This window comes from Bacteroidia bacterium (genome assembly GCA_037045145.1).
In the GTDB taxonomy this organism is placed as follows: domain Bacteria; phylum Bacteroidota; class Bacteroidia; order AKYH767-A; family OLB10; genus OLB10.
The window spans coordinates 922,747-1,038,089 of the sequence record JBAOIA010000012.1 but is presented as its reverse complement, the minus strand read 5'-3'; the positions used below and the strand labels follow the sequence as shown (position 1 = coordinate 1,038,089).

General features: G+C 37.4%; 80 protein-coding genes (2 of these 80 only partly in view). 32 read left to right on the top strand and 48 right to left on the bottom strand.

Going from position 1 to position 115,343, the window contains the following annotated elements:
• A protein-coding gene (gene pbpC / locus V9G42_13770) for a penicillin-binding protein 1C (GenBank protein ID MEI2760493.1) crosses the window boundary here: on the top strand, positions 1-1,290 show its 3' portion. Its footprint begins 1,029 nt before the window's first position; the window shows 1,290 of its 2,319 coding nt (coding positions 1,030-2,319); its start codon lies beyond the left edge, outside the window; it ends in the stop codon at positions 1,288-1,290.
• A gap of 1 nt (position 1,291) precedes the next feature.
• Here the strand turns inward: pbpC and V9G42_13765 are convergent, their stop codons facing one another.
• Entirely contained in the window at positions 1,292-1,924 is a 633-nt protein-coding gene (locus V9G42_13765) for a septal ring lytic transglycosylase RlpA family protein (GenBank protein MEI2760492.1), read from the bottom strand.
• A 189-nt stretch (positions 1,925-2,113) separates the two neighbouring features.
• Between V9G42_13765 and V9G42_13760 the strand changes: the two genes are divergently transcribed.
• The 5 genes from V9G42_13760 to asnS all read left to right on the top strand — a co-directional run bounded on the left by V9G42_13760 (position 2,114) and on the right by asnS (position 11,469).
• Positions 2,114-3,187 carry an acyl-CoA desaturase gene (locus V9G42_13760; protein MEI2760491.1) on the top strand — a complete coding sequence of 358 codons (1,074 nt, stop codon included), beginning with the start codon at positions 2,114-2,116 and terminating at the stop codon, positions 3,185-3,187.
• A gap of 254 nt (positions 3,188-3,441) precedes the next feature.
• Positions 3,442-6,621 (top strand): SusC/RagA family TonB-linked outer membrane protein, encoded by a 3,180-nt coding sequence (locus tag V9G42_13755; GenBank protein MEI2760490.1) that lies wholly within the window; start codon positions 3,442-3,444, stop codon positions 6,619-6,621.
• A gap of 18 nt (positions 6,622-6,639) precedes the next feature.
• Complete coding sequence (locus V9G42_13750; GenBank protein MEI2760489.1) at positions 6,640-8,166, top strand: SusD/RagB family nutrient-binding outer membrane lipoprotein; 1,527 nt, start codon at positions 6,640-6,642, stop codon at positions 8,164-8,166.
• A 143-nt stretch (positions 8,167-8,309) separates the two neighbouring features.
• Positions 8,310-9,857, top strand: coding sequence for an IS1182 family transposase (locus V9G42_13745; GenBank protein ID MEI2760488.1), 1,548 nt, complete (start codon positions 8,310-8,312; stop codon positions 9,855-9,857).
• Positions 9,858-10,083: 226 nt separating this feature from the next.
• The gene (gene asnS, locus V9G42_13740; protein MEI2760487.1) at positions 10,084-11,469 is read left to right on the top strand and encodes an asparagine--tRNA ligase; all 1,386 of its coding nucleotides are present in this window, start codon (positions 10,084-10,086) and stop codon (positions 11,467-11,469) included.
• Between the two features lie 13 nt (positions 11,470-11,482).
• Here the strand turns inward: asnS and V9G42_13735 are convergent, their stop codons facing one another.
• From V9G42_13735 to V9G42_13725, 3 genes are all read right to left on the bottom strand, one after another.
• Complete coding sequence (locus V9G42_13735; GenBank protein ID MEI2760486.1) at positions 11,483-12,706, bottom strand: MFS transporter; 1,224 nt, start codon at positions 12,704-12,706, stop codon at positions 11,483-11,485.
• A gap of 58 nt (positions 12,707-12,764) precedes the next feature.
• Positions 12,765-12,986, bottom strand: coding sequence for a DUF2795 domain-containing protein (locus V9G42_13730; protein ID MEI2760485.1), 222 nt, complete (start codon positions 12,984-12,986; stop codon positions 12,765-12,767).
• A gap of 113 nt (positions 12,987-13,099) precedes the next feature.
• A complete protein-coding gene (locus tag V9G42_13725; protein ID MEI2760484.1) occupies positions 13,100-13,651 on the bottom strand; it encodes a cob(I)yrinic acid a,c-diamide adenosyltransferase in 552 nt (183 codons plus the stop codon).
• A 222-nt stretch (positions 13,652-13,873) separates the two neighbouring features.
• Between V9G42_13725 and V9G42_13720 the strand changes: the two genes are divergently transcribed.
• A complete protein-coding gene (locus V9G42_13720; GenBank protein ID MEI2760483.1) occupies positions 13,874-15,454 on the top strand; it encodes a S41 family peptidase in 1,581 nt (526 codons plus the stop codon).
• A 20-nt stretch (positions 15,455-15,474) separates the two neighbouring features.
• Here V9G42_13720 and V9G42_13715 read toward each other — a convergent pair whose 3' ends face one another.
• The 6 genes from V9G42_13715 to V9G42_13690 all read right to left on the bottom strand — a co-directional run bounded on the left by V9G42_13715 (position 15,475) and on the right by V9G42_13690 (position 26,017).
• The gene (locus tag V9G42_13715; protein ID MEI2760482.1) at positions 15,475-15,894 is read right to left on the bottom strand and encodes an ATP-binding protein; all 420 of its coding nucleotides are present in this window, start codon (positions 15,892-15,894) and stop codon (positions 15,475-15,477) included.
• Positions 15,895-15,899: 5 nt separating this feature from the next.
• Positions 15,900-19,238, bottom strand: coding sequence for a hypothetical protein (locus V9G42_13710; GenBank protein ID MEI2760481.1), 3,339 nt, complete (start codon positions 19,236-19,238; stop codon positions 15,900-15,902).
• Between the two features lie 170 nt (positions 19,239-19,408).
• Positions 19,409-20,746: an acetyl-CoA carboxylase biotin carboxylase subunit gene (accC, locus tag V9G42_13705; GenBank protein ID MEI2760480.1), complete on the bottom strand. Its 1,338-nt coding sequence runs from the start codon at positions 20,744-20,746 to the stop codon at positions 19,409-19,411.
• A gap of 75 nt (positions 20,747-20,821) precedes the next feature.
• Positions 20,822-21,307, bottom strand: coding sequence for an acetyl-CoA carboxylase biotin carboxyl carrier protein (gene accB / locus V9G42_13700; protein ID MEI2760479.1), 486 nt, complete (start codon positions 21,305-21,307; stop codon positions 20,822-20,824).
• 185 nt (positions 21,308-21,492) lie between these two features.
• Positions 21,493-23,757: a T9SS type A sorting domain-containing protein gene (locus tag V9G42_13695; GenBank protein MEI2760478.1), complete on the bottom strand. Its 2,265-nt coding sequence runs from the start codon at positions 23,755-23,757 to the stop codon at positions 21,493-21,495.
• On the bottom strand, positions 23,729-26,017 hold the full coding sequence (locus tag V9G42_13690) for a hypothetical protein (GenBank protein MEI2760477.1): 2,289 nt from the start codon (positions 26,015-26,017) through the stop codon (positions 23,729-23,731). Before V9G42_13690 ends, V9G42_13695 begins: the two co-directional genes overlap by 29 nt.
• Here V9G42_13690 and V9G42_13685 point away from each other — a divergent pair.
• The 3 genes from V9G42_13685 to V9G42_13675 all read left to right on the top strand — a co-directional run bounded on the left by V9G42_13685 (position 26,016) and on the right by V9G42_13675 (position 27,594).
• The gene (locus tag V9G42_13685; protein MEI2760476.1) at positions 26,016-26,324 is read left to right on the top strand and encodes a hypothetical protein; all 309 of its coding nucleotides are present in this window, start codon (positions 26,016-26,018) and stop codon (positions 26,322-26,324) included. The genes V9G42_13690 and V9G42_13685 overlap by 2 nt on opposite strands.
• Positions 26,308-26,595, top strand: coding sequence for a hypothetical protein (locus V9G42_13680; GenBank protein MEI2760475.1), 288 nt, complete (start codon positions 26,308-26,310; stop codon positions 26,593-26,595). Before V9G42_13685 ends, V9G42_13680 begins: the two co-directional genes overlap by 17 nt.
• Before the next feature lie 231 nt (positions 26,596-26,826).
• Positions 26,827-27,594 carry a hypothetical protein gene (locus V9G42_13675; protein MEI2760474.1) on the top strand — a complete coding sequence of 256 codons (768 nt, stop codon included), beginning with the start codon at positions 26,827-26,829 and terminating at the stop codon, positions 27,592-27,594.
• A 42-nt stretch (positions 27,595-27,636) separates the two neighbouring features.
• Here the strand turns inward: V9G42_13675 and V9G42_13670 are convergent, their stop codons facing one another.
• On the bottom strand, positions 27,637-28,497 hold the full coding sequence (locus V9G42_13670) for an aldose 1-epimerase family protein (protein ID MEI2760473.1): 861 nt from the start codon (positions 28,495-28,497) through the stop codon (positions 27,637-27,639).
• A gap of 135 nt (positions 28,498-28,632) precedes the next feature.
• On the opposite strand from V9G42_13670, the gene V9G42_13665 reads away from it, so the two are divergent.
• Positions 28,633-29,064 carry a hypothetical protein gene (locus V9G42_13665; GenBank protein MEI2760472.1) on the top strand — a complete coding sequence of 144 codons (432 nt, stop codon included), beginning with the start codon at positions 28,633-28,635 and terminating at the stop codon, positions 29,062-29,064.
• Between the two features lie 106 nt (positions 29,065-29,170).
• Entirely contained in the window at positions 29,171-29,965 is a 795-nt protein-coding gene (locus V9G42_13660; GenBank protein MEI2760471.1) for a histidine kinase, read from the top strand.
• A 12-nt stretch (positions 29,966-29,977) separates the two neighbouring features.
• Here the strand turns inward: V9G42_13660 and lptB are convergent, their stop codons facing one another.
• Positions 29,978-30,703 (bottom strand): LPS export ABC transporter ATP-binding protein, encoded by a 726-nt coding sequence (gene lptB / locus V9G42_13655; GenBank protein MEI2760470.1) that lies wholly within the window; start codon positions 30,701-30,703, stop codon positions 29,978-29,980.
• A 36-nt stretch (positions 30,704-30,739) separates the two neighbouring features.
• The gene (locus tag V9G42_13650; protein MEI2760469.1) at positions 30,740-33,205 is read right to left on the bottom strand and encodes a DUF5686 family protein; all 2,466 of its coding nucleotides are present in this window, start codon (positions 33,203-33,205) and stop codon (positions 30,740-30,742) included.
• Between the two features lie 143 nt (positions 33,206-33,348).
• Between V9G42_13650 and V9G42_13645 the strand changes: the two genes are divergently transcribed.
• Positions 33,349-34,890, top strand: a complete 1,542-nt coding sequence (locus V9G42_13645; GenBank protein ID MEI2760468.1) for an acyl-CoA carboxylase subunit beta — start codon at positions 33,349-33,351, stop codon at positions 34,888-34,890.
• A gap of 90 nt (positions 34,891-34,980) precedes the next feature.
• Here V9G42_13645 and V9G42_13640 read toward each other — a convergent pair whose 3' ends face one another.
• The 3 genes from V9G42_13640 to V9G42_13630 all read right to left on the bottom strand — a co-directional run bounded on the left by V9G42_13640 (position 34,981) and on the right by V9G42_13630 (position 40,333).
• Positions 34,981-37,440 (bottom strand): PKD domain-containing protein, encoded by a 2,460-nt coding sequence (locus V9G42_13640; protein MEI2760467.1) that lies wholly within the window; start codon positions 37,438-37,440, stop codon positions 34,981-34,983.
• A 124-nt stretch (positions 37,441-37,564) separates the two neighbouring features.
• Positions 37,565-38,518: a pentapeptide repeat-containing protein gene (locus V9G42_13635; GenBank protein MEI2760466.1), complete on the bottom strand. Its 954-nt coding sequence runs from the start codon at positions 38,516-38,518 to the stop codon at positions 37,565-37,567.
• 102 nt (positions 38,519-38,620) lie between these two features.
• Complete coding sequence (locus V9G42_13630) at positions 38,621-40,333, bottom strand: C1 family peptidase (protein ID MEI2760465.1); 1,713 nt, start codon at positions 40,331-40,333, stop codon at positions 38,621-38,623.
• Positions 40,334-40,491: 158 nt separating this feature from the next.
• Between V9G42_13630 and V9G42_13625 the strand changes: the two genes are divergently transcribed.
• Positions 40,492-41,679 carry a M20 family metallopeptidase gene (locus tag V9G42_13625; protein MEI2760464.1) on the top strand — a complete coding sequence of 396 codons (1,188 nt, stop codon included), beginning with the start codon at positions 40,492-40,494 and terminating at the stop codon, positions 41,677-41,679.
• Between the two features lie 213 nt (positions 41,680-41,892).
• Here V9G42_13625 and V9G42_13620 read toward each other — a convergent pair whose 3' ends face one another.
• From V9G42_13620 to V9G42_13585, 8 genes are all read right to left on the bottom strand, one after another.
• Positions 41,893-43,089, bottom strand: coding sequence for a T9SS type A sorting domain-containing protein (locus tag V9G42_13620; GenBank protein ID MEI2760463.1), 1,197 nt, complete (start codon positions 43,087-43,089; stop codon positions 41,893-41,895).
• A 332-nt stretch (positions 43,090-43,421) separates the two neighbouring features.
• Positions 43,422-44,207: a T9SS type A sorting domain-containing protein gene (locus V9G42_13615; protein ID MEI2760462.1), complete on the bottom strand. Its 786-nt coding sequence runs from the start codon at positions 44,205-44,207 to the stop codon at positions 43,422-43,424.
• 560 nt (positions 44,208-44,767) lie between these two features.
• Positions 44,768-45,043, bottom strand: coding sequence for an MAE_28990/MAE_18760 family HEPN-like nuclease (locus V9G42_13610; protein ID MEI2760461.1), 276 nt, complete (start codon positions 45,041-45,043; stop codon positions 44,768-44,770).
• A 53-nt stretch (positions 45,044-45,096) separates the two neighbouring features.
• Positions 45,097-45,531: an MAE_28990/MAE_18760 family HEPN-like nuclease gene (locus V9G42_13605; protein ID MEI2760460.1), complete on the bottom strand. Its 435-nt coding sequence runs from the start codon at positions 45,529-45,531 to the stop codon at positions 45,097-45,099.
• Entirely contained in the window at positions 45,528-46,616 is a 1,089-nt protein-coding gene (locus V9G42_13600; protein MEI2760459.1) for a DUF262 domain-containing protein, read from the bottom strand. Before V9G42_13600 ends, V9G42_13605 begins: the two co-directional genes overlap by 4 nt.
• Positions 46,617-46,626: 10 nt before the next feature.
• Positions 46,627-47,562, bottom strand: a complete 936-nt coding sequence (locus tag V9G42_13595) for a BsuBI/PstI family type II restriction endonuclease (GenBank protein ID MEI2760458.1) — start codon at positions 47,560-47,562, stop codon at positions 46,627-46,629.
• The gene (locus tag V9G42_13590) at positions 47,559-49,145 is read right to left on the bottom strand and encodes an Eco57I restriction-modification methylase domain-containing protein (GenBank protein MEI2760457.1); all 1,587 of its coding nucleotides are present in this window, start codon (positions 49,143-49,145) and stop codon (positions 47,559-47,561) included. Before V9G42_13590 ends, V9G42_13595 begins: the two co-directional genes overlap by 4 nt.
• A complete protein-coding gene (locus tag V9G42_13585) occupies positions 49,135-49,461 on the bottom strand; it encodes a helix-turn-helix transcriptional regulator (protein MEI2760456.1) in 327 nt (108 codons plus the stop codon). Before V9G42_13585 ends, V9G42_13590 begins: the two co-directional genes overlap by 11 nt.
• Before the next feature lie 166 nt (positions 49,462-49,627).
• Between V9G42_13585 and V9G42_13580 the strand changes: the two genes are divergently transcribed.
• On the top strand, positions 49,628-49,786 hold the full coding sequence (locus V9G42_13580) for a hypothetical protein (GenBank protein MEI2760455.1): 159 nt from the start codon (positions 49,628-49,630) through the stop codon (positions 49,784-49,786).
• 176 nt (positions 49,787-49,962) lie between these two features.
• Here the strand turns inward: V9G42_13580 and V9G42_13575 are convergent, their stop codons facing one another.
• The 8 genes from V9G42_13575 to V9G42_13540 all read right to left on the bottom strand — a co-directional run bounded on the left by V9G42_13575 (position 49,963) and on the right by V9G42_13540 (position 62,335).
• A complete protein-coding gene (locus V9G42_13575; GenBank protein ID MEI2760454.1) occupies positions 49,963-50,760 on the bottom strand; it encodes a hypothetical protein in 798 nt (265 codons plus the stop codon).
• A gap of 523 nt (positions 50,761-51,283) precedes the next feature.
• Positions 51,284-52,321: a methyltransferase gene (locus V9G42_13570; GenBank protein MEI2760453.1), complete on the bottom strand. Its 1,038-nt coding sequence runs from the start codon at positions 52,319-52,321 to the stop codon at positions 51,284-51,286.
• A 27-nt stretch (positions 52,322-52,348) separates the two neighbouring features.
• The gene (locus V9G42_13565) at positions 52,349-52,840 is read right to left on the bottom strand and encodes a hypothetical protein (protein ID MEI2760452.1); all 492 of its coding nucleotides are present in this window, start codon (positions 52,838-52,840) and stop codon (positions 52,349-52,351) included.
• Between the two features lie 54 nt (positions 52,841-52,894).
• Positions 52,895-53,701 carry an AraC family transcriptional regulator gene (locus V9G42_13560; GenBank protein MEI2760451.1) on the bottom strand — a complete coding sequence of 269 codons (807 nt, stop codon included), beginning with the start codon at positions 53,699-53,701 and terminating at the stop codon, positions 52,895-52,897.
• Positions 53,702-54,064: 363 nt separating this feature from the next.
• Complete coding sequence (locus V9G42_13555; protein MEI2760450.1) at positions 54,065-56,932, bottom strand: FG-GAP-like repeat-containing protein; 2,868 nt, start codon at positions 56,930-56,932, stop codon at positions 54,065-54,067.
• Positions 56,933-56,985: 53 nt separating this feature from the next.
• Positions 56,986-58,914: a T9SS type A sorting domain-containing protein gene (locus V9G42_13550; GenBank protein MEI2760449.1), complete on the bottom strand. Its 1,929-nt coding sequence runs from the start codon at positions 58,912-58,914 to the stop codon at positions 56,986-56,988.
• A gap of 157 nt (positions 58,915-59,071) precedes the next feature.
• Positions 59,072-61,540: an AsmA-like C-terminal region-containing protein gene (locus V9G42_13545; protein ID MEI2760448.1), complete on the bottom strand. Its 2,469-nt coding sequence runs from the start codon at positions 61,538-61,540 to the stop codon at positions 59,072-59,074.
• A 192-nt stretch (positions 61,541-61,732) separates the two neighbouring features.
• Positions 61,733-62,335, bottom strand: coding sequence for a superoxide dismutase (locus tag V9G42_13540; GenBank protein ID MEI2760447.1), 603 nt, complete (start codon positions 62,333-62,335; stop codon positions 61,733-61,735).
• Between the two features lie 228 nt (positions 62,336-62,563).
• On the opposite strand from V9G42_13540, the gene V9G42_13535 reads away from it, so the two are divergent.
• Complete coding sequence (locus V9G42_13535) at positions 62,564-62,836, top strand: hypothetical protein (protein MEI2760446.1); 273 nt, start codon at positions 62,564-62,566, stop codon at positions 62,834-62,836.
• Between the two features lie 50 nt (positions 62,837-62,886).
• Here V9G42_13535 and dprA read toward each other — a convergent pair whose 3' ends face one another.
• A complete protein-coding gene (dprA, locus tag V9G42_13530; protein MEI2760445.1) occupies positions 62,887-64,011 on the bottom strand; it encodes a DNA-processing protein DprA in 1,125 nt (374 codons plus the stop codon).
• 109 nt (positions 64,012-64,120) lie between these two features.
• On the opposite strand from dprA, the gene V9G42_13525 reads away from it, so the two are divergent.
• Positions 64,121-66,352, top strand: a complete 2,232-nt coding sequence (locus V9G42_13525; protein MEI2760444.1) for a TonB-dependent receptor — start codon at positions 64,121-64,123, stop codon at positions 66,350-66,352.
• Between the two features lies 1 nt (position 66,353).
• Here V9G42_13525 and V9G42_13520 read toward each other — a convergent pair whose 3' ends face one another.
• The 6 genes from V9G42_13520 to V9G42_13495 form a co-directional block, all read right to left on the bottom strand.
• Positions 66,354-67,052 (bottom strand): response regulator transcription factor, encoded by a 699-nt coding sequence (locus tag V9G42_13520; GenBank protein ID MEI2760443.1) that lies wholly within the window; start codon positions 67,050-67,052, stop codon positions 66,354-66,356.
• A 27-nt stretch (positions 67,053-67,079) separates the two neighbouring features.
• Positions 67,080-70,148 carry a two-component regulator propeller domain-containing protein gene (locus V9G42_13515; GenBank protein MEI2760442.1) on the bottom strand — a complete coding sequence of 1,023 codons (3,069 nt, stop codon included), beginning with the start codon at positions 70,146-70,148 and terminating at the stop codon, positions 67,080-67,082.
• 149 nt (positions 70,149-70,297) lie between these two features.
• Positions 70,298-73,498 carry a T9SS type A sorting domain-containing protein gene (locus V9G42_13510; protein ID MEI2760441.1) on the bottom strand — a complete coding sequence of 1,067 codons (3,201 nt, stop codon included), beginning with the start codon at positions 73,496-73,498 and terminating at the stop codon, positions 70,298-70,300.
• A gap of 173 nt (positions 73,499-73,671) precedes the next feature.
• On the bottom strand, positions 73,672-77,661 hold the full coding sequence (locus V9G42_13505) for a MopE-related protein (protein MEI2760440.1): 3,990 nt from the start codon (positions 77,659-77,661) through the stop codon (positions 73,672-73,674).
• A 279-nt stretch (positions 77,662-77,940) separates the two neighbouring features.
• On the bottom strand, positions 77,941-78,162 hold the full coding sequence (locus V9G42_13500; protein MEI2760439.1) for a T9SS type A sorting domain-containing protein: 222 nt from the start codon (positions 78,160-78,162) through the stop codon (positions 77,941-77,943).
• A gap of 84 nt (positions 78,163-78,246) precedes the next feature.
• The gene (locus tag V9G42_13495; GenBank protein ID MEI2760438.1) at positions 78,247-83,691 is read right to left on the bottom strand and encodes a MopE-related protein; all 5,445 of its coding nucleotides are present in this window, start codon (positions 83,689-83,691) and stop codon (positions 78,247-78,249) included.
• A gap of 326 nt (positions 83,692-84,017) precedes the next feature.
• On the opposite strand from V9G42_13495, the gene V9G42_13490 reads away from it, so the two are divergent.
• Positions 84,018-85,937, top strand: coding sequence for a hypothetical protein (locus tag V9G42_13490; GenBank protein MEI2760437.1), 1,920 nt, complete (start codon positions 84,018-84,020; stop codon positions 85,935-85,937).
• 40 nt (positions 85,938-85,977) lie between these two features.
• Entirely contained in the window at positions 85,978-86,646 is a 669-nt protein-coding gene (locus V9G42_13485) for a response regulator transcription factor (protein MEI2760436.1), read from the top strand.
• A 6-nt stretch (positions 86,647-86,652) separates the two neighbouring features.
• Here V9G42_13485 and V9G42_13480 read toward each other — a convergent pair whose 3' ends face one another.
• Positions 86,653-87,282, bottom strand: coding sequence for a NifU family protein (locus V9G42_13480; protein MEI2760435.1), 630 nt, complete (start codon positions 87,280-87,282; stop codon positions 86,653-86,655).
• Positions 87,283-87,359: 77 nt separating this feature from the next.
• Between V9G42_13480 and nadB the strand changes: the two genes are divergently transcribed.
• The 8 genes from nadB (at position 87,360) to V9G42_13440 (ending at position 95,251) form a co-directional block, all read left to right on the top strand.
• On the top strand, positions 87,360-88,916 hold the full coding sequence (gene nadB / locus V9G42_13475; GenBank protein MEI2760434.1) for an L-aspartate oxidase: 1,557 nt from the start codon (positions 87,360-87,362) through the stop codon (positions 88,914-88,916).
• A complete protein-coding gene (locus tag V9G42_13470) occupies positions 88,903-89,898 on the top strand; it encodes an acyl transferase (protein MEI2760433.1) in 996 nt (331 codons plus the stop codon). Before nadB ends, V9G42_13470 begins: the two co-directional genes overlap by 14 nt.
• A 13-nt stretch (positions 89,899-89,911) precedes the next feature.
• The gene (locus V9G42_13465; GenBank protein ID MEI2760432.1) at positions 89,912-90,259 is read left to right on the top strand and encodes an Hpt domain-containing protein; all 348 of its coding nucleotides are present in this window, start codon (positions 89,912-89,914) and stop codon (positions 90,257-90,259) included.
• Positions 90,260-90,295: 36 nt separating this feature from the next.
• Positions 90,296-90,817, top strand: coding sequence for a response regulator (locus tag V9G42_13460; GenBank protein MEI2760431.1), 522 nt, complete (start codon positions 90,296-90,298; stop codon positions 90,815-90,817).
• Positions 90,818-90,829: 12 nt separating this feature from the next.
• Positions 90,830-91,315 (top strand): hypothetical protein, encoded by a 486-nt coding sequence (locus V9G42_13455; GenBank protein ID MEI2760430.1) that lies wholly within the window; start codon positions 90,830-90,832, stop codon positions 91,313-91,315.
• Between the two features lie 241 nt (positions 91,316-91,556).
• Entirely contained in the window at positions 91,557-91,784 is a 228-nt protein-coding gene (locus V9G42_13450; GenBank protein MEI2760429.1) for a hypothetical protein, read from the top strand.
• Positions 91,785-92,072: 288 nt separating this feature from the next.
• Positions 92,073-92,957 (top strand): pirin family protein, encoded by an 885-nt coding sequence (locus tag V9G42_13445; protein MEI2760428.1) that lies wholly within the window; start codon positions 92,073-92,075, stop codon positions 92,955-92,957.
• 29 nt (positions 92,958-92,986) lie between these two features.
• Complete coding sequence (locus V9G42_13440) at positions 92,987-95,251, top strand: cation:proton antiporter (GenBank protein ID MEI2760427.1); 2,265 nt, start codon at positions 92,987-92,989, stop codon at positions 95,249-95,251.
• A 255-nt stretch (positions 95,252-95,506) separates the two neighbouring features.
• Here the strand turns inward: V9G42_13440 and leuS are convergent, their stop codons facing one another.
• The 5 genes from leuS to V9G42_13415 all read right to left on the bottom strand — a co-directional run bounded on the left by leuS (position 95,507) and on the right by V9G42_13415 (position 107,298).
• On the bottom strand, positions 95,507-98,275 hold the full coding sequence (gene leuS, locus V9G42_13435) for a leucine--tRNA ligase (protein MEI2760426.1): 2,769 nt from the start codon (positions 98,273-98,275) through the stop codon (positions 95,507-95,509).
• 61 nt (positions 98,276-98,336) lie between these two features.
• Positions 98,337-99,104, bottom strand: coding sequence for an alpha/beta fold hydrolase (locus V9G42_13430; GenBank protein ID MEI2760425.1), 768 nt, complete (start codon positions 99,102-99,104; stop codon positions 98,337-98,339).
• Complete coding sequence (gene pheT, locus V9G42_13425) at positions 99,104-101,545, bottom strand: phenylalanine--tRNA ligase subunit beta (GenBank protein MEI2760424.1); 2,442 nt, start codon at positions 101,543-101,545, stop codon at positions 99,104-99,106. The genes V9G42_13430 and pheT overlap by 1 nt, the downstream gene beginning before the upstream one ends.
• 75 nt (positions 101,546-101,620) lie before the next feature.
• Entirely contained in the window at positions 101,621-103,849 is a 2,229-nt protein-coding gene (locus V9G42_13420) for a transglycosylase domain-containing protein (GenBank protein MEI2760423.1), read from the bottom strand.
• Positions 103,850-104,076: 227 nt separating this feature from the next.
• On the bottom strand, positions 104,077-107,298 hold the full coding sequence (locus V9G42_13415; GenBank protein ID MEI2760422.1) for a T9SS type A sorting domain-containing protein: 3,222 nt from the start codon (positions 107,296-107,298) through the stop codon (positions 104,077-104,079).
• A gap of 432 nt (positions 107,299-107,730) precedes the next feature.
• On the opposite strand from V9G42_13415, the gene ettA reads away from it, so the two are divergent.
• The 4 genes from ettA to V9G42_13395 are packed head-to-tail and all read left to right on the top strand — an operon-like array spanning position 107,731 to position 112,816.
• Complete coding sequence (ettA, locus tag V9G42_13410) at positions 107,731-109,422, top strand: energy-dependent translational throttle protein EttA (GenBank protein MEI2760421.1); 1,692 nt, start codon at positions 107,731-107,733, stop codon at positions 109,420-109,422.
• A gap of 44 nt (positions 109,423-109,466) precedes the next feature.
• Complete coding sequence (gene hisS / locus V9G42_13405) at positions 109,467-110,834, top strand: histidine--tRNA ligase (GenBank protein MEI2760420.1); 1,368 nt, start codon at positions 109,467-109,469, stop codon at positions 110,832-110,834.
• Positions 110,835-110,866: 32 nt separating this feature from the next.
• Complete coding sequence (gene hutH / locus V9G42_13400) at positions 110,867-112,363, top strand: histidine ammonia-lyase (GenBank protein MEI2760419.1); 1,497 nt, start codon at positions 110,867-110,869, stop codon at positions 112,361-112,363.
• A gap of 36 nt (positions 112,364-112,399) precedes the next feature.
• A complete protein-coding gene (locus tag V9G42_13395) occupies positions 112,400-112,816 on the top strand; it encodes an OsmC family protein (protein MEI2760418.1) in 417 nt (138 codons plus the stop codon).
• 27 nt (positions 112,817-112,843) lie between these two features.
• Here V9G42_13395 and V9G42_13390 read toward each other — a convergent pair whose 3' ends face one another.
• Genes V9G42_13390 through mqnB form a run of 3 tightly spaced genes read right to left on the bottom strand, consistent with a single transcriptional unit; the run spans position 112,844 to position 114,862 of the window.
• Positions 112,844-113,548 (bottom strand): 16S rRNA (uracil(1498)-N(3))-methyltransferase, encoded by a 705-nt coding sequence (locus tag V9G42_13390; protein ID MEI2760417.1) that lies wholly within the window; start codon positions 113,546-113,548, stop codon positions 112,844-112,846.
• Positions 113,548-114,219 carry an RNA-binding domain-containing protein gene (locus V9G42_13385; protein MEI2760416.1) on the bottom strand — a complete coding sequence of 224 codons (672 nt, stop codon included), beginning with the start codon at positions 114,217-114,219 and terminating at the stop codon, positions 113,548-113,550. The genes V9G42_13390 and V9G42_13385 overlap by 1 nt, the downstream gene beginning before the upstream one ends.
• Positions 114,197-114,862: a futalosine hydrolase gene (gene mqnB, locus V9G42_13380; protein ID MEI2760415.1), complete on the bottom strand. Its 666-nt coding sequence runs from the start codon at positions 114,860-114,862 to the stop codon at positions 114,197-114,199. The genes V9G42_13385 and mqnB overlap by 23 nt, the downstream gene beginning before the upstream one ends.
• A 71-nt stretch (positions 114,863-114,933) precedes the next feature.
• On the opposite strand from mqnB, the gene V9G42_13375 reads away from it, so the two are divergent.
• Positions 114,934-115,343, top strand: the 5' portion of a protein-coding gene (locus V9G42_13375) for a 6-carboxytetrahydropterin synthase (GenBank protein ID MEI2760414.1). 10 nt of this gene lie beyond the right edge of the window; only the first 410 of its 420 coding nucleotides appear in the window; it begins with the start codon at positions 114,934-114,936; its stop codon lies beyond the right edge, outside the window.

The window sequence follows — 115,343 nt, the reverse complement described above, 5'->3', positions numbered from 1 at the left end:
GGCAGCAGTTTAAAGCCTTTAATCTATGCAATGGCTTTCGACAAAGGTTTAGCAACACCTTTGACGGTTATTAATGATGTACCTGTAAATTTTATGGGATATAATCCTGAAAATTATAATTCAAAATTTAATGGTAGAGTTACTTTGGATTTTGCATTATCACATTCTTTAAATATTCCTGCGGTAAAAATTCTGAATCAATTGGGTGTGCCTACAGTCACACAAGCATTGATTAAAAGTGGTTTTAATTCAATAGAAGAAAGTAAAAGCAAACTTGGATTGTCTTTGGCTCTTGGAGGTTGTGGCGTGCGCCTGTGTGAACTGTCAAACCTGTATGCCACGTTTGCAAACAATGGAGTTTATCAAAAATTGAAGTATGTAGAAGATGACACATTAAACACCGACACGCTCAGGTTAATGTCTTCCGGTGCTGCTTATATGACAACTGAAATACTAAGTAAAATTACACGCCCCGATTTACCCGATAATTATGCCAATATCCTTCGGATTCCACATATTGCATGGAAGACAGGAACATCGTATGGCAGAAGAGATGCATGGAGCATAGGTTACAATAAAAGATTTACAGTAGGTGTGTGGTTAGGCAACTATAACGGTAATGGTGTTGCCGAACTTAGTGGCGCCTCGGTAGCCACTCCGCTGCTTTTTGATATTTTTAATGCAATAGATTATGACAATGACTCAACTTGGTTCAGCCCACCTGCTGATGTAAATTTCAGATTGGTTTGCAGCGAAACAGGACTGCTTCCGGGTGTCAATTGCAGCAATCAGATTATGGATGAGTTTTTACCTGGCATAACATCCAATGCAGTTTGCACACATTTAAAGGAGTATATCATTTCCCCTGATGAAAAAATTTGTTATTGCACATCATGCATGCCTGCAGCGGGTTATAAGAAAAAGCTGTTTTTTTCTCAGGATGCCGAATATTTGTCGTTCTTGAAAAGTGAAAACATTAGTCCGGAGCTTCCGCCACCACATAATCTTGCATGCACAAGGGTGTTTACCGGTCAGCCCCCAAGAATTGTTTCTCCCAATATGCAAAGTGAGTATTTACTTGATTTAAAAGGAGGAGATAAAATAATGCTCCAATGTCAGGCATCACCAGAAGTAAGGAATGTTTACTGGTACATTAATAATTTGATTTATCGTGCAGCAGCAGCCAATGAGCAACTGTTTTGTTCTCCACCCAAAGGCCTTGTTAAGATTTCATGTGCTGATGATATGGGCCGCAACAGCGATATTTTTATAAAAATAGAAGAGATGTAACTCAGAATTTTTCCATCATCTTTACACGCATAAACCCTTTTCGCTCCCAAAAGTCTCTCAACTTAAACGCTTCTTCTTGTGTTGCAATATTTAAAACCAAAATGTGAAACAAGGGTCTGCCGTTTTGATTTTTTTTGCCAATAAAAAAAGATTGTATGTATTCTTCCTGTTGCAAATATTTAGCAAGTAACAGGGCATGATCAAAATCGCGTGTGCGCCAGATGCTGATAGTGTAACCGGATGGTGTTGTGGTCCGACCATCGGCATCTATAACTTGATCTGTCATAAATATTTTTTCAATTGAATCAGCATTTTGTGGTGGCTGAATAATTTCAAGCTTCACTTTTGTAATACCATGTTTATAGCTGCCTATAATACGTGCGGCCTGTTCCGTAAGGTCTATTATTCTGTTTTTGGCATAAGGGCCTCTGTCATTAACACGAACAATAGTCACCAGATTATTTTTCAAATTGGTTATTTTTAAAAAAGTATGAAACGCTAATGTTCTGCTGGCACAAGTCATGTCGTAGTTACTATATTTTTCGCCATTAGCAGTCTTCCGGCCTTCAAAGCTCTTGGCATAATATGAAGCTCTACCGATAAAAACTTTGTTTTGTGCACCGGCTGTAAACACGGTCAAACTTAAAACAAAACCTATCCAATGGATTCTAAATAATTTGAAATCAATATGTTTGAATAATATATTACTTGAGTAAGCCGATAAAAAAAATTGATTTTTGTTCATTTTTTAAGTGAATTTCTTTTTAGTACCAGGCAAAGTAAACGCTCAATATGCCTACATTTGCACCCAATATTTAATATCATGTCAACGGTAAAATTCAACAATAAAGATGCAATATTTTTTCCTGAATTAAAACAGCGCATCAATCAATATTTTGAACAAAATAAAATAAAGCCTACCGGTAATCTGAAATTATATTCTAAAACCATCATTCTTTTCACCATATTAATAGCTCTTTATATTATACTGGTGTTTTTTACTCCTGAAAATGGTTGGCTGTCTTTATTTTTGGCTTCACTCTTAGGTTTAGTAATGGCATCTATCGGCTTTAATGTAATGCACGATGGGGCACATGGTAGCTATTCCAGTCATAAATGGGTAAATGAATCTATGGCACATTCACTTAATTTATTAGGTGGTGTTTCTTTTATTTGGAAGCAAAAACACAACATCAACCATCATTCCTATACCAATGTAGAAGGAATGGATGATGATATAGACATCAAACCTTTTATACGTGTGCATGAAGGTCAAAAGAAATATTGGTTTCATCGTTATCAGCACATTTATGGTTTGCTCTTGTATGGAATAACCTATTTCTTCTGGGTTTTTTATAATGATTTTAATAAATATTTTTCAGGCAAAATTGCAGAGCATACCCACATGCAGAAAATGTCTGTTTGGGATCATGTTATTTTCTGGGCTACTAAAATATTTTATGTTTTAGTGTTTCTTGTATTCCCAATATATAATGTAGGCCTCATTGATACAATTCTAGCTTATGGATTGATGGTAGCAGTTACAGGTATTACTATTGCAGTTGTTTTTCAGTTGGCTCACGTTGTTGAAGATATGCCATTTGTAAGTCCTGAAGGTGATGTAATGAAAATTGAGTCGGAATGGGCTGTGCATCAGTTACAGACAACTACAAACTTTGCTACTAAAAATAAGTTTATCAGTTGGCTGTTGGGAGGGTTGAATTTTCAGGTTGAACATCATTTGTTTCCACGTATCAGCCACATACATTACCCCTCAATCAGTAAAATTGTTCGCCAAACATGTTTGGAATACAATGTACAATATAAAGAGTTCCGGACTATGCGAGGTGCATTAGCATCGCATATTCTTCATCTGCGCCAAATGGGTAGAAAATAATCTGTTTTTTTCAGTAACTATTTACGCAGTTGTGAAATACTGCAAAGTTTTTTTTAAAAAAATTTGGTTTTCCGAATTAATCATTAGTTTTGTGTGAAGTTTCACCCAAACCACAAACATGAAATTATTTTTCATACAGGGTTATTTTCAAAAAGTGAAGGATTATTTTTTAATTAGTCCTGAAAGTAGAATAAATCGCAATCATCGTTCTACAACAAATCAACTAAATAAGTTAAACTCAAATTAAAAGCAGTATGAAGAAAACAATCACATTGTTTATTTGCCTGTTCTCGTTGTCATTGGCAACCTGGGCGCAGGACAAGACGGTAACCGGTAAGGTTACTTCATCGCAGGACAAACTGGGCATTCCCGGTGTGAGCATCCTCGAACCCGGAACTACCAATGGTACAGTTACGGATATTGATGGAAAATATTCCATTAATGTTAAATCAACTACAACTCAGCTTCGTTTTTCCGGAACAGGTTTGGTAACGCGCACAGTTGATATTCCGGCATCAAACTCATTAGACCTTACAATGACAGCCGATGTTCAGAAAATAGGCGAGGTAGTGGTAACAGCCTTAGGTATCAAACGCGATGAAAAATCATTGGGCTATAGCACTCAAAAAGTAAGTGGTGACGATTTGGCCAACGCCAAAGAAGCCAACTTCATTAACTCACTGCAAGGACGTGTTGCCGGTGTAAGTATTACAGGTTCCAGCAATATGGGTGGTTCTTCAAGAATCTTGCTGCGCGGTATGCGTTCTATCAACTTCGAAAACCAACCATTGTTTGTGGTTGATGGTATTCCTATGAATAACGAAAACGTTGCAACAGCTGATCAGCAGCGTGGTGCCTTAGGTTATGATTATGGTAACGCCATTCAGGATATAAACCCTGATGATATTGAGTCTGTGAACGTACTTAAAGGGCCATCTGCAACTGCACTTTATGGTTCAAGAGGTTCTAATGGTGTAATTATTATCACAACAAAAAAAGGTGTTGCTCGTGAAAAGTCCGAAAAATATTCACCCATTGGTGTAACAATTAACTCCGGTTGGAGCATGAAAAAGATTTATAATCTTCCTAAATACCAGAACCGTTATGGTGGTGGTGCATCGCCAGATTTTATTGAGAGTGATATTCATCCGGGCGAACTTCGTTCCGAGTTTGAGTACGATGGCAGCTGGGGTCCTGAATTGTTAGGACAAGAAGTATATCAGTGGGACAGCTACTATCCTTCCATGCCTAACTATAACAAAAAAACCCCTTGGGTTGCGCATCCCGACAACGTAAAAGATTTCTTCGAAACAGGTTTTGTAAAGAATAACAGCATTTCTTTGGATGGCGGCAATGAAAAATCACTCTTCCGCCTCGGCTATACCAACTATGATGAAAAAGGTGTTATTCCAAACGAAAGCCTCAACAGAAATATCATCAGCTTTAATGGTTCAAATAAATTTAATGACAAGTTAACGGCAACTATCAGTATGAACTATGTAGTTGCAAGAGGTAAAGGTCGTGCTGCAACAGGTTATAACAGCATTGCATCAAACTTTAATCAATGGTGGCAACGACAACTCGATATCAAAGAACTGAAAAATTATAAAAATCCTGATGGCTCACAGCGCGCATGGAATATGAATGCAGAAGATGATCCTTCAGCTTTATATTGGGATAACCCATATTGGGTTTCTTATGAGAATTATGAAACCGATTTGCGCAATCGTTTGTATGGTGGTTTGACATTTAGTTATGATATCGGTAAAGGATTTTCTGTTTCAGCATCCGGTAAAACCGACTACTATGACGATTTTCGTCAGGAGCGTGTTGCCGTAGGTAGTGCTATTGCTACAGCAATCCCAGCGTACTCAGAAAACAGCATTAAGTTCAATGAAAATAACTACGAAATGATTTTGTCATACAAACACCGTTTGGCCGATGATGTAGATTTTAACGGCTTTGTTGGTGTAAACAGACAAGATCAGAAATTCAGCAACAAATTTGTTTCTACACAGGGCGGATTAAATGTGCCGAATTTCTACAACATCAATAACTCAGCCAGCAGCGAATTGATTTATTCTTCTCAAGTTCGTCAATTGCGCAAAAACTCACTTTTTGCAAGCGCATCTTTCGGCTATCAGAGTTTCTTATATCTTGATGTAACCGGACGTAATGACTGGAGTTCTACCTTACCGGAAAATAAAAGCTCATACTTCTATCCATCAATTACAGGTAGTTTTGTGTTCTCCGAAAAATTAGATTTTGATTGGTTAAGTTATGGTAAATTGCGTGCTGGTTGGGCACAAACAGCTATTGATCCTGTTCCTTATCGCTCAACATTAACCTCACCAAGTATGTCAGACAACTTTAATGGTTTGCCAACAAGTGTTATTCCCGGTACCTTCAACAACACCGACTTGCGACCTGAAATGACTTCCGGTTTCGAAACAGGATTGGAATTACACTTCCTTCAAAAACGTATTTCTTTTGATCTGGCCTATAGTTCTACCTTGTCTAAAGACGTTATCTTTAACGTGCAACAATCTGGCGCCAGTGGTATTGACTACAAAATATACAACGCTGCCGAACTTTCAAACAAAACTATCGAACTGATGGTGAATGTGGTTCCCGTTAAAATGAAAAACGGCCTCGAGTGGGGTGTTGGCTTTAACTGGGCAAAAACCAAAAATAAGGTAGAAAAATTGTTTACTGACGAATCGGGCAACGAAACTGAAACCGTGCAGATTTCCAATGCACCATTTTCTGCAACTTTAGAAATGCGTAAAGGAATGGAAGCTTCACAGATTGTAGGTTATGATTTTGTGTATGATGATAATGGAAATAAGGTGGTTGATGCCGATGGTTTTTATATGCGATCAGAAACAGTTAAACCATTGGGTTCAGTATTGCCTGACTATACCGGTGGCGTGAGTACCTATGTAACATTCAAAGGCATCCGTTTCTCCGGTTTGATTGACTTTCAAAAAGGAGGCAAAGTTTTCTCTCTCACCAATGTGTGGGGTAAATATTCAGGAATTTTTGCTGAAACGGCCGAAGGTGATATACGCGAAAACGGTTTGATTAACGAAGGTGTAACTGAAACAGGTGAACAAAACACAACTGTTATTTCTGCAGTTGATCACTATTTTCAGGATGGTGGTTATGTTATTACCGCTGCTGATGTTTATGATGCATCATTTGTGAAACTGCGCGAATTAACACTTTCCTACGAATTGCCACAATCATTGTTTAAAAAAGCCATTCGTGGTATTTCTGTAGGTGTTTACGGCAGAAACTTGGCTATACTGCATAAAAACGTTCCTAATATTGACCCCGAAGCTGGCTTGTCGAGCGGCAACGTTCAGGGCTTTGAAGGTGGTCAGTTACCTACGGCACGTATTTTTGGTATCAACCTGAATTTCAGATTTTAACTTTAAAAACGATTGATCATGACAAAAATTAAAATAAATCAAAAAGTAATTGCAACGGTGATGGTATTTTCGCTGTTGCTGGGTTCATGTAAGAAAAACTTCGAATCCATCAATGAAGATCCCAACAACCCCAAAGAAGTACCCAATGCCTATCTGCTCACCGGAGCTCAACGTGGCATCATGGACAACACCATTGATGTATGGTGGGGAGCCAACGTAGGTAATCAACTGGGGCAATATTGGTCGTCTAACCAATATACTTCCGAAAGCCGCTACTTCTACAGAACTAGCGTAACCAACCAGTCATGGAGAAGCTTCTACGGTGGCGTTAGAAACGACCAATTGGTGAATGTTGGCGGTCTTTATGAGCTGAGCGAAATTGTAAGAAAGTGTAAAGAAGACTCTATCGTTGCATCTGTTGGTGGCTACGTACCTAATCAAATTGCTGTAGCTACCATATTAAGAGTGTGGTTGTTTCAAAACATGACAGATGCTTGGGGCGATATTCCTTATTCTGAAGCTTTACAAGCCGATGCCAACAAGACACCAAAATATGATAAACAGGAAGATATCTACAATGGACTTCTAACCGAGATTAATGATGCTATCGGAATGATAGACGATGCTGAATCCGGACCTCATGGTGATGTTGTTTATAATGGTGATATGGCTGCCTGGAAAAAGTTTGCCAATTCATTAAAGATGCGTTTAGCTTTAAGAATTGTTGATCGCAATGCTGCAAAAGCTCAATCAGAGTTTGAAGCTGCAGCGCCTGAAGCATTTGCTTCTAACAACGACAATGCTTTGTTGCAATATGGCGAATTCCCAAGTGGCAACCCAATCTATTACAACCGTTACATTTCCGGACGTAATGACTATGCCTCCAGCAACACCTTCCTCGATTCCACTTTAACTCCTTTGAGCGATCCTCGCAGAGAATGCTTCTTCGTTCCTGCCACTGCCACCGGCTTGTGGACTGGCGAAGTATATGGTTTGTCCGAAGCTAATGGTGCCCAAACACCAAACTCTCGCATCTCTCAGCGTTCTCCTTTAGTTTTGTCTGCATCATTACCCGGTATATTCATGGACTATGCGCAGGTAGAATTTATGCTAGCAGAAGCTGCTGAAAGAGGTTGGGCTGTATCAGGCTCTGCCGAAAGTCATTATGATGCCGGTATCACTGCAAGCATCTCTTTCTGGACAGGACTCAATGGTGCCCCTGCCTCTGCTGGTGATATTGCTGCATACATCGCACAACCTACTGTAAACTATCAAACAGCCGGTGGTTCATGGCAACAAAGAGTAGGCGTACAAAAATGGATTGCACTTTTCAACCAGGGCATTCAGGGATGGGTTGAGTGGAGAAGACTCGACTTCAACAAACTCATGATGCCTGCCGATGGTGTTATTGACGGAACAGGCATTCCATTACGTATGAAATATCCCGTGTTGGAACAAACGCTCAACAGTGCCAGCTACAGTGCTGCCGTTGCAGCACAGGGTGCTGACCAGCAAGACACCCGCATGTGGTGGGATGTTAACTAATTTAATGTTTTAATAAATAAAAAGAGGCTGTCTCAAAAGTAGGCAGCCTCTTTTGATTTTTTAGAAAATCAAAGGTTATTAACAAAAAAAGAATAGTTATCCAAAAGGGAAAGAAGGAAAGGTGATGCAACTAAATTTGTTGCATGAGCAAAACCAATATAGTATTCAAACCATATCAGTTTAATCCGCAAATGTTGTTGCCACCGAGTTTTGATGAACTCATTGATAAGAATCATCCGGTGCGTGTAGTACAACAAATCATCAGCGAAATTAAAATAGATGGGCTGATTGATCAGTATAAAGGAGGTGGTACAAGTTCATATCATCCACGTATGCTATTAAGCGCCATTGTGTTCGCTTATTTAAGCAATACGTACAGCAGTCGTAAAATAGAAGCGGCCCTGAAAGAGAACATCCATTACATGTGGCTAACGGGTATGAGTACACCGGATCATAATACGATTAACCGTTTTCGCAGTTCGAAATTAAAAAATGAGATTAAAGAAATATTTGCCCAGGTGGTAACCCTGTTGGTAAAGGAAGAACTGGTTAGTATAGAAGAAGTTTATACCGATGGCACCAAGATAGAAGCCAATGCCAACAAATACACCTTTGTGTGGGGCAAAGCCATCAAAACGCAAAAGGAAAAAATAGCAAAACAGTTAGAAGCGTTGTGGAACTACAGCCAGCAAGTTGCCGTAGAAGAATTAAAAGATACCGAACCGATTGATTTTAAGAACATCGATGCAGCAAAAGTAAAAGCTGTGGCAGCGCAGATTGATGAGGCATTGAAAAACAAACAGGTTGAAAAAAAAACTCTTGACCAAATCAAAAAAGCAAAAACCGATTTTGTAAAGCGCATGGAAAAGTATGAGCAACAAGAGGCCATACTGGGTAATCGAAACAGTTACAGCAAAACCGATCCGGATGCAACTTTTATGCGTATGAAGGAAGACCACATGCGTAACGGACAACTTAAAGCCGGATATAATTTACAAGCCAGTTCATGTCCCGGTAAAAAAATATTTTGTGTGAACTACAGCTTGCATCAAAAACCAACCGACACCACTACTCTCATTCCGCACATCAATCAATATCAACAACTTTACGGTAGTTATCCAAAGAGCATCACAGCAGATGCCGGATACGGGTCGCACGAAAACTATCAGTTCCTGCAAAACAACAGCATTGAGGGCTATGTTAAATACAACACCTTTGATAAAGAACAAAAGCGCAAAGCCACCTATAAGAAAGGATTTAAGAGTGATGAACTTTATTACAATAAGGAGCAAGATTGCTACTACTGCCCAATGGGTCAACGCATGCAATACATCAGTACTTCAACACGCACAACCGAAAATGGATATACACAACAGGTAAAAAAATACCAGACGCAAAACTGCAACGGATGCCCGTTAAGAAGCGTATGTCATCAATCAAAAAACAACAGAACAATCGAAGTCAATCAGCAACTGATCCAACTGAAAAATAAAGCCAATGAAAATTTGAAAAGTGAACAAGGCATCGCCCATCGAAAAAAAAGATGCTACACCATAGAGCCTGTGTTTGCTTGCCTCAAGCAAAACAAAAATTTTAAACGGTTCATGCTGCGATCTATTCCTAAAGTAGAGATAGAGGCCGGATTGTGCCTGATCGGATTTAATCTCAAACAAAAAGCACTCTTGAACTGAAAAAAATCAAAAAAAGGATGTCATAATCATTAAAAACATCTCCTAATGCACCATAACGTCCTTCAGGAATAAAAATAAAACTTGATTTCTTTTTAATCATCTGCCTCTATAAAGCAGTATATAAAAAAAGGCTGCCTCAATTTATTGTTTTGAGACAGCCTCTTTTTGTTGGTAACCACTCACCATTTTATACTTTCTGATAACTTTGCCCAAATTTTACAGAGCAATGAGCCATAGTTATATTAAAGCATTATTAAATACAGAGCCCGCACAACAAAAAGTAAATGCCAAAGGATGGGTCAGAACAAAAAGAGGAAACAAAGCTATTTCATTTATTGCACTCAATGACGGAAGCACAATACATAACATTCAGGTCGTTGCCGAAAATTCAAACTTCAACGAGGAGTTGCTTAAAAACATCACCACAGGTGCCTGCATTTTCGTAGAAGGTGTGTTGGTAGCCTCGCAGGGGCAAGGGCAAAAAGTCGAAATACAAGCCCACAAAATAGAAGTTTACGGCACTGCCGACCCCGAAACATTTCCACTACAGAAAAAGGGACACACCATGGAGTTTCTGCGCGATATTGCACATTTACGTCCAAGGACAAACACCTTTGGTGCAGTTCTCAGAATAAGACATACAATGGCCTATGCCATAAACCACTATTTCCACACACATGGTTTTTTCTACATCCATACGCCAATCATTACAGGTAGTGATGCCGAAGGTGCAGGGGAGATGTTTAGAGTAACAACATTGGATATCAACAAGCCGCCCCGTAAGGATGATGGCACTATTGACTTTAGCCAGGATTTTTTTGCCAAAGAAACCAACTTGACCGTAAGCGGACAACTTGAAGGCGAACTGGCAGCAATGGCCTTGGGCAAAGTATATACTTTTGGCCCTACCTTTCGTGCCGAAAACAGCAACACGCCACGACACTTAGCCGAGTTCTGGATGATAGAACCCGAAATGGCTTTCTTCGACCTGAATGATAACATGGACCTTGCTGAAGATTTATTGAAATATCTGATTCGTTATGCCCTCGATAACTGTATGGATGATATTGAATTTCTGAATAACATGTACGATAAGGAACTCATTGGGCGTTTGCGAAGTGTTATCGAAAAACCATTTAAACGACTAACCTATACCGAAGCCATTAACGTTCTGGAGCCCAACAACAGCAAGTTCGAATACAAAGTAAACTGGGGTGCCGACCTGCAGAAAGAACATGAAAACTACCTGGTAGAGCATTTTAATGCACCTGTCATTCTCACCGACTATCCTGCTGCCATCAAAGCATTTTACATGAAACAAAATGATGACGGCAAAACAGTCAGAGCTATGGATGTTTTGTTCCCCTGGATTGGCGAAATAATTGGTGGCTCCCAACGCGAAGAGAACTACGACAAACTTGTATCAAGAATGAAAGCGATGCATATTCCTGAAAAAGAAATGTGGTGGTACCTCGATACCCGCAGGTTTGGCGCATGTCCACACTCAGGTTTTGGATTGGGCTTTGAACGCTTAATGCTATTTGTTACCGGCATGAATAACATCCGCGATGTCATTCCTTTTCCACGTACACCACGCAACGCAGAGTTTTAATGGCTATAAAAAATTAAGGCAATCGAAGCTCCTTAAGCTTCTTGGCTTTAACAAAAGTAACCAGCACCACCAGCAAGGTCATACCTCCGCCAAAGAGCACAGAAGGTATCAGTCCCATCAGCTTTGCCATAACACCCGACTCAAATGCGCCCAACTCATTTGACGAACCAACAAAAATACTGTTCACTGCCGACACCCTTCCCTTCATCTCATCAGGCGTAAAACTTTGAATAATAGTAGAACGAATCACAACACTCACATTATCAAAAACACCACTCATAAACAACAGCAAAAGCGACACAACAAAACTTGATGAAAGTGCAAAGCCAATCATGCACAATCCAAAACCCGCAACACTGGCCAGCATCTTATACCCTGCATCTTTTCTCGGAGGGTGAAAGGCTAAATATATTGCCATCACCACAGAGCCTACTGCCGGTGCCGCACGCAACAAACCCAAACCTTCTGCACCTACATGCAATACCTGATCGGCAAAAACAGGCAATAAAGCTACTGCACCACCAAACAACACCGCAAACAAATCCAGCGAAATAGCTGAAATGATATATTGATTTTTAAAAACAAAATTCACACCTGTTTTTAAAGATTGTAAAATAGATTCTGTTTTATTGTGATAATCAACATGCCTGTCTTTTATCAGCAGGTAACAAATCATGGTAACTATGATAAATGCGCAGACCACAAGCGAAGAATAAAAAACACCAATCCAACCATAGAAAAAACCTCCCATAGCAGGACCTATCACTGCGGCTACCTGCCAAAGACTGCTGTTCCATGTGGATGCATTCACATAATGCTCTTTAGGCACCAGCTGACCCCAAAAGGCAGCTTGCGTAGGTGCATGAAAACCTCGTGCCAGGCCAATTAAAAAAATGGTGAGGTAAATAGGCCAGGTAGAAATTTTGCCAAAATCATAAACATAAACAGCCAAAAATGTTGAAGCAGAAAGTGTAATCGCACTACTCCATATTAAGAGCTTGCGCCTGCTGAGCCTGTCGGCCAGATGGCCGCCAAACAAGGCAACTGTCAAAGCAGGTGCAGCTTCTATCAACCCAATAATGCCCAACGACAAAGGGTCTTTAGTCATCTCATAAATCAGCCAGCTGAGAATAATACTCTGCATTTGAATAGCTATGGTCAAACAGACTTTAGCAATCAGAAACAAGCGATAATCTTTATGTTTCCAGGCTACAAATGCATTTTTGGTTTTTGTCATAAAAAAATTAAGGCCAAGCATTTATGCTTAGCCTTATTTTCAGATATCATTAAAAAGATTAATACTCATCTTCGTTGAAAAAAAAGTCGTCTTTAGTTGGATAATCAGGCCAAATTTCTTCAATACTTTCATACGATTCACCTTCGTCTTCCAATTCCTGAAGGTTTTCAACCACTTCTACAGGTGCTCCAGAGCGGATAGCGTAATCAATCAATTCGTCTTTAGTAGCAGGCCAGGGGGCGTCTTCAAGATGCGAGGCTAATTCCAGTGTCCAATACATTACAATATTCTTATTTAAAAATTAAACTAATTGTGCCTTAATTTTTAAGGGCTGCAAAAATATGTAAATTAAATTGGAAAAAACAAGTGTTTTTTTGAATAGTTATAAAGATTCTAAACTCTTGGCCGCCAGGGAGTTTCTGTAATATTCCGGACAAAGCATGCATGGCGTGCCAACATAAAAAGATAGTCAGAGAGCCTGTTTAGGTAGATTAATACCATTGGCTCTACCCACTCCGACTCGCTGAGGCCCGTAGCCAGTCGCTCGGCTCTGCGGCAAACACAGCGTGCCACATGGCAGTGGCTGTTTAACAGATTGCCTCCCGGCAAAACAAATGATTTTAAAGGGGGCAATGCTGCAACCATTATGTCAATTTCCTTCTCTAATAGTGTAATATCTTCTGTATTCAGATCTGGTATTTTCATTTTTGACTTTTCAGGGTCAGCAGCCAATGAAGAGCCTATAGTAAATAACCTGTCTTGAATTTCTGCTAATATTTCTCTACACCTGTCTTTCTCTTCGGCAAAGTCCTTTAGTAGCCCTATTGTAGAATTTAACTCATCCACAGTGCCATAGGCATCAATACGCAGATGGTGTTTGCTAACTCTTGTTCCTCCAATGAGTGATGTTTTGCCGCTATCACCGGTTTTAGTATAAATTTTCATTGATTAATCAGATAAATAACAATTTTGTACAACAAACCTATTAACATTTTGTTACTGAAAAGAAATGACGGTAGTTAAAATGTTAACAGTTTTGGCTGTTTTCTTTGATTGTTAGATTAAAGTTTGTTAAACTATCTTTCAGCATGTTGCTTATCATAACCGACATGCATTAATTTTGGTATGTTTACTTTCTGTAAATAAAGATTTATAAAGTTCAATATAATGTTTAAAAAAGTAGGATTAGTATTATTACTGTTAGCGTATTGCCGAAGTACATCAGCACAAAACATCGAAATTCAAAAGTTAGGCGCATTGCTTCAAATGATAGATTACTATTATGTGGACACCGTTAACAAAACAAAACTTGTTGACGATGGTATCAGAGCTATTTTAAAAGATTGCGATCCACACTCACAATACATTCCGGCAAATGAGTTAAAAGAAATGAACGAACCATTGGTAGGAAAGTTTGAAGGTGTAGGAATCCAATTCAACATACTTGATGACACTATTATGGTAACACAAACAATAGCAGGAGGGCCTTCAGAAAAATTAGGTATTCGTCCCGGTGACCGAATTGTAAATATTGACGGGAAAAAAGTTGCAGGAGTAAAAATCACCAATAAAGATGTTATCAGCAAACTCAGAGGCGACAAAGGCACTAAAGTAAAAGTTGATATGTACAGACGTGGTGAATCAGAACTTTTAACTTTTGATATCACACGCGATAAAATTCCATTGTTTAGTGTTGATGCATCCTATAAAATTGAACCCGATATCGGATACATTAAAATAAGCCGTTTTGCAGATAATACCGTAGAAGAATTTAAGGAGGCACTTGCAAAGTTAAAATCACAAGGAGTAAAAAGTCTGATACTTGATTTAACAAGCAATGGTGGCGGATATCTGAATCGTGCACATCAGTTGGCCGATGAATTTCTGAGTAATGGAAAACGCATTGTATATACAGAAGGCCGCTCACAGTCCAGAGAAGATTATTTTGCTACTTCAGCAGGTGGATGGGAAAAAGGAAAACTTGTTGTAATGATAAATGAGTATTCTGCATCAGCAAGCGAAATTGTTTCAGGTGCCGTACAAGACTGGGACAGAGGATTGATTGTTGGACGCAGATCGTTTGGAAAAGGATTGGTACAAAAGCCCTATTCACTGCCCGATGGTAGTGCTGTAAGACTTACTGTAGCAAGATATTATACACCGTCAGGACGTTGTATTCAAAAGTCTTATCAGGAAGGCGATGAAGAATACAGTGACGACATCAGCAACCGTTTTAAACATGGTGAACTCTATCATGCCGACAGTATTAAATTCAATGACTCTCTAAAGTACACTACCAATGCCAAACGTGTGGTATATGGTGGAGGAGGTATAATGCCAGATGTATTTGTGCCTTTAGATACCATGTTCAGTTCTAAATATTATTCTGATTTAATTCGTAAGGCAGCATTAAGTGAGTTTGCACTAACATACGCTGACAATAACCGAAGTAAATTAAAGTCGGCTTACACAACAGTAGAAAATTTTAAAAAGAGTTTTAATGTTGACGATAAAATGATGAATGATTTTATCGCTTATGCAGAAAAGAAAGAGGTGAAAAAAGACGAAGAAGGGTTAAAGCGTTCAGGAGCCATGATTAAAGCGCAGATAAAAGCACTCATTGCCCGCGATATTTTTAATTTCGGTGCCTACTTCTACATCATAAACGATAGTGACGATACTTTTAACAAAGCAGTAGAATCCATTAAGGATAATACCTTTAGTAAAATGAAAATTGCGATAAATTAAAGTAAAAGTATTTAAGACTTTTACGCTACATGCCCTGTTTTGAAAAACAGTTCAACAGACGAACCGTTGTTTGAAAAAATTATCTGATCGGCTAAATGTTTCATTAAAAAGACACCACGCCCTGTTGGTTTTTCAAGATTTTCAGGTGCAGTAGGATCCGGAAGATTATAATAGTCAAAGCCTTTTCCCTGATCGGTAATGGCAAAAGAGATAGTATCGTTTTCTACTTCGTAGCTGATTTTAACTTTCAGGTTTGGGTTGTATTTATTTCCATGCTGTATGGCATTGTTAACAGCCTCTGTTACGGCTACTAAAATGTTGCCATAAGCATCTTCATGAATGTTGTGTTCGCCTTTAAGATCGTCAACCAAACGCTCTATAATATGTATGCTTTCGGGTTTAGATTCTATCTGAATTGTCTGGATGTTTTTTGTTGTCATCTGTCTTAAAATTGAAGTCCTTGAAAATAGTTGTTTACCAAATTTTTGTAAAATGTATTGAGGCCCGGAGGCATTGTATTTAAAAGTTCTGTTTGTTTTTCTTTTAGTTTTTTATACTCTTCAAAAGCGGCAGGGTTACGTAAAAATTGCTCTTTTGCTTGCTCTGCCTTACGTGTCTGATCTTGCTCCCTTTCGCGCTGTGCATTTTCCGCTTCAAGCAGTCGGGTAAGTATTTCCTGCTGCCTTTTTAGTGTTTCTTGCGTTATTTTTTTGTTCACAATATCTCTTTCATTTTGCTCCATCTGATTGGCTAAATTACCGAGGTTGCCCATCGAGTTTTTACCATCTTTATTTTCCTGCTGGTTCAGCTGGTTTAATTCATTTCTGATTGCTTCCTGTTGTGCGGCCATTCTCGCTAATTCTTCGCTCATACCTTTGTCGCCCTTACCCCCGTTTTTTTGCATTCCTTCTAACTTTCCTTTCATTTTTTTCATTTGCTCAGAAAGCTGCTGTTGCATCATTTTTAATTTTTCTGCAGATGGTCCTGGTTTGCCTTTGCCCGGTTTCTTACATGAGCCATTGCCTTGTTTCTGCTGTTGCTGCTGCATTTGCATTTGTTGTAATGCTTCACTGAGCAGTAGTGCCAGATTGTTGGCTGATGTCATTATGTATTGTTGCGAGCTGCGAGCCACAGGAACCTGCCTGTCCTGCAAAAATGCAATAGATTTTTGAATATTTGACTGAATGTTGGAAATTTCGGTATTTACCGTTTGCTGAATCTGTATTACCCGCTTGCTTAGGGCAAATAACGAATCTTCTATAATCTTTAGGTCGTCTTGTAGTTTTTTCTGTCTTTGACCCATTTTTACATACTGCGGATTGTTGACATCTGTAGTCTTTAAAGACTGCATCAGGGCTTCCTGTTCAAAAGAAAAGCGAAGCAGGTTTTCTAATAAATACCTGAGTGAAGCCATATCCTCTTCCGACTGTTCCATTTCGCTTTGAGCCATCTGATTTTTCATCTTTTGCGACATGTTCTGCATCTTTTCCGAAGCATTTTTTTGCGATTTACCGGCATTTGATTTTTTGTTTTCATTCAATTGCTGTTCGCTGTTTTGCTGCTCCTGTTCAATGTCTTTTTGCTCCTGTTCTGTATTAGCCAACTCCTGCGGGAACTCCAACTCCTGGTTTTTCTTTTCTAATGCAGCAATATCTTTTTTGATGTCTTCAAACTGTTTGTTCAGATCCTTTTGTTGCTCTTTTAATTTTTCAACATCGGAATTTTTATCCATACTCTGCTCCGATAGTTTTTTCTGATCTTCTGCCAGCTTATCTAAATTTTCTAAAGTGGTTTTTAGCTTTTGCTCTACTTCTAATTGCTTAAACAGTTCCAACGTACGATCCATTTGTTTTTCAAGATCCTTATTGTTAAGCTTCATTTTATCCAATGCCTCTTGCACGCTTTGTTTGTCAAGTTGCGAAAGCATTTGCTCCAATTGCTTCATCAACTCTTTTAACTCAGGATTCTGTAAACGGTCAAACAATTCCTGTATTTGCTGCTGCTTTTCGGCTAACTGACTTTCATTGTTTTTGAACTCGTTCTGCTTAGCAAGATTTTGTTGTTGTTCAGTCTTAATCTTGTCTAACTTTTCGTCTAATTCTTTTTGTTGCTTTAGCAAATCTTCAATACGCTTGCGGTCTTCAAAGTCTGTCTTTTTCTTTTCGGTAAGCTTTCGTGCAGCATCTGTAATTTGTTTTTGAATTTTAGAAGCTTGTTTAAGGCTTTCCTGTAAGTCCTTTTTAATTTCATCATTACTTTTCTCTGTATTCTCTGCCAGTTCACGAAGTGTAGGAGCTTTAAAAATTAAAGATTGTGATTTAGCAGACTTAGGGCCATTGACACCATCATTGTCCCAAACTTCAAAATAATATTCAACTTCATCACCAGGTTCTACACCATGCAATGCACCATCCCAAAAATGATAAAAATCTGACTGAATATTATTCTTGTTGATTGTAAGAATTTCTGTGTTTAGTTTATCGCTATGTGCTGTAGAATCGTTTTTAAATTTAATAAAACGATAATGAAAAGCCAATTTTGAAAAACCATAATCATCTTTTACGGTTCCTTTAAAAAATATTCTTTGTAATGAGGATGAATCATTTTGTTGTTCTACTTGTATGGTTGGATACTGATCGGGAATAACGTTTATGGAATATTTTAATGTGTCTTTGTTGGTTATAAAATTATTGGCAGTGGCAATGGAATAATTAGCGTCTGTTAAGGTTCTTTTGCTGATGGTGAATAGATTGTTGTCGGATACTAATGGTGTGAGGCTGTCATTAAACCAAAATTTGAAAACAGACGTGTTAACGGTGTTAAATGTCCACTTTACAATTGTTCCTGAAGGTATTAATAGGTCACCGGTATTATTTAACGTTTCGTTTTTCTTTTGAAGATAAGGAGGGTAGTTTAATTCAATTTTAAAAGCAGAAATTAAGGGATTGGGGACAGACTTCAATTCATATTTTTCAGAATAAAAGCCATCAGCCATCAATTGAAAGGATGTATTTTTTATGATACGATGAAAGGTAAATGTAAAATGTTGTTTGTCTTCTTTATCGGCTTTAATCTGTCTTCCTTCGTATGTTACATACACTTGATCTGGAAGCTCTTGCCCATTTATTTTAAAGTTAAGTGTAAAGTCATTTTGTTCTATGACATTAAAATCTTTGTTTAGAAGAATAAACTCAAAAGGTGCAGGTTTTTTATAGGTCACATTATAATTGACCAGTCTGCTTGTACTTTCTTTAATAACATTTGGCGCTGCAAACAGCAGGATAATTAATGTGCCAGCCGGAATTAAAGCTAATGGCAAATATTTTCTATTCTTTTTTAAATCAATAGCACCGGTAAATGGTATGGGTTTCAGGCTTTGAATTTTCTGATCTATGCCGGCTTGAACCAATTCTTTGTTGCTGTTTTCGCTCAGCTCATTAAGTTGAAGTGTATTGAGTAGTTTATCTTTTATTTCAGCAAAGTGGTTTCCGATAATTGTTGCGGCTTGCTCATAAGAAAGTGTTTTGCCTAATTTCCATGTTTTGAAAAGTGGAATAATTATTAATTTGCTTATGACGGCAATAACTGTAAGCACATAAATATAAAAAAGTACAGTTCGGAGTGAAGAGCCCATCCAAGCAAAGTATTCTGCCAATGAAATGAAAAGAAAAAAACCTATAGTTATACCTGTGGCATAAATACTCCCTTTAATTACCTGATTGCGGTAATATTTACGTATAAACTCATCGAGTTTTTCAATCAGTAAACTGTAATTTCCTGTCATGTCCCTCTGTTCAACATATAACGCTGAAGAATGGTTTCAGGTTATGTGTGCCTTTAATTTTAATAAACATTTTACAGCCTAAAAGTAGTAAAAATGAATAGGCCGAATGCCATGCATTTACGAATATTGCATGAAGAGGCAAATAAGTAGATATTAAAAGAGAGTAAGATTTAAAGCAGTTTAAACGACTCCAGAAATTTAGTTGTGTAATTTCCTTTTCTGAAGTCTTCATTTTTCATCAACTGAATGTGAAATGGTATTGTTGTTTTTACACCTTCTATCACATATTCACTTAATGCGCGTTCCATAGTATTTATTGCTTCTTCTCTTGTTTGTGCAATGGTGATGAGTTTAGCAATCATGCTATCGTAGTTGGAAGGAATGGTGTAGCCTGCATAAACATGAGAGTCAACACGCACACCGTGTCCGCCAGGCACGTGGAGGTTGGTTATTCTACCTGGTGAAGGTCTGAAGTTATTGTAAGGGTCTTCGGCATTGATACGACATTCAATGGCATGCATTGTAGGGTAGTAATTTTTACCTGAAATGGGCTCGCCCGAGGCTATTTTTATTTGCTCTTTGATAAGGTCGTAGTTAATTACTTCTTCTGTTACAGGATGTTCAACCTGAATACGGGTATTCATTTCCATGAAATAGAAATTGCGGTGTTTATCCACTAAAAATTCCACAGTACCAACACCTTCATATTTGACTGCTAATGCAGCTTTAATTGCAGCTTCACCCATTTTTTCACGTAATTCTTTTGTCATGAAAGGCGAGGGTGTTTCCTCAACAAGTTTTTGATGTCTTCTTTGTACAGAACAATCACGCTCAGAGAGGTGACATGCTTTTCCATATTGATCGCCTGCAATCTGTATTTCTATATGACGCGGTTCCTCAATGTATTTCTCAAGATACATGCCATCATTTCCAAAGGCTGCACCAGCTTCCTGACGTGCACTATTCCATGCTGCTTCAAACTCTTCGTCTTTCCATACTATCCGCATTCCTCTTCCACCACCACCGGCAGTAGCTTTCAGAATGACAGGATATTTTATTTCAGCAGCAATTTTTAAACCTTCTTCTACACTGGTAAGCAACCCTTCTGAGCCGGGTATAGTTGGTACACCTGCCTTTTTCATGGTGTCTTTTGCATTGCTTTTATCACCCATACCATCTATCTGTTCAGGGGTAGCACCTATGAATTTTATTTTATTCTTGGCACAAATAGCACTGAACTTTGAATTCTCTGACAAAAATCCATATCCCGGATGGATGGCATCAGAATTGGTAATTTCTGCTGCTGCAATAATATTAGGAATATTAAGATATGAATCTTTGCTGGGCGGTGGACCTATACAAACGGCTTCATCGGCAAAACGAACATGCAGACTTTCACGGTCGGCAGTAGAATAAACGGCCACCGTTCTTATATCCATTTCTTTGCAGGTGCGGATGATGCGTAATGCAATTTCACCTCTGTTTGCAATTAATATTTTTTTAAACATAATTAGTTCGGTAATGATGAAATTAAAAAAGTCACAAAGTGCTTAATGATTCTAAGAAAATGCTAATTGAATTAATCAGGATGGGTCAATTAAAAATAATGGTTGATCGTATTCTATAGGAGAAGAATGCTCTACCAGAACTTTTACAATTTTACCTTTAATGTCACTTTCTATTTCATTAAACAGTTTCATTGCTTCAATAATACAAATAACCTGTCCTTCTTTTACTTCATCACCAACATTTACAAAATTTGGTTTGTCCGGTGATGGAGTTCTATAAAAAGTACCAATCATTGGTGACTTTATAGTTTTGTATTTTGAATCATCTCCTTCAGGTTTCGCTGCTGGAGCCGCTGCAGTTGCTGGAGCCGCAACTATTTGTTGGGGTTGAGCTGGTGCCGGCATTTGCATGACAGGCTGTACGGCAGGAGCTACATGCACAATTTGTTCTTTAGTTGGGTTTTTAATAGTAATTTTAAAATCCTTTTGTTCAAGGTGCACTTCACTCACTCCGGCTTTGGCAACAAAGCGAATAAGTTCTTCAATTTCTTTTTTGTTCATATACTGTCGTTTTTTACAAGTCCTTTCATGATAATGAATCAATTATAGCAAAACAGCTTTAAGTGGTCACTTCAAAAGACAGCATCAAAAGTAGAAACTTTTTACAAATATGATGAAATGGGCAAAAAAGAAAAAAGGGCAGCCTTTTGGCTACCCTCGCTTTATTTGGTTTCAGCGTTGCCGGTTTACTCTATAACCAGCTTATTTCTTTGACCATTGAGTTCAATCATATATACTCCTTTCGCAAATTGAGCTAAGTTAATCTGAACGGATTGACTGCCACTTAAGCTTTGGAAATTCTGAGCCATAACAGTACGACCACTCAAATCAATAACCTTAATTGTTTTTTGCATACCTTCTTTATCTGACCAGAATTCAATATTTACTATATCAGACGCAGGATTTGGATACATGTTGAAACCAGTTGTAGTTAACTCTTCTGATTCGCGACAATTGGTTGTTGCATTAAAAGTTTTAGTGGCAGAACCACAGCCATTACTGGCAGTAAGTGCAATCACTCCATTACCGGTACCCCAATCAAGTGTAAGGTTGTTTGAATTACCACCACCAGCAACATACGTTGCAACAGGTGCAGATGGATAGCTCCAGTTCAAAGTATAAGAACCTGTTGTGTTGCTGACATCTGCCGTAAGTTCAATTCCCTGAGTGTTTGCACACCAACTGGAAGGTAAAGCAGAAATTTCTGTTGGTGGATTTGGTGCTCCTTTTACAGCTACGCAACGTGGCGAACTTGCGCCACAGGTATTGCTTGCAACAACACAAACTTGTCCGGTTGTTAATGTCGAAAATTGAATGTTTACAGAGTTGTTTCCTTGTCCGATTACATTGGCACCTGCCGGTGCTGTCCAATTGTAACTGGTACCTGATTGTATTGGTGCACTATAAGCAACGGATTGATTACAAATTCCGTTTGTGATTCCAGTAATTGTTGGAGGAACCATTGGTAATCCCGGAGCAACAGTTTTACATTTTAATGGAGATGTTACTCCACATATACTTGTAACACTTACACAAACATCTCCAACACTATTGTATCCATTGCCAAAGGCAACATTTATAGCGTTATTGTTTGATGATCCGGAGGCACCATTTGGTAATGTCCAGTTATATACTGCAGCACCCGGTAATGCAGTTACTGAATAAGTCTGATTTGTGTTCGGACATGCAGTGAAATTACCTGATAGATTATTTGGTAAACCGGCAGATTTACTAAGACTGATACATTTTACCGGGGTGGTATAGCAGGTTGTTTGAGCAGCCACACAAACGGTTCCGCTATTCCATGTTGGGCCAAAGTCTATAGTTACATTGGTGCCATTTCCTGAAACAGCAGCATCACCTGTAATACTCCATTGGTATTGAGATGCGCCATCAATGGGGGTAATATTATAGGCTACATTATTCGTGTTTTCACATACCGTACCGGGGCCAATAATTGTTTTAGGTACAGAGATTACACCACGTGTCTGTTGTATTTTACGAATGGTACTTCCACAGGCATTTGCTGCTTGTACACCTACTTTATAGAAAGAAGTAATAGGGTTTCCAAAAGTTACCTGTACATTAGGAGTATTCGTAATGAAGGGTGATACATTAAGTGGGTTTCCATTGAAATAGCTTCCTAATGGAGCATCCCAAACATATTGTGTTGTATTACCTACTGCATTAATTGAAAGGTTTGCTGTGGTTCCGGCACAGATATTTTGCGGCATTCCAGTCATAGGAACGGTAACCGCTGCTGATGGAACACCAACAGTAATTGCTAATGATAAATCAGCACAAGGTGTTGCACCGCAAACATCTTCTGCACGTACATAATAAGCTGTACTGGATGATGGATTTACTGTAATTGACGGCCCTGTACCAACGGGTGTCAAACCGCAGCTTGTTTTATACCATTTCCAGTCAGCAGTAGAACCTAATGTGCCGCCTACTGCAGAAAGTGTTGTTGAACCACCAATACAAAGTTCATTTCCGTTTTGAGAAGAAACAGACATTGCTGCAGTTGATGGCGTATTTACTAAAACAATATTCTGTTGTTCGGCATTGGTTATACACATGTGAGCATCTTGAACCAATACATCATAGTTACCGGCAGTAAGATTTAGATTAGCATTGTTGTTTACAAAAGTGTTTCCATTATCATAACTGTACATGTAGGGTGTTGTTCCACCAATTGCATTCATAGTAATACTACCAAATGTTGATGGACATTGTTGATCAGTATATGTTTTTGTAAATTGCAGCAAGTCAGGTTCAGTAATTGTTGTTGTTACTGTATTCTGACAAGCATTGGCATCACTAACATACACTGTATAAGTACCGGTTGGAAGATTATCAAATATTCCATCCACATTAAAGTTTATAAAGTCAATTGTATAGGCATAAGGACCGGTACCATTAGCTTGTGTTTGTTGTAATAGATCCATTGCTTTCGCCAAAACAATTAACATTAATTTGTGACGATACACTTATTGTTGGATTTGGATTGACATCAACCTGAACAGAAGTTGTTGCAGTACACAAATATTGATTGGTTACAACCACAGTGTAGATGCCATTATAAGCAGCAGTTGCACCAAATATATTTGGGTTTTGCTGAGAGCTGAAAGGTAAGTTGTTGGGGTCATACCACTGGTAAGTGTTACCACTACCTTGACCACCGGCTAAGTTGTCAGCAACAAAGTTAATATCATTACCATCACAGATAGGAGCATTGCTGCTTGCCATCGCCATAGGCCCCGGTATTGCATTAACACTTACTGTTGTGTTTGCTGTACAACCATTTGCTGTTGCGGCAAGATTATAAGTTGTAGTTCCGGTTATGGTTGCAGTTGGATTTTCATCTGTTGAATTAAATCCGTTTGGTGTAGATGTCCAGGTATAAGTGATTCCAGAATTAGTTACAATAGTTACTGTCCAAGAAACTAATGTTCCTAGATCACCACCTGCTCTGTCAGACATGTTTAGTACCCAGTTGCCTCCGGCATTCATTGGGAATGTCATTCCACTCCAATTTGTATTTATTGTACCATTTGTATTTGAAGGAGCATAAGTTCCGGTAGGAATCGTTGTTGGACCAGAGTTTGATTCAGGGAGAACAGTACCTGCACTTACATTAAACTCATAATATCCGCTTAAATTTTGACTGTTACCATTACTTGAAGCAGGCACACCCGGACGGTCAAATACTGTAATAACTCCTGAAGGTGAAGTAACTTTTGCAATAACATCACCTACCCATGTATGGTTAACATTTATTCCTATAGTCAGCTGGGTAGCAGAAGCAATAGTTTGTGCAGGAATTGTAATAGTTGAATTTACTCCGCTTACATTATTATCCGGTATGCTTACGTTTGGTGAAGCAGAATAAGAAACAGGTAATCCCTGATTGGCATTTAATGTTACAGATGAACCTTCACATACAGTTGCATTTGAAACCGTAGGAGTACCTGTTGGTGCCTGATCGACTGCAACAGTTGTAGAAGATGTTGAAGAACATCCACCTAGAGTTACAGTTACAGTATAAGTACCACTCATCGCTAAAGTTGCATTGCTTCGTGTCGGGTTTTGTGAGGAACTTGTATATCCTGCAGGCCCACTCCAAGCATAAGTTGCACCTGAGGGACTTGCAGAAAGATTAAGTGTTGTTGCAGTACATAGCGGGGAATTGCTTGAAGCAGATGCAACCGGAGGATTGATTACACTAACAGTTACATTTGATGTATTAGTACAGCCGGCAGAACTGGTAACAACAACAATATAGTTACCATCATTAACTGCTTGAGCATTTGAAATTGAAGGGTTACGAATTGTACTCGTGAAACCATCAGGACCGCTCCATACATAGCTGGCACCAGATACTGATGGAGTTGATAAGTTAATTGAGAGTCCGGCACAAACAGGCGAATTGCTGCTGGCATTTGCATTAGGCAAAGCATTTACCACAACATTGGTGGTTGCAGTTGCAGAACATCCGGCTATTGGATCTGTAGCAGTTACAGTATATGTACCGGCATTGGCAACAGCAGCACCGGCTACGGTTGGGTCTTGTAAGGTGCTACTGAATCCTGAAGGACCCGACCATTGAAATGTAACACCTGTTGCTACAGCATGAAGTTGTATAGTTTGACCTTCACATACTGCACCATCATTACTTGCAGTTACTGAAGGCGCAGCATTAACGGTAATAGCTACAGTATTGTTGGTTGTGATTGAAGATGAGCATAAACCTCCGGGAGCACCCGAACTTAAATTGGTAACAGTAATTACCGATGAACCACTTGAAGTTAAACCTGTGGCAGTAAAAATTCCACTACCGGCAGTAGTTACTGTCATTGTACTTGTTAAACCAGTTGCAGAAGGTAAACTGCGGTTATAGGTTACAGTATATAATCCAACAGGTAAATCTGTAACTGACCCTGTTAAACTAATATCAGAAGTACCGGGTGTAGGACAAATGGGAGTAACCGCAGAAATTGCAGTAATATTATAAGCAGGACAAATCCATGAAACAATTACCTGACCTCTGTATCCATCACCACCTGTACGGCTTCCCCATTGGCTACTACTGTTTCTGCCACCGGCACCACCACCTGACAACGCAGATGCATCAGCACCATCTCCATTACTTGATCTTCCGTTAGCACCATTTCCGCCTCCACCGGCTCCACCGGTACCACCAGTCATGCCAGAAGCATTACCACCATTTCCGGTAGTACCTGCTCCACCACCACCGCCACCGGAATTGCCTCCGGATGCAGCTGCACCATTTCCACCATTGCGTGTTCCAAATGAACCGGTACCTGCTGCGCCATTAGCTGGTGAATTACTTCCATGTTTACCACCATTACCACCGCTTACAGTTACAAGACCTCCAAAGGATGAGGCACCACCATTGTTTCCATCGGCACCATTAACCCCTGTACCTCCTGCACCAACTGTGATGGTTACTGTACTGCCGGGAATTACAGTAACAGATGTGTTTTTTAAATAGGCACCACCACCACCGCCACCACCGGCACGATTTGGAGGGTAAAAAGCCTGATGCTACACCACCACCGGCACCACCACCGCCCCAGGCTTCAACCTGTACAGTAGTGACTCCTGCGGGAACAGTAAATGTTCCTGATGATGTGAATGTTTGTGTTTGTGCAATTGCTCCTTTAAAAAAGAACATAGCGATAAAAACGAATACCACTTTTAATGCACTAAATAGTTTTTGCGGGATAATTTGTTTTTCCATTTTTAGTGATTTATGTTATTAATTAAAATTTAACCCAAGCAAGTTAAGATTGCCCGGTCCATAAAGAGATGGCTATTTGGTAAAAGAAGGATTTTATTGGGTGAAAATTCAAAAAATGGATATTGGCTTTCGTAATTGATACTAAAAACTACTCAGATATACTCAATTTTAAGCATTTGTGATATTGTTAGGCTTATTCCAAATAGCTAATTGAATTAGCAGAATTGCTATTTTTGACTAAAAAAAGATTTATATGAGACGATATTTTTTGCTTTTGCTGATTTGTTGTAAAAGTAATTTCAGCAATGCACAAGACCTTAAAAGTATAACTCAACGTACTCCAGTCAAATCGTGGTATGCTATGAATTCCGGAGAGTTTATTTTTTCTGCAGGCGAATTAAAGATTTCTGATAAGGCAGTTTATGATCCTTTTGGTAGTATAAATACTATTACAGAACCAGATAATATAATTCGTTTTAGCGCCTTTTTCCACACCAGTCAGGAATTGCACTATAATTTTTCAAATGTGTTTGGGTTTTATACAGGACTTGCTATTAGAAATGTTGGATTTATCAATACCATGAAAGTGGGTGGCGAGAAATTGACTTTAAAACAACGCTCTTATTCTTTGGGTATTCCTGTGGCAGTTAAGATAGGTAATATGCAAACCTATTTTCTGACAGCAGGTATCGAACCTGAAATTATGTTTGCCTATAAAAGGAAGATATTTTTCGATGGTGACAAGTCTAAAAAATCACAATGGTTTAGCAACGATGTTAATGTTTTTAATCCTTCATTGTTTGCACAAATTAATTTTAAAGGCGGCTTTTATATAAAAGCAAAATATTATCTCAACGATTTTTTGACAAGTAACCAAGAGAGTTTTAATCTACCCGATAAACCTGTTTCTGTAAGTTATAAAGTGGACTCAAGCAAACTTTTTTATGTTTCAATTGGTACAAGCATCAAGAACAGAAAAATTAAAATGAAAAAACCAATTCAAACTTCAGTAGCTATTTGATACTTGTTACATTTCTCAAATTTTAATAAGTTACTTCTTTGCTTAAAAAACTTTTATTAAAAAAGTAAAAGAGAAGTCTTGATTTTGTTCAAGACAAATGATGCCCTCTTTTTCTAAAATCTCACCAGAAGTATTTACACTATCAGCAATTCCATGCCATGGTTCTATACAAACAAAATCTGCATTTTTTGCCGCCCATATTCCAAGATATGGAAAATTGTGGGATTCAATTTGTAGTCCGTGCCTTGACTTGTTACTCTTAATCTGAATCTGATTGGAGCGTAAATTTTTAAAAACCAATGCATCTTTTTCAAACAAGGGTTTAGATAGCGGAATTAAATTGGAATCATTAAAAAAAGGTAATTCGTTTTTTAGCAGTCCATTTTCGAGAAGCCAATTGCCGCAATTTTCTTTTTCGTTAAACTCTAAATAGTAATCGGTATAATTTTCATCTGTGCAAAGAGGTATATTAAATGCAGGATGTGCGCCAATGGAAAAAGGCATGACATGACTATTGTTGTTCTTGATATGATAGGTTAGTGCCAGTGTATCATTATTTAATTTATATTGAAGTTGTAAAGTAAATTTAAATGGATATTGTTTAAGTGTTTCGGCATTTTCTGTCAGTTCGAATGTGGCAGCATGAAAATCGTTCTTTATTAAACGAAAAGGCATATTACGTGCAAATCCATGGCGTTCCATTTGATAGGTTTTCCCCTGCCATTTATATTCGTTATATTTTAACTGACCCACAATGGGAAATAATATTGGTGAATGTTTTGCCCATTGTGCTTTAGCTTGCCATATATACTCAATCGAGTTGTTCAGATTTCTTAAACTGCAGAGCTCTGCACCATGTTCTTTAATATCAACTGTTAAAGTTTGATTTTGTAAAGTTATCATATCATAAAAGTGAAATTTAATTCAATTAATGCCTCAATGATAATAAAATATTAATTTTAGCGGCAATTCTGTTATATCCAGAACATTTTCAATATTATACGTATAAGACTAAAGTCTTCAATCTGCCGCAAAATAATGATTAAATCATTTTTATGTTGTGTTTTTATGTTGTCATTACAATTGGCACAAGCACAACATTGTCAGATAAAAGGAAAAGTTTTAGAGAAGAAAAGTCTATCGTCACTCGATTCTGTAAGGATTGAAATTTATGAAGGCAGTTTGATGTATAAAATAATTTATACCGATCCGTCAGGCAGGTTCGACACAAGGATGTTTCAGGTAATCAGCAATGTTAGTTTCAGGATCTGGAGGCAAGGATATGAAAGAAGAAATATCCGATTCAACAAACTCAAAGGCAATAATGTAATTTTTATGGATATTTCATTGCGAAAAATAACGCCTGAAGAAGAAGCTAAAAACCAACGCAAGGAAGAGAAAAAAGTCAAGACCAAGACAAAAAGAAAAAAATATGCCAAGCCCGGAAAGCGAATATTTTTACCATTCTAAATTTTTTTTAAAAAGCATAATTTATTTACAATTTTAAGTATTTTAGCCAATAGATTTCAGTCAGGTATTTTTTTGATTATAAGTATTTAATCCGAGTTAATTTTTTATGGGTGTTTTTTTATTAGTTACGTCCAAGGAGCTAATGATGTTTAGCTTTGCCACATTCTTATTAGCTTTTGTTTTTTTGTTTTTTATTTTCTATCGTTCAAAACGTGAAGCGGCAATTCAGATAGAAAAAAGTCGCTTGCAGTTACAGGTTGCACAAGTTGAAATGAAAGCACTACGTGCACAAGTAAACCCGCATTTTATGTTCAATGCCTTAAACAGTATTTACATTTTAATTGCTGACAAGGAAATGCAAAAAGCAGGTAACTATGTTTTGAAACTAGGTACATTAATCCGTAAAATTCTTGAAAACTCAAACTACCAGAATATTTCCCTGAAAGATGATAGTGAAGTTATTGATCTTTATATTCAGGTGGAATGTATGAAGCTAAATTATAGTTTTAAGTATCAGTTGACAATTAATGAAAGCATAGATAGTGAAGCTGTCATGGTTCCGCCAATGATAATTCAACCTATTGTGGAAAATGCAATTTGGCATGGTTTAAAAAACAGAAAAGACGGAGGACTTCTTACAATCTTTGTGGACAGTAAAGAGGATGAGTTAATCTTTGAAATAAGAGATAATGGTTGCAAAGCAGATGCTCAAATGTCGGAAGACGAAAAACTGCGTAATGCGAAAAGAAAATCCATGGGGATGCAAATAACAAGAGAGCGTTTAGACATTATCAATCAAACAAACAATGCTAATGCCAGAATAGTGGAAAAAGAAATTATCGGTGATGACGGAAGTTACCAGGGAAAGATTGTTCAGCTTTATCTTCCTCTTTTGGATTGACGTACTTACTTTTTAATTTCTAAGTTCAAAATTCTGACCGAGATAAACTTTTCGTACCTGCTCATCATTAGCCAGGTCTTCGGCAGTCCCTGCTTTTAAAATTTTACCTTCATACAACAAATATGCACGGTCTGTAATAGTAAGTGTTTCGTGAACATTGTGATCAGTAATTAAAATGCCAATATTTTTTTCTTTGAGTTTTGCTACGATAGATTGTATGTCTTCAACAGCAATGGGGTCAACACCGGCAAAAGGCTCATCGAGAAGTATAAATTTGGGACTTACAGCCAATGCACGTGCTATCTCTGTTCGCCTGCGTTCGCCACCTGAAAGTAAATCGCCTCGGCTTTTTCTTATTTTCTGTAATCCAAATTCAGTGAGCAGTTCTTCTGTCTTGGCATCCTGTTCTTCTTTAGAAAGCTTTGTCATCTCCAAAACAGCTTTAATATTATCTTCAACACTTAATTTGCGAAAAACAGATGCCTCCTGCGCCAGGTAGCCAATTCCTGACTGTGCCCTTTTATACATTGGCAAATCTGTTATATCCTGCTCATCAAGAAAAATTTTACCACTATTGGGTTTTATCAATCCTACAGTCATATAAAATGTTGTTGTTTTACCGGCACCATTTGGGCCAAGCAAACCAACTATTTCACCCTGTGCTACCTGAATAGACACATTGTTAACAACAGTACGTTTTTTATAAATTTTTACTAAGCTTTCTGAGCGTAACAGCATTTTTGTTTATTCAATATGGTGCAAAGATAACAGCTATCAGAATGTCAATTGCAAACTTCCTCTGATTCCGAACTTTGAAATGTCAGGATTGTCTAAGTAGCTGAGACGATAAATAAAATCAACACGAATTATTTTTAAAATATTTTCTACTCCAAATCCAGCCTCAAGATAGGGCTTTTTAGATAGCGTATTGTAAGTTGGGTCAACCATCAAATCATGATTTTTTTGTGACATACTTCCATATACCCCACGAAGACTTGCCACTTCGCGCCACTTTAATTTTTTAAGTAATGGAATTTTATCCAAAAAGAAACCTTCGAAGTGATGTGTTGCATAAAATGCAAAATATTGATCGCTGACAAATTCATAATAATTCATCAGGTTGAAAGAAAGATAATCATAAAAGTAGGATTCATTGCCGCGATGCACTTCCAGTAATGGATATGGTAACTTACCCCAAACTTTTCCGGCTTCTAAAACATAGTATAAATATCCGATTGGTGCAGTGTATAAGTAGTCATCTACTTTAACAATCAATTTCTGATAGTCAAAGTCACTTCGCAAAACACCTTTTAATCCTTGTGTATATACAGCCTGCAGCACCGGATATTTACTTCCCAAACTAACTCTGCCATGCTTGCTTTCAACAAATTTTTCGCGATAAGCAAAACGGAAATATGCAGAAATATCAGAAGTGTTTATTTTATTTCTGATGTTGCTTTCATTATTGTTGGTGTAGTAGCGATAATCTAATTTTCCTAAAGGGATAAACTCATTATGTTCAAATGTGATACGTCCACTCACACCGGAAAGCCATTCTTTTTCAAAATAAATTTTTTCGCTTTCTGTATAAGTTAATTTATTTGAAGCAGACCTTCTGAAGAGTGAAGCCAGAATATTGTCATCCTGAAAAGCATTGTCGCTTTGTCCGAGTTGCATCACATCATGTCTGTATTTAAAACCAACACCCATGCGGGGTTTTGTTGTAAACAAATAGCGTGTACCAAAACTGTAGTTGAACTGTTCGTTTTTTGTACCATAAGCCACAAAACCTTCAAGTCTTAGATGTTTATTAAAATCCTGATTGGTTTTTCCGCCAAGTCGAAAACGATACCCTTCAATTTCATTAAAGCTAAATACAGTAAAGTATGGACCCAAGTCAACTTTGCCTAATGTTTTGTATCCGGTAACAAAAAGTGTAATTACATCAACGTATGTTTTGTAGGCAGGCAACGATTTAATGGTGTCAACCATAGTGTAAATTTTCTTTTCACGTTCGTTTAGTGAATCATGTCTTGCATTATCCCAAAAACTATTGTCTTTGTATAAGGCACTATCAAGAACGACTATATCTTGCGAACCTTTCATAATCTCCGGTGGAATAGGTTTGTTCAAGTCAAAGTTTTTATAAGAGGTTGACTTACGACCGATAAGGCCAAGACCTTTATCGCGAGCAGTAAATTCTATCACCAACAAGTCTTTTGAAAGCATCCACATTGTGCTGTCCACAAATTCATATTCTTTAACAACGGCACAGTCTTCAACAAAGTTGATATTCGCTTTATTGGAGATGCGCATGTTTACCTTTTTAACTGCCCATGAAGTGTCAGTAATAATGATCTCTCCTGTAAAGGTTAGGTCTTCGGGTCTGCGTGGTTTAAATTTTAACTTGTAGCAATGATTGTTGCCCATGTACAAACTGTCAAGCAGATAATATTTGTAATAAATTAATCCAAGACTCGATATTGGGCTGACAAATTTTTTACCAAACACATCCATAAAGTTATCGTAGATGTTTATGTTTTGATACATATCGCCAAGAAACTGTGTTACAGTTTCGTTTTCAACACCGGAAACCTTACTTGCTTTAATGATTTCGCGTTTGTCTTTAGGATTGTTTGAAAGATAACGATCACTTAATGATTCAGTAATGAAAATTGGCAGAAATGGTTTCTCATTGGTGGTTGTACTGTCAATATTATCAAAAATAAATGCAAAGGGTTTAAAAATTTTACGGTTTTTAAATTTATCGGTAATGTTGGTTAAATCAAACTCTAACTTATTGTAGGTTTCGAAAGAGTAGCTGTTTAGTTTTTCAAAATTATTTTTATCGCGATTGGCAATAACTTTTTTTATGATGATGTTAGCCGGGTTTTCTCCTGCATGAATCACAGCTTCTTTAAGTTCAATTTTGCTGGCCTTTAAAAGAAAGTTTATGGTTTGTGTTTGACCTTTTCGAACCGGTAGCGATACAGGAATATATCCCAGAAACTGTGCAGAAATGCTGTCACTTGGTGTATCTGATTCTAAAGTATAGATGCCATCAATATTAGTGTTGACACCGATGGTTGATTTTTTAAAAACCACACTGGCAAAAGGTATAGGCTCACCGGTGAGTGCATCAGTAACTTTACCTGAAATTCTGGTTAGTTGTGCAAACGAAGAGCTTTGAAAAAGAAAGAATAAAGCAATACCTGCAAGCGATTGGAAAATTATTTTCACAAAATGATTTATGTAGAATTTTTTACCTTGCTAAGAACGGAAAAAAGTTCGATTCCTTGCCTAACACTGGTTTAGTTTTGTTTTTATCGGGCAATTCTTCATTAAGTTTTTTAAGTTTGCACAATAGAATAATCAACAAAGCAGTGAAAGATAAATTATCATTACTCGAACAGAAAAAGAAGGAAGCATTTGCTGGTGGCGGTGCCAAGCGCATAGACGATCAACATAAGAAAGGGAAATTAACAGCAAGAGAGCGGATACATTTTTTACTTGATGAAGGCAGTTTTGAAGAAATAGGCATGTTGGTAACCCACCGTGCTACAGACTTTGGCTTGGCTAAAGAGAAATATCTTGGTGATGGTGTTGTAACCGGCTATGGAACTATTCATGGTAGGTTAGTTTATGTTTTTTCGCAAGACTTTACGGTGTTTGGTGGCTCACTGAGTGAAACACATGCAGAAAAAATTTGCCGTATAATGGATTTAGCAATGCAGAATGGTGCTCCGGTAATCGGCTTAAATGATAGTGGAGGTGCACGTATTCAGGAAGGAGTTGTTTCATTAGGTGGCTATGCTGATATTTTTTATCGTAATACGTTGGCATCAGGAGTTATTCCTCAATTGAGTGCCATAATGGGTCCATGTGCCGGTGGTGCTGTTTATTCACCTGCAATAACAGATTTTATTATGATGGTGCAAAACACGTCATACATGTTTGTAACAGGCCCTAATGTAGTAAAAACCGTGACCCATGAAGAAGTAAGTGCAGAAGAGTTAGGAGGTGCATCAACCCATTCAACCAAGTCAGGTGTGACACATTTTTCATGCGCCAATGAGATGGAATGTATTCAGTACCTTAAAACTTTGCTGAGTTATATACCGTCTAATTGTGAGGAGATGCCGCCATCAGTTGCTTATACCGAAGCTAATGAAATGCGTGAAGGATTAAATATGATTGTTCCGGAAAATCCAAATCAGCCATACGATATACGCGAAGTAGTAGAACAAGTGGCAGACGAAAATTCTTTTTTTGAAGTACATAAAGATTTTGCTGAAAATATTGTTGTTGGCTTTGCAAGGTTAGCCGGTCGAAGCATTGGCGTAGTTGCCAACCAACCAATGTTTCTGGCAGGTGTTTTAGATAATCACTCATCTATTAAGGCAGCAAGGTTTGTTCGATTTTGCGACTGCTTTAATATTCCTTTGTTGGTATTTGAAGATGTTCCCGGATTTTTGCCCGGCACCGATCAGGAGTGGAATGCTATCATTACTAATGGAGCCAAATTATTGTTCGCATTTAGTGAGGCAACAGTACCAAGAATAACCGTCATTACACGTAAAGCCTATGGTGGAGCCTATGATGTGATGAACTCCAAACATATTGGTGCCGACATGAACTATGCATGGCCATCTGCAGAGATTGCAGTAATGGGTGCAAAAGGTGCAGCTGAAATAATTTTCAAAAAAGAAATTAGTAAGGCAGATAATCCTGCTGAAAAACTGAAAGAAAAAGAACAGGAGTATATTGAACTTTTTGCCAATCCCTATAAAGCAGCAGAACGTGGTTATATTGATGAAGTCATTGACCCATCTCAGACAAGAGAGAAACTGATTAAGGCATTTAAAATGCTTGAAAACAAAGCAGCCAAGTTGCCTAAGAAGAAACACGGGAATATTCCATTGTAGAAAAGCATATATTTTTTAATAACAATATTGTTTTAAATAAAGAAGCCCTCTTTTTAGAGGGCTTCTTTATTGATTGACTAAAAATTAAGGTTAATGTTTAATTGTCACTTTCATTATTGATGATTTTCCATTAACTGTCAGTTTAAGAAGATACAAGCCTTCTGAAAGCTGATTGGCATTAAGATTTGTTTTTTGTAAGCCAGCCTGCATCATGACTTCGGGCATTAATGTGATACTTCGTCCGGCTGCATCAAACAATTCAAGTCCTACTAATGAATTTTGTCCTAATGTAAACTGTACTGTTGCAACATCACTGACAGGATTTGGATAAACACTGTTTAAGTTAACAATACTTTGTTCGTTAACTCCTGTGGGATTAACCATTGTAACAACAGCAATATTGGTAGTTACCGGACTGTTGAAGTCGAAATAAATTTTTGAGAAATCGGCAATTTGTGTTCCTGCGGCAAGTCCGTTAACGGCATTGATTTTATATGACACAAAACCATGACTCATCGGTTCATTGCTACTTGCATCAGGAAGCATAATGTTCTGAAAATTATAAATAACATTCATACCATTGCGGCTAACAGAAACATTGTGGCTTGCACCGGTCAACTGATAAGAACCTGCAACCAAATCAGTAGAGAGATTATCAACCACCACCACATTCACTGCAGGTGCTGTTCCTAAATTCTGGAAGTTAATGGTGTATTCAATTTCCTGATTGGTATTTACAGAAGATATTATTTGCTGAACAGGATTGTTGTTGTTGGTTTGTACCGATAACTTGTTGTTTGGATCCCATGAACCTGTAACAATCTGATGAACCGTATCGGTATTGTTTGTTAAATCAATATCAGTACCTAATGTAGGATATGCACTGCAGAATTCAAATGTGGGATCTCCAATCTGATAAGATGTTGATGCACTGAAGTCAGCTTGAATATAAATGCATTGTCCTGTTGCAATTGTTGGAAGATTCCATGTAATGACATGTGCCGTTGAGTTTACCGTTGCAGGCACAGGACTACCAAAAGTGTAAGTTAAGCCCGGATCGTAATTCATGGTAACCGTAGCACCTGTCGGGTTGATACCAATGTTGCAAACCTGAATATCGTACCATGCAGGGAACCCCGGTGTAATGGTTGTGTGAGGTAATAAAGTAACTGCAATATTTGTTGAACCTGCAGGTAAATTAATTCCATAATCACCACCTTGATTAATAGTACCAACGCCTACGACATTTACGCTGTTACTACTTGCTGTTGTTAATGGATAAGATGCATAAATTCCTGTTGGCGTATAAGAAACTGTATAAGTTCCAACCGGTACATAGCGTTCATATTTTCCTGTTAAATCAGTGTAGGCAGTAAGTGATCCAACTTGTACAGGTTGATAAGGTATGCCTGCCTCACCGGCATCTTTAATTCCATTATTGTTACTGTCTGCAAAGACATAACCTTCAATTGTAGAACTGTTGAGTGAAACACCAAAGTTAAATCCGCATATAGTATCACCTGCTGCAATTGTTACCTGATAAGAACCACAACCTCCTGAATCAAGTGGTAAGGTAAGGCTGTATGGTTGTTGAACACAGTAAACAATGTTATAGGTTCCCGGAGGAACATTTAAACTATAGTTTCCATTTGAATCAGGCATAGCAGTATATTGCATTCCGGAACCCCAAATCATTACAGGCGTGTTACCAAAACCTGGTTCATTATCATTAAAACCATTTGCGTTTATATCCTGAAAAACATTACCACAAATAACAGTATTGCCTGATTGTGGAACTATTACAATAGAGTCGCAATATTGTGAGCAAATTGCTCCTGTTCCATCGTATAATGTAAGACATGGATAATAAGTTCCTGCTTGAGCATAAGTATGTGTAGGTGAAGTTAAAGCAGATGTGGTGCCATCGCCAAAATTCCACAACAAGGATGAAAAACTTTGTGAGTTATTACCGAAGGCAACTACATTGCCCATGATGCTTGTAATAAACGAAGCGCTGCATCCGCTGCCGCCTACCTGATAGCAGGCTGTGTAGCTGCAGCCATTGGCATCTGTAATGACACAACAATACATACCCGGGTTGGGAACATAAATACCAATTAAAGTTTGACCATTTGTCCAATTATAGCTATACGGAGGAGTACCTCCTGAAGCAACAGCAAATAGATTTTGCTGTAATGAATCATAAACAAGTGTTGCTGTAAGTGTACATGGATTTAGATTGATTACCTGACAAGTTGAATCACTGCACCCTGTTGATGTGGTGATGAAATAACATACAGTTATAGGTCCTGAAGTATTGTACTGATGTGTTACCTGAGTTCCTGTTCCTGAAGTGCCATCACCAAATATCCAGGTAGTATTAGTGATAGTGCCGTTAACAAAACTTGAGTCATAAAATGTCACTACGCCATTTGGGTTGACACTGTAAACAAACCCTGCACTGCAGTTTTGTGCCATACTACTTAATCCGGAGAGCATGACGGCAAGCATGATAAGAATGCTTTTTCCTTTTTTGTTAAATTGTTTCATGATGTTTGAATTTTGGGTCAAAGAAAACATAAAGGCTTTTTACAGCCAAACAGATTTCCTTATTTTCTTACCCGTTTAAAATCAAATTATCTTATAAATTGATGGGGAAAAGTAACATAAAAACTTACCTGCCAGAAGCTTTTAAAAACTCTTCTGATGTGTAGTTTTTATTGCATGAAGTTATTTCTGACGCTAAAATCTCTTTGGTTGTAATTTCTTTCAGAACAGGTATTCCCATTGCAAAATGACTACCACTAAAGTCTAAAAGTTCTGAAAAATCACTCTGCATCAATTTAGGCACAAATCCAAAATAACACTTGCGAAGTTCTACTTTGTTGGCTGTGATTTTCAGTAATTCAAATCTTTTGCTGAATACGCTGCTGTTAAAAATTGCCTGTTGTTGAAATTTACAATAGTTAAAAAAAACGCCCATCTGAAATGTGCAAACAGTAAAGTCTGCATATTTCTGAAACTCTGCATTGCTAAATTGTGCATCAAAATAAAATACAGAATTTTGGAAGTAAACATTTGATTCAAACCGTGCATTCATCAAAATCATTTTTTTCATAAATACAGAATTTTGAAAAAAAGCTTCTTCGCGATATTTTGTTTCGTTAAAAAAAGCATCTGTATAAAACTGACATTCCTGAAAATCGGCTTTTTTCACGAAACTGCAACCTTGAAAGTTTACAGGTGCAGCAAAAATGGCTCCTCTGAGATTAACATCATCGTCAAAAATACAATCAATAAATGTAACACTTTTCTGAAAGTATGTCATGGTGGATTTACCTGATGATTCTGTAACATAACCTGAAATTTTCCCTTTGAATGTACACTGTTTGAACGTGATTGCAGAATTAATGTAACAACGGTTTATGCCGTTGCTTTCAATAACAGCCGGTAGCAGATTTGTAAAATTTAAATCAGCGTTGATGGTTTTATTTTCAAAATAAATATTGGTTCCGCTTTTAAGCTGATTGTTTAAATCGGGTTCGTTAGAAGTACTGTTTTTCTGACCGGTTGCACAGGAAATGTTTAGTGTCATAATAATTGTAGCTAGAAGTATTGCTGTACGCATGATATTTTTTTTACAAGTTTAAAAATCATTTAAGAGAACAGAAAAAATCCCGGCAGAAAATTTCTTACCGGGATTAAATAGTTTGCGGTTTAAATATTGAGCTTATTTGGTGCCGAAACCACCATTGCCTTTTTGTCTCATTTTAAATTCGGCAATTTTATGGTCAAGGTCACCTGTTTTTTTCTTAATCTTCAGCATCTGTCCGATTTCTTCTGATGAATAGGCATTGGGCATTTGTTTGGTAACAACTGTGTTATAAATATTTGATGTCAGATTGTGTTTTGAAGGGTGGAGTTTGTTGATAAACTTATATTCTACAAAATTTGTCGCATTGGTTGATTGCATTTGAGCTGTTACGCGGTTACTATATCCATTTTGAAATACTTTAGGATATTGATCTGTTGTATAGAAAAAATTATTCTGCTCATTGCCTTCGTTAAATGCATTTTCTGCATCTGCTATCATTACAATATAATAAGCTCCATTTAATGATGATGGTGTGTAATAAACCTGATATAATTGTTGTGTTCCAAAAGCTACAGTTCCCAAATCGTTATTGGCAGGTATATCAATATTCAGAGTAATGTGATTTGGATCGTTTGGGTCAACTAGGTAGGTGTTTTGAGCAATAGACGTATTAAATTCATCGTAAAAAAGAATACCATAATCGTTGGCATCATAAGCATTAAAGTATATGTAGTACAAACTCCAGTTTGATGAACTTGCAGCAGATGAATTACCAATGTTGTAAAGATTCCAATAAACAACACGTTCGTTGTAGTATTGTGTTTGTGTAGATCCATAAGTCGTTTCATCACCAAACACCCAGGAGGCAAGGTCAACGCCTCCGGAAGGTGTTGGAGTAGGTGAAGGCGGATTGGTTCCGCCATCGGTTGTGGCAGTGTAAAAATTCTGATCAAATACGAATTCGTTTACAAGAAAATTATAATCTATCCAGATATATCCGATATCACCCCAATTGGTACCCCATGAGTTTACAACTTTGAAAGCACCATTGGCGCCTTTACTGTCATCATAGCCTGAAATTATCAGTGCATGATACGAATGTTGTCCTACCTGATTGTATGTTGAATTTGAATTGTAAACGGCATCACTGTTCCATGTCATAAAATTGTCTGAAAGCTTTGCTCCAATTACTACAGGTATTTTGTTTGCCAGTTGTTCTTTTACACTCTGAATAGTAGGCGAAATTTTTCTGTAATTTTTAATTTTACGCTGATTGGCTTCCTGAGTCCAGTTGCTTTGTACTCCGGAGTTGGCACAATTTCCAAGATTGGTGTAAGGAACAGTTTGCATAGTTGCTGCCCCGCGATTCAATAACAAGTCCATTGCATCTGAAAAGTTTGTACCACTGCAATTTTGTCCTTTTTTAGCATCGGGAATAGCAAGAAAAACATCCTTAGGACTGGTTTGCTTGTTTGTATTTGTTAAATCGCTGGCATTAAGATTTTGTTGGATTGCATCAATAACAGTTTTCATATTGTAACCAGCAGCCCATGCTACACAAGTACCATACTGTCCTTGATCGCCAATTGGCGGAAATTGTGGTAGTAGGCTTACAGATTGTGGTAATGTTCCACTATTATAAATAGGTGTATTGGTAACTGAAGTAGGTACAGAATTGGGGTTATCGGTGCCGTTCCATCCTAAATTTTTTGGTGTGTTGCCAGAAGGCGTGGGAGGAATAGGAGTGGGAGGTGTTGGTGATGGGCTGTCATCTTTTTCTTTCTTACAGCCTGCAATTGCCATAGCAAATGCAAGAGTAAAGAGTAATAAAATTCTGCGGTTTTTCATATTAATATATTTTAAATTGGTAATTTTTACAAAATAGAATCAATTAAACTAAAATGTCAATCACCAAATCTGGTTATTTTTGCCGGTGCCTACAATACTTAATTTGTAGTATTTTTTAGGCATAGTGTGATTAATAAAATTTTAATTTTGAGGGTATTATGATGGTAGAAAAGATTAAACGTCTTGCAGAAGATAACTTTAATAATACATTAGCCGACAGAAGGCATCTGCATAAACATCCTGAATTGTCATTTCAGGAGTTTAAAACACAGGAATATGTTTGGCAAAGATTGAGTGAAATTGGGGTTGACAAAAAACATAAAATTGCCGGTACCGGAATTGTGGCGTTGATAGAAGGTAACAACCCTGCTTCAAAAGTTATTGCTTTAAGAGGCGATATGGATGCTTTGCCCATTCAGGAAACCAATAAATCAGAATATGCCTCAGTAAATGCAGGTGTTATGCATGCTTGCGGACACGATGTACATACTTCATCTTTACTGGGGGTAGCAACTTTGTTGACTCAAATGCGAAATGAATTTTCGGGCACTGTTAAATTGCTTTTTCAGCCTGGAGAAGAAAAACTTCCCGGAGGTGCATCGTTAATGATACAAGAAGGCGCATTAAAAAATCCAACTATTTCCGGCATTTTAGGACAGCACGTTATGCCGCATATTGAAGTGGGTAAGGTTGGTTTCAGAAGTGGCATATACATGGCAAGTACGGATGAGATTTATGTTACCGTGAAAGGTAAAGGCGGACACGGTGCCATTCCACATCTTAACATTGATCCGGTTTTAATATCATCACATTTAATTGTGGCACTGCAGCAATTGGTTAGCCGCAATGCCAACCCAATAATGCCCAGTGTGCTTTCCTTTGGTAAAGTGATTGCCAATGGGGCAACCAATGTTATTCCCGACACTGTTTATATAGAAGGAACATTCAGAACACTGGACGAGAAATGGCGTAATGATGCCCATGCAAAAATGATAAAGATGGCTGAAGCTATAGCTGAAGGAATGGGAGGTAAGTGTGAATTTAAAATTGTGAGGGGATATCCTGCATTGGTTAACAATCCGGAACTTACTGCATCGGCCAGGAAAAATGCTGTTGATTATTTGGGGAAAGAAAACGTGCTGGATCTTGACATCTGGATGGCAGCAGAAGATTTCTCTTTCTATTCGCAGCAGGCACCTGCTTGTTTTTACAGACTTGGCGTGAGGAACGAACAAAAAAACATAACATCTTCTGTACATACCTCAACATTTGATATTGATGAGGATGCATTAAAAACAGGAGTGGGGTTGATGACTTATATGGCACTTTGCGAATTGAAGCAGTAACAAAAGCGTTTAGTGTGATCTTTGTTTCGTAAACGGATGCTTGTGTGATAATTTTAGCAATAAAATTTTAATAGAAACTGATATTTTCGCAGCATAACGGTTTGTGTATTGCGTTGGTGGGCTTTTGAAATCTTATGACACCAAAATATTGAAGGTTCAAATGTTTCTATTCGCACTTTCCGCCCACTAAAGCAAAGCCTGTGCTACTTGCAGTTAATTCTTTAAGATTATTTTTCTAGTGTTTGAGTTTTCTTGGTGGATGTTTACAAAATAGACTCCGGAATGTTCTTCTTTCATGTCTATGCTAATCGAATCACCAAAATTTTTAACTGATTTAATTATGCGGCCATTAATATCAGTGATTTCAATTTTCGTATTGTTTGCTGAATTTTGAAATTCAATTGTCATATAATCAACAACTGGATTTGGAAATATGTTAACGCTATTCGGATATTCTTCATTAATTCCTGTGTTAATAGAAGTACCCAATTTTAATACATGTAGGTTATTAACAGTTGTAACATAAAAAACTGAGTCCTTAGCTGCTATTCCATTTACCTGTCCAGTAAAAGTAGAGTTGAATGAACCTAAATTACTAGCTGATGTTGAATTAACCTGAAATGCACTTACATTACCTGATCCATTTTGGAATACATAATTATTCCAATAGCAAATATCACCTCCAGATCCACCACCAATTCCCATAAATATCCCAGAGGGTGAAGTTGGATTTGCTATACTTATTGCATCAAATCCGCTTCCTTTTGCAACAAACAATCTTTGGTTTACAAAGTCAGGAGCAATTTTTGAATAACCACTACCAAAAGTGGTTATTATATTAGGATTTGAAGGGATACTAACATTTATTACTTTAAGTCCCGCACTAGTACCTACATAAACATTATTGCCTTGAATAGCAATACCACCAGGAAAACTTCCCAAGTATATTTTACCAATAACAATAGGGTTAGTCTTATTTGAAATATCAATTGAATAAAGAGTGTCTGTATTTGTTGCCATAAATGCATAATTACCTGATATTGCTATTTGATTGGCTGTGCCGTAAATAGCTGTATTTATGCCTACCTGAACAGGAAAATTAATATTTGAAATATCAGCAATCATAAAATAATCAGTCATTCCACCTCCAAAATAAGCATAATTGCCATCTATTTCTATTGCCATTGGAAAGCTTCCAGGATTACCTATAGAAGCTGTTGGATTTGGCGATAACGGATTTGAAACATCAATAAATTGTATACCTGAAGTGGTACTTGTTATAACTTTATTTTGATAGTATTTTATCACAAAGTTTGCATTGTTATTCCAACTCCCTAATTGGCTTATACTTTGTCCATAACCTGTGACACATAGGTGTAGAATAATTAAAATAATAAAATGTCGTTTCATGTATTTGTATGTTAAGTTAATAGTTGCAAGTAACATTAGTCTGTAAAAAAAGATCTAAAAGCATTTACAAATATATATTAATTTCAATAGTTTTAAGGAGAAAAACAGCAACTATAAATGCCCATAATAAAAGGAAACAATCGCCACTAAATCACCATTTCAAACCTATAGAGTAGGATAGCAAAGAATAATAAGATTTGATATGTAGATGCATTTGTAAGTAAATTAGATTAAAGTAACCCGGTATTCAGCGTTTAGTTCAGGAAGAAAAGAAAAAAGTAGGAAGAGCTTCTTATGAAGATGCTTTTAAGACTTATGTGTTATAGGCAGTTTTAATTTTTTATAAACTTTGAAGTGTAAATTTTGTCACCTACTTGGATTTGCAAAAAGTATAATCCTTGCACTAAATTTTCAACATCTATTTCATTTTTTTTTGATGATAACAAATAATTCCCCATTGAATTATATAGTTGAATATCTAATATATCAGATTCTGAGCTCTGAATTACTAATTTATTAGTTGCTGGATTAGGTGAAATCTTAAAATGATTTTGACTATTTGATTTAACTGATGTAATTACTTCGGGATAAATTCGGAATTCTGAATTTGCATTTATAATAAGTAAAGTATCTGGAATTGTACACTGATTAACTGGGCATATACTTGTATCTTGAAACCTATTACAACTTGAATCATAAATAAAAACTTGAGCAAAAAGGTCTATGTTATACTTCATCAGTCGAATATAAACGGGGAATGTGTCGGAAACAATCTTGAAAGAGAAGTTACTTGAAGGTATGGGGCCTGAACCAATCCCAGCTCGAATATCTTTCTTCATGTCTAAATCCGTTGGATAAATTAAGGTATTCATACCTAAGTCATCACACATGACACTTCTCTGAATAATTCTTAAATCTAAACTATCGTATTGTTGTCCGTAAATATTAACTTCTCCAAGTGCTAAGTCAACTCCAATAGTTGCTGTCGGATGAGAGCCAAAAAATACAGTATCACTTCTTCCTTTTGCATCAATTGCAATAACTACTGCAGAATCAAATTGAGCCTTTAAGTAATTACTGGTGAGTACAAAAAAAAGTAAGAAGAAATTTTTTTTCATAATTTTTATTTTAAAGAAACTTGTATCAAATTGCTTGTAAATGCAGTTTCCCGAGCAATCGGGACAAGTTGTGAAATGAAATAATTTCAAATACATGTTCAAATATAGGAATAATGTTGTGTACTTATGATATTTCAAACAGAAATAAACAAGTACAACACATCAAACCTCTACCATAAAAAACATTAAAAATCAACCCCTAAAAGCAACAAAACCACCAGGAGAAAATGCTCGTGTAGCTTGTACACCAAATGGCAAAAAGCCCTAAAGTTCTACCACCTCAGGGCATTTTTGTAATTGGGCTTTATTCAAGGAGGTATAATGTTAGGCAATCGTTGCATTTTTCATTTTTGTCTGTCACGGTCGTTTTACTTTTTGTCCACCTGTCTTTAAAAGTGCGGTGGCAGAGATTTTTATTTGATTTTTCTCTGTCGGTGCGTCTGCTTTTGGCATATCTTTTTGTTTATGTATTGGCTTAGCTCTTTTGCCCCCGCAGGAACGAGGAGGCAAATGTGCTAAATGCGTGTCGGGACAAAAAGTATGACAAAAATTATGCATGCCTATTTAAAACTTTCCTCTATCGAGGCAATTAATTTTTCTAGCTCTTCCTCTCGCTTTGATTCAAACTCATTTCTTTTGTCAGAATTTGAAACTAAGTAATATTTGTTATATATGTATTCTAATAGCTCTTCCTTGAAAGAATCTATAATTGAAAATACAATTGCCTTTAATTTTTCTATATCCTTTAATGTTAAGGAGAAATCAATCTGAATAGTGTCGTTAAATTTACTACCATGTCCGATTGCATTTCTATTAGCAAGTAGATGACTATTTATATAGTGTTCCCTTGCTTCAAGAGCCTTTTTGTAATTAAGTCCTAAAATTTCGATTATGTTTTAAAAACTTTGGGTTTTAAGTTGGATTCGGTATCAATAATCGTATTATCAAAATCATTATCGGGTCTCACATCGATTTTGAATTTCTTGCTTTCGAATTTAAGAAAGCTTGAAACAAAAGCTATTTCATTTACCAAAGTCATTTTGTCTTTGGTTTCTATACATCTACTTACATGTTCTTTCAAAGCAACAGCTTTGAAATTATAGGACAAGTCGCTAAGTTTTACTTTTTCTTCTGAAATGTATTTTATGTATAGCTTACTACTCTTTTTTATATAACCTTCCCAATGTGCATAAAGCAAAAGAATTAATGACTTAAAAATAGTTTCCTTTTCAGACTCTTTTGCTAACAATAAAAGTTCAGAAATCTCTACTTTTCTCCAAGCAAGATCTTCATCTAATAAATTTTCAAATTGTTCGTACTTCACTTTGAGAAATATTGATTAGAAAATTCGGTTAGTCCTTTCATCCTTGTAATTGCCTTTGTTCCTCTCTCTGAATACTCGAGATACAATGTATCCTTATAAATGTCCTTGATATTCTGAATTAACTGTTCTTTTGATATTGATTTTATTTTATCATAGTTGTTTGCAATGCCTGGAACGATAGCTTCAAAACTTGATTCTACAAAAGGTCCTTCAAATCTATCTTTTGCATCAATGTACTTTTTAAATGAGTCGGCACCGAGTGTTTCATTTAGCAAATCAAATACTTTTTTGAATAATGTAATTTCTGTATCAATATTGAAAGAGTCATCTTCAATTAGTTTTACAGTTTCTTTGTCAATGAATTCACTCAAGTGAGTATAGGAAACTTTATAATTCTCAAATTTTGTTTTTCCATTTTTGGCAATAAAATACCTTAAAATTAATTCCATGTGATGTTCAATTTTGAACTTTTCATCACTTAACGGGAGAGTAGATTTATAATTAGTATATGTTTTTAAATCGTTAATTTTATCATAAAAAGGTTCACTTAGCATGATTATTAAGCAGTTTCTTATTTCTTGAGGCTCTAAATGTAATCCTCCTGTATTTAGTCTTTGAAATAGTTCGTACTGAGCCTGAATGCTATTTTCTGTCAGAATAATATTAATTCCAAATTTTGATCTTTTCAAAATTCTTTTAATGTCATCTGGAAGTGTCAGCCAAGTAAAGCCTTCTAAAGAAGGAAGCTTACGTGTTGTTGTTAGTGTAAGTGGTTCTTTATTTTTTAAATCACCAGTTAATTGCAATATGGATGATATTCGTTGTACACCATCAACAACGCTCCATTTACCACCTTCCTTCTGAGCTACAAAAATTGGTGGAATGGGTATTCCGAGAAGTATAGATTCAATGAAATTGGATTTCTGTTCATCTGACCATCGAAAAAGTCGCTGGTATGCAGGATCTAACTGTAACTCCCCTTCTGTGTAAAGATTCAAGAGTTCACCAATAGACATGCTGTAACTATCTGTTTTTATTTCCTTTCTACCTTCAGAAAGTTCTTTTAGTAATTCTTCTTCTTTCATAATTTTTAATTTACCTCGGCCCCATAAATCTATCGCCATTGAAATGAATCATATGGTCAGGCGTGTCGGCCAGCCATACTTCAGTTTCCCAGGCAATGTTATTGGAGTGTTTTTTAAATTCGGTGAAATCGAGAAAAGCTGTCACATAAATCTTACCGGCTTTACAGCCTTTCAGAAATTCTTCTAGTTCAACTATTCGTTTCGGAGAAACCGGACCATGGGAAGTAACAGCTTCAATAAGGAATAACCAGTTTTTCTTTTCGTCATATATCACAACATCTGGCAATTTACTGTGCTGGTCAATCGGAATTCGCAATTCTTTCAACTTCTTTTCATCTACGAACAAATCTTTTTTCGCGGTGTCGCCTAAATAGAGTACAGAACCACCATTAGCAAACCTTGCAGCAAAATTATGTACTATAGCAGCCTGAACTTCATTGTGCTTTCCTGACGATAGTTTAATCGTTTTGCCATTGCTTAGTTTTACAGGAATCAAATTTTGTTTTCTTTCTTTTTTATATCGTTTCGCTAATTCCCCAGCTTCCGATTTAAATTTTTCAACTGCTTTCTTCCAATCTTTAGTTCCAAATTTTTGAATAGCTTCCAATGCTTCATTGGTAATTGCATAATGAGCATTAGGGCTATTTACCGGAAGTTTCGGATTATCTGGATTGTAGTCGGCAATACGAGCCTGAACGAATTGATGTAAAACCTGTCTGCGGAATGTCTCTCTTGTATTCGGTGCGTATTCTTTTTTATGCACATCGAGAACGAAAGCCATTATACCTTTTGTAACCTTTAAACTTTTTCGTGTCGCTTTACTCCAATTATCGCGAGGCTTAATTCCGCAAAGTGCTAATAACGTGTACGCTGATATTTCATTTTGCTGTGCTGTTGGCAATCCTAATTCTTTGAGTATCTTTTTTGCTTCGTCAAGTTTGCTCATATTATTGCCGGTGTAAATTCAAATTGTTCACTTACCATTTTGTTGGCATTATCTACTGAAAAATCATTAGAAAGAATAATACTATTACCAATTTCTTTTATTGCTTCAAGTGGTGGAAGTGGAATTTCTCTGAGTTCCGTAGCACTTACATTCACATTACCATTGAATATTCTGAAATACGAATCGAATAAACTGCTGTTTAGTAAAGCACAAATCCCAACCACTTCATTTCGTTCTAAATGTCCTTTCGGACGATAGATGTAATTTACTTTGTTTTCTACACCGATATATTCTGCTTCAACAAAATTGCAGAAGTATGGAGCAGCAACCAATCTGCTTTTATCATCCTTAGCACTGAAGCGTCTCAATAGAACGTAGTTTTTATTTGGAATGAGAATAGATTTTGATTCATCGTGTATTTTTACATATTGTCCTTTATCGGGCTTTGGCATCGGCCATTCCAAGACCATTTGCTTTACGTTATGTAGCCAAAAGAGTGGAGCTAAAAATATCGTTCCATTTTGATATGTGTCATGTAAATACTCTTTTGATCTGTACGCAACAACGGGGCCAGTTGAAATCTGAATATTGTATTTATTTAAGTTCCCATTCCAGTTTTTAAAAACATTCAAAATAGCTTCATCTGAATCGCTTGTGGGTAGGTACAATATTTTTTCATTTGAATTGAGGTCAATCAATTCCTTTTGCGCAAAAGATTTGATTATTGGAGAATCAATATCCTTTAATCCATGCGATGAATAAACATTTACTTTGTGCTTCGGATTTGTTTTTCCTTTTCGTGTTCCTTTTATGATAACTGTTTCTTGTAATACCTTATCTCTGTTGAATGTGTCTTTTCGGGAAACAAACAAATGCACTTTATCAATTTCTATTATTTTAAAAAAATACTCACGGAATAATTTGAAGTAACTGCCGGAAGCGTAACTTCTCGGAGTTATGAATATAAGTTGACCGTTTTCTTTTAGTAACCTTGCGGAAATAGCCATAAAAATGGCATAAATATTCGGATGTCCGTTAATAACTGCTTTTGCCGCAACTGCTCTTTTGTCGTCAATAGGCAGTTTGAAGTAGGGAGGATTTGAAACTATTATATCAAACGGCTCGATTGTCTGTGAAAACAAGTTGCCATAATCTGTTAAGCAATCTGCGTTTTCGAGAATGAAATCATTTGTGTGAATATAGATTTTTAATTTGATATTTTTCTCCTTTAACCAACTTCTTAAATAATCTAATGACTCATTTGTATATGGGATTATAGCTTTGTCCGTTTCGTACACTGTCAAATCAACTTCCTTCAATTTGCTATTGTTCTGAACAATAGATTCGAGTAATGCACAAGTCAGAATAGTCGTTCCGCAACCAGGGTCAAGTATTCTAAGAGAACTTTCACCAGATTCTGCAAATGACCCCATCAGTCCGGCTATTTCTACAGGAGTAAAAAATTGTCCGTTTGTTTTTTTATGTTCCTGATTTACCGATTTGGCATAATTCACCCCAAGCCGGTCAGCATAATGGCTCGGCAACTCACCAGTAATTTTTTCGATGAGTGTTTTACCTGCCATTTTTCTTTTTATTTATATAGTTTATTTTCTTCTCAGCTACTTGCATTGCTTTTAATGCTACTTCTTCATCTTGCAATTCGTAAACGAGTTTGTCACTAATGAACGCAATCAAAAATTCATTCAGGTCAACTTTATAAAATTTAGCTAAACGAATGACCTGATCTTTTGTCGGCATTCGCTCACCACGTTCAATTTTGCTTAAAAGACCTTGGTCAATTTCTATTTCCGCAGCAACCTGTCGGAGTAATAGTCCGTTTTGCTCCCTTAGTTCTCTGATTATTCCCGCAATATTTTTCAACTTGAAACGATTTGACATGACATTTAATGTCCAAAAATAATAATTTGAATATTACAGTCAAAGAATAATTATTAACAACATCAGTTTCCCGAGCAATCGGGACAAGTTGTGAAAAAATAATTTCATAAGGTTTCAAATATAAGGAAAAATTAATATGTTTAGATAAGAAAAATTCACAATAACAATGCCCACAGTAATAGAGATCAACTGCGAACAAATCACATTTTCAAACTTAAAGTGTCAGATATACAAAGACAATGAGATTCGATTTATAGATGCTTTTGTAGAAGAGTTTATTACACCCGGCAGGGACGCAAAAGAGCATGACCTGACCCTTATGTGAAGTCATTAATCCCAACTATCTGTGAACCGCTAAGTATGCAAGTGATAAAATTGAGTGAGAATCAATTTTGAAACTTGGGAGCGAAGCTCACGTACGCTTAGTGGTGTGAGATTCCGATAGCTATCGGTTGCACTTCGTCAGTATCTGGAGGAGCCGTCTACTCAATTATAAACAGGCTAAATTTTTATCATTTTTAATGTTTTCTGATCAGTTCTTAAAATATAAATACCTGCTTTCAGATTCGAAATATTTATTGAACATTCTGGCTCAACAATCAGATCATATATTAATGTTCCGTCAATTTGAAATATTTGCAATCGACCTGAATAATTTAGCTTCAGTATATCTTGGACGGGATTTGATGTTAACATTAATTCTGTTGAATTTTTTGACTCATTTATGCCTGTTTCAAAATCGAGTTTTATAGTAATATACCTTTCTGTTGAATCGTTTATTGTAAAAAGATATTGATAATTTGGGACACAGGAAGCAGGATAGACATAAAGGCATTGATATTGATGTTTTAAAATCACCGTAAAAATATTATACATACTATTATTATACATGTCACTAAAATCAGAGTATATTTCAATTGGATAATGTTTTGCATTAATTTTAAAAACAAAGAAAGTACTTGAATCAAGATATGTCACACTTTTCCTAATATCAATTTTCAAATCCATGTCAGAGTTAAAAATAATTCCCGTATTCCAATAGTTTATTGGACAATCCATTGTGTCTGTAACTCTATGAATTGAGCGAATATCGAGAGAGTCCCAATTTAAGCTAATAATATTTTGTTCACCAAGTAATGGGTCTATTCCTATTGTCGCAGATGAATCATTACCGAATAATACAGAATCAACTTTTCCAATGTTGTCGATAACATAAAGTTTATTAGTAAACTCCCAGGTATATTGTCCTTTAGCAAGTAATGAAACAAATATTAAAATGATGACTAATTTTGATTTCATAATTGTTATTTTTTAGCTTGTGTATAACGACCAACGTGTTTGCAGAGGTTTTTGCAGTTTACTGCGAAAAGAGTGAGAGTAAAATACGCCTTTTGCAAACACGAAGTTAGGCGATGCAATCGCCACGTATTTAATAAAAGTGTTAAACGCTGGTCGTTAGGCAATACACGTGGAGTAAAGCCACTGAAGTGGTATACTACGATAGCCCCATCGGGGCGATTGTTTTGCCTAACGGCAGTGTGTGAAAAAATTAATTTCAAATACATGTTCAAATATAGGAATAATGTTGTGTACTTATGATATTTCAAATAGAAATAAACAACCGAAACGCATCAAACCTCTACCATAAAAAACATTAAAAATCAACCCCTAAAAGCAACAAAAACACCAGCAGAAAATACCCGTGTAGCTTGTGTACCGAATAGCAAAAAGCCCTGAAGTTCCACCACCTCAGGGCATTTTTGTAATTGGGCGTTATTCTGTTCGGCTCAGGGCGTTACTTCAATGCTTTGGCTGCTGCTGTCTATTTAAAACAAGTTACGATGCCAAACCCTGGAGCATGCAGTTTTTTCAACTCTGTACTTTTAAAGCCAGCCTTTTTTGTAAAATCGTCTATTTCCTGTTTTGAATAAGTTTTACCTCCGGCCTGATGTAATAAATTTAATGCCATAAAAGAAGTGGTGGCTCTCGACATTTGTGAATTGCCTCCAATTCCTTTTATCTGGTCCAGTATTACGTAAATACCTCCCTCGTTAAGAGATTGGAAAACTTTCTTAGCCAATTGTTCATTTTCAGTTGGATTGTAACCGTGAATGATGTTAAATCCCAGAATAATATCAGCTTGCTCTGGCAATTCATCTTTCATAAAGTCAGAAGGCAGGAAAGAAACGCTTTCAGCAGCATTATGTTTTGTAATACATTCGTCTGCATATTTCTTTACCGGTGGCAGATCAACAATAGTTGCTTTTAACTGTGGATGCATTCGGCAAAGTTCAATACTGTATAAGCCATGTGAACCACCAAGATCAAGTAATTTGGTATGTGTTTTTGCAACAGGAATTTTTTTTGCAACCTCCTTGTAATTGGTGCTTGAAATATCAATCATAGCTCTTGAAAACAATTCCCACTCATATTCAGTCTTTTGTTCCAGAGAATTGGAGGCAGGTCTCTTTCCTGTGCGGATGGTTTCATCTAATTGGAGAAATCCTTTATACATATCATCGTTGAACAATATAAAGTTTCTGAAATTATTTGGTGATTGAGGGGATAGATTTTTATAACCTCTTTTTGTTAAAGCATATTGAGTACCTTTTTTCTGCACATAACCTAATGCATCAAGACAGTCAAGTATTAGTTCGGCTCCCACTTCGCTAACACTGGCTCCTTTAGCAATTTGATTCACATCTTTGAACTCTATGGAAAGCTGGTCGGCAATTTTCAATTTCATTGCACACCCCAAAGCTAATCCCAACACCACAGAATAGGATGAGTCGGCAAATGGATGAGGAATGATGTCATTCGATAAGAGTATTTTTTCAATGAGAGAAAATTTGTAAATCATATCAGTAAATATTTTGACTGTTGTATATTATTTACTTTGCTTACTTAAATTAGTTTTTGTCAATGCCAGTAGCATTAGCATAAATCCCAGAAACATAAATGAACCCCTGATCCAGCTAAGTTGAAGCCATCGTTGTCCCCTTGAAAGCCATTCGGAAGCAGGTACAGAAGTGTTTTGATTACTGCTAATAAATGCTTTTATTTCTGGGATAAAATAGGTGAAGGTTGCAATTAATGCCACAACATAAATACCAATTGCATATACCATATATTTTCTTCTCTCTGTATTTTTCCAGTTAGCGGCAAGGGCTAAAACGGAAAATAAAATAGTAAACGGATGAATCATTTTCCAAAATGCTTCATCTTTTAATGGATAAGGACCATTTTCTAAAACGCTTGATCCTGGAAGATGCAAAAGAAGACTTGGTAAGGTGGCAGTATGTGAATACAAAACACCGCCTACAATACCCGCCCAGCAAAATATTGCAACAAACAACAAGGGTTGACCAGCTTTTCTCATAATTGAGAATTTTAAATACAAAAATGAGTGCCGATAGCATTGAAAAAATTGTATTTAAGGGACAATTTCAAAAATATGACCTTCGAGTTTTCCCTTCCTTTGCCGGTAATCTTTTGGGATTAGATGGCTTAAATCTTTAAACGTTTTAATAAAATGCGACTGGTCGTAAAAGTGGCAGCTATAAGCTATTTCTGTAAGGGTCATTTCCGAACAATGTATGAGGTGTACCGCCTGCAAATATTTTTTATATAGTAATGTTTGTTCAGAGTTCATGCCGGTTAGCTCATATAGTTTTCTAGAAAGTTGTTTGGTAGAATAACAAAACTTACTTGCCAGGTCATGAACCGAAAACTGGGTGCCGATATGTGTCTTTAAAAAAATATCAAAGGCCTTCTCCCGCTCAGTAAGTTTGGGAAGCCTTTGCAAGAGCCATTCCGTAAAAATAGTAACCCTGTCATTAAAACATTTTTGTTCACCTAAGCGATGCCATAGAGAATAAAAAGAAGCATCCACCAGGGTTAAATCCAACATACAGTTACTGAATTTTACCGGATGAAAGTGGAAAATATGTTTTACTGATGCAGGATTTAACACTACACCAAAAAAAGTATGTGTGTTAGCAATATTTAGCTCTATTGGAGAGGTCTGAAAACCCTGTACAAAACATCGCGGAATATTTTGAAATTGATTGTTGATATTGACAAATAATTTTGTTGTTTCAAAACTGAAAATTATTTCCACAAGACCTTTTGGAATAATGGTTTCTCTCAGAGAAGGTTCATTATGTCTGTGAACTTCCCAAAAGGAGCATACAATATCATTGATTAAAAGAGATTGTGGTATGTTGACATTAGTATCCATTTATCTGCCTTGTGTTCATGGGTGTTCAAATGGTTGTTGCTAAGGTAAGCCTCCCGAGCAAACTGGACAAGTTGTGAAAAAAATAAATTCACAAATCATTCCAAATATAAGATAATATTAATAAATTGAAGAATAGAATAAAAATGATAGTAATTACGGACTAATACATCAAACCAGATGAAAAATCAAAAGTCCGTTGGATAATTTCTGACATGCTTTTAATTCAAAATTAGTAACAATAGTAAGACCTACTAAGCAAAAAACAGCAACCGGCTTTAGCAGATTGCTGTTTTTGTTTATGATATTGTTATGCTTTAATAAAAGTGCTTTGTTTTTTTAGAGCAAAAGCACTTTCAGTGGTTGTTAATTCTTTACAAACTTTAAGTTAGTAATTACTCCTTCATGTTCTACCTGAATGTGATAAACCCCTGCATTCAACGATGCAATGTCGAAACTGTTTTCGCCATTATTCAGCATGTAAGTATTAACAACACGAGCGGTCACATCAAGAAGTGTAGCTTTGGTTGTGCCGAATGGATTGTAAATATGAAGTTGATCTGAAACAGGATTCGGATACGTTGAAAGCAATTCATTGTTGTGTTTGCTGATACCTGTAGTGATGTAAACATTTACGGGAACCATATTGCTTTCACAAACCCATGATTCTTTTTCAACCTGCCAGTCGTAGAAGTAATAGTAGTACTGTCCTCCGTTACTAGAGTTGGTGATGGTTAAAGCATCAGCAAGAGAATAAGGGTAGTTAACACCAGAATTGTTGCGTTTGAATTTAGGTGAATCAGTGCCCAAATTTGTTTGATTAACATTAGTATTAGTGCCCAAAGTGTAACCTTGCCCTGGAGTTAACGGAAAGTTGAGAATAACCACTTGAGAATCGGGCACAATATTTACATCTGCATAATTGATTACCGTGGAAGAGGCATCCATCAACTCAAAACGTCTTACGCCTGCAGCATTGGAGAATACCTTAACGGACTTCAAGGTGCAGTTTTTAGTTACATCAAATTCTGTTGTGGCATTGGTGCCGTTGCCCGGATATCCGGAACCATTTCCTGACCATGTGGGTAAGCCAACTGCGTAAATGCCACCACCGAAAGTATCGGTTGCCTGCATATAGTAAGTAGTGTTGGCTGTCAGGAAAGGAGTGGTGTAATTTTGCCCTGTAGCTAATGGCGTACCACCGGCATTGGTAGCATACCATGATATATTGTTGCCACTTGTTGCAGTTAAGTTAGCACTGCCGGCAGCAGTCATGGTTACGTCATTGGCTGTAGGATCAGTCACAGTGTTTACTGTAATGTTAATAGGATCGGAAGTAAATGGCTGACAAATTCCTTGTATGGTTAAAGTAATCGGGCCATTTGTGGTTGCTGTTGCCACTTGTGTGGTATCACCATTTGACCAAAGGTAGCTGTTCAATCCCGGAGGGCCTTGAATTTGTACACTGCCGCCATTACAGAAAATAGTTTCGCCAAGCGCTGCAATAGATGGTGTTTGATCGGGTGATGCAATAACAACTTGGGTGGCGGATGTGGCACTGCAATTGTTTCCGACTTGTGTGATGGTTACATAATATTCACCGGTTTGCGTGATCGTTATTGATTGTGTTGTACTACTGTCGCTCCAGAGGTAATTATACCCGGCAGGAGCCGTTAATGTTAAAGTTTGTCCGGTATTGCATAACACCAATGGTGCCGAAGCAGTAACAATTGCCTCAGGTGAAACACAATCGTTTTCTTTAATTGATAAAAATTGATTGACAGAAGGATTGTTGATGGTTTGACTGACACCACTAGGCCATTTAATTACTACAGAATCAATGGATGTTGCTGTTCCCAGACCAAAATGTAAAGTTGCACTATTGTTGGTGCCATAACTTTCTCCTGCCCGAACTTCGCGCAACTGAACGCCCCATGCACCATAAATAAGAGCACGGGCACCAATGGCATCTTTATTGGAGGTATTTCCTTCAAGCACCACATTAAAAAAGTTGTTGGTAGGTAATCCTGCTATGCCGTCAATAATATTTTGTTTGCTGCCATTGTTAATCCATAGTACATCATCTACTGAGGTGGGTGTAGTGTAGATAGCAGCATAGCTTGCCATTATGTCAATCCAACCATCGTGATTGGCGTCTCCAATCGCAAACGACTCCATGGCATTGTTATTAAACAGACCTTCAATTTTGGTAAAGGTACCATTGCCATTATTTCTCCAAAAACGGGAATTACTTCCGGTAACGAAAATGTCCACAAAGCCATCGTTGTCAAAATCTTCCATCACACTTTCAATGGGTGTAATGTCTGAAACATAGAATCCTGTTGCTGCGGTAATATCTGTATAAACTCCTGTACCGTCATTCTGAAAAATCTGACTGTCGTGGTCGTGATTGGTAATCATTAAATCGAGGTCGCCATCATTGTCAATATCACCAAAAGATGCTGTCCATGTTTGCCAGCCGATGTTGATATTGTAAGCAGCAGCATTTTCGGTGAAAGTGCCATTACCGTTGTTTACAAACATCACGTTAATACGTCTTGGGTCATTAGGATTCTGAACCGATTGACGACATTTTGCAATATATAAATCCAAATCGCCATCATTGTCAAAATCTGTCCATACGCTACCATAGTTCCCTGAATTGTCAGAGCCGTTTGGTAAATTGAAATTGATGATATTGGATTGAGTGGTAAAGTTTCCTGCACCGTCATTGAGGTAGATGTGACTGGCAGCATTGTCATCACAGGCAAAAATGTCAACCCAGCCATCATTATTTATATCGGCCATAGTTAAATTTTGCAAAAAGAAGCCAGAGTTGGCTATTGTTGTTTTTGTGGCTCCTGTTCCGGTGTTGTTGGTTTTAAAAATTGTAATATTAAATCCGCTGCCACCAGCAACTACATCTTTATATCCGTTTTTATCAAAATCGGCTACAGCCATTGCCCATGCATTGTTTGAAATAGAACCTAAGTAAACTCTTTCAAACTGCTGATTACTTTTTTGAACATCAACATAACATTGTTCTGCATTATCTAATCTGATAATATCGTCTAATCCATCGTTATTCCAGTCAACAACAGAAACGGGGCATCCGCTGTGAAAGGCAGGAGATGGAAGCCTGCTGTTACTATTGCTAAAAGATAGCTGCGCATTGGAGAATGCGGGAGTAAGCCCAAGCAGACAAAATAGTTTAGTGTAAAGTTTATTTTTCATATTCATTGATTTTCAAAATTTAGTGTATAATAAATTATTAAAATACTGAATCCTTAAATTTTTAAAATTTTATAGGACATAATTTTTCCATTGATGTTTATTCTGACAAAATAAATTCCTCTTGGTTGGGGCAGATGTAGTTCCAGTGTATTATTTTTTCTTTCGGTGCTGAAAATCATTTTCTTTCCATTCTGATCAAAGACTTCAAGTTGAAACGAACGATATCCCAAACCATTGATTTGAATTTTGCCGTCAGCAGTAGGATTGGGTGAAAGAGTGATTGATGTAAATGGCGTTTCTTTTACACCGGTAGAAATATTCAACAGGGTGTCGGCATCCACTTTAACAGGGCTTTTATCTGCATTGGCATACATTGACAGGAAAGTATTTATTTCAGGTGATGAATAAGTACTCATATCATTTAAAAAAGCAGGTGGTAAGGTTTGATAGTACACAGCAGTATAAACATTGATGGTGCCACTGTAACTATTCAATGGTATGTGAAAATGTACAATATCATGTCCTGAACCTTGTACGGCTCCGCTCTTATTGAAGTCTGCATCAGTCAAAGCATTTCCCACAATTTTACAAGTATCGTAGGCATAGTGTTGTGTGGTAAACCCGGCCGGTGGAATACGGTTGTCTTTCAAAGGTGCGGCTGCACGTTCCAGCACAGTTGTTACATTGCTGTTAACATCACCCATTACCATTTCATAAATTTGATTCTGTGTGGATGAATTAATGATATCATGATGTTGTTCAAAGGGGGTAGAAATATTTTGCACCTCATAGTTCTGGTCAAATAAACCTGAAGTAAATAAAGTGTCGCCATTGGCTTTGGTAACAATCATCTGTAGTACAGCTCTTCGCGAAGGGTAGCCACTTGGAAATTTATGACCGGCTTTGTTAGTTAGGTTCACATCTATAAAAGCAGTATCGCTAGTGATGTTAACTAATGATGCTTGTACGTTTAACGACTGTGTTGTTAACATTCGTGTTATGGCTGCCAGAGTTGAATCGAAATTAAAGTCCGGAGCAGAAACACCTAAGGTGGTTTTATTTTGTTTTATCAGTTTTACCATAAAGGAGTTGGCGCCTGCAAACTGGTGCAGATTAAAGGGCGTTCGTCCGGGTAGTCCAATATTACCGTTGGCCAAAATCACGGCATCTTCTATCTGAGGCATGTGGCATGTTTGGCATGTGGTCGGCTGCGAAGGGTAGGTAGAGTTTAACCATTCATGATAGGTAGCCTGCTCAATAAATGTTCCGCCTGTGGGTGTTCCGTTTAAATCAACAGTATTGGAGAGTAGGGTATGACAAGGCGAACAAAAACGACCTTCACTAACATGGTCGCTGTGAACGGGTGTCATTCCTACATAAAGTTGCATTGGTCCGGCAACAGGTGATGTAAAAGGGCCGTAAAGAACTTTATTGGTATCATAAGGAATCTGACCGGTAAAAAGCTGACCTAAACTACTACTATCACCTATTGCATGACAAGCCGTGCAGCTAACGCCAGAAAGCCCGAGAGAGTCTCCCAATAAATCAGCCATTACATAATGTTGCTGACCTTTAAACATTGCCGAATAGTGGCCGGCCGGGGCATGGCATGTGATACAAAGATTTTGTAATTCTGTTGAATGCGCAGGGTTGGTAAGTATTTCATGGCTAACCTTGGCTCTCCAAAAGGGGTCAACGGCAGAAAGTCCCATCATGGAAGTTTCCCAATCGTCATAAAGGTTAACATCTTGTCCATTGCCATCTACATTGGCTATTCCTAAGGTATCAAAACCATGACAGCCTTTGCAGTTTTCAGGAGTTAGAAAATATTCTCCCGGTGCGATGGGTGTCATGTGTGTTTTAAAAAAATCCAGCTCATCAGCAGAATGATAGGCTAATACTTTTTGTGGAGCAAATGGTATAGCACTAATTGCAATAATAGCAGCAGATATAAAAACTAAAACAATGATTTTATTTTTCATGACAATTTATATCCTCAAAGTAAAAAAACTATTACGGCAATAATATTAATTTTTTTTGATAGGCAGGTAGGGAAATCTTTGGCAAAGTGGATATTTATTAACGCCAAATGGCCTAATTGAGCAGTTAACTTCTGACGTTAAAGGCAGTAACGATAGTCTAGTTGTCGTAATCAATCTCCAGCTCTTTCTTTTTTTGAGGTGGCGGCTCAGGGGTGGTTTTTTTACCGGTTATTTCTTCTTTCAGAATTTTCAGAAAATCATCCTTGCCGGTTTTTACAGATTCAGTAATCTTTTTTTCAACCCCTTTTCTGTCATAGCTGAACTTGGGGTTATCCAACGGTCCTTTCATTGTCAGAAAAAGATTCAGTCCACCGCTACCGTCATCTTCAATGGTGCCAAATTCAGTGTTTAGTTGCCGCACTTTTTTGCCGAGCAGTTGCGAAAGCTTCATTTGTATTTTATAGTCAACAAAATTGTCAAAACTATGGGTGCCACTTATGGTCATGTTCATGGCAGTGGAGCGAATATCCATTGTGGGGATAAATATTTTTTGCTCATTAATGCGAATCGTATTTTGAAGTTTGCTGAAGCGTACATTTTGAAGGTCGCTGCCTTTGACAAAACGCGAAAGTTTGAGCATTGGCTTAAAATCAATAAGAGCACCGTTATTAATAGTTAGGTCTGCAGATGCAATTGTGCGGCTGGGCTTCACGTCAAGTTGCTTTGTCCAATAGGTAGCAAGTTGTACGGAGGCAGTTAACATTCCTCTGATATTTTTATCAGTTAACAGTTGTTGTCCGAAATTGCCGGTTTCATAAAAGAGCTTTTCAATATTTATGGATTCAATTTTGGCATCACTTGAAATGTGAACTTCGTCTTTAAAATTGGTGTTAATAATACCATCAAGTGTTATATGACCCTCCATGGCATTAAAGGAAAGTTGTTTTGTATTTAAAATTTTATCTTGTAATGCTATGTTTCCTGTAAGGTTTTTAGCATTGAATTTTCTGAATTTTACCTCATCGGCACTTAATGATGCATTCAGATTGAGATATGCTGGCAAATCAAAATCAGAAGTGTCGGAAGATTGGTTTCCTGCCAACAATTCACCGGCATCTAAAAAATGACTTTCAATAATTCCGTTAATGGTAATGATTTGGTTATCGCGAAAAATGTAGTTATAGAAATTAAGTATGTTAGCATTGATGATAACATCGCTTTGTCCCGCAAGAATTTTTAGAGATTCAACTTTTACATCTGCATTATTAAAATAAATTTTACCACTAATGCTATTAACTGTAATGTTTCTTTTTTTAAGTTTAAATTTCAGATTGTTTAATGTGAGTGTCCCATTTGACCTATAAGTTTCTTTCTTATCGGCTTGTCCATTTATCTTCCCATGAAGTGAGATAGAGCCTTGTTGCTCTTCCGTAAAGTCAGCGGGCAAATAACGACTTAAACTTGCAAGACTAACGTCTGCATCTAACTGTATGTTGAAATATGGATTTTTAAGATTTTCGAGATACACTTCACCTTTAATTTGCTTTCCTTCAATATTGGCCAGAATATTTTTAAGACTCAAAACACTGATATTCTTTCCTGATTTACGATTAGAATAAAATCCTTTTAAAGCAACATTCTTCAATGCATAATTTTCATTGTCAGGAATAATATCTGTTTTGTCGGTGCCGAAATTAATTTCAATGGTTGGCGATTGTTTTGATGATGCAATGCCATAGATATGCGTATCAAAATTTATGTTTCCATGATATCGGTAATTTAAAATTTGTGGTGCAACCCAATTAGAGGGTAAAATGGAAAGTAACGCTGCTGCATTTGCCTTTGTGGAAGTAAAGTTAAGATCGAGAAAAGTTTCATTTCTTTTTTCAATTTTTCCTTTGGCTTTTATGTTTAAATTGGCAAGTTGAATTTTTAAATCATTAAAGGCATAAATTTCATTACGTAGGTCAACCGAAATCACTCCATTAAGTAGAATGGGCTTTTGCTTGATGTAAGAAATGTTTTCATGCCGAATAACTTCAGCAAACAAGTCGGCCTCTGTTTTAAGCTCAAAGGTTTTGTTCTTAAAATTGCCTGTAGCAAGACCTGTATTTAGATGAGTTTGTAAAATAAAATCTGACGATTTATTTTCAATAAGAAGATTAACATTTGTTAGATAGACTTTTTTAAAATCAGCAGCAAAAGTGTTATTGGAGTCTCCTTGTTTAAAAATCTGATCGTTTTTTTGGCCTTTTTCATTGGTAAGTATATTTAATTCAGCATCGGTGATTTCAATTTTTTTTAATTGTGTGGTTGAAGAAAAAAGACTTGAAATACTTAATACCAGATCAATTTTACCTGCTTTTAACAGATGACGTTCAGCATCTTTCAAGGGATTGCCTTTTATGACAACATTTTTAAGTGTAAGCGAAGCATTTGGGAAAAAACGAAGTAAAGAAAAATCAATTTCACTAACGGTTACAGGTGTGTTGAGGGTATTATTTATTTCTTCTATTACAGATTGTTTGATTTTATCCTGTAATAAGACAGAAAGCCCCATTGTTATGAGTAGTAGCGCCAAGCATGTCAGCAGTAAAAAAACAAAGTAACGCAGATACTTATTCATATCCTCTTAAATCGTAGCAGCTTTTTATTAAGTAATGATGGTTGATTTATGTTTTGCAAAGTAATTTTATTGACACATAGTAAACTGTAAAAAAAGAGGTTTGTTATAGGGAGTTTTAAACTTTTAATGTGAATTAAAAAAGGCCGCCTCAATTGAATGAAGACAGCCTTTTTAAATTATTTAAACCGGAGTTTATTTCTCGAAGCGTTTTGTCACTTCATCCCAGTTAACCACATTCCAAAAAGCAGAACAATAATCTGGTCTGCGGTTTTGGTAGTGCAGATAGTAGGCATGTTCCCAAACATCAATACCCAATAAAGGTGTACCTTTTACTTCAGCAATGTCCATAAGTGGATTATCCTGATTGGGTGTAGAACAAACTTCAAGTTTGCCAGCGGCATTTTTTATTAACCATGCCCAACCAGAGCCAAAACGTGTTGCTGCAGCCTGATTAAATTTAGTTTTAAATTCGTCAAACGAGCCAAAAGCACTATTAATTGCCTCGGCTAATTTACCTTTTGGTGCACCACCTGCATTGGGAGCCATAATGGTCCAAAACAGTGAGTGGTTGTAATGTCCGCCACCATTGTTGCGGACTGCCATTGAAAATTTTGAAATATTTTTACAAATATCATCAATACTCATTTTTTCCGCATCGGTACCGGTAATGGCATTATTAAGGTTAGTTACATACGCCTGATGGTGCTTGCCATGGTGTATTTCCATGGTGCGTGTATCAATATGTGGCTCTAACGCATCGGGTGCGTATGGTAGTGGAGGGAGTTGAAAAGACATAATATTTAATTTAAATGTTAAGCAACAAAGGTAGTGAAATTAGATGCCATTAGTGCAATATGAACTGTATTTTCAGAAGAATTACATAGTGTAAAATAAAGCGATATCCCATTCAATTTCATAAGTTATTGAAATACAGGTAATAAAAATTTATAGCTTGACTTAATTAACAGAGGTAAAGCAAGTTATATTTGCCGCTCAAATTTCAAATCAATTAATTACAAAACAATGAAAAAAGTTCTTGCCTTAGTTATGGCTGCCGGAATGTTCAGCATCGTAGCATGCGGTCCTTCTGCTGAAGAAAAACAAAAAATGGAAGAAGCTGCTAAAGCTGCTCAGGATTCAATTGCTGCTGCTGCTCAACAAGCTGCTTCTGCTGCTGAACAAGCTGCTACTGACGCTGCTCAGGTTGCTACTGACGCTGCACAAACTGTAGATTCAACTGCAGGTGCTGTAGTAAATCAGGCTACTGAAGCTGTAAAAGAAGCTACTTCTAAGTAATCAGCTCCCATTTTTAGAAGATACGGCCCGCTCTTGCGGGCTTTTCTTTTTTATATTAAATCGTAAACTTTTCCCGGGTAGTTTTTAATCACACCTTTCAGTTCGAGGTTGAGCAGCAAAGAAGGTATTTTATTTAATTTAATGCCTGACCGAAAACAAATGGAGTCAATATCGGCTTTTGAATTTTCTTTTAGGAAGTCAACTAATAGCTGCTCATCGGCAGAGAGCTCTTCAAAAAGTTTTGCTTGTTTGGGTATCGATTTATGCTCTTCCTTATCCCAACCCATCAAATACTCAATATCTGCCAAAGACTGAATGAGGTTGGCTTTATTATTTCTGATTAAGGCATTGCATCCTTTTGAATACTCTTTATCAATATTACCGGGAATAGCAAAAACATCTCTGTTGTAGGAGTTTGCTAATTCTGCAGTAATCAGGCTACCACCTTTGGTGCCGGATTCAACTACAATAACAGCATCGGCCATACCTGCAATGATTCTGTTTCTTCTGGGAAAATTTTCTTTATCTGCTCTGGTTTTACTCATAAACTCACTCACCACAGCACCAGTAGTCTGCATTTTTTCTGCTGTTGATCTATGTTCTGATGGGTAAATGGTGTCCAGTCCATGAGCTACCACTCCCGTTGTAGGTATATTGTTTTTCAGGCTTGCTTTGTGTGCTGCAATATCAATACCATAAGCCAATCCACTAATAGTCATAATGCCTTTTAGCGCTGCCATTTCACCAATCAGATTTTCTGTAACCATTTTGCCATAGTCTGTAGCATTTCTGGTGCCGACAAATGCAATACATTTTATAGGGTTGAGGTTTGCATTGCCTTTAACATAAAGTAATATTGGCGAATCATTACATGACTTCAGTCTTTTTGGATAATCATCAGAGGTGAAAAATAGGGGTTTGATTTTATTTTTTTCAATGAAACATATTTCTCCTTCTGCTTTTTTCAGTGCTTCTACTTTTCCTTTTTTTATTTTTTCTGCAACAACCTGCCCTACATTCGGTATTTTAAGCAAAGCTTGTTGCTTTTCGTTAAAAACAGCTTCAGCACCTCCGCAATATCCTACAAGATTTTTTGCAATGACATCACCCACACCGGGCAACAAAGACAAGGCAATTTGATAGACTAAATTTTCTGTTGTTAATTTATTTTCCATTGTAATATATTCTGATTTGAAGGAATATTTTAGGTTTGTACCCAATCAATCAGAATTTGCAAAGAAAAACATGTTTGCCAAGAAAAGTATTTTGTTTATAATTTTTTTCATGTGTGTATTACTTTCCGCTAATGCACAGCAGTATAAAGTTATTGGGAAGGTTACCGATGAAAGCAGTGGATTGCCGGGCGTTGCCATTTATACTGATGAGAATCATGCAACCACTACTGATGTTGATGGTAATTTTCAACTACCATTAGAAAAAGGAAGTTGGGTGCTGAAAATGAGGCTGCTGGGATATGAAAATTATGAGAGGGCTATTCAGGTTGATACAACCATTGAAAACCTGCATGTAAAGCTAATTCCATTAAGAAAGCAACTGCAGTCGGTGGTAGTCAGTGCCGGAAAGTTTGAACAAAAACAAGAAGAGGTTACGGTATCTATGGAGACCATTAAACCTAAGAGTTTTGAAACAACCGGTGACAACAATGTAGAAACTGCCTTGGAACATGTGACAGGGTTGAATGTAAATGACGGGCAAGCAAATATTCGTGGAGGGAGCGGATTTAGTTATGGTGCCGGCAGCAGGGTGTTGGTGCTGGTTGATGATATGCCCATGTTGAGTGCCGATGCCAACGATGCCAAATGGAGTTTTCTGCCAATAGAAAATCTGGAGCAGATAGAAATTATTAAAGGGGCATCTTCGGCACTTTATGGTTCTTCTGCTATGAATGGCGTCATAAACTTCAGGACGGGATATGCTAAATCGGAACCAATAACAAAAATTGTTCAATATAATGGAATTTATGACTCTCCTCGAAGAAAAGAGATAAAGTGGTGGGGAAAAGCCACGCAAATGCTCAGTGGAGCAAATATGTTTCATTCACAAAAGTTTGGTCAGTGGGATTTTGTTGCCGGAGGACATTACCTGCTGGATGAAGGATTCAGAAAGGGAGAAACAGAAAAAAGAGCGAGAATTAATATCAATACCCGTTACAAATTTCCAAAAATTGAAGGGCTTGCTGTTGGCGTTAATGCCAATTATATGGAGTCTTTCGGAGGTTTGTTTATTATCTGGAATGATGATACTACAGGAGCCTATATTCCCAGTGGTGGTGTTGATGACTCCACTTCTACACTGAGCAATTACCATACAGTACGCTACAACATTGATCCATTTATCACTTACCATCATAAAAAAGGTTTTAGTGCAAAGTGGCGTTCACGTTATTTCAGAACATTAAATTATAATGATACCGATCAGGAAGCATTTGCCGATTTGTATTATTCTGAAGTACAATTACAGCAGCGTTTTGAGAAATGGAATCTGGTGCTTACCGGTGGAGGTGTAGTTACTGATGGTGGTGTGCGTAGTGACCTATATGGAAGCAGAAAAACATATAACAAAGCATTATATGCACAAGCCGATAAAAAGTTTTTTGACAGATTAAATCTTTCATTAGGCTGGCGATGGGAGCAGTTTCGTTTCCGTTACAGCAAAGCCGAATCCAAGCCTGTAGTCAGAGCCGGTGTAAACTTACGTTTATTACGTGCCACGTATTTGCGCAGTAGTTATGGACAAGGATACAGATTCCCATCCATTGCGGAAAAGTATGTTAAAACCAGAGTCGGATCAATTGTAATTTATCCAAACGATTCAATATTTTCTGAAAGCGGATGGAGTGCCGAGATAGGGTTGAGGCAGTTATTTGCTGTCGGCAAACAATTTTCAGGATATGTAGATGCATCGGTTTTTAGAAGTGAGTATAAGAACATGCTTGAGTTTGCTTTCGGAAGTTATGGAGATCCATTCAAAGATCCACTTTTTGGACTTGGATTTAAATCATTGAACATTGGTAATACACGTATAGATGGAATGGAGTTTGAACTTGGTGTGCAGGCAACAATTCTTAAAAAAATCAATCTTCAACTGGGTGGTGGCTACACCTATATTGATCCAGAATTAACTGACTTTGACTCATTGAAGGCATCAACAGGTACAGTGTCTTTTAACTTTCTTAAGTATCGGTACAGAAATTTGTTTAAGGGTTATGGAAGTGTAGGTTATGGAAAAATTTCATTAGCGGTGAATTGCCGATACAATAGTTTTATGGAAAATATTGATGTTGTATTTAATGAATTGCTTCCGGGGGTTAAAAGATATCGTGCCGAACACGATAAAGGTGATTGGATTTATGATGCAAACCTAAGTTATAAACTCAATCCTCAAATGGCGTTTTCTGTTATTGCAAGAAACTTGTTCAATCACGAGTACTCCGGAATACCATCACAGCTTGAAGCACCACGAATGTGGCTTTTTCAAATCATTATTACACCTTAATCTATTTGCCAAGTATTTTTTGTTTTATAGTCTTTGAAACGGCTTCACCAATAGAACTGACATGCAGCTTGTGATATATTTTCTTAATATGGCTGTGAACAGTCTCATAACTAATTGCTAATTCAGTTGCAATCACTTTGTAGGATTTGCCATTGACCAATAGCTCCAATACTTCTTTTTCGCGTTTACTTAGGTTATAGTTTTCATTTTCCTGATGATTGACAAAAGAGGCTGAAAACATGTTTAATACTTTTCTGGCTATAACAGGAGTCATGGGCGCCCCACCTAAATAGGCTTCATGGATTTGATTGATGAGCAAATCCATACTGGCATTTTTTAGAATATAACCATTAGCACCAGCACAAATCGAATCAAAAACCTTGTCATCATCTTCAAACCCGGTTAGCATCAGAATGGGTAATCCGGGGAAAGAGTTACGGATTATTTTTACAGTTTCAATACCGGACATTTTAGGCATATCAATATCCATCAGAATAATATCAGGCATAATTTCTTCAAGATGTTTAATGCATTCCACTCCAGAGTCGTAGGCAGCCACTAATTGTAACGAGGGGGTGTCCTGTAAAAGCAGTGATACAGATTCACGAATATTTTTATTGTCATCAACAATGATAACTTTCAGTTTCTTGTCGGTTAATGTTTTATTCACATCACAAATCTGATTCTTTTTTTTAGCCATTGCAATAACCAATTATGGTGAATTTAATTAATGTTTAAGTGAAATAGTGATTTTGGTACCGGTGTCCTGTGCACTTATGATGTTAAATGTAGCATTCAATTCGGCTGCTCTGGAAGCCATATTATTAATTCCGTTGCCGCCATTACCATTTTTTACACAATAACTACTTGCCGTACTGTTAAACCCAATGCCATTATCTTTAATAATCATTTCTAATACTCTGTTAAAGCTATTTAAAGCAATATCTACTTTTGTACAGTGGGAATGTTTTACAATATTATGGATAGCTTCTTTAAAAATTAAAAATAACCATTTCCGTTGGTGCATACTAAGCTTTATATTTTGATGGCTGTTAGATTGGAGGCTAAAATCAATACCCACCTCGCCAAGAACACTGGCGGCATAACTTTCTATTCTTAGGGTTAGGTTAGCAATGTTGTCATTAGAAGCTTTAACTACCCAAACAGCCTCACTGGTTTTTTCAATTATTTCTTTAGAAGAGCTCCTTATTTTTTCCAGGATGTTTCTGGTATCGTTAGTGTTGCTCTGACTGAGTTTTTTATCTGCAATCTGGCTATAAAGATGAATACTACCTAATGTACTGCCAATATCATCGTGCAAATCACGTGCAATATTATTGCGCATTTCTTGTAATTGTAGTAGTTGATTAATACGATAGCGGTGAATCATATAAATAATGATAGCTATACAGCAGATAATAATGAGATAAAACCAGATTGTTTGGGTGAACGGAGGCGTAATGACAATGGCAAGACTTTTAATATTACTTTCAATATTGTCATTGGTAACCGCCTTAACTTTTAGTGTATAACAACCGGGAGGTAAATTGGTATAGGTAATGAGAGGATTCTGTTCATTGCTACGCCAGTCAATGTCAATACCGGAAAGTTGATAGTAGTAAGTAATTTGTTCATTGGAAGTAAATATGTTAGATGAGACATATACTTTAAAAAAGTTTTGGTCGTATTTGAGTTTGATATTTTTAAAAAGAAGTGTGTCTGCGGGATTGTCCATAACCCAAAGCTTTGAGAATTGAATTTCGGGCTTTTCTTGCTGAGAAGAGAATTGTCCAGAATTAAAACTAATGAACCCGCCATTAAATCCAACACTTACCTCGTCAGGTAAAAATTTATTCTTTTTAAAAAAGTATCCGGTAATGTTTTGTTGAATTCCGTTGTTGGAATCAAATAGTTTAAATCGATTGGTTTTGGTATTATATTGCAAAATGCCGGATGAAGAGACAATCCATAATAAAGAATCTCCGGTTTGCGTCAACCCTTGCATTGAAGTAATATCTGAAAGAGCCATTTCAAATGGATTGCTTTTATTGTTCTTGTCGAAATGCACCAATCCGGCACCTTGAGTCGTTAACCAGTAGGTGCCATCATTATTCTCAACAATGTCATACACATTGGTGATTTTTAAAGCGTTATTATTAATGTTTTTTTGCCAGTTAGCGGGGTTTACGTGCCAACTTACTATTTTGTCATAGAATGGCGCATAGTCATCTAATGGGTCGGTATTTTTTAAATCTAAAAAAGATATACCTTTTGATTTGCCACAAATCCAAATGTTATTCTTAGAGTCAACAAAAATTTTGCGACTTAAATTGTCCAGACCCGCTATGGTCGAAGCACTGTCTTGAAACAGATAAAATAGGTTGTGTTTTTTCAAATCTATTAGCGCTATAAAATTTCCGTAAAATGAGGATAGCAATAGTTCTGAATTATTTATATTTATACTGGCTAGCGAGTTGATTGGTGAAGCGGATGCGTAATAGAAAAATAAATTTGAAAGATTCTTATGTAACTCAATAGGGTGGCATGATAAATCTTTTGTGTTGAACTTGAAAACAGTTCTGTTACTTCCAATAAATATATCACCATTTTTATTTTGAATTATAGAATACAATTCCTGTTTTTCGTTTTTGTAATAGATATCTTTAAATTTATACGATTCGTTTTTGGAATACCTGTAAAACAAACCACATTGGGTTATTACCAAATCCAATCCATTGTCTGTAATAATTCGATCATTAACTTTACAAGATGATACATTTTTTGGCACAGGTAGATATTCAGATTTAAACAGATTTAACTGTGGGTCGTAAACTAACAGACCATTTTCTGTTGCAATCCATATCCTGTTTCGATTGTCGCAGTATAAGTCATTCACCCTTGTGTTGATGATTTGTGTGAATGAAATATTCTTTAGAAATTTTTCGCTCTTTTTATTGAAGAGTAATAATCCTGAACTTTTGGTGCCACACCAAATGTTTTCACCATCAGAAGTAAGTGAAATAATTTCCTCACCACTGTTCTTTAATTTATTTGTTCCGTCAAAAACATAGAAATTTAATCTTTTGCCTTGTAGATTGAAGAGGTGTAATGCATTATCCCAGGCACCACACCAAATTTTTGAATCCGGGTCAATATATATTGTGTTAAAGGTATGTCCAATATCATCACCACTGTATTTTGTTTTTCCAATTTTGTCAAGCGTTTTTAGTGATTCCGTAATGCCTGCAAAAAAGGAAAGAGAATCTTTTACTGCAACTGAAAAGTATGTATTTTTAGAAAATATTTGTGGATTGACTTGCATTTTTGACAAAGCAAATTGTTGGAGTCCACCATTGTTCATCGCTATCCAAAGACAGTTTCTTATTCTGTCAAATACCAAATCATTGATATTGTCAACTCTTAGCTTGCTATTTTGCGTATTATAACTTTTAAATTGATTGGTACGATAGTCGTAGCTGCAAAAACCATTGGAAGCAGTGCCAATCCACAAAAGAGAATCATCTGTTATCTCAAGACAGGTAATGTTATTTCCACAAACGGAATTTGAATTTAGACGATACTGAAATATCTGGAAATTTCTACCATCGAAGCGATTCAGTCCATCTTTTGTACCTACCCAAATAAATCCGAAATGATCTTTTATAATACAGGTAACCTGATTGTCCGAAAGCCCGGTGGTGGTGGTGTAGCTTCTTAAATTATATACTAAAGAATCGGCATGGGCATTAAAGTATCCGAAAAGGAAAAGCAATATTGATATTGTAAATCTATACATTCAATGCCGGCTTGGTTTAATGATGTGACCAAAATAATGAAAAGAAATGAGTTTAATAAATGTATTGGCGAAGTAACCGTTAAAACAGTTGAAGGTTATTTTTTTGCAGGTACAGGGAAACCGTTGTTTAAAACTATTGATAAAATAGGTTATTTCTGTACACTGAATTTTTTGGTTGCTATTGATTTGTCAGAAAGTACTTTCAGCAAATATATTCCATTTGCTAAATTATTTATTTGTATCTGATAATGCAATTCGCCAGCGTTGAAGGATTGTTGTAGTATCAGAGACCCATGAATATCATAGATTTCAGCGGCAATTGTCGATTGTCCATTTTCAATAATCTTAAAAATAAGTTGCCCGTTATTCAGGTAGGTAGCCAATGCAATTTGAAATGGTATTTGATTTTGAGTATTAATTTTAATGGTTTTGCTCAATTGAAAATCTCCATTAAAATCAACTTGTCTGAGGCGGTAAAAAGATTCATTGCTTAGTGGTTTGGTATCTGCTGTACTATAATTTATCAGACTGTTAGAAAAACCTGCTGCAGGAATTCTTATTAACGGTTCAAAGGTCATGTTTGAGTTTGCTCTTTCGATTTCAAAATAATCGCTGTTAAATTCTGAAGCTGTAGTCCATTGTAGTTTTACTTCTTTGTTTTGCAAAGTGGCATTGAAATAAGTGAGTTCTACGGGCAAAGGGTTTTCACTGGAAGCAGAGGAAAGTGTATAGGGTCCAAAAATATTGTCAGGTGCTGTAGTTGCAATAGTACCTGCCGTTGTTGTACCGGTAGTGCCACCATTACCTAAATTATTCCATACAGTTCCAACAGTACGCCATCGTGCAACTCTTAAATCACCAAGTAAAGTAACACCACAACTGGTATTATCCCAAGATAGTGTAACATTACGACTTGAACTGCCTGAAATTTGGTTAAGTGTCCAGTATTCGCATTGACTGATATGATCTATAGAAGCATCACGGATATTTCCAATAATTACCTGAGGATTTGCTCTTTGATATTCTGCAACAAATTGACTTGTAGAAGAGGCACTCAAATAAATGTCATCAATAGCAAATGAAGGGTCAGCGCCAACGCCATCATCATTATTTTGCCATTTCAATCCTATTTTAACATTAGCATTGTTATTGGCGCTTGCAGGCAATGCAATAGTGTAGGCGGTCCAGTGACCTTGTCTGAAACCATTACAGGCACCACCACAACATGATGTTTTAGGCATATCGGCAATTTGCGCCCAGATAGCACCATCATAATACCAGAGTGTTGCATTGTCGTTAGTGCCTTCTCCAAACTCAATATAATTAAAACCAACACTTATAGTTGATTTTCCCGTACAGTTGATAGTGGGAGATTGTGCCATTCTGTTTGTTTGTGGACAGTATAAAATTCCACATAAACCACCTGCATCATAAGCTGCTCCACCGTTAGGGTTAAATACACTGGAAACATGCATGGTGTTGTTTCCGTTATTTGCAACGCCACAACCTCCGGCAGCAACACCACCTTCTGCATCACTTATCACAAATGGGTTTGGATCTGCGCCTTCAGGACCCATCACGTTGGCAAGCGTCCAACCTGCACCGGTATTAAAATTTTCTGTCCAAAATGTTCCACCTGCTATATCATTTCCAATGGCAATAGGACGGTAGTTTACATTTTTGCCCACCGGAAAAATAAATGCCTGTGATCCGTTTTTCTGAACAGGACCATTTACAAAACTTGCATTTGATGCACTTGTAGCTGTTCCACCATTTTCAACTATTAAAATATTGGCACCTGTTGAATTTATAATTCCTGAAATTAGGTTCAGATTATTATCAACTTTCACTGATTTCAAAAGAGTAAGGCTGTTGGAAGATTTATTCATCTCTAACTGAAAAATCTGTAACGATGAAAGTGGTGCAGTACCGGAAATTGATTGTGCATTACTACCACTGAATCTGTATTTGCGTGCATTAGCTGCGCCATAACTTGTGGAGCCATTTACAGTCATGTTTCCGAAAATTTCAAACCCTGTTCCAAAATTTCTGAGATTGCAGCCTCCACGTATTAGTACATTGCCCTGAACTTGTATGGGAGTAGCAAAACTATTGTCATTTAAAAAATCAACTGTTCCTAAAAGAGGAGCAAGAACTCCACCAATATCAAGATTTCCTTTTATGGTTGCAGTGGCTGTTGAGCCGGTAAATACAGAACCAATACCTGTAGTCCAAACGCCACCCGAAGTATTCATGATAGTGAGATTTGGATAAAACATATTGAGAGTTGTTAATGAAGGTGTAGTAACTGAACTTGGTGTTTTATTTAGAACCCAACTTGCAGTTGAGGGTATAGTGTTTATACCACCCTGATAATTGTTTTGCCAGTTGACAGCGTTGGTGTTTTCTGTTTTTACATAAGTGCCGGAAGCACCTAATGCCCAGGTAGCTCCGGCCAACCATGCTGCACTGGTTGAACTACCATCAGTAAAAGTACCGTTAACCTGCAAATCAACTCCTGTACCATTATTGATGGTTAATAAACGCGAATTATAATTAACGGTGCCTCCATTGGCAATTGTAGTTTCATCAATGCGCACATTGGCAGCAATGGTTACTGTATGTCCACTCCGAACGGTTATAGTTTTGGAGTAATAATTGGGTAGAATTTGTGCAGCCGACCAGGTGATCAGGTCTGGAGATGACTGCCAGGTACTCAAAACATTCCAAGCTCCGGATGTGATGCTTCGATAATGATTTTGAGAATCGTTGGCTTTGATGTTTACATCGTCTATTCGGGATGATCCACCCGAGGCTACTGTACTATTATTGACACTTGTGTTGGTAGTCATAATCCAACGGAAATAAACAGAGGGTTGATTTTCGCAAGCTGCCGGCAATGGAATATCTGTTATAACACCGGAAGTAAAATTATCGGCTACAACAATTGATCCGGCACCAGCTAATGCTGTCCATGTACCTGCAATGCCAATTTTATATTCAACTGCAAAGTTTTTGGGACCTGTAGCAGAGCTTCGTTGTTTGGACGAAAGTTCGATGTTAAAATATCCGGTCGTATTAATTTCAGCTTCCCAATATTTGGTACCGGAGCCATTATCCCAGCCTGTTGTCCATGCACTTTGTGTGGTGGCACCGGCATATCCATAAGCTACAACTGCAGTTCCACCTGTTGTATAAATTGTTTTTGATGCATTGGCCGGAATGGCAATGTCAACAATAGCGTTATCAGGATTGGTAGGAAAATTCCATTCTGCAAGTGTAAGTTGTGCTCTTACATTTGAAGTACTAAATAAAAATAACAGTAATGAGATAAAAGAGGTAGATTTCATTTGTTTTTAACCCATCTAGTTAAAATCAAAAGTACTTATTTTTAATCATTAAACAAAAATATTTTGAATTTACCAACGGAGTTTATCTACGGCATAAAGTTAATAAGCAATATAAGGCATAAAAAAAGCTGCCCTTTTAGGAGCAGCCTTTTTTTATTACACACACTTGTTATTTATTGTTTGATGAGTTTGTAGGTTTGTACATCTGTTTCAGTGTGTAAAATAAGCAGGTAAACACCCTGAGAATAAGAAGATAAATCTATCTGATTTTCGGAGTTGTTTATAGCCATTTTTACTAATACTCTGCCTTGCATATCTGTTACTTCAATGTTGGCATTTTTTAAATCATCTGGAGTGGTGATTTCGAATATACCGGAAGATGGATTTGGGAAAATGTTTAACTGCACCTGATTGTTCTGAGTTAAACTTTCCTGTGCACCTCGGCAATTTGTAGTTACAGATTTCTTAGCAGTACTGCTACCGCATAAATTCCAGATATTGCAAAGAACCAGTCCACCAGTGTTACCCCAGTCAACAGTGATTTCATGAGTACCCTGACCGCTAACAATTGTAGCACCTTGTGGAACCGACCAATTGTAGGTGACACCATCTAATGAATCAACACTGTAAATTACTCCTGTTGTATTGGCACAAACAATAGAAGGTCCGGTAGCAGTTTTTATTGAAGGCGCACCTTTCATTGCTACGGAGCGAATGGGTGTTTGAATACTGCAAATAGTTGAAGTAACTTTAAGCTGGAAGTAATTGAAACCGCCATTTGGATATGTCAATGTAATCTGATTTCCTGATTGCGAATTTACAGTTGTTCCTGCAGGGTAACCACTCCAAGCATACGTAGCATAAGGATGATTAGGAATGGCAGCATAAGTTTGTGTAAGTCCGCAAACTGCTGAAGTCTGACCACTGAAGCCTGCAATTCTACCGGGTGAATAATTTGTATTGACAAAAATTACAGTAACCTGATCTGAAAATACACAACCACCGTTTGACGTTGTCCATTCTAAAACATAAGGTTTATTGTATTGACCACTAAATACAGAGTTTGGATTGTTTGGATGAGCGATGTTTCCACCAACACCGGAAACGATAGACCATGAACCACTGCCAACCAAAGGAGCAGTAGCTCCTAATGTTGTACTGTTGACAGAACAAACAGCAGTATCAGCACCGGCATCAGCAAGAGAAGGGCTGTTTTCATCTACCTGTCCATTACAATTGTCATCAATTGCATTACCACAAATTTCAGTAGCACCTGGATTGACAGCAGCATTATTGTCATCACAATCTGTGCTGTCTGCAACATAACCTGCCGGAGGTGTTGGGTTGTTATCCACCACAAAGTTATTTATATCACCATAGGTGTCAGCATCAGCATCGGCATACCAGGTGTTGCTGCCGCAACCTTCATCAACCTGACCATCGCAGTCATCATCAATACCGTTGCCGCAAACTTCAGTGGCACCCGGATAGATGGTATTGTTATTATCGTCACAGTCGGTGTTGTTAGAGACATAACCTACAGGAGCAGTACAAGCCTGAGTGGTCACTGCGGCATCGCCATAACCGTCACCGTCAGTATCGGCATAGAAAGTAGTTGTCACACCCTCATCAATCTGACCATTGCAGTTGTCATCAATACCGTTACATACTTCAGTAGCACCGGGATTGACAGCAGCGTTGTTGTCATCACAATCTGTGCTGTTGGTAACATAACCCGGAGGAGGTGTAGGGCTTGGAGAGGTAATGGAGTTGTTGAGATCACCAAAGGTATCACCATCAGTATCGGCATAATAAACGTTAACGGCAAGAGAAAAATCATCAAAGCCTATGTCGTGTGGTGCAGTGCGTGTCTGGCAATCAATATCTGTAGTAATATAGGCAGGTGGTGTTGTTGCTGTTCCATCTAATGAAGTAGAAGCAGAGGTAGCATGTAAATTATTTGCATTATTTACAAAATGCGGATCGGCAAATTGAGAGTTCACATCAGAGTTGGGATTAATTGTCATAGCTGCCTGCCATGCTGCCTGAGTACTATACATTGTAGCAGTTGCCATAAAAGGTGCGCCATTGGCTGTGTCAGCTACATAATAGTTGTTGTAGTCTGAAATTGAAGTAGCAGTTCCATAATTGTTTGTGTTGCCTGTAAAGAAACTGGTATGCGTTGCAACCCCTGTTTGTCCGGTGGTGAAATTTGCAAACACATTATTTTTGATGGTGTATGTTTCGTCATTTGAAACCTGAAGGCATAAGTTGGAAGCATTGGGGAATGTGCTACCGTCAATGCTTACGCTGTTATTGTATAAATCAACAGTTGCCATACCTGACCCGTCAGCATCAAAAGCAAACCCTCTTGCAGCAACCACTGAAGTAGGTACACCTGCATAGGTGGTTAGGATATTGCTGATGCTGTTATTATATATGTTAAATCCGGTTAAATTGTTACCCCATCTGACACGCATACCATCAACGGCATTGTCAACGATTATTTGTGAGTTGATACGTTTGATGTTACGGATAATATTATTATTGATTTGATATATACCACCAGTTGGTACACCATCAATAAGAACTCCCTGAATGGCAATGGTAGAGGTGGTAGTTACATTCTGTATTATAGTATTTCGCATGATAAAGGCTGCTTCTCCAGTAATCCAAACTCCATAATTATTTAGGTTGCTTATGATATCATCAGGTGTATTGGGGTCACCAATATAGTTAAAGGTGCTGCATGAAGAAGTGATAAGCTGATTACCACTTTCAGCAACACCATAAAATGCTCCATACAATCGAAAACCATAATTACAATCTTTAATAGTAATATCGCGCCATGTATTATATGAATTGTTTGTGTTATTCCAGCCACCTCCGGTAACTACTGAATACATACCATGTGCATTGCCATAGGTGCGATCGAGGTCAACAGTTATTTTATCATATAAATTATGCTGTGCGCCTTTGCCTTCAGCCATATCAAACTGTAATAGGCCATACTCCACTACTTGTGGTGAGCCATGGCTGATTAAATTAATATTACTGACAGTAGTATATGATCCACAAACCCCAAGAATTGGCTCCATATCATGATTTAAAGCAGCAAGACCAATAGCAGTTCCAAAGGCCATAACCGGTGTACTGGTTATGCTTGAACCACGATAAGCCAAGGTAGCGGGTGTACCAATTTTTGTGATAGTAAGCGTGTTGATGCTATCGGCATTGGGTGTTGCCACAAAAATTGGGAATATATTGCTGCCGTTTGCCGCGGTGGTATCATATTGTGCATCGGTAAGATTCAGTGTTACTGCACCGTTAATTCCACGATGATTAATATCAGCAACAGCTTGGGTTAAACTGTTATAAGTTTGGCCAACACCTACGTTATAGGTTCCTGCAGGAATTGTTGAAGGAGCGCCCGGTGTAAATCTGAAGTTGTAAGCAGGCCATCCGCTAAAAGGACTTAGCATGTGGTGGCTTAGCGTTGATGAACCGGTTATGGCATCAATAAAATTGCCGTTACCTCCTAAGCCCCATTCAATTCCAATAGCAGCACCAGTATTGGTTTGTGAACCAATAATGTTTAAAGACCCGTAACGGAATTCAATGATGTTGGATGTTTCATATAATATGATCTGGCAATTCATGCGCACATTACTGCCTGTTACACCTGTACCTGTTGGGTAATTGGTGTATTGAATAGTAAATGTTTGACTGCCGGGTGTACCTTGCAATTGATATAAAATGTCGGATGATGCATCGTCAGTTAAATCATCATTGGCCCATGCCCAAAGAGTTTGATTGGGAGCAGTATTAGTTGCAATAAAAAAATGACCCGCTGCAGGATTGGGAGCAGGTGTATCAAACCAAGCCAATCCATTGGTGTTTAAACTAATGCTTGAAAAAGTACTGTCACCATACCCAAAGTTAAAGCCAATAGGTATTCCGGTTTGCATAGTATTGTCTCCGGTAGCCGTTGAAGAAGTTGCTCCACCACCAATGCTTATTGGAACATAGGCGGACTGAAAAGTTGATCGCGTAAACGGAGGAGTTTGCGCTTGTAACTGCAGGCCTGTCATTAGTGCAAATAGAATGAAAGCCATTCTTGCAAGTTTGTACTGCACATAATTTTTGTTGTTTCTGTTTTCCATAATAATTGAAATTTGATTTTAGTAGATTATCAGCCACCAAAATTATGGAGGGATTAAATGCCGGTCAATCACCAATTATGGTGAGTTTAAATGAGTACATTTTATAATATTTCAAGCTGATTATTCGATTTCGAAGCCGAATATTTTAAACCTATGGAAAATTAAAAGCAAGAAAAAGCAGAGAGCATTAGCGAGCTACAATGCGGAAAACAGTATTTAATCAGAAAAATTATTATTGAAAGTAAACTGTCATGTAAAAATTAAAATTCAATACCTGATTTAGTGGTGAATAATAATTTTTTGTGGTTTTGATGTAATGTTTTTATGACCTGAATTAAGTCGAACAAAATAAATTCCATCACTCAAATTACTTATATCTGCAAAGGTTTCATTATTTGTAATTTGCAAACTAAGCAATTGTTTTCCCATTACATCAGTTATATTTAAAACATTACCAAATTTAAAACCATCATCAGCTATTTTAACAACAGAAATTTTCAAAACTGTAACAACTACAGAAGATAGAAATAAAAAAAGAGACTGCCTAAATTGGCAGCCTCTTTTATAAGATAATATACTAAAAAATTACTCGACAACAACTTTTATTTGTTGTGTAAACTGATTTGCTTTAACACGAATCATGTAAGCACCTTTAGCTACATTCGTTAAATCGAGCTGCAAATTATTGCTGCCTGCAGTTACAGTCTGAGATGAATTCATGATTGTTCTGCCACTTAAATCAATTACCGATACTGAAGCATTGCTCTTTTCAACTGCATTGAATTCAATATTCAACATGCCTGCAGTAGGGTTCGGATAAGCAGATAATGTACCGGCATCAACTTGCTGTGCTTCTTTACAGCCGATATTTACTAAATATGCTTTAGAACCTTCACCACAACTATTGCTGGCTTTAACAATCACAGTACCGTTGCCTGTACCCCAATCTAATGTCAAGGTATTGGAGTTGCCACCACCGGAAATATAGGTAGCTACAGGTGATGAAGGATATGTCCATGCCAGTGTATAAGAACCGGTAGTATTGCTCACATTAGCAGTGAATTCAATACCTTGTGTATTGGCACACCAGGTAGCAGGGTTAGCAGTTAAGGCCACCGGAGTATTAGGTGCACCTTTAACGGTGATGCAACGTGCTGCACTGGTGCCGCAACTGTTGCTGGCAGTTACACAAACAGAACCTGTAGTGAATGAGCCATAGGCAACGGTGATGGCATTTGTGCCGTTACCGGAAATAGTTCCTGGAGCAGTCCAGTTATAAGAAATTCCCGGAGTGGAAACTACACTATACGATGCCGACTGACCGCACAGACCATTGGAGGGTCCTGTAATAGCAAGTGGTCTTGCAGGAAGTCCCGGAGCCACAGTTTTGCATTTAGGAGCAGACGTCACACCACAGGCACTGGTAACAGTTACACAAATGTTGCCGGCACTATTAAATGATGGGCCGTAGGTAACATTGATACTGTTGGTAGTAGAACTTCCTGTTGCACCTGCAGGCAATGTCCAGGTATAGTATGAAGCACCTGCAGAAGGGGCAACGTTATAGCTGATGACACTTCCTGGGCAAGCAGTGAATGTTCCGTTGATGGCATTTAAAGCAGTTGACGAAGCACTGATGAGCATACATTTTGCAGGAGAAGTAAAGCAAGTTGTTTGTGCAGAAACACAAAGGTTACCACCGGTCCAGGCAGGCCCGAAGTTAACGGTTACGGTAGTGCCGTTACCGGAAACGGTAGCATCACCAGTAATACTCCACAAGTATTGAGAGGCACCAGTTACAGCAGCAATTGAATAAGTGTTGCTACTGTTTGCACAAGCATTTGCAGCACCAGAAATAGAAGCCGGAGTACTGATTTTATAGCGAACTTTTTGAATCTTACGAAGTGTAGCACCACAGCTGTTGGCAGCCTGTACTCCTATGTTATAGAATGAAGAGTTTGTAGTTCCAAAAGTTACCTGCACGTTGGGGGTTGGCGAAGTGAAAGGTGAAGTGTTAAGTGGATTACCGTTGAAGTATGTACCTGATGGGCCATCCCAAATATATTGTGATGCATTGGCAACTACAGGAACACTAATGGATGCAGTAGAGCCCGGGCAACCATTAGCTGGCAAACCGGTAATAGGTGGAACAACTACAGCATGCGCAGGCAGAGAGGTTTTTACGGTGATAGTAAGACTAACACAGGCAGAATTACCACAAGGACTTTCGGCACGAACAAAATAGTTAGTTGCCGCAGCAGGAGAAACAGAGATGCTGTTGCCTGAGCCAACAGGAGTACCACCACAGGATGCACTGTACCACTGCCATGAGGCACCGGTACCAAGGCTTCCGCCATTAACGGTTAATGTAGTATTGCCACCGAGGCAAATTTCATTGAATACGGCATCGCTTGAGATAGATGTTGGATCTGTGCTTGGTGTTCCTAAGTCATCAGCCATACCATTACAGTTTTCATCAATACCGTTACATACTATTTCAGTAGCACCTGGATGTATGGCAGCACTGGCATCATTACAGTCAGTATTGTCGGCAACGTAACCAGATGGGGGTGTAGGGTTGTTGTCCACCACAAAGTTGTTTATATCACCATAAGTGTCGCCATCAACATCAGCATACCAAGTGTTGCTACCACAACCTTCGTCAATTTGACCATCGCAGTCGTCATCAATACCATTGCCACAAACTTCAGTTGCACCGGGGTAAATAGTATTGTTTGCATCATTACAATCGGTATTGTTCAATACATAACCAACAGGAGGTGCACAAGCTGAAGAGTCAACGGCAGGGTCGCCAAAGCCGTCACCATCGGCATCGGCATAATATGTTGAGTTTACAATGTTGTCATCAGTCAGACCATTGCAGTCATCATCAATGCCGTTGCAAATTTCTGTTGCACCGGGGTGCACAGCATTGTTGTTATCGTTGCAATCAGTATTATCAGCTACATAACCTGCAGGAGGAGTACAATCCTGTATGGTGTTAGCAGCATCACCAAAGTTATCATTATCAAAATCGCGATAGTAAGTTTGTAATGGTATGGTATTAGTGGTAACAGATGCTGATGTTGCAGTACAACCATTGGCATCAGTGATGGTAACACTAAATGTAAAGGCAGTATTTACTACTATGCTTTGTGTTATTTCTGCATCACTCCAAAGGTATTCGTTAGCAGTACTTGAAGTTAGTGTGACATTACTGTTGGCACAAAATGTTAAAGGGCCATTAGCAGAGATAGTTGGAGTTGGAGGCAATGGGTTAACAGTTACAGAAGTTGATGCAGAAGTACTACTACACAATGCTGCATTGTAAACAGTTACCACAAAGTTGCCTGTTGCACTTACTGTAATAGCCTGTGTAGTTTCACCGGTACTCCAGAGGTAGGAGTTTGCAGCATCGGCAGTTAAAACTACACTTCCACCCTGGCAGAATGTTGTAGAGCCTCCTGCTGTAATGTTAGGAACCGGTGGTGTAGAAAATATGGTGTTTGCACTATTAACACTGCAAGCACCTGAAGCACCAAAGGAAGCTGACTGCAGGTAGTAAGTTCCTATTCCTAAATTATTAAAGCTAACAGTTGATGCTGTAGTTTGAGGAGCACCAAAAGGGCTTCCGTTTTTATACAACTGTACGGTGTAGTTGGCCAAACCGTTTGATACGGTATAGTCGATAGTACCTAAGCATGGTGGAGCTTGTACGGTATTGTTGATGGTAATTGTATTGGAACAATTTTCAGTATATCCTGCAGTCAGACGGTAAGCGCCAAATGTGCTAAAGCCTGGAGTTAGTCTTAAAAAGTATTTACCAATCACAGGGGTATTTACCACAAAGGAATTAGTTGGGTTATGCCAGGTTCCTGAAGCAATGGCGCTTGCAGCAGTATCAGTATAAAGTGCATAATTGATATATGGATAATCAGCATTAAAATGATTTTGTTCCAATTCTCCTGTAATGGTCATTGCTCCGCTACCGTCATATCCAATAACCCACCAGTCTTTATTATCATACTGATTATTGTAATAAAAGTTGAGGTGACCGGTTGTAGCTGTATTTGCCGGAAGTAAGGTAGGAGTTATAGCAAAGTTGTTATCGGCAGTGTTTTCTACTGTAAAGTTCATTGGATCTAATGAGGTGCTTAGCTCATAAGGAGCAAATTCATTGTTATAAAATGTTCTGATCTTTATATAGTAAGTACCGGCTGCAAGATTATTCACTGTGAATGTTGCAGAAGTTGTTGTGTAGCTGCCACCAAGACTAGTGGTACCATCATTATCATACAATTGTGCATAAACATTTTGTCCATTTGCAGATGAAATAGTCCAGGAAAGTTTGCCATCAACAGGAAGTGTCAGGGCATAATAATCCAACGTGTCATCAAGGTTATTGTAATAATAGCCGATGTGACCTTGCACGGTTGTATTTACTGCTAAAGGCAAGGCTGTTGGTTTTGAACCGTTTGGTTCTGTATCATTGGTGTAAACTGCCGGTGATAGTGAGTTACTCAGAGTATAAGGCGTAAATTCATTAGAATAAAAGGTTTTTATTCGAATATAGTAGGTCCCTGGTGCCAGTCCATTTTTGTTAAAAGTAGCAGTAGTGATTGTATAACTTCCCGCTAAATTAGTGGTGCCATCGCCATCAAATAGTTCAGCATATATATTTTGGCCATTATGAGAAGTGATGGTCCAAAATAATTGCCCATTAGCATTGGTGGTAACGCTATACCAATCATAGGTGTCTATGTTTCCGTTATAATGATATCCAATGTGTCCGGTAGTAGAATCATTTAAGTTCAACACTGTTGCTGAAGTATAAACATCGTTTGGAGATGCATCATTTGCTTGTACTGGAACAACTAAATTGTTTGATAGTTGATAGGATGCAAATTGATTGGAATAAAATGTTCTGATTCTGATGTAATAAGTACCTGGAGCCTGACCATCTTCTTCAAAAGTTGCAGAAGTGGTTGTATAACTTCCCTCTAAAAAGGTGGTACCATCTCCATCAAACAATTCGGCATAAACATCTTGGCCATTATCAACTGTCAGGGTATATTGAATCTTACCGTCAGCGTTAGTGGTTACTTTATACCAGTCATAGGTATCAACGGCTCCATTATAGCGAAAGCCTATATGTCCCGTAATACTTCCATTGAAAGGCAATGTTGTAGCCTGTGTATAAACATCATTTGGGAGTGGGTCGTTGGCATTTACAGGAGGTGTTAATATGTTTGATAGCGTATAAGCAACATATTCACTGTTGTAAAAAGTAGAAATTCTGATGTAATAAACTCCCGGTGCCATGCCGTCTCGTTGAAAGGTGGCTGTTGTGGTTGTATAACTTCCGGCAAGTTGAGTAGTTGCATCGCCATCATAAAGAATGGCGTAAACATTCTGCCCGTTGCTTGTGATAGTATAACTTAACTTCCCATCTTGAGTGACTGTAACTGAATACCAGTCCGAAGTATCTTTTTGATTGTTGTAGTAGTAATTAACATGTCCGGTAGTGCTGCCATTCAATGCTAACACGCTGGCCGTGGCCGGTGTGCCATTGTATTCAACGTCATTGGCTAATCCTGTTGTGGTTAGTGATGCCGTTAGAGTATAGGTGTTGGTTTCTGATAAATAGTAATTATATACGCGAACATAGTAGGTTCCTGCAGCCAACCCATTAACCGTTCGGGTTAAAGTTCCGTTATGATAGTTATTAAGCAAACTGGTAACGCCATCATTATCGTAAATCTGAATATAAATGTAGCTGGAGAAAACGCCTTGAATATTCAGATTCCCGTCTTCAGGTATGGTTACAGAAAACCAGTCTGATTCAGTTAATGTAACCGTTCCGGGCATGCCTGTGTTTAGTGTTAGAACATTTGCCTGAGCTTTACTGTCATTAGGCTCGGTTTCGGCCATTGCTATTCCTGTAAGGAAAATAAATAGCCAGATAAAATGGAGTTTGTTTACTTTAAGTAATCCAAACAACCAATTTGTTTTTGCGATTTTAGTTGTCATAATAATTTGGTTTTAAAATGATTATTAATTTATTTTCTGTATTATGTTGATTTTGCAATAATCTAATATTATATAGCATAAGTCAATCACCAATATTGGTGATTTTTGCATTTGTTCAATAAATAATAAGTGAGTATAAATTTTTTGTCCTTTATGATTTTTGTGTTACAAATATTTCATCAAAAAATATTTAATGTAAATACCTAAAATATAGTAGCCATAACTTACTTATCGTTTAATACATCAAATTGAGTATTGACTTTTGTGTAAAGGTTAAAAGATTGGAATGATGGATACTTATTGATAGATTTACAGCATCATTGTAAATGATGAGAAGGTTTGTAAAATTTATCCTCAGTAGCATTTGTTTTATTTTAATACAACAATGCCATGTTAAAGCACAAACGGCCATTAACGACAGTATTAAACATCGGATAAACAGCAGTGCGAATCTCAGTGACCAGTTGCATGATATTATTTTATTGACATCAAGAAGTTATGCGCTTTCATTAGACACATTTTACCATTATATTGTGTCAGGAAGACAAATTGCATTGCCCGGGTCAACTGAATATTTTCGTTTGGAAAATGCTTATGTACGATATTTATCTAAGCGAGATAATAGTGAGAAAGCATTAAATTTAGTGGACAGTTTGTTGAATATAATTCCTCAAACAGAAAAATTTTATGATGCAAGGCAATGGCTCATCAATAACAAAGCCGCTATTTTTATTCGTACAAATAAACAGAAAGAGGCAATTGAATTAGAGCTAAAAGTTTTAAAAGATGCTGAAGGTGCGAGTGATGCCATGTGGATTTGCAGAGCTTATGTGGGTCTTGGCTGGGCTAATTTGGAATTAGGAAAATATGATGATGCCATAAAATGGCTTACAACCGGCTATCTGAATACTCCTGACAGTTTGCTGTCGAGAAACAGTTTTTTATTTTCAAATTTAGCTTCTTGTTATAATAACATTAACCAGTCTGACTCTGCATTTAAGTATATAGAACTGGCATTAAAGTATGGTTCTATGGATCAGAACCTAACCCAATTGGCCAATTCGTACAGTATTCGTGCTGATATGTATATCAATGCAAAAGAACACCAACTTGCAGAGAAAGACTTAGAAGAAGCCATAAAAATCAGGCAAAAAATCGGAGATAACTTATACGTTATTGCAGACATGGCACAGTTGTCGTTTTTTTATGCATCCATAGGAGAAACTGATAAAGGAATAGCGATAGCCAATAAGGCTATAACAATTGCAGAAGAATTAAAAAGTGTTTCGAAGCAGATATTTATATACAATGCGCTGGCAGAAAATTATAAAGCTTCCGGACTTTATCAAAAATATGCAAGTGTATTAGAGAAAGTGATGGCATTGAAAGACACCTTGTCTGACCAAAACTCTACTGAAGCTATTGCCCGTTTCGAAGCAAGATATGAATTGCAAAAAAAAGAGAACATAATAATGCAACAACAATTGAAAATTACCAGAAGCCGTTATATAACTATTGGTTCGTTGTTGTTGCTTACATTAATTGCACTCACGTTGGGTCTGTGGTATCGAAACAGGCAGTTGCTCAACAACCGTAAAATGGAAATGGATTTGCTGGAACAGAAAGTGCAATCAAAAATTGATGTCAAACAGGCGCAGGAGAATGAACGTAAACGAATAGCTGCCGATTTACACGATAATCTGGGTGTTTATGCTGCAGCTATCACTCATAATGTGATTCAATTGAGAGAGCAGTTTGCAAATAATGGTGTTATTACCGAAAACCTTGAGGCGAATGCACAAAATATGGTTTCTCAACTGAATAACACAATTTGGGTTCTGAAAAATGACGATCTTCGATTGACACAATTAAGTGATCGTTTAAAGTTATGGATGCAACGTCTGATGAAAAATTATCCTGCTATCAAATATAGTTTTAGTGAGAAAATAATTAATGATTTTACATATACTCCTGCTGTAATGTTAAACTTGTATTATATTTTAATGGAATGTGTAAACAACAGTCTAAAGCACAGCGGATGCACAGAAATAAATATTTTATTCAACAGTCAAATCAGAACAGTAATTGAAGTCGTTGATAATGGCAAAGGTATGAGCGAGCCGGTAAAATCAGGAAACGGATTAATTCATATCAAACAACGTGCAGCGGAGTCGCAATGGCTGGTAGCGTGGGTTGTTGGAGATAGCGGTGGTACGAAAGTGATTTTAACAGATAATACAAAATAAGTATTGTGAGCAAATTGTTTATTTCAGAGTTTTACACAAGATGAAAATAGCACTGGTTGACGACAACTTTTTGAATCAAAAATATTTCCGCGAAAAAATCGCAACTTTTGGAGATATAGAGTTACTGTTTGTTTCCAACAGTGGTGATGAGTTTTTAGAAAAAATGAAAGGCCTTCCAATGCAACAATGGCCGCAAGTGGTTTTTATGGATATACAAATGCCCGGTTTAAATGGTGTTGAAACTATTCAGATTGCAAAAGCATTATATGCATCCATTCATTTTATTGTGCTGACCGTTTTTGAAGATGACGATACTATTTTTAATGCCATTCAGTCTGGTGCATCAGGATACCTTCTCAAACATGAAAACTATGTTACCATTAGGGAAGCTATTAATGAGGTATTGGAGTTTGGTGGCGCACCTATGAGTCCGGCTATTGCCCGTAAGACATTAAAACTTTTAACACAAAAGGATAAGATTACTGAGAGTAAAAGTTCAGTTATTGATACGCTTTTATCAGACCGCGAAAGGGAAGTACTTACGCATCTGGTCAATGGTTATGATGCCAAGCGAATAGCTGAAATAACAGACATCAGCACCTTGACAGTTAGAAAACACATTGCTAATATTTACAACAAACTGCATGTTAACTCTAAAGCGCAGGTAATTTCAATGGCACACAAAAATAAATGGTTTAATATTTTTTAAAAGAAACTATTCAGCTTCGGCCATCACTTCCGATACTTCCGGAATCATTCGTTTTAATAAATTTTCAATTCCTGCTTTCAGTGTTAATGTTGATGAAGGACAACCACTGCATGAGCCTTTTAAAACAACAGTGACAACACCATCTTTAAACGATTTAAAATCTATGGCACCGCCATCACCTTCTACTGCCGGTCTCACAAACTCATCGAGCATATTTTTAATTTTATCTTCAATGATTGCAGACTCTGCATTATTTTGCATGGGGTGTTTTTCCTGTGGAGTTAATATAGCTGAAGTAACAGGCTCTTTAACTGCTTCAGTTTCCTGAACAGGGTTTTTAAGAAATAATTTTTCACCACTGTTCAGAAAGCCTTTAATAAACTCACGCAGGATATTGGTAATTTCATACCAATCAATATCGGCTTCTTTCGTTATGGTAATAAAATTTGCAGTTATAAAAACAGACTTAATTCCGGTAAAGTCAAACAACTGATAGGCTATGGGGCAATCTATTGCTTCTGCTTTTGATTTATATTCAACAGTACCTTCAAAAAGCAACAACCTATCGGCAACAAACTTAACGCTGTTAGGATTGGGTGTTAACTCGGCATAAACCTGATGATTTCTAGTTGACATGAATAGTTACTTTTGCAATTAATTTACGAAAGTAAACATATTCGACTTAATTTAGTTTAAAATTTACAGTTAAAATAATGACAAAGACCGATTTTTTGGTGATAGGCAGTGGAATAGCAGGACTTAGTTTTGCCTTAAAAGCTGCCAATCATGGTAAGGTAACCATCATCACCAAGGCTAATGAAGATGAGTCGAACACTAAATACGCCCAAGGAGGCATTGCAGCCGTTTTACCCGAGACTAAAGATGACTCTTTAGAACATCATGTTCAGGACACATTAAGTTGTGGTGCGGGATTGTGTGATGAGAAAATTGTACGCTTGGTTGTTGCCGAAAGTGGCGAACGTATAAAAGAACTTATTGCCTGGGGAACAGAGTTTGACAAAAATAAAAGCGGCAGTTTTGACTTAGCCATGGAAGGTGGACATTCTGCACATCGTGTTTTACATCATAAAGACATTACCGGACTTGAAATTGAAACCAAACTTCTTCAGCAGATTCATCAGCATCCAAACATCACATTACATACACATCTTTTTGCGGTTGACATTATTACGCAACATCACATGGGTGTCATTGTAAAAAGAAACACACCCGGAATTACCTGTTATGGCGCATATATTTTAAATACTAAAACCGGTAAGGTAGAAACTATTCTTTCAAAAGTTACAGTGATGGCAACGGGTGGAGCAGGACATGTTTATAAAACTACTACCAACCCCGTAATTGCAACCGGTGATGGCATTGCTATGACCTATCGTGCCATGGGAAAAGTAAATGGTATGGAATTTATTCAGTTTCATCCAACGGCATTGTATCATCCCGGAACCTATCCTTCATTTTTAATTTCAGAGGCTGTACGTGGTTTTGGAGCAGTGTTGCGCAATATTGACGGGAAAGAATTTATGCAGCAATATGATGAGCGTGGATCACTTGCACCACGCGATATCGTTGCCCGTGCTATTGATAGCGAGATGAAAAAAAGCGGTGACGATTATGTTTGGCTCGATTGTACTAAATTAAATATGACGGAATTTAAAAAACATTTCCCAAACATTTACAGCCGTTGCCTGTCATTAGGCATTGATGTTGCTAAAGAATGCATACCTGTGGCTCCGGCACAACATTATTTGTGTGGAGGAATAAAAGTTGATGAGTTTGGGCAGTCGTCTATTCAACATCTTTATGCTATTGGAGAGTGTTCGTCAACAGGTCTGCACGGAGGAAATCGTCTGGCATCAAATTCATTGCTCGAAGCTGTTGTGTTTGCTCACCGTGCTTATGTGCATGCCTCAGAACGTTTGGAGTTTATTCATTATAACGAACACATTCCGGAGTGGAATGCCGTGTCACCACGTGATGCAGCAGAAATGGTGCTGATTACGCAAAGCCGCAAAGAGTTGCAGGAAATTATGAGTAATTATGTTGGTATATTCAGAAGCGATATGCGACTGAAACGGGCACTTGAACGTACACGTCTTCTATACGAAGAAACAGAGGACCTTTATAACAGATGGGAAATTTCTCCTCGTATTTGCGAATTGCGCAATCTCATCAATGTAGCCTATCTGATTATCAAAGCTGCAATGGGAAGGACGGAGAATAAAGGGCTGCACTTTAATGTGGATAACTAACTTTATTTCTTCTGCCGTGACTTCTATTTTTGAAACGCAATTAGATTTTGAAAACACAGCACTTGAAAGTTTTAGATTTCAGGCGCAAAACAATGCCGTTTATCGAGACTATCTTAAATTGTTAAACGTCAATCCACAGAAGATAGAAAGTGTTAATAGCATTCCTTTCTTGCCAATAAATTTTTATAAGACAAAAAAAATAGTTACCGGAAATGTTGACTCAAGTACTATAGTTTTTTCTAGCAGCCGAACTACAGGATCAGAGCCATCACTGCATTATGTAAACGATATTTCATTATACGAAAAGGCTTTTACAGAAACTTTTAATCAGTTTTATAAAAACGCAGACCAATGGTGTATTTTAGCTTTATTACCATCTTATTTGGATCGCGAAGGATCATCATTGGTATATATGTGTAAACATCTTATTGACAAAACAGGAAAGAAAAGCAGCGGATTTTATCTGAATGATTTCAGAAAATTAGCAGACACCATCACTGTCAATGAACAAAAAGGAATTAAAACTTTACTAATCGGTGTTAGTTTTGCCTTACTTGACTTTGCCCATGCACATCCAATGCCACTAAAAAACACAGTCATTATGGAAACAGGTGGTATGAAAGGCCGCAGAAAGGAAATGATCCGGCAGGAACTGCATAACATCTTGACTGAGGCATTTCATCTGAAAACAATTCATTCAGAGTATGGAATGACAGAACTGCTTTCGCAGGCCTATAGTAGTGGTAACGGCATTTTCCATTGCCCACCCTGGATGAAAGTTTTTGTGCGCGACAACAACGACCCGCTATCAGAAAGTTTACCCGGACAAGGCGGAATCAACATCATTGATCTTGCAAATATTAACAGTTGTTGTTTTATTGCAACACAAGACATTGGAAGGGTTTATGCTGATGGGACTTTCGAAATTCTCGGTAGGTTCGATAATGCAGAAGTCCGTGGATGTAATCTTTTATTTGAATAACTATTTTTGCAAAATGGAAAAAGTGACCAACCTCGATTTTATTAAGGGATTCAGTAAAGGCGATATGAGCCGTGTAAAAAAGTATATCATGATGTATATACATAGCGCTGATGAAGAAATGCCTGTTATAGAAAAATCTTTTCAAGAGAAAGATTATAAGAAGTTAAAAACGTCTTCTCATACCCTAAAGTCAATTGCCGGTTATATGGGAATGGACCATGCACAACAACTGTTAAAAAAGATTGAAGACAGTGCGTCAAATGAGAGTGTTACTGAGCAGATGTCTCAGGATATTGCAATGCTGAAGGAGATGATAACTTTATCAAAAGCTGAACTAAAAGCATTTATAGATCAAAATTAATTTGTATTCTTGTCATGCTAATACTACTGTCATAATATGTCAAAAAGCTCAACAACAATATTTATCATTGATGATGACCCAATGATGCAAAGTATGCTTAAAGATCATCTGTCGGCAATGTCAAACTTTACCATTCACACTTTTGCTACAGGTGAAGAGGCATTGGCTTCTGGCCAGCTGGTTCCTGATATAGTTTTCCTTGATTACAACCTCGATTCTAAAATTGCCAATGCTATGGATGGAATAGATGTTTTAAGAGAGATAAAGTCAAAATATCCTGCCACAGAAGTTGTTATGCTTTCCGGTCAGGATAAAATTGAAGTGGCAGTGGACACCATGAAATATGGGGCATTCGACTATATTGTAAAAGGCGAAAGCGCATTCTATCGTGCAGAAAAGACAGTTTTCAATCTTTTTAAACTGTCGCAATTGAAACGGAATGCCGGTATGTACAAGGTTTTAACAATAACTTTTGGTGTAGCCTTTCTGATTATGATTATTTTGGTTATCATTCTAATAAGTAAAGGGATGATTTCTGATCATGTGGGTTGGTTTTAGCATTTGTAATAAATGAAAACAGTTCTCGCTTTTTTATTGATTGTTTTTTTGACCTCATGCCGAAAAGAAGAAAAATTCCCTATTGAACCTGTATTAACATTTAAGTCTGTTGATTTTTATGAAAAGAACAGTTTTTATTTAATTACATCTTTTACTGATGGTGATGGTGATATTGGGCTGAGTGATGCAGACACATTTCCACCTTTCGACCCTGCCAGTCATTTTTATCACAATTATTTCTGCGAATATCAGCAACTGATTAACGGCAATTGGACTCCCGTTAACTTTAATATTCCTTATTACTACCGTATTCCAATACTTACACCCAAGCAGCGTAATAAAAATATTAAAGGAGATATCAGGGTTGATGTAAAAAACTTCTTGAGCTTTTCCACTAATGGTGTAGCAGATACATTTCGTGTTGAGGTTTCTGTTGCAGACCGTGCTTTACACGAAAGCAACAAGATAATGTCTGATATATTTGTTATTTATAAGTAATGATTTTTTGAGGTTTCTTATCTGTGTTTTAACTTTTATCAGAATCTTTAAATTAATTTATCAAACATCAGTTTAAATTGTGGAGTGAATTTGAATAAATAAGCTTACTATTGTTAAAACCTGAATTAGTAAGAATTTGTTGGTATTAAAAGAACAAATAAATTTGACACACTAACTTCAATGTCTAAAGTACAAACTGAATACACCAAGCCATTTTACATTTTTTTTATTAATTATGCCCATGGGTATTAGTCAAGGTTTTGTAACAGCCACATTACCTTACATACTCACACAAAACAATTTTCCTGTTTTTTACATGACAACATTCAATGGGTGGACACATGATAAATATGGTAGTAGATTTATGCTGATTGCAGAGGCTCTCATCGGAATACTTGTTGTCTTGATTTTTTTCTTTGTCTTTAAACAATTGCAAAATAAAAAATTGGTTCTGGATAGAATTGAATAACATTCTGACTTACTGATGCTTTAGGATTTCTTCTTGCTGCATAATTTTTGAGAGTATTCGTTAGAATCAGTTTCATTATTTAAAGTCTAATTATATTGTAGCAATAACCTTTGGCCGATACTTTGATTTTTTTAAATATTTAGCTTTGGACAGTGAGCTTTGATGGTTATTATTGTGTACACTTTAAGAAGAATAAGTAGATAATTTCATATATTTGACAGCTAACACCACTAATTTTTATATTAATATTTGTAGATAAATACAGAAATAACAACTTCACACTTAAGCATGTCAAACATCAGTTTAGTAATAGAAGAAAGAGCTGCAGAAATCGGAAATTTTTTGGTTGGCCGATTGCTCCCATTTCGACAGAAACGAATGGTTGGACCGTTTATCTATATTGATCATATGGGTCCGATTAGAATGAATAAGCGAAGCAATTTTGATATTCTACCTCATCCACATATAGGCCTTTCAACACTAACATATTTATTTGAAGGCAATATTATGCATCGCGACTCTATAGGTAACGAGATAGAAATAAAACCCGGGGAGGTCAATTGGATGACTGCCGGTAAAGGAATAGTTCATTCCGAACGAACACCGGCAGCACTACGCAATTCTGAAAAGCACTTGCATGGTCTTCAAATTTGGGTGGCATTGCCAAAAAAATTGGAAGAAATGGATCCTGAGTTCTATCATGTTTCTCAAAATGCAATTCCATGCTGGGATCAGGATGGTCTTCAAATCAAATTAATTGCAGGCGAAGCATTCAATCGAAAATCTCCTGTACCTGTTTATAGTAAGCTATACATGTTAGAAATAAAAAGTAATCAAAGAAAGAAAGTTTCTATAGGAAATTATTTGTTTGGAGAGTCTGGTTTATACATTCTCGAAGGGGGCATTGAAAGCGAAGGTAATGTTTTTAAGCCCAATCAAATGTTGGTGACGAGAGAAAGCAACTTGTGCGAATTCAATATTCTTGAAAAAAGTACAGTTTATATTTTCGGGGGTGAACCACTTGAGGAAGAGTGTTTCATTGACTGGAATTTTGTTTCATCAGACAGAGATTTAATAGCAGCAGCTAAAATTAAATGGAAGGAACAAACTTTTGAAAAAATACGTGGCGAGACGGATGAATTCATACCTTATCCTATGCTTTCTGCAAAATAAATATTAATGAATTATTACAAAAGTCGTAAATGAACCACCTTCCACATCTGATTGTAGATTTAGCTCTTGTATTGTTGGCAGGATCAGCAACCATTCTGCTTTTCAAAAGAATAAAGCAGCCTCTTGTACTTGGATATATCATTGCAGGATTTTTAGTTGGTCCTCATTTCAAGCTTTTTCCAACAGTTATTGATATTGAAAGTATTGATGTTGTTGCAGAACTTGGTGTAATATTCTTGCTATTTGGATTAGGTCTTGAGTTTAGCTTTAAAAAGTTGATGAGAGTCGGTGGCTCGGCATCCATAACTGCATTTGTCGAAATTGCTTTTATAACGATTGCCGGTTTTCTATTAGGAAGATGGTTGCAGTGGTCAGTGATAGACAGTTTATTTCTTGGGGGGATGTTGGCCAGTTCGTCCACTACAATCATCATCAAAGCATTTGATGAACTTGGAGTAAAAACTAAACAATTTGCCCGTGTTGTTTTTGGGGTATTAATAGTAGAAGACATTGTAGTAATTTTACTGATGGTATTACTTTCTACTATTGCTGTAACAAAGCAAATTGAAGGTGGTGAAATGATTTTTATTGTCCTCAAACTCTTGTTCTTTCTTTCACTGTGGTTTATCATGGGTATTTTCTTGATTCCAACATTACTGAAAAATGCAAAGAAGTGGTTAGACGATGAGAATTTGTTAATACTCTCCATTGGGCTTTGCTTGGGAATGGTTGTACTAGCTGTACAGGCAGGTTTTTCTGCCGAACTAGGGGCATTTATAATGGGAAGTATCCTGGCAGAAACCACTTCCGCTGAAAAAGTAGAACACCTTACCAAACCAGTGAAAGATTTGTTTGGCGCAGTCTTTTTTGTGTCAGTAGGTATGATGATAGACCCGCAAGCCATCATTGATCATAAATGGGCAGTAGTTGCAGTAACTCTTCTTACACTTTTTGGAAAAATTTTAAGTACTTCAATAGGTGCATTAATTTCAGGGCAGCCATTGAAGCAATCACTTCAGGTTGGTTTTAGTATGGCGCAAATTGGAGAGTTTGCTTTTATTGTTGCTGCTTTGGGAGCATCTTTAAAAGTTACTTCTGATTTTCTCTTTCCAGTAGCAGTAGGGGCATCAGCTATCACCACATTTACCACCCCTTACCTGATAAAATATACAGAACCTATCTATAAACAGATTGAAAAATTGCTGCCTACAAGATGGGTAGAGAACTTAAACAGACTTTCATTTGGAACTCAAAAAATTCAATCAGCAACAGGATGGAAAAGTTTACTTGCAGCTTATAGTAGGATTGTGACGATAAATGGTATCATCCTCTTGGCATTAGGACTACTTTTAGATCGGTTCTTAATTCCATATTTTAACACAATTCAGATTAACGAAAGTGTCAAAGCTTTTGCTGTTCCGGCAATCTCATTGGCCGCTGGTGCTCCCTTTATTTGGGCTATTGTGGCGAGAAAGCCAAATCATCCGCACTATAAGAATTTATGGTTAAGTAAAAAAGAATTTCGCACCGGTCCATTATTAATAATTGAGTTGACACGGGTTGCAATTGGAGTTGCATTGATAGCCGGATGGGCATTGTACTTTTTTAAACCAATTATAGCACTCTTAGTAGTTTTGCCTTTAACCCTAATCATATTCAGAGTATTTGCGATATATCTTCAAAGATTTTACAAAAAAATAGAAGGAAGGTTTATTACCAATATAAGTGAAAGAGAGAACATAGAGTATCATTCTACTTCTGCCAGCTTAAACAGGAAAAATTCAGAGGTGCAAAGTTTTTTATCACCGTATAATGCACATATTGTTCAACTTGAGGTTCCTGCCAATGCTGCTTTTATCGGTAAAGAACTATGGCAACTTGCATGGAGAGAAAAATATGGTGTAAACATAGTTTACATCAGAAGGGGGGATAAAATTTATCATATTCCTGGTCGTAATCAAATATTATTACCTTTTGACGAGGTAGGCGTTTTAACTACAGATGAACAAATACAAGTGTTCAAGTCAGTCTTTGAAAGTCCGGTAGTAGATGACACAGAACATACATCACTTGATGACATTGGTGTTTTTCAATTGACAATAACTGAACATCATTGGCTCAACGGAAAATCAATTCGTAGTTCAGGCATCAGAGAAAAAGCATTAGGTCTTGTAGCAGGAATAGAAAGAAACGGAGAACGAATTTTAAATCCTGACTCAACAATGATATTTCAAACAGATGATCTAGTCTGGATTGTTGGGAATGTTAAAAGAATGAAAGAACTAAAAATTTAATGACCGTGGAAAAATTAATTAATTTCGAAAGTGTATTTTAATTAATTGCTTCAAATTTTTATAAACAACAATAATGTATTTTAATATACACCAATCCATCAAATGATTTTACTACAATACAACTGTGCCTCTCGATGGTTTTAAATATTCAAATTATATTCTTGTCCATAAACCAAGCTCTTTCAGGAAGCCTGTCTGATTGCTGTTTTCGAGTTCTTGTATTTATCAATAAAAATTAACCTATTGCTCAAGAATCTAAATCACCACATTAACAATTCTTCCCGGAACTACAATAACTTTTTTAGGGGCATTACCATTTGTCCATTTTTGCATCTCTGCTGAAGCCATCACTTGTTTTTCTATTTCTTCCTTGCCAATACTTAAAGGTAACTGAATTTTAAATCTTGTTTTTCCATTTACAGAAACCGGATAATCAAATTCGTTTTCTATTAAGTACATTTCATTCCATTGTGGGAAGGTTGCACCGGAAACAGTGGTGTTGTGACCAAGCAACTGCCATAATTCTTCTGCAATGTGTGGTGCATAAGGAGAAAGTATGATTGCTAAAGGCTCAAGCACTTCACGTTTATTGCATTTTTGTTCCGTTAATTCATTCACACAAATCATGAATGTACTCACAGAAGTATTGAACGAAAATTTTTCAATATCTTCCTGAACTTTTTTTATTGTTTTATGAAGTGTTTTTAATTCAGATTTTGTTGCAGCTTCATTACTTACTTCAAATTTACCATTGTTATGATACAGTTTCCAAAGCTTTCTTAAAAAGTTAGATACACCAGCAATACCATTTGTGTTCCACGGTTTGCTTTGTTCCAATGGGCCCAGGAACATTTCATACATTCGTAAACAATCTGCACCATAATTTTCACAAATCAAGTCAGGGGTTACAACATTATACCACCGTTTACTCATCTTTTCAACGGCAGTTTCACAAATCAGTTTTCCATTCTCCGTCACAAATTCAGCTGTTGCAAAGTCATCTCTCCAATTTCTCAGACCTTCAATGTCAACTTCTGTGTTGTCCACCAAATTAACATCAATATGTATGAGTGTAGTATTGTAATTAGATTTTAATCCAGACGAAATAATTTTATTGCTTGCAACTTCGCGATGCACCATACATGAGGTGCCTTGTATCATACCCTGATTGATTAACTTTTGTGCAGGCTCGTCAATGTTTATGTGTCTTAAATCTTTTAGTGCCTTAGTCCAAAAGCGTACATACAACAAGTGTCCGGTTGCATGTTCGCTGCCACCAATATAAAGATCAACATTGTTCCAATAGCTCAATGCCTCTGCAGAGGCAAAAGCATTGCTGTTGTTTGCATCCATATAACGCAAAAAATACCAACTGCTCCCTGCCCATCCCGGCATGGTTGTGGTTTCTAAAGGAAACAGATTTTTGTATTTCCAGTTTTTGGCTCTGGCCAATGGCGGCTCACCGGTTTCTGTTGGTAAAAATTTATCTACTTCCGGTAGCACCAGAGGTAATTCATTCTCAGGAATAGCTACCGGAATATTGTCTTTATAATAAATCGGAATGGGCTCACCCCAATAACGCTGACGGCCAAATACAGCATCACGCAGACGATAGTTTGTTTTTCCTTTACCCAGATTTTGTTTTTCTATTTCCGCTATGCATCGGCTAATGGCAGTGCTAACATCCAAGCCATTTAAAAAATCGGAGTTAATTAATTTTCCTTCTTTAACATCCCATGAGCTTTTGCCAAAGTCATGTATTACAGTTGGTTCTATTACTTGTGGTTTATTGAGGTCAAAATGTGTTGCAAAACGATAGTCACGTTCATCATGCGCAGGAACAGCCATCACTGCGCCAGTGCCGTAACCGGCAAGTACATAGTCGCCAATCCAAACTGGAATTTTATTTCCTGTAAAAGGATGAATGGCATAGCTACCAGTAAATTTACCACTGATTCGTGTAACATCAGACTGACGTTCGCGTTCGTTGCGGTTTTTTGTTTTGGTAACATAATCCTGCACTTCTGCACGATGTGTTGGTGATGTGATTTTATCAACCAACTCATGTTCCGGAGCTAAAGTTACAAACGAAACACCAAATAATGTATCGGGTCGTGTAGTAAAAACTTCAATGAATTCATCAGAATCCTGCAAAGCAAATTTGATGGTTGTTCCGACTGATTTTCCTATCCAGTTGCGCTGTGCTTCTTTCAATGAATCGCTCCAATCAATATTTTCTAATCCTTGTAACAAACGTTCAGCATAGGCTGTAATGCGCATGCTCCATTGTTTCATCAGTTTGCGTTCTACAGGATGACCACCACGCTCACTAAGGCCGTCCTTTACTTCGTCATTGGCCAATACGGTGCCTAAAGCAGGACACCAGTTTACATAAGCTTCGCCAAGGTATGCAAGGCGATAAGCCATCAGTATTCCACTTTTTTCTGATTCATTAAAGTTTTTCCATTGTGCTGCAGTAAATATTTCTATCTCATCGTGAACAGCACTAATATCTTTGTTGCCGTTTTTTTCAAATTCTACAATCAGCGTATCAAGTGATTCGGCACGATTGCTTTTATTATTATACCATGCATCGAACAGTTTTAAAAAAATCCATTGTGTCCATTTATAGTAGGAGGAGTCAGAGGTGCGCACTTCTCTGTCCCAATCAAAAGAAAAGCCCATCTTATCCAACTGCTCACGATAGCGATGAATGTTTGCTTCTGTAGTAATAGCAGGGTGCTGCCCAGTTTGTATTGCATATTGTTCTGCCGGCAATCCAAATGAATCATACCCCATAGGGTGCAATACATTAAAACCTTTCAGTCTTTTATAACGCGCATAAATATCTGATGCTATATATCCTAACGGATGGCCAACATGGAGCCCGGCACCGGAAGGGTAGGGGAACATATCCAACACATAAAACTTTGGCTTGTCTGAATTATTCTCAACCTTAAATGTTTTGTTTACAGCCCAATATTGCTGCCATTTTTTTTCTGTTTCCCTGAATTGATAGTCCATTACTTGCGCTCTGAAATGATGCGCTAAAATACTGAAATACTGATGATGTTTGTATTGTTTATTAACTTAAAAAGTCACGCACGGTGGCAAGCATACATTCCGGGTTGTCGGCATGAACCCAGTGTCCGGCGTTCGCACAGGTTTTTATTTCTGCTTTCGGAAATAAGTTTAAAATTTCCGGCTTATCATCATCGGTAATGTAATTCGATTTTTCTCCTCTAATAAATAGTGTCTTGCCTTCGTATTTTTCTTCTGAAGCAATTCTTTCGCCTACTGAATCAATTTTTTCTGCAATCACATGTAGATTAAAACGCCATTGCAAGCGGTCGCCTTTCCAATATAAATTTTTAAGCAAAAACATTTTTACTCCGGCATCATCAAGGTAGCCAGATAAAATATGATCGGCCTCTGTGCGAGTGTTGACAGTATCGAGATCAACAGCCTGAAGTGCTTTAATTATCTGCTGATGATGTGGCGCATAATAGCGAGGTGCAATATCAACAACTATCAAAGATTTTAATATTTCCTGATGCTTCAATGCTAACTTCATAGCTACTTTGCCACCGAGAGAATGTCCCATGATGGTTACATTTTGTAAATCATGTTTAAGGATGAATGCAAAAACATCATCAGCCATTGAATCGTAATCAAAAACAGAGTTGTGTGGCGAGCTTCCATGATTTCTTAAATCAACAGCATAAACAGCAATATCATTTTCAGTTATTTGTTTTGAAAAAGATTGCCAGTTATCATTCAATCCGAACAAACCATGTAAGATTATTAGCGGTTGACCCTTACCAATGCTACGATAAAATAAATCAAGCGACATTATTTTCTGATTACTGCCCCCAGGTTTTTCTCAAAGGCTTTTTCAATCTTCTGCATTACTGATTCTATTTGTTTTTCAGTTAAGGTAGCATCATCATCAGCCAAAGTAAAACTCAGTGCATACGATTTTTTCCCTGCTTCAATTTTTTCACCTTCATACACATCAAAAATGTCAACCTGTTTCAACAATTTCTTTTCTTGTTTTAAGGCTAAATCTCTCAGGTCGGCATAGTTGATTTTCTGATCAAGCATCAGCGACAGATCGCGCTTTACCTCCGGAAATGGTTGTGGTAATTTGATTACTGTTTTATGTGACAAACTTTTTTCCAGCAAAATATCCATATTCAGTTCTGCAATATAAACAGGTTGTGCAATATCAAATTTTTTCAACATTTGTTTCTTTACTGAGCCAATGAATCCAAGAGTTGACTGTCGTTGCATAATGTTTGTATAGGTTGAAAACAAAGCATGACTATCCTGCACCCAATTTAAATGAGAAGTCATACGTGGCATTACCAGTTCTATTGCTTTTTCTGCGACTGATTTAATATAAAACAATGACGATTCTCTTTCTGACTTATGCCAATTAGGCTCATTTACCATCCCTGTCATTGCAACAACTAAATTGTTTGTTTCAGAAAGTTTTTCTTCATGCTGAAGATAAGTCTTGCCAAATTCAAACAACCTCAAATTACTATTTTTTCTGTTTATGTTGTAACTTATGGTGCTCAGTGTAGATGCAAGCATGTCAGGACGCAATATGTCCAGCTCCTTGCTTAAAGGATTTAAAACTTTCACAGCTTTATCACCTGTAACTGAGTGTGAAGAAGATACCAATGAATTATTTATCATTTCAAAAAAGCCTATGGCGCTCAGATGTTGTGAAATTTTATATTGCAAAGCGGGTTTTCTGTCGGGCGTGTGACTTGAAAATGATAAACCTGTTTTTTCGTTTAACGGAATGTGGTGGTAGCCATAAGTCCGCAAAATTTCTTCTACTACATCAGCCTGTCGTGTAACATCGGTTTTATATGTCGGTATGGAAATGGTTGCACCATTTGCATCACTGCTTTTGATGCCAAAGCCACAAAACTCCAACACAGAAAGCAGCATGTCATTACTAAAATTAATTCCTGACAGTTTATTTATTTTTTCAAAATTTACGTCTATGATACAAGGTTCTACAACTTCAGGATATAAGTCAATAACATCGGAAACAATTTTTCCTCCGGCAATTTCTTTTATTAGCAAGGCTGCACGTTTTAATGCATATAGCGTTCCGTTGGGGTCGGTTCCTCTTTCAAAGCGAAAAGAAGATTCTGTCTTTAAACCATGATATTTTGCCGCTTTTCGAACCTCGGCAGCATTAAACCAGGCACTCTCTAAAAATATTTGTGTGGTAGAAGCGGACACACCGGAGTCGGTGCCACCCATCACTCCGGCAATACATAACGGCTCTGATGCATTGCAAATCATCACTTCATCACCAGTCAGTTTTCTTTCAATTTGATCGAGTGTGGTAAATGCAGATGCCTTACCTGTTTTCTGTACAATAATTTTTCCTTTCACCTTTGCTGCGTCAAAGGCATGTAATGGTTGCCCGGTTTCAAACATCACAAAGTTGGTTACATCAACAATGTTGTTAATACATTTAACGCCTATTGACTGCAATCTGCTTTTCAGCCATTCAGGTGATTCACCAACTGTTATACCATTAATGGAGATACCGCAATATCTTTCACAGCCTGAATTTTTATCTACAACTACGTCAATTCGCAGCGCGTTGCTATCAGGTGCAAAAGCACTCACATCAGGCATGTTAAACTGTGCTTTAGCAGAATTCTTATTTTCTGCTTTTGCTCTTGTATTGATTACGGCAGCAAGGTCGCGTGCAACACCACCATGTGAGGCTGCATCAATACGGTTGGGCGTTAAACCTATTTCAAAAATGTGATCCTGTTTTATCTTAAACCATTCTGCCGCGGGTGTACCAGGCACTGCATTGGCATCTAACACCATTATTCCGTCATGTGCGTTTCCAAGTCCTATCTCATCCTCCGAACAAATCATTCCTTCGGAAGCCTGCCCACGTATTTTGGAATTTTTTATGTCGAATGGTTCACCAAAGGTTGGATACAATCGTGCACCATTTAAAGCCACTAATACTTTTTGTCCTTTGGCAACATTTGCTGCTCCACAAACAATTTGCAGCGGCATAGCTTTACCTACATTCACTTTAGTAACACTCAATCTGTCGGCATCAGGATGTTTTTCTTTTTCCAGCACTTCGCCAACTACCAATCCGCGCAGTCCGCCTTTAATACTGTCGGTTTCTTCCAGCGACTCCACTTCAAGTCCACTGCTTGTCAGTAAATGTTCAATTTCTTCAGGTGTTTGTTGCAACTTTATGTAGTCCTTCAACCAGTCGAGCGATATTTTCATTCTTATTTTTAATGAAAGTGAAAATGCAAAAATAAAATTATTCGGGCAGACAAAAATAAACCGCAGTTCATTCTGCTAAAGGTCGCTTCCAAAACCACTGTTATGCTGATGGTCTTTTTTGTCTTGATCATACTTGCTGCAGTCTGTTTCTATACTCAGCGGATGTTCAGGCTTTTCAAAATCACCGTTGAACAAATTCAGGTCTTTATCGGCATACGCCTTTTTCATATACGATGCCCATATAGGCAACGCTGTATTTGCACCCTGCCCAAGACTGGTAGTTCTGAAATGTACGGAGCGGTCTTCACAACCAACCCAAACACCTGTAACCAATGTTGGTGTTATCCCCATAAACCATCCGTCACTTTGATTTTGTGTTGTTCCTGTTTTTCCTGCTATTGGATTGGTGAGTCCATAACGGAAACGTAGCCTTGCACCGGTACCACCTTGAACCACACCTTGCATCAGATTCAGCATCAGATAAGCTGTTTCTTCACTGATGGCTTCAACCTTTCGTGGCACAAACTCTTGTAAGACCATACCGTTTTTGTCTTCAATGCGTGTAATGTAAATGGGCTCTGTCCACACACCTTTATTGGCAAATGTGGCGTATGCACCACACATCTCAAACAGCGATACATCAGGCGTGCCTAAACAAATGGAGGGCACTTCGTCAATAGGTGAGGTAATACCCATTTTCCTTGCAATCTCAATCATAGGCTTTGGGCCAAACTGTTTCATAAGATATGCCGACACGCTGTTCACCGACTCAGCAAGAGCCTCTTTCAGCGTCAGCATACCACCATATTTTCCATCGCTGTTCGATGGGCTCCAGTCAGGCTGTCCGGGTATTGGAATAGTCACACGCACATTCGGAACTTTAAAACATGGAGAATAGCCTTCCTGCATGGCCAGTGTATATAAAAACGGCTTAAATGTTGACCCCACCTGTCTGCGGCCTGCCTTCACGTGGTCGTATTTAAAGTAGCGATAGTTGTTTCCGCCAACCCATGCACGCACATAACCTGTCTGTGGCTCAATACTCATCACACCGGTTTGCAAAAACATCTTGTAATACTTCAAAGAGTCAAGTGGACTCATCATAGTATCTATATCACCCTTCCACGAAAATACGGTCATTGGAATCTTGGTTGCAAAATTCTCTTTTATCTCCTGTTCACTCATGCCTTCAGCTTTCAGCGATATATAGCGGTCGCTTTTCTTTATTCCATCTTCAATAACTTCCGGATGCTGTGCCCATGGTACTCGACCTTTCCAGTGCTGATAAAAAGCCTTTTGCAACTCTGTAAGGTGTTCCTTCATCCCTTCTTCTGCATATTCCTGCAATCGCGAATCTATTGTAGTGTAAATGCGCAAACCGTCACGATACAAATTATAGCTGCTGCCATCAGATTTTTTATGTTCCTTACACCATTTAACCAATTCTAATCGCAAGGTCTCCCTGAAATAGGGTGCCAGTCCGTCATTATGATCCTCTGCCCTGAAATTTAATTTTATCGGCAACTTCACTATTGAGTCGTATTCGGCTTCAGTCAAAAATTTATACTTCTCCATCTGGCTCAACACGGTATTTCGTCTAACCATAGCATTTTTGGGGTTACGAACCGGGCTGTAACGTGTAGGTGCCTGCAGTAAACCTACCAGCATAGCCGACTCTTCCACCTTTAACTGCGAGGGCATCTTATTAAAAAAAGTCTTTGCTGCCGATTTTATTCCATAGCTGTTGTGGCCAAACTCAACCGTATTCAGATACATTGCCATAATTTCTTGCTTGGTGTAATTACGTTCTAATCTAACGGCAATAATCCATTCTTTTACTTTACGTAAAGCCAAACGCAAACCACTTTCATTCTCACGGGGGAATAAATTTTTAGCCAGTTGTTGTGAAATGGTACTTCCTCCTCCTGAAGATTTTTGTTGCAAAATCACCGTTTTAAAAAACACCCTTGCCAATCCACGCATATCCACACCACTGTGCTCTTCAAAACGAATATCTTCAGTAGCTTTCAGTGCATCCACTGTATTTTCGGCAAGTTCTCTGAAGTGTATGTTGGAACGGTTCTGAATGTAGTACTTACCCAACAAAACATTATCGCTTGAAATAACTTCCGATGCCAGGCTACTGTTCGGATTCTCCAGCTCCTCAAAAGTAGGCAACTCACCAAACTTACCCATATTTACAGCACTCAACACTATCACAATAACTGCAAGAGGCAGCAATGCAAGCATCCACATCAGCAAAATAAACATACGGAAATTCCCGCGCTTTTTCTTATTGGCCATATTCCTCATTCTGTCAGAACCGGCAAAACTAAACTTTCCACTTGTAACTTAACGCCAGCTGTACGTTTTTATTCAAACAACATCATCAACAGCTGCAAGGAAATTGAAGAAGAGTATAATAATAAAAAGCAAATGAACTGAATATTCATTGGAATATTCAGTTCATTTGCTTTAAAAATTAAATTGCGTTCTTGAATAGATTACAACAATTTGTTTTAAATGAAATTTTATTCAACAACCAACTTTATGGTTTGTGATTGATGAGGAGATATAACTCTTATGAAATACAGTCCTGCTGTTGGTGGAAGAGAAATTAATTGACTAGAATTAATAATCCTTCTACTAACTAGACTTCCTTCTGAAGTATATAATTCAATTGTAAAATCCGATCTTATATCTTCAGGTAAATGAATTGTAATAAAATCATTTGCAGGATTGGGGTATATAAAAATATCCTCTTGTTTCTCATTAAAATTTGAAGCAGATAATTTACATGCAGGAATGTTAAATGAATGAGTTGTTGTAGCACTGCCGCAGGTATTATATGCCATTAGCTGGACAGAAGTTGTACCTGATGCAAGCCAGTTTGCAGAAATTTGATTAGTATTATTTGGACCTTGAATAGCAGCATTTATAGCAGGAGCAATTTGCCATTTTAGGTTGTAATTACCTGTAAGATTATTGATATTGCTATTAAACTGAATACCGGTTGCAGGTACACACCATGTGCTTGGAATACTTGAAATTGCACCAGGTTTACTGGGGGCACCTTTCACAGTTATACAACGTGGAGAACCGGTGCCGCAATTGTTTGTTGCAGAAACACACAATGATCCTGAAGTGAATGTTCCAAAATCAACAATAATAGAATTGCTTCCATTTCCGGTTATTACAGCTCCTGATGGAGCAGTCCAATTATATGTTGCTCCGTTTATAATTGGGCATGTGTATGTTTGTGAAACATTACACAATCCAGTAGTGTGGCCTGTAATTGAAGAAGGTTTTTCAGGTAATCCTGATTTAATGGTTTTACATTTTGGCGGAGTAGTTGTTCCACAAATCGTTGTAGAAGACACACAAATATTACCACTAGCTACAAAGTTAGGTCCGAAGGTCACCGTAATACTGTTTGTTGTTGAAAAGCCGCTTACTCCTATAGGCAAAGTCCAATTATATGTTACAACTCCAGGTTGTGACGGAACGCTATATGTTAACATTGAATTTGAACAGGCAGTAAAAGTTCCTGATGGCGCATAAGCGGTTGTTTGAGTATTCTTAATGTTGATGCATTTTGAAACCGTAGTGTAACAACTTGTTTGTGCTGCAACACATAATGTACCACCAGACCAATTGGGTCCAAATGAAACGGAAACAGATGTGCCATTACCACTTACTGTAGCATCACCAGTAATTGACCATTGGTATGAAGTGGCGCCCGTTACGACATTTGTGCTGTAATTTCCATTGGTATTGGCACATGCTATTGTTAAACCATTTATTACAGAAGGTGTTGAAATTATACCTCTGACTTTTTCAATTTTGCGTAATGTAGTTCCACATGGATTTGCTGCCTGAACACCTATTGTGTAGAACGATCCAGATGGAGCTCCAAATGTTATTTGTACTGTAGGTAATATACTAGTATATGGAGACGTATTTAAAGGGTTTCCATCAAAGTATGATCCGACAGGTGCATCCCATATATAATAAGTAGCGCCAGCAACAGATGCAATGGATAGATTCGCTGTTGTTCCATTACAAATATGAGTTGGCATTCCATTAAATGGTAATGTTACATTGGCTGATGGAGGTGCAGTTAATGCCTGAATAGTAGCTGTTCCTGAAACAGTGCCACTCGTACCTCCTGAACTTACTGAGGTTAATTGATAATTGGTTGTAGAAGTAGGGTTGACCCAAATTATTTCAGGATTAGCAGCTGTAGTGAAAGGTCCAAATACGGTAACTCCATCAGTATAGCTAAAGTCAAAAGGTCCATTTCCGATAAAATCAATTTTAAGTTGAGCTTGTCCTCCATTACAAATGGTTGTGTCTCCGGAAATAATAGCAGAAACAGGTGTAGTAGCTACAGTAACAATCATTTCATCATAGTTTGAACATGAGCCCATAGAAATGGTCCAACGTAATGTGTTAGCACCATTACTTAAATTACTGACACTTGTATTGAATAGGCTAGAATCAGCAAAAGTGGCAGTTCCTGAAACCAATGTCCATAAACCGATTCCAGGAGATGGGTTATTGCCGGTCAATGTAGTGTTAGGTTGAGAAATTGACTGATCAAATCCTGCATTAGCTGTTGCAGGTGTGCCTATGGTTAGGTTTAAATAGTCATTCCTCCAGCACACTTCATAATTAAAGTTATTATAAATATACCCACCAAATTCTAATTGTACACTGCCCGCCATCACATCACCTATTCCAGGATAATAAATTGCATTAGGGTAAGATGGATCATCAAAACCTCCATCACCGGAAGTGAACCAATAGCCACTCCCCTGACCATTTAATGTTGCTTGATCACCTGTACACAACACTTGGTCTGTACCTGCATTAATATCATTCACAAATCCATATATATGCGTATAAGGAGAAAATGTTTCACCAAATGAATTGTACACTCTCACCCGATAATAGCTGTGCTGAGGTAATGGATTGGATAAGGTTAAGGATGATAGTGTTGCCCCTGAAACAGGATTACCATTTTGATCTTGCCATTCATAAGAGGGAGATGGTGTTCCTGTTGTAACCACAGACAATGTTACCGGCTCGTCATTGCATAATAAATATCCACCGGCATGAGAGTAGTTGGAGATAACCGGAATAGTTTGTGCAGGAGTTACTGTACCATGAATAATAACTTGATAAATGATAGCAACATTGTTTAGGCCTCCTGAGCAGCCAATTGTGAATGTTACTGGTGTAAGTGAATTAAAATCGTCAATATCCCAAGTATGGGTTGCCGGTACTGCATTAGGAATACCATTGTTGGGGTCTCCTTCACATTCTTTGGGTAGTGAACTCATCAAATCTCCCTCTATCATCCCGGTTCCATTAATGTTCATGCCAAATTTTAATTCTGTAGGACCAAAATTCAATCTGCCAGCCACCACAGTCATACCTGTTATATTTAACTGATAACCTGGCTGAGGCGAAATAGTAAAATCAATTCGGTCATTGGCATCATAATCAAATTCGTCAAGTGGACCTTTGATAGGATCAAGATAGGGATCTATACCATTTGTTCGAACTGTGTAGCCTGTGTCGCATCGGTATCCTAAATTACCGGCAGTATATAGTGTTGTTCCGCTGGCGTTAGCATCAACGTAAACAGGTAGACCGTTTAAGTCGCCAGCATAGTCGTAAATTACCTGACCATGTAATTTTACAATGGTTGTAATTAAGAGAATTAAGAGTGTTGTTAAATGTTTCATTTTTATTTAGTTTGTTATTGTGTAAAGCTAATGTGATTTGGACGTTTCTATTGTGACTTAAGTCACAATAGATTAAAATATTTTATCAGTAATATTTTTAATGTAATGTTTCATTTTTAACTTGAATAATTCAATATAAAAAATCAAAATTCCATTTTTCCCTACCCGTTTTGTCTCCTCAACTTCTTTTTGATTTTACATCGGAGAATTCATAGGATTTATATAGGATGTTAAAACTTTCTAACTTCCAAGCATTTTAAACACTTCTACAGTTTTCATGTCAATATCTTAATATTCACCCCATCACCTTTTGCACATTAAAGGGGCATAGCTTAGAATTTTAAAACTATCTAATTAGCTAAATCCCCGCCTCTAACAATTAACGACTCATCAACTTTACCTACCTTTGCACTCCAATTAAAAAAAGCTGTAATGAGTGACGATAAAAAGATTATTTTCTCAATGGTGGGTGTTAGCAAAACGGTTCCGCCACAACGACAAATTTTAAAAGATATTTACCTCTCTTTTTACTATGGTGCCAAAATCGGTATCCTTGGTTTGAATGGTGCAGGTAAGTCAACCTTAATGAAAATTATTGCCGGAATAGACAAATCCTTTACCGGTGAGGTTGTGTTTTCTCCAGGCTACACTGTTGGCTATCTCGAGCAGGAGCCTAAGTTAGATGAGCGTAAAACAGCAAAGGAAATTGTCATGGAAGGTGTTCAACCCATTGTTGATTTACTCAAAGAATACGATGATGTAAATAACAAAATGGGTGAAGAGGAGTATTATTCCGATGCTGATAAAATGGACAAACTTCTCAATCGTCAGGCTGCACTGCAAGAAAAAATTGATGCTTCAGATGCATGGAATCTTGACAACAAAATTGAAGTAGCTATGGATGCACTTCGTTGTCCTGAGGCCGATGCTCCCGTAAATATACTTTCCGGTGGTGAACGTAGAAGACTTGCTTTATGTCGCCTGTTGTTGCAACAGCCCGATGTGCTGCTACTTGATGAGCCAACAAACCATTTGGATGCAGAGTCGGTTGATTGGTTAGAACAGCATCTTAAACAATATGCTGGAACTGTGATTGCCGTAACGCATGACCGTTATTTTCTGGATAATGTTGCAGGATGGATTCTTGAACTTGACCGTGGCGAAGGCATTCCCTGGAAAGGAAATTATTCAAGTTGGCTAGAACAGAAATCAAACCGACTTGCACAGGAAGAAAAACAGGAAAGCAAACGTCAGAAAACTTTACAACGCGAGTTAGAGTGGGTACGCATGTCGCCCAAGGCACGTCAGTCAAAAGGAAAGGCACGTTTAACTGCCTATGAAAACTTATTGAGTGAAGATGTAAAACAGAAGGAAGAGAAACTGGAAATATTTATTCCTAACGGGCCACGCTTGGGTAATGAGGTAATTGAAGCTGTTAAAGTTTCAAAAGCTTATGGAAATAAAGTTTTATATGATGATCTTAACTTTAAATTACCCCCAAACGGTATTGTTGGAATCATTGGTCCTAATGGTGCAGGAAAGACAACAATTTTCCGTATGGTAATGGGACTTGAGCAACCAGATTCCGGAACGTTTAAAATTGGTAGTACGGTTCGCATTGGCTATGCCGATCAAACACATAAAGAAATTGACCCTGAAAAAACAGTGTGGGAAGTAATCTCCGGAGGCAATGAATCCATTGAGCTGGGTGGTAAGCTTCTGAACTCACGTGCTTATGTTGCACGGTTTAATTTCACTGGTGCCGATCAGGGAAAAAAATGCGGAGTACTTTCCGGAGGCGAGCGCAACAGATTGCATTTAGCATTGACGTTACGTAGCGAAGCCAACGTGTTGTTGCTTGATGAGCCTACCAACGATATTGATGTAAACACATTGCGTGCATTAGAAGAAGCAATTGAAAACTTTGCAGGTTGTGCAGTAATCATCAGCCACGACAGATGGTTCTTAGATAGGGTGTGCACGCACATTCTTGCTTTTGAAGACGATTCGCAGGTATATTATTTCGAAGGTGGATATTCCGACTATGAAGAGAATAAGAAAAAACGATTAGGAGATGTAACGCCTCATAGAGTAAGATATAAGAGCTTAGTTAAGAATTCGTAATTCAAAGCATCGCAGATTTGTATATTCGTAAAGATTCGTAATTAATGAAACCACTCATCCCTAAAGGCACACGTGATTTTTCGCCCGTAGAAATGGTACGGAGAAACTTTATTTTCAATACCATCAGAAAGGTATATGAACGCTATGGTTTTGTTCAGATCGAGACACCTGCTATGGAAAATCTATCAACACTTGAAGGTAAATATGGTGAGGAAGGTGATAAACTTTTATACAGAATTTTAAATTCAGGCGAAGTTGTTCCGGATGCAAAATCAAAAGGTGATAGTCTGAAAATTTCTGATTTGGCAGAGAAAGGTTTGCGATATGATTTAACCGTACCATTTGCTCGCTATGTGGTAATGCATCAGAATGAAATTAGCTTTCCGTTTAAGCGCTATCAGATGCAACCTGTCTGGCGGGCAGACCGTCCACAGAAGGGGCGTTATCGCGAATTTTATCAGTGCGATGCCGATATTATAGGCTCAACCTCATTGATCAGCGAAGCGGAGTTTCTTCTGATTATTCAGGAAGTCTTTAGGAGTTTGCAGATTGGTGTTGCCATTAAAATCAACAACAGAAAAATTCTGGCAGGCATTGCCGAAGTTATTGGTCATTCTGATAAACTGATTGATATAACCGTTGCCATTGATAAGCTCGATAAAATAGGCGAACAAAAAGTTAAGGAAGAACTTTTGGCTAAGGGGCTTTCATCAGATGTAGTCGAAAAGATGCAATCACTTTTCGAAATACGAGGTGATTTTGAATCAAAACTTAATTTCCTGAAATCATTTTTGACTGAGTCTTCAATTGGATTAAAAGGTATTGAAGAGACAGAAAATGTAGTAAATTATCTTCATGCATTTGGAGAACATCTTAAAAATCTTGAATTAGATATTACCCTTGCACGTGGGCTTAATTATTACACAGGCTCAATTTTTGAAGTGAAGGTTAATGACTCACGTTCAACATACAGTGGCAGTGTGCTTGGCGGAGGACGCTATGACGACCTGACCGGAATTTTTGGCCTGCCTAATGTCAGTGGTGTTGGTATTTCATTTGGAATAGACAGAATTTATGATGTCATGCTGGAAATGAATTTGTTTGATCAACTACATTTGAGTGAGACGACAACGCAGGTTTTGTTTACAAACTTTGGTCAGGAAGAAGAGCAATTTTGTTTAAAGATTTTGAATGAACTGAGACATGCCGGAATCAATGCAGAGATATTTCCTGAACACTCAGCAAAAATGAAAAAGCAAATGAGTTATGCCGACTCCAAGAAAATTCCTTTTGTAATTTTAATCGGAAAGGATGAAATGAAAAGTGAAAGGCTCACTATAAAAGATATGACAACAGGGCTACAAGAACAGTTAACATTAAACGAAATAATATCTAAGCTAAACAAGGAATAATATTTTTTAGAGAAAGTAACATCAGTAAAAATATGAAACATCAGATATCATCACAACATCTGGATTTTAAAACACTTAATCAAATTATTGAAAGTAAAGCTGCTCTTGAGTTATCTGAAGATGTAGTTAAACGTATTGCGCATTGCCGTAGTTATCTCGATGTTAAAGTCGGCTCACTGGCTGAGCCGGTTTATGGTATTAACACAGGTTTCGGCTCTTTGTACAACAAGAGTATTGATGTTGCAGATTTGGGAAAGCTACAGGAGAATTTGGTGATGTCTCACGCCTGTGGTTGTGGTGATGAAGTGCCGGTTGCTATTGTTAAGTTAATGTTATTTCTGAAAATTCAGGGACTTAGTTATGGCAACTCCGGTGTACAGTTGCAGACTGTTCAACGTTTGATTGATTTTTATAATCACGAAATATTTCCTGTTGTTTATACACAGGGTTCTTTAGGTGCATCAGGAGATTTGGCTCCGTTGGCACATCTGTGCCTGCCACTCATCGGTATGGGTGAAGTGTATTTTAATGGAAAGAAGGTGCCATCAGCAGAAGTACTCAATCAGTTTGGCTGGCAGCCCATCAAGCTACAGTCAAAAGAAGGACTGGCTTTACTGAACGGCACACAGTTTATGAACGCCTATGGCACTTACGCAGTTATGCAGTCGCAACGTTTGATGTTGCTTGCAGATATAATCGGAGCGCTGTCATTAGATGCTTTCGATGGCAGAATTGAACCATTTCATCACCTCATTCATCAGATACGCCCACATAAAGGGCAGATAGCAACAGCATTGCGTTACCGTCAGTTATTGTCGGATAGTGAGATGATAAGTAGAAAGAAAGCACATGTTCAGGACCCCTATTCATTCAGGTGTATTCCGCAAGTGCATGGTGCCAGTAAAGATGCACTGGATTATGTGAGCTATGTGATATTTAATGAAATAAATTCTGTTACCGATAATCCCACAGTCTTTCCTGACGATGATTTAGTCATTTCAGCAGGAAATTTTCATGGACAGCCCTTGGCATTAGTTCTTGATTTTTTAGCTATTGCATTAAGTGAGTTGGCAAATATCTCCGAGCGCAGAACCTATCAACTTATTTCCGGACAACGTGGTTTGCCTTCATTCCTTGTTGCAGATCCTGGGCTGAATTCCGGAATGATGATTCCACAATACACGGCAGCTTCTATTGTAAGCCAGAACAAACAATTGTGTATGCCAGCATCTGTTGATAGTATTGTATCAAGCAATGGACAGGAAGATCATGTGAGCATGGGTGCCAATGCAGCAACAAAATTGTATAAAGTACTCCATAATACAGAGAAGGTATTGGCAATTGAGTTGCTCAATGCCGCACAGGCATTTGAATTCAGAAGACCTTTAAAATCATCTGCTCCATTGGAATCTTTTATGAGTCTTTTCAGAAAAGAAGTTTCATTTATGAATAAAGACAGGATACTTTATACAGATATACAGACTTCAATAAACTTTTTGCAGTCAGTAAATGTTAATCAATACGAATAAATATAAAATTAAATAACTCAAACATTAAAAATCATTATGGCAATTAAAAGAAATGCAACAGCCTTTTGGAATGGCTCAGGCAAAGAAGGTAAGGGAAAAGTAACAACACAAAGCACTGTCTTGAATCAATCACAGTATTCTTATAATACACGCTTTGAAGATGGAGTAGGTACCAACCCCGAAGAACTGATAGCAGCAGCACATGCAGGCTGTTTCAGTATGAAATTAAGTTTTGTTTTAGGTGCTGCAGGATTTACTCCGGATGCCATTGAAACAAAATGCGAAATTACACTTGATAATGGCGCAATAACCAACTCACACCTTATTCTGAATGCAAAAGTTGCAGGTATCACAAAAGAAAAATTTGAAGAGTGTGCCAATGAGGCAAAAGCCAATTGTCCTATTTCAAAACTTCTGAATACCGACATTACTTTAAGCGCAACATTAGCTTAAAACTCTTTTGAATCAGGTCAGTCGTTTTTACGATTGACCTGATCTGTTTTTAAGTGCAAATGCACTGCAAACATGCAAGGCTGCAGTTTCTGTACGTAGCCTTTTTTCACCAAGAGAAATATTTTCATAACCTGCGTCATTGGCAAGTTTAATTTCATGTTGTGAGAAATCACCTTCCGGACCTATAAGTACTATTATCTGTGCTGCTGAAATTGATTTTTCAAGCGTAATTTTTACACTCTCTTCACAATGCGCAATCAGTTTTTTTGCTGGTGAAGCAGTTGTAATGAATTTCTCAAACGACATCATTTCATGCAGTAATGGCAAATAAACTCTGTTGCTTTGTTTCATTGCTGATAATAATATCTTACTACACCGTTCAGCATTTATATGTTTACGTTCGCTGTAGCGACATTGCAGCGGTGTAATTTTTTCAATACCTAGTTCAGTTGCTTTTTCTAAGAACCATTCAAACCTGTCAATTGACTTCGGAGGTGCAATAGCAATGTGTAATTGATTGCTCGTAGGGTTTTCAAAGTGGTGTGCTGTTATTTCAACCTTGCAGATTTTTGATGCAGCAGAAATGATTCCCTTATAGCTGTTGCCTTTTCCATCGGTAACTGCAATAGGGTCGCCAATTTTATGACGAAGCACACGTAAGCAATGAGCACTTTCTACTTCATCTAACGAAATAGTATTATCTTCAATAGCTGTGCTGTAAAATAATTCCATCAGGCAAGTGTATAAAATTCTACTTTCTCTGAATGATTGGCTTTTAAAACACCAACACTTATCAGATTTACAATAATTCTTGTTGCCCGCCAACGCGAAATGTTAATGAGCTTGCAATATTGTTTCAATGTTATTCTTTTATGGATAATTAAATACTCCATCAATGCTTTTTCTTTTTCCGAAAATTCAATTAGTGTTGACCTGCTGTCTGTTTTCTTTCGTAAAACATCAACCATCACCTTGCTGGTCAGCAGGGTCTGATCTTTGATGCGCATATATACCCACCACTTTTCGTTTTCGTCTTTGGCAAAAACTGGTTTATGCTCACTCTCCGGCACAGATACTTCCAGAATAATTTTGTCCGAACATTGCCACTCTTTAAATGCAACTGCAACCATGGGATTGCAATAATTTGTTGCAGCCTTATCAATCATAAATTTTTCTTCTTCCGGAATGATGCCACAAACAGTTCTATCATCATTTACTCCTATCAATAATTTTCCTCCATTACAATTCGCAAAAGAGCTTATTGTTTTTGCAATCTTATGTACGCTGGTAATTTCTTTCTTAAAATCCAGAAATTCACTCTCACCGGAATCAAGCATTTTTCTTACTGCCGTTGGAATCCTTATGGGGTTCTGTATTTCTTTATTCTGACGGAAGTAGTTCATGGAGTAAATTATTTAACGAAGCATTTAAATGAGTAACCGCCAACTCAATTTTCCAGTTGTTACGATTACGAGGCTCAACCATGTTGCTGATAGCTCTAAGCTGAACAACATCTGCATTCAGCATCATACAAACATAAAAACAGGCAGCACCTTCTAACGACTCAATTTGACCTGTATTCGTTTTTTTCAACTGTTTAATACTGTTTTCATTACCATGAGCTTTGTTGACAGTAATGGCATTTACTTTTTTAGTTTTTTCTAAAGAATGTGTTGTAATAATTTTTGGAGTAAGCCATTTTTCTTTGAAAGGAAATTCATTGCCATCAATTAATCCTAAATCGAAAAGATTAATAAAATTTTCATGATCTTCAGAACCACTATCAGCAATCTGTTCGGAAATTACCTGAACAACTTCACCAGGATTAATATTTTCATCTAAACTTCCGGCAATACCTGCATTAATAACCAAATCAAAGTGCTTTTCTTTCAGTTTCTTGGTCAGATGAAAAGCTGTTGCCAGAATCCCTGGACCTGATATCAGCGTTTCTACCTTATGACCCTTATAAATATGAATTTCTTCAGATTTTTCTATCTGAAAGAGGCTTATTTCTTGTTTTGTTGCTGCAATTATCAGTATATTCACAGGGTGTAAAATTAATGTTTTAACAGTGGCATTGGTTGAGATTTTTACCTTTGCAGAAATTCATCTATTGAATGATTTATATTACCAGAAAAGAACGGTTTAATGCAGCTCATAAATTGTATAAGCCGGAATGGAGTGAGGAAAAAAACAAAGAGGTATTTGGCAAATGCTCTAATCCAAATTGGCATGGTCATAATTATGAGTTATTTATAACAGTCAAAGGCATACCTAATCCTGAAACAGGTTTTGTGATTGATTTGAAAGTTTTAAGCCAGATTGTTAAAGAAAAAGTAATTGATCCGCTAGACCATAAAAACATCAATCTCGATGTGAAATTTATGCAGGGAATTATGGCATCAACAGAAATGCTTGCAGTGCAGATATGGAATCAGTTACATGATGCCATTGGGAGTCATGGAGCCTTACTTCATGCTGTTAAACTCTTTGAAACAGAAAATAATTTTGTTGAATATTTTGGAAA

Bases quoted from the DNA above. Each gene is read 5' to 3' on its own strand.
- V9G42_13760 (MEI2760491.1), top strand. From the start codon at position 2,114: ATGTCAACGGTAAAATTCAACAATAAAGATGCAATATTTTTTCCTGAA.
- V9G42_13755 (MEI2760490.1), top strand. From the start codon at position 3,442: ATGAAGAAAACAATCACATTGTTTATTTGCCTGTTCTCGTTGTCATTG.
- V9G42_13750 (MEI2760489.1), top strand. From the start codon at position 6,640: ATGACAAAAATTAAAATAAATCAAAAAGTAATTGCAACGGTGATGGTA.
- V9G42_13745 (MEI2760488.1), top strand. From the start codon at position 8,310: ATGAGCAAAACCAATATAGTATTCAAACCATATCAGTTTAATCCGCAA.
- asnS (MEI2760487.1), top strand. From the start codon at position 10,084: ATGAGCCATAGTTATATTAAAGCATTATTAAATACAGAGCCCGCACAA.
- V9G42_13735 (MEI2760486.1), bottom strand. From the start codon at position 12,706: ATGACAAAAACCAAAAATGCATTTGTAGCCTGGAAACATAAAGATTAT.
- V9G42_13730 (MEI2760485.1), bottom strand. From the start codon at position 12,986: ATGTATTGGACACTGGAATTAGCCTCGCATCTTGAAGACGCCCCCTGG.
- V9G42_13725 (MEI2760484.1), bottom strand. From the start codon at position 13,651: ATGAAAATTTATACTAAAACCGGTGATAGCGGCAAAACATCACTCATT.
- V9G42_13720 (MEI2760483.1), top strand. From the start codon at position 13,874: ATGTTTAAAAAAGTAGGATTAGTATTATTACTGTTAGCGTATTGCCGA.
- V9G42_13715 (MEI2760482.1), bottom strand. From the start codon at position 15,894: ATGACAACAAAAAACATCCAGACAATTCAGATAGAATCTAAACCCGAA.
- V9G42_13710 (MEI2760481.1), bottom strand. From the start codon at position 19,238: ATGACAGGAAATTACAGTTTACTGATTGAAAAACTCGATGAGTTTATA.
- accC (MEI2760480.1), bottom strand. From the start codon at position 20,746: ATGTTTAAAAAAATATTAATTGCAAACAGAGGTGAAATTGCATTACGC.
- accB (MEI2760479.1), bottom strand. From the start codon at position 21,307: ATGAACAAAAAAGAAATTGAAGAACTTATTCGCTTTGTTGCCAAAGCC.
- V9G42_13695 (MEI2760478.1), bottom strand. From the start codon at position 23,757: ATGGATCTATTACAACAAACACAAGCTAATGGTACCGGTCCTTATGCC.
- V9G42_13685 (MEI2760476.1), top strand. From the start codon at position 26,016: ATGCCAGAAGCATTACCACCATTTCCGGTAGTACCTGCTCCACCACCA.
- V9G42_13690 (MEI2760477.1), bottom strand. From the start codon at position 26,017: ATGACTGGTGGTACCGGTGGAGCCGGTGGAGGCGGAAATGGTGCTAAC.
- V9G42_13680 (MEI2760475.1), top strand. From the start codon at position 26,308: ATGTGTTTTTTAAATAGGCACCACCACCACCGCCACCACCGGCACGAT.
- V9G42_13675 (MEI2760474.1), top strand. From the start codon at position 26,827: ATGAGACGATATTTTTTGCTTTTGCTGATTTGTTGTAAAAGTAATTTC.
- V9G42_13670 (MEI2760473.1), bottom strand. From the start codon at position 28,497: ATGATAACTTTACAAAATCAAACTTTAACAGTTGATATTAAAGAACAT.
- V9G42_13665 (MEI2760472.1), top strand. From the start codon at position 28,633: ATGATTAAATCATTTTTATGTTGTGTTTTTATGTTGTCATTACAATTG.
- V9G42_13660 (MEI2760471.1), top strand. From the start codon at position 29,171: ATGGGTGTTTTTTTATTAGTTACGTCCAAGGAGCTAATGATGTTTAGC.
- lptB (MEI2760470.1), bottom strand. From the start codon at position 30,703: ATGCTGTTACGCTCAGAAAGCTTAGTAAAAATTTATAAAAAACGTACT.
- V9G42_13640 (MEI2760467.1), bottom strand. From the start codon at position 37,440: ATGAAACAATTTAACAAAAAAGGAAAAAGCATTCTTATCATGCTTGCC.
- V9G42_13635 (MEI2760466.1), bottom strand. From the start codon at position 38,518: ATGCGTACAGCAATACTTCTAGCTACAATTATTATGACACTAAACATT.
- V9G42_13630 (MEI2760465.1), bottom strand. From the start codon at position 40,333: ATGAAAAACCGCAGAATTTTATTACTCTTTACTCTTGCATTTGCTATG.
- V9G42_13625 (MEI2760464.1), top strand. From the start codon at position 40,492: ATGATGGTAGAAAAGATTAAACGTCTTGCAGAAGATAACTTTAATAAT.
- V9G42_13620 (MEI2760463.1), bottom strand. From the start codon at position 43,089: ATGAAACGACATTTTATTATTTTAATTATTCTACACCTATGTGTCACA.
- V9G42_13615 (MEI2760462.1), bottom strand. From the start codon at position 44,207: ATGAAAAAAAATTTCTTCTTACTTTTTTTTGTACTCACCAGTAATTAC.
- V9G42_13600 (MEI2760459.1), bottom strand. From the start codon at position 46,616: ATGAAAGAAGAAGAATTACTAAAAGAACTTTCTGAAGGTAGAAAGGAA.
- V9G42_13595 (MEI2760458.1), bottom strand. From the start codon at position 47,562: ATGAGCAAACTTGACGAAGCAAAAAAGATACTCAAAGAATTAGGATTG.
- V9G42_13590 (MEI2760457.1), bottom strand. From the start codon at position 49,145: ATGGCAGGTAAAACACTCATCGAAAAAATTACTGGTGAGTTGCCGAGC.
- V9G42_13585 (MEI2760456.1), bottom strand. From the start codon at position 49,461: ATGTCAAATCGTTTCAAGTTGAAAAATATTGCGGGAATAATCAGAGAA.
- V9G42_13580 (MEI2760455.1), top strand. From the start codon at position 49,628: ATGCCCACAGTAATAGAGATCAACTGCGAACAAATCACATTTTCAAAC.
- V9G42_13575 (MEI2760454.1), bottom strand. From the start codon at position 50,760: ATGAAATCAAAATTAGTCATCATTTTAATATTTGTTTCATTACTTGCT.
- V9G42_13570 (MEI2760453.1), bottom strand. From the start codon at position 52,321: ATGATTTACAAATTTTCTCTCATTGAAAAAATACTCTTATCGAATGAC.
- V9G42_13565 (MEI2760452.1), bottom strand. From the start codon at position 52,840: ATGAGAAAAGCTGGTCAACCCTTGTTGTTTGTTGCAATATTTTGCTGG.
- V9G42_13560 (MEI2760451.1), bottom strand. From the start codon at position 53,701: ATGGATACTAATGTCAACATACCACAATCTCTTTTAATCAATGATATT.
- V9G42_13555 (MEI2760450.1), bottom strand. From the start codon at position 56,932: ATGAAAAATAAACTTTACACTAAACTATTTTGTCTGCTTGGGCTTACT.
- V9G42_13550 (MEI2760449.1), bottom strand. From the start codon at position 58,914: ATGAAAAATAAAATCATTGTTTTAGTTTTTATATCTGCTGCTATTATT.
- V9G42_13545 (MEI2760448.1), bottom strand. From the start codon at position 61,540: ATGAATAAGTATCTGCGTTACTTTGTTTTTTTACTGCTGACATGCTTG.
- V9G42_13540 (MEI2760447.1), bottom strand. From the start codon at position 62,335: ATGTCTTTTCAACTCCCTCCACTACCATACGCACCCGATGCGTTAGAG.
- V9G42_13535 (MEI2760446.1), top strand. From the start codon at position 62,564: ATGAAAAAAGTTCTTGCCTTAGTTATGGCTGCCGGAATGTTCAGCATC.
- dprA (MEI2760445.1), bottom strand. From the start codon at position 64,011: ATGGAAAATAAATTAACAACAGAAAATTTAGTCTATCAAATTGCCTTG.
- V9G42_13525 (MEI2760444.1), top strand. From the start codon at position 64,121: ATGTGTGTATTACTTTCCGCTAATGCACAGCAGTATAAAGTTATTGGG.
- V9G42_13520 (MEI2760443.1), bottom strand. From the start codon at position 67,052: ATGGCTAAAAAAAAGAATCAGATTTGTGATGTGAATAAAACATTAACC.
- V9G42_13515 (MEI2760442.1), bottom strand. From the start codon at position 70,148: ATGTATAGATTTACAATATCAATATTGCTTTTCCTTTTCGGATACTTT.
- V9G42_13510 (MEI2760441.1), bottom strand. From the start codon at position 73,498: ATGAAATCTACCTCTTTTATCTCATTACTGTTATTTTTATTTAGTACT.
- V9G42_13505 (MEI2760440.1), bottom strand. From the start codon at position 77,661: ATGGAAAACAGAAACAACAAAAATTATGTGCAGTACAAACTTGCAAGA.
- V9G42_13495 (MEI2760438.1), bottom strand. From the start codon at position 83,691: ATGACAACTAAAATCGCAAAAACAAATTGGTTGTTTGGATTACTTAAA.
- V9G42_13490 (MEI2760437.1), top strand. From the start codon at position 84,018: ATGATGAGAAGGTTTGTAAAATTTATCCTCAGTAGCATTTGTTTTATT.
- V9G42_13485 (MEI2760436.1), top strand. From the start codon at position 85,978: ATGAAAATAGCACTGGTTGACGACAACTTTTTGAATCAAAAATATTTC.
- V9G42_13480 (MEI2760435.1), bottom strand. From the start codon at position 87,282: ATGTCAACTAGAAATCATCAGGTTTATGCCGAGTTAACACCCAATCCT.
- nadB (MEI2760434.1), top strand. From the start codon at position 87,360: ATGACAAAGACCGATTTTTTGGTGATAGGCAGTGGAATAGCAGGACTT.
- V9G42_13470 (MEI2760433.1), top strand. From the start codon at position 88,903: ATGTGGATAACTAACTTTATTTCTTCTGCCGTGACTTCTATTTTTGAA.
- V9G42_13465 (MEI2760432.1), top strand. From the start codon at position 89,912: ATGGAAAAAGTGACCAACCTCGATTTTATTAAGGGATTCAGTAAAGGC.
- V9G42_13460 (MEI2760431.1), top strand. From the start codon at position 90,296: ATGTCAAAAAGCTCAACAACAATATTTATCATTGATGATGACCCAATG.
- V9G42_13455 (MEI2760430.1), top strand. From the start codon at position 90,830: ATGAAAACAGTTCTCGCTTTTTTATTGATTGTTTTTTTGACCTCATGC.
- V9G42_13450 (MEI2760429.1), top strand. From the start codon at position 91,557: ATGGGTATTAGTCAAGGTTTTGTAACAGCCACATTACCTTACATACTC.
- V9G42_13445 (MEI2760428.1), top strand. From the start codon at position 92,073: ATGTCAAACATCAGTTTAGTAATAGAAGAAAGAGCTGCAGAAATCGGA.
- V9G42_13440 (MEI2760427.1), top strand. From the start codon at position 92,987: ATGAACCACCTTCCACATCTGATTGTAGATTTAGCTCTTGTATTGTTG.
- leuS (MEI2760426.1), bottom strand. From the start codon at position 98,275: ATGGACTATCAATTCAGGGAAACAGAAAAAAAATGGCAGCAATATTGG.
- V9G42_13430 (MEI2760425.1), bottom strand. From the start codon at position 99,104: ATGTCGCTTGATTTATTTTATCGTAGCATTGGTAAGGGTCAACCGCTA.
- pheT (MEI2760424.1), bottom strand. From the start codon at position 101,545: ATGAAAATATCGCTCGACTGGTTGAAGGACTACATAAAGTTGCAACAA.
- V9G42_13420 (MEI2760423.1), bottom strand. From the start codon at position 103,849: ATGGCCAATAAGAAAAAGCGCGGGAATTTCCGTATGTTTATTTTGCTG.
- V9G42_13415 (MEI2760422.1), bottom strand. From the start codon at position 107,298: ATGAAACATTTAACAACACTCTTAATTCTCTTAATTACAACCATTGTA.
- ettA (MEI2760421.1), top strand. From the start codon at position 107,731: ATGAGTGACGATAAAAAGATTATTTTCTCAATGGTGGGTGTTAGCAAA.
- hisS (MEI2760420.1), top strand. From the start codon at position 109,467: ATGAAACCACTCATCCCTAAAGGCACACGTGATTTTTCGCCCGTAGAA.
- hutH (MEI2760419.1), top strand. From the start codon at position 110,867: ATGAAACATCAGATATCATCACAACATCTGGATTTTAAAACACTTAAT.
- V9G42_13395 (MEI2760418.1), top strand. From the start codon at position 112,400: ATGGCAATTAAAAGAAATGCAACAGCCTTTTGGAATGGCTCAGGCAAA.
- V9G42_13390 (MEI2760417.1), bottom strand. From the start codon at position 113,548: ATGGAATTATTTTACAGCACAGCTATTGAAGATAATACTATTTCGTTA.
- V9G42_13385 (MEI2760416.1), bottom strand. From the start codon at position 114,219: ATGAACTACTTCCGTCAGAATAAAGAAATACAGAACCCCATAAGGATT.